Source organism: Thermoproteota archaeon (assembly GCA_003352285.1).
Classification (GTDB): domain Archaea; phylum Thermoproteota; class Nitrososphaeria; order Nitrososphaerales; family Nitrosopumilaceae; genus PXYB01.
The window spans coordinates 401,690-514,410 of sequence record QQVN01000003.1 but is presented as its reverse complement, the minus strand read 5'-3'; the positions used below and the strand labels follow the sequence as shown (position 1 = coordinate 514,410).

Here is a 112,721-nt window from a genome sequence, read left to right as displayed (position 1 = left end):
TTCACAACAATCAATTACAAAAAATGAAATCAAAAAGATTAGAGAACAGTATTCAATTTCGGTATCGACTGATCCATTAAATGATAACAAACTAAGCGTTTTGGTAAAAAATGAGGGAACCTATCCAGTTGAGATATCTAGATTATGGATTATCAACAAGACTGATGCTGCAAATGACTATCCAGTAAAGGCATACAACCTGACTGGAATTGATACTGTAATTCCGCCTGGATATGGGGCAGATATCGTATCAAATCAGCAGTTACACATGATTCCTGATACCTATGATGTCAAGGTTGTATCCACTCTGGGAACAATACACACTGAGGAGCTATTTGCTGGAGGTGCAAACAAACTACGAGCCGAAGTATTCACCATTCCACCTGATGTCAAAGTTGGGCAGAATACCACTCTTGCAATGCATGTGACCAACATTGGCAAAAGCAGAATTTATGATGTTGCACCACAGCAGCTAATCATCACACCATCTACTGGAGTTGCAACACCTTTGCCGCCAAATCCTATTCCAGTTACATTAGATCCTGCTGAATCTACTATCTTTACCTGGAAGTTTAAGGTAAATGGTACTGCTGGAACCTTTGTTACATTTTCTGGTAATGCAACAGGAACTGAAGCAATAACAGGATATTTTGTTAAAAGCAATGATGATTCTGATTCTGTAAAACTACAAGCACCTGATTCATCAGAGCTAATTGTTCTAACGCAGGACTTGTTGTCTCGTCCTGAAATATTCATGGTGATACCATCTCCGTTTGGTGATGCACCAGAACATGCACTATGGGGTGCAAACATTGTAAACCCAACTGGACAGGAGATGTATGTCAGTAAGGTTGCAATTTCGGTGTTTAGTCCTAGGGCAAACAGCCAAGATGTGATGCTTGATGCATCGACTGGTTCTGATAAATGTAATCCAATAACTGTAGCTCCTACTACTAGTAATTGGTCGTGTCCATCACATAACCAGTTAATGTGGCAAAACTTGAGTACTCCACAAAGAATTGCACCATACTCTGTGTTTCCTTTCCTAGCAAAGGTGCATCCTGGAGGTGTTGCAAGCTCTGCATTGCTAGAATCTGTCATTGTACATGTTGATGTGTTTACTACTGTGGGCGAATTTGGAAAAGCAGGATACAGTACATCTTTTGATAATAGAAATTCAGATACTTCGATGGTTAATGTTTACTTGTCTACTGTTCCAGATTCTACAGTAAATAGTAACATCTATGTGAATAAGACTGGAATTCTATCAGGATCTTCTCAGACGTTTAATGTTGTTCTAGCTGACTTTGAAAAGGGAACAACAAATGAGATTGATGCTAGCTCTCGATTAATCATTAACGTACCTAGGGGATGGACTGTAAATCCTGCTAGTATCAATGGATTTGGTGACTTTACTACTAGTTACCAGGTGTTTTCAGATACTTCATCTCAGATAATTGGTGATTTGAATAGTGCTATCGATGGTAGTGGACCTGCAGGTTTGGAGGGTAAAACAATTCAATTTTCTGCAACTGCACCTACTGTGACAAATACCCAGATGTATATCATGTATGTACTAGCTGATGGAAAGGTTACTAATGGTAATCCTTCAGAAGATTTTGCTATAGGTCCTACATCTGAGGTTGTGTTACAGGTAGTACCCTAGAAAATATCTAATACCATTTAGTTTATTTCAAAATTAGAGTTTCTAAAAACCATAACATAGTGCACAAGGTGATGGAATAATCAAACTCGGTGCCAAATATGTGGTAAAACCCATTGAAAAATTTATGGTCGACCTTTTCTGGGGTGTTCTCTCATAGTATTTCATCCTAGAATTAAGATCAATGGGCATAGATGTACCTCAGAGCAAATTCAAGATAAGATATCTGAAAGACTCAATGGAATAGATGAGCATACACCTCCAATGACAATTTCTCAAATTACACAAGATTTGGGAATTTCTCGAAGAAGCTACAACTATGGTTTAGTTGCTGAAATTGGTGGTTGACATACAATTGATGAATTCAAAAAGAGCGATTGGCAATTTCCTCTAGAAATAATACTAGATTACGCTAAAATCTAGAATTTTGTAATTTTTTATTGACATATTTTATAATTCACACTCCTAATTTTTTCAAGTAATTCTCTACAGAAGGATGAAGTCGAAAGAAGACTCCATCTTCAATCACTACTGTTTTTTTCTTAAGCTTTTTTAATCGAATAGTCACATATCGTGAATGAAGTTTAGTGAATGAAATAATTTGTTCTTTAGTTATTTTACCTTTGTAAATTGCATTCACTATGATGCTGTCTCTTTTTCGAAGATCGTACTTACCAAACTCTGTTATCAAAAAACGAGAAATTTTTGATTCTGATTCAGTAAAAACGTAATTCCTATTTTTTAGTAAGTAGATTGACATGGGTAAATATTTTGCATAGAAGTATATGATTACTAAAACTTCTACAAATCCAATTACTCCAATCATTAAAAGATAAATGGTATTTTTTACATCTGATGGATAATCGATGGCAGAACGATCATCTGCCGTTATTTTAATATTAGAAATTTTAGGAAATTCATTTCCTAAAAGAGTAAATTCACAATTTATTTTTGGTGACATACGTTGAAAAGCTATTATTATTTTCAGCTCTTTATTATCAATTATGTCTCCTTCTAAACAATTATCCTTAATTTCTGTAATTTTTGTATTGACTTCCATACTAATCATAGTATTTTTTGATTGTATTACCCCCGTATTTTTTATGATTACAGTAGTCTGATTGATTAAATTGTTAGGTGGATCTTCAAAAATAATATCGAAATCAGTGAAAATTTCATCTGCAAATATTCCAGAAAATAAAAAACCAGTAAATATGGGAATTATAATTGAGATTCCAATCTTTGTTGCTTCCATCTAGTTGCTCAACCAGCTGGTGCTTGATCTAACCCAAAGTCTTTAGCTAAACCATGTAATTTATCTAATGCATTTGCAAATGGCATGAAATCTTCTATCGCATGAGCAGCTGTATTCTTAAAAGAAGTTGCAAAGTTCTTTTTACTAACTGAAGCTAATAAAAATCGTATTTCATTTTCTAATTTAGGTTCTTTTTGTCCAAAATATTGTATTATTTTTTGTTCCATTTGTTTATCTTTTGCTGTTATGACCGGTCCAATAATTTTCTGTAAAAGATAGATTGAACCAATATCTGAAAGCCCATAACTATCGTTTATTGATTGTCTGCTGGCATTTTCCAATAAACCGTGATTATAAAGAATCTCTGCGTCTTTTTTAAATTTATTAATCTCTCCGCCAAAATCATCTAAATTAATTTTCATTTTTAAGCCACTACACATATCAGAAATTACCCCCTGCATATTTTTTGGAATCATATTATGAACAACTAAGTAAAAAAATAACCATTTTTGGAATTCTGATAATTCAGTGTATTTTATTATTGCCATAATGTCTTGAGTTTAATCTAATTAATAATGCTGTTGAGCTGTTATAGAACTGTAAAAATTATCCAAAAACTATGTTTTCATAATTTATTAATTCTAAAATTTAATTAGATACATCATCCCTAACATTCCATGAAAGTATTACTTTCCTTTTTGAGCATCTCCTTACTGATTTTAGGCACAATTTTACCCGTTTATGGCCACCAAGATGGATGCCACAGATGGCACAGTTGCCCTTCTGATTCTGGTTCTTACACATGCGGGGACAAAGGATATTGTTCTGAGTGTCCTAACAACAACTTTTGTTATAATGGCCAGCCAAAATCTAGTTCCAGTTCTTCCTCAAGTTCATCAGGTTATTCTAGCTCAAGTTCAGGACAACAATATACTCAGGAATCCATTTCAAAGTATACTACAAAGATAGATCAATTAACAAAAGAAAACTCTAAACTCAAACAAGAGAACTTTGATTTAAAATCTCAAATTAAACAATTGAACAAAAAAATTGATTCATTAAACTCAATAATTCGTGAACAACTGAATGTTATCTTGCAATGGATTCAATCAAAATGATAAAATCAATTCTTTTTGTTTTGATATTAATCCCATTATTGACTCCAGCTTTTGGTCAATCACTTAGCGAATTAGATCGTCAACTAGATGAGCTAAATGCAAAAAAGGCACAAGAAATTCAATCTGGTGGTTCATCTTCTACATTTAGTACTGTGGATTGTCCTATAGGGAAAATTCAGAAAGCAGTTAGTGGCGGTAGAATTATCTGTGTCGATGATCCAAACTCTGTATCATCAATTACTCTTGATGAAAATTCTGGTTACTATATCATTGGAGCAATTATCTTAATCATCATAATTGCTGTGGCCGTAAAAGGGGGTGGCGGCGGCTCCATTGGAGTACGAAAAAGTTTTTCGTCTTCAGTGAAACATCAAGTCTTAAAAAAGCAAGATCATAGGTGTAATAGTTGTAGACGTGTTCTCAATGTAGTTGATTATGATCACATTGATGGTGATAGAACAAATAATGATATTAGTAATTGTCAAGCATTATGCCCAAATTGTCACGCAATAAAAAGTCGTAAAGCCCAAATGGGAGAAAGCGAATAGAAAATTTAACTTTCTAAACTCTTAAAAAATCATGAATACAAGAATTCTTGGCATTATCATTGTAGTTGCAGGTATTGCAATTTTACTTGGATTTCTTGCCTCAAACTTTGCCCAAACCACACAAGATACCTTTACTGACTCCCGTACGGGATTCTCAGGTGTTGCCCCACCTGACGAGCAGAATCAAAAGATAGAATGCCTCTCACTAGGTGGCACATGGAGTGGAGCATCATGCACATATCCTCCACCTGAAAAAATAACGGTGCTTGATTATGAGTGCAAAGGAACAGCAAAGTGCTTTGCAGGAACTGTAGATAGAATAGTTGATGGGGATACCATAACTGTTGATGGCAAGTCTATCCGATTTGCCCTAGTAAATACTCCTGAGCGTGGGGAATCAGGATATGAGGAGGCAAAAAGCTATATCGCTACTATCTGCCCTGTTGGTTCTACTGTTATAGTTGATGAGGATGATGGGCAGACAGAAGGAAGTTACGGCAGAATGATTGCGGAAATTCATTGTAATGGATATAATCTCAATGAAGAGATAATGGAATCAGGATTGGCAGTAATGTATGCTGGATTTTGTGATAGCAGTGAGTTTGCAGGTGAGTCGTGGGCAATAAAATATGGTTGTTAAAATCTAAACTTCATACTATATGATAATACGTCAAAATGATATTTTGAAATAGTTTTATCCCATTCAGTGGATATTCTATTATGACATTAATTCTTTACCTGAAATGTCAAGATGCCCAATTAATTATTGCCGATCGAAAGCAAACTAATTCTTCCTCAACAAGTGAAATTTCAAAAAAATACTATCTACCTAAAAACAAAGAATTTCTTTTAGCTCTGTCTGGTGATGTGGATAGAATTTTCACAATAATAAATGAGTTAAAATCCGATCAAACAATTAATTCTGATAATGCTAGAATAAAAATTTCTCAAATAATGCAAAACTCTCCAACTTTTGGTGGAGAAATTAAAGTTTCATCAGGACTTTTAATGATAAAAGAAAATACAAAGTATCAATTTCATCAAGTACATCTATCTAATTCAATGCAGACGATAATTGATGATGCCCCAAAATTCAAATCTTATGGAGACGGAATTGAGATAGCGAACCACTTAATACGCAAATTCAAACCTTATGAACTTGAATGGAAGATTGCACTAGAATACGGTTTATCAATTTTAAATGAGGTTTCAAAATCAATTGAAAGTGTTGGCAATATAGAGGATTATGGTGTTGATGTTATTCTAATATCAAACAATGAACAAATCCAACATTGTACAATAGAACATTCCTCAGAAATTCAAGATATTGAACTAAATTTCGATCCTGTACCTAAGAATTTCGAATGTATTGAAGCTGTAAGCAATCCTTTGGATAACATATCTGAAAATATTCAGATATCTGAACCTGAATTTCAGGCATTGTCACAACCTTCATCAGATGTGACAGAAGAAGGTGTATTTACTACTAAATTTGATAATTATTCTTTTGATTTACCATACTCCATTACAAAAGGAAAAATTCGTAATATTGTTCCAGATTCTGATTCAAAGTCATTGATAATTTCTGTTCATACTGTAGGTGATGGACAACTATCGATAGACATTCCAAGAAAACTACTGGACTCTAAAAACGGCACAGAGGATGATGATTTCTTCGTATTGATTGATGGTCAAGAAGAAGATTTTGATGAGAAGATTTTTCCAGATAAAAGAATTTTATCGATAAAATTCTTAGAAGGTTCTGAAGAAATTGAAATTATTGGAACTAATTTTCCCTTGTTTGTTCGGACCAATAAAAAATCATTTGAGTATGGAGACAAAATTCTAATTTCAATTCATACTAGAGAATTATCTCAGAATTCTATCCATCTAAAAATTATTGATGAAAATAACAATACGATTTATTCAAATGTAATTCCACTTTCTGAAAAATCTAATGGAGTATATCAAGAAATAGTTAGAATTGAGGGAAATTATTGGAAAGAGAATACAAATTACATCATTAAAGCAACTCTGAATGATCAAGAATACCTAGTTCAATTTCACACTACAAAATTTGTTATGGCGCTTATACTAGATCAAAAAGTATACTCTTGGGGAGATAAAGTTCGTATAGCCTTAATTGCACCTGAACTAAACCGTAATCCTGAAAAAATCAATTCCATAGGAAATAGCGATAATTATAAAATATCTGTTCAAACAAAGTTGGGGAAACTCAACTATTCGCTTCAAGAGAACAAAAAAAATTCGGGAATTTTCTTTGGCGAAGTAACTCTTACGGGATTTAAAATTTCAAAAAAGCATAAAATTTCTGGCAGAGAAATTACCTCTGGGCATGGTCCAGCAGATGGGTTATTGGCTTGTAAAAATGATGATGCAATAACAATAGTTTTTTCAACGCAATCTAAAACCATCACTGCATCAGCATTAATTCGATGGAATATAGGAGAAATCCAGTGGTTAGAGTCAGCCTACTTGCCTGAACATTATGGAATTGTAAGAGTAGTTGATCCAGATATGAATATTAATCCAGAACAAATTGATTCTTTTAAAATTAAAGTTTGGAGCGATACTGATCCTATCGGAATAATTGTTCCGGTTAATGAAACTGATAATTCAACGGGGATTTTTCTTGCTAAAATAAAATTTTCTGAAAAAGAAAATTCTATCGGAACGACCCTTAAGGTAAGTATGGGTGACACGGTAACTGCTGAATATGTAGATAAGACATTACCTGATCCATATTCTATAGACGATGATCTTTCAATGACTGCGACTGCTTTTATTGGTGAGCGTATTCCATCTATACAAAAAATAGTTTGTGATTTTCCAAGACTTTTTGATTCTTATGGAAACCAACTTGCTTCATCTGGAATAAACCAAAAGATCATTATTTCTTCAACATTTTTCAGTACTCAGGCTACTGATCAAAAATTTGTTCACGTTATACAAATAACTGACTCTAACAAAAATATAATTGAACAATTTTTCAAATCGGGTGTAATATCGCCTAAAGAGCATAAAAGTTTGACTACGGAATGGAAGCCAGAAAAATCCGGCTTGTTCACATTAACGGTTTATGTTTGGGAATCACTTGAAAATCCAGTTGCGTTATGCACACCAATAGAATCCGAATATGAAATATCTGGCGATACAATCACTGAATCAAAAAACATATTAAATTCAAACATATTTTCTCAAAAATTTGATGTTAGTATACCCCTAGGTACGAATGTTCCTGGTTGTGAGGATGAACACAAATGTTACATTCCGTCAGAGTTGCATATTAAACCAAATCAAATTGTTGTTTGGAAAAATAATGATTTTTCGCCTCATACAATTACCAGTGGAAATCCAACAACGGGAAAAAATTACAAGTTTGATAGTGGCGAAATTACTCCTGGAACTTCATTCGGATATCATTTTAATGAAAAGGGAAGATACCCATATTTTTGTACTCTTCATCCTTGGCAAATTGGAATAATAATTGTTGATTAATTTACTTTAACAGTGTGATGTTCACTATCAGCATTATTACTAAACCAATTATAAAAAAAATGGTTCCAGCAATTATTGATTTTCTCTTAAAATTCAGAGAATCATCTCTGATTTTTTTAATATCTTCTAATCTATTTAATGACATTTTTCCAGATGCTGGCATTAAAGATAAAACAAATGTCAAAATGCTAATAATAAATAAAATCGGAGGTATTCCAACAATTATTAAATCTTGAACTGGCTCATCTAATATTGTTTCAGCTCCTAAAAATTTTAAGATTGCAAAATATGCTGCAAACAATCCTGTAATCAAAGTTATCATTGTCTTTGCAAATTCTTTTGCAGTTTCTACTGATTTTACCAATATTTCTTCTCCAAATTTTAAAAGCGCTTTATCTTCTGGATTAAGAGCTGATGTCGAATTTACTTTAATTGATATGTTTCCATCTTGTTCTTTTTTTTCTTTATCTGTACTCATTTCTTTTCTTCCACTTTGATAATGTGATAACCAAACGTGTTAAGCGTTATAGACGTCTTGAATGTTTGATCTTTGTTAGGACATGTTAAAAATATTGTAAACTGTTTATCAAAATCTTTTTCGTTTACTGGACCTGAAAGACTATACATAACATGTCCTCCTTCTATACTTAATTCATGTGAATGTTTTTTCTGACATAATGGACATTTATCAATATCGATAATTCTTACATCTGTTTCCATATTATTTTAGTATGTTCATACTAGTTTAAATTCTGATTGATATGTTGAGATCAATTTATCTAATTCATATAATTTTCTAATATATGCCAAGATTTGGAATTTTATTAACTATGGTATCATTTGGAATAATACTTTTAATCCCAATTCAAGCCTATGCAGAACCAAATTATGCTCTAAAGGGGCAGCGAATTTGGCAAAATCCAACAATTTGTGCAATCGAGCCTGATTTTGTATCTGAAACTGATAAAAAATCCCTCTTAACTCAGGCAAGAAATGTTGTAACTGAATGGGAGACAAAACTCCAAGAATCAAACAAAAAGACTGCCAAATACTGGGACATGACCTACAGAGAACTATCATACCAAGAAGGAGAATCAGATTCTAACAAACAAAATCCAATCTGTGACATTTACGTACTGTTCCAACCATATCCAACAGAAGGAGACCTACCAGATGGCACTGCAGGATATGCATTGTATGAGGATGAATCAAGACAGTCAATGGTTGTTATTTTTGTAAATAGAGTCGGAATATGTACCAGTACAGATGACTTTTACATATACTACAACAGATGCTATCTTGATCAACTACGCAGTCCAACTGTAATTGGAAATATTATTCGACATGAATTAGGTCATGCATTTGGATTAGGTCACTACACTGACACAACTGCAGATATGTCAAACTGGATTCTCAGTGGTGCGTTAGTACCATCAATAATGATTCCAAACTTTGATGAAGCAACCACCCTACTACAGATTAGGCCTGCAGATATTCGCATGATGCATGATCTATACGGTCCATATGGATTCCTACATGAATCAGAGGGAATTCTGAAAGTAAATCCATTTGATTCCTTTGATGTATCAAACAAAGATTCTGATATTATTACATTTAATGGAATGGTAACAAAAGAACAGTTTGCAAGAGGACAAAATGTTTTACTAGATATTACAAGTCCTGATGGCGCCAAAAAAGAATACAAGGCATATATTACTGATGGAAGAATGTTTTCTTTGCAAATTAGAATTGATGATAATATCAAACCAGGTGCATATACAATTCAAGGAAGATACATGGGATACAGCTCTGATGTAATTCCATTTGTTATCACCAAAGAAATACAAAAAGAGATTCTAACTGAAGATTATTCTATTCCAGACTGGATTAGAAATAATGCAAAGTGGTGGGCAGAAAATAAAATAAGCAATGATGATTTTGTTTCAGGAATTCAGTATTTGATAAAACATGACATCATTTCCATACCTAAAACTACTCAAGGAATATCACAAAATGACCAAATTCCTTCCTGGATTAAGACAAATGCCGGTTGGTGGGCAGATGGCATCATAACAGATTCAGATTTTGTAAATGGAGTTCAACATTTGATTCAAACTGGAATTCTAAGGGTTTCATAATTTAATTATCATATTTCACAATAACCAATTCGTTATTACTCAAAAATCCTACTGGAAACATGATTTATCGATGTTTAAAATGCGGTGAAGTCTTTGAAACTCCCAGAAGACTGGAAGTTCACCTACAAATCGTGCACAAATGGGGGGTAAAGGAGTCAGAACCAAGAGGTCTGGATGCGTGGTCATGACGAATAAAATTTTCAATCATCAAAATGAGTCATCTTCTTTTGCTTTATCCTAAACAGTTTGCTTTTGTTTCTCTCCACAATGACATAATACTGGATTAAATCATACAACATATCTTCTACGGTAAGTTTTCCAGACTCGTTACTTGCTCTAAGAAAGTCAAGATAATCCATGGTCTTTATTTTAAGAATGATTTTCCTCAAGGTGCTATTTGATATGGCAAATAATCCTAAATCTTGATCAATTGATGAATCATTGAGTTTTGGTTAATGGTAAATCAGACTGGATTGTATGATGACCTGCTAGTTTTAATCAAAAATCTCCCAATCCAGTAATGCTTTGTACTGTACAAGGATGTGATACTGAATCAAATCGGCAGGCAATGGTGTACTTCTTTGAAGATGCGTCTGCCAAAAAACCAGTGTGCAAGGCACTGTGGAGATTCTGTACAAATCATGCCATGATGATCTCAGATGATAATCTAGTAGTTCGAATACAAATTTTGAATTAAGAGTGAAAACAAGAAAAATAAATGCTTGAAAAAAGAATAGGCTGTACTGGATGGGGTTACAAGGAATGGACTGGTACGTTTTATCCAAAGACAATAAAACAAAAGGACTGGCTGAAACACTATTCATCAATCTTTGATGTGACCGAGGTAAACTCTAGCTTTTATCATACAATACCAAAAAGTATGGCAGCAAAATGGAACGAAGATACTCCTGATAATTTTGAGTTCTCACTAAAATTTCCTGGAAGGATTACCCATGATAACAAGCTAGACTATGATCCATCAAAGGATACACTAACTGCATTCTTTTCTGGATTAGAACCACTGAAAAAAAAGATACGAGTTCTGGTATTACAACTTCCACCTTCATTGACATTTGAATGTGCAAAAGAAAGACTAGAAACTTTGGGAAAACACCTACCACATTACTGCAGATATGCAATAGAAGGACGACATGATAGCTGGTTTTCAAAAGTAGCACTAGAATTTTTGTCAGAGAATGATTATTCCCTAGTGTGGAATGAAGTTCCAATGATAGAAAATCCTGCACCAATAACTACTGACTTTGTCTATGCAAGATTAATTGGTGACAGAAACCTTCCAGAGGATGTCTATGATCACAAGGTAAGAGACAAGACAGATATCATTCAAAAATGGGCAGACAGATTATCAAATTTAGAGCAAAATGAAAAAGTGAAATACTTTTGGGCATTTTCAAATAACCACCTAGAAGGCTTTGCACCAGAATCTGCAAATACGCTTAGGATGATGCTTGGTTTGGAAAAACTAGAGTTTCGCGATAAGAAACAAAAATCTGTCTTTGATTAGTGACTTTTCTGGAAAACTTGTAAATTAATTAGAAAATCTTTAAAAGAAAATTTCTGAATAATTTTACAAAATTTTAAGTTTTTTTCTATCTTCAGTAATTATTTTATCTATTTTTTCTTGTGCTTTTTTTGAAACTGAAATGGCATCTAACATAGAAGTGTATCTTTCAGGGAGTTTTTTTCGCTCCATAGCATAGTTTAGTGTTTCTAAGTCGTTATTTTGAATTCTTAATGTAGATTCTGTTAATCTTTGATGAGTTTGAAGAATTTTGTAATCAATGTCAAATATCATTTTTTCTAAACAAATTTTTTTATTAAATTCAGTGACTTTGTCTAATTGTTCCCTTAATCTGATCCTTTGCTCCTCAAATCTTGCAATCTTAAGAATGATACTAGCTTCTGGATCAAAGAGATTGTAATGTGTTACTAACTTTGAATACCAAAAAGAAATATCTCCATTTATGGTGTTTCGATTCACTTTCATCATTTCTGCTATTTTTCTTGCAGAATAACCGTAGTCAAAATGTAATCGATGAACTTCCATTCGTCTTTTTTGTTTTTGATTTTTAGGATACGGTCCAGATCTTTTAATTTTTGAAATTGCAAACTTCAAATTGTTTTTATTTTCTTCAATGAACTCATCTGGAATATCTAATTCTGACATTTCACTAGATTACGTTACGTTTCTCAAAAATTTGTGATCTATTATTGGTTTCAAGTTAGCTGCAGGTCAGCTAAAAATTGACAAGATATACAAAAAATGGCATAGTTTGGCATAGTTTCATGCCTGGAATCAGGGTAATTTGGCAGCTTTTTCATTCAAGACATCGGTTCGAAGTTGACCACAGGCAGCTGCAATCTCTACTCCTTTCTCAACTCGCACAGTACAGTTAATGTTATGTCGATACAGAACCCGCTCAAACTCTAGAATTCTTTTCTTTGCAGGGCGAGAGAAATTTCCCGCAGTAGGATTTAACGGAATAAGATTGATGTGAGAGCCGTTTCCATCAAGTAATTCTGCTAATTCATTTGCAATCTCTGGTGTGTCATTTACTCCTTCGATTAATGCATACTCAAAGGTCACACGTCTACCTGTTCTCTTGAAATATTCCCTACCTGATTCTATTATTTCACTAACAGAATTAGGAGAAGCAGTTGGAACCAATTTTCTTCGTAGAGTATCATTTGGTGCATGTAATGAAACAGCAAGACCAATTTGAAGATCTTCCCCAGCTAGTCTTGAGATACCCGATACCAAACCAATTGTAGATACTGTAATGTGTCGCTGACCCAAACCAAATGCTCGTGGATTTGTCAACAATCTAATTGCGCGAATCATCTCATCATAGTTTGCAAGTGGTTCCCCCATTCCCATAAATACAAGATTAGTCACATGCTCACCTCTCTCTTTTAGTAAATTAGCAAAGTGAATAACTTGTGTAACAATCTCTTCTGCTTTCATGTTTCGCTCAAAGCCCATCTGTCCTGTTGCACAAAATGTACAACCCATTGCACACCCAACTTGAGTAGATACACAAACTGTATGTCGTGTCTTTGTGTTTAGCTTCAATGGCCTATAACGCATCAGAACCGTCTCTACTGATTTCTTATCATCCAGCTCCAACAACAACTTTACAGTATCTTCATTATCACTTTGAATCATGTGAGTCTGTTTTGCAGAGCCTATACTATACCCCTCTGAGATTAACTTCTCACGCATTGCAGCTGGGAGCTGCAACATATCATTGATATCCACAGGAAATTCCTTGTAGATATAATGTAAAATTTGGTCTGCTCGAAATCGCTCATATCCTAGCTTCTTTACCATTTCCTCCATCTCTTCAGGATACAACCTATACAGATCAGTCATCTTGTAAAATTGGCAAATCCACCTTAAAATTCCTAACTGGATTATATCAGATACAAAAAAAGAAAAGAGGTTATGCGGTCTCGATTAATGCATAGTTTACATTAAATGAAGTATTTCCATCGAGTCCTGCTTGACAATTCAATCGAAATCCAAGTAAGGCACCATTATCAAATGGCTCACCTAGCCCATCAAATGTACAGATTGCCTGAGGGGGTTCCACCATTGGGTTGACATGAGCACCAATTGGAATTATAGTGAATATTACAATTGTAGTATCCGTTAATTCCTGCCCAGTTCCACTCAAATCAGGCACAACGATAACGTTTTGACCATCTATTGTAATACATGGCCCTGCAGTGACATCACCACAGATGTTACCTGTTCCAGTTTGCTGGACTCCACCGTTAAGACTAAACTGTTGGTTAGCAAAGTGAAATATCACTCCAGACCCTCCTGATGCACCATCCCCATTATCATCATGATAAACAGTACAGACTAGTTCTTCTCCTTGATCAAATGTCATACTAACAGAATTTGTAGCCGCAAAATCAGCTGCACTAGGACAACCATCACCTGAAATCATTACTCGCGTAAACCCATCAGGTACCACCATTGATATTGTAATTGGAGTATCAGGTGTTACTTCATGAGTGCTAGAGAATACAGGGTTTGTCACGCCGGTAATTCCATAACCAAATGATGATTCATCAGGTAATGCAACTCCATTATCAGTTGTAATGGAATTAAAGAATGTCACTTTGGCAGGTATCACAACAGGTGTATCGCCTTGACACAATGGATCATTTTGCAAAAATATTGATTGTCTTCCTTTGTGATCAAATCCAGATTCAACTGTTATGGTTACTGGACCATCAGTGTGCATGTCGCCAATGAATAATGGTTGGGAGCATGATGTATGAAATGAAACTGTTGCAATGGTGTCATCTCCTTGTATGATATGATAAACGGTGTTAGAGTTTATCTTCTTTTTTCCAAAAGAGTTTGCATCAAGTACAATAGAATCTCCATCTACAATGTTTGGAAATGATACAAGCTTTTTGCCTTCTTTTCCAACATCATCTAATTTCTTGTAGATTTCAACAGTTACTGGCTCATCAGCAGTTCCTTCAGCTCCATTTTCAATTCCAGGGCCATTGTAAATTACAGAGAATACCTTTGGCTTTTTGCATTCACATGTCTCCTCGTGATGATCATCATCATGGTCATCATCCTCATCGTCATCATTATAGTATGTAGAATATGCATTTGGCGCTATGGAAATAATTCCACCTGCTAGTATGAATGTCAATATTATCGTCGATAGAAGTTTCTTGTTTGCAGTCATTATCGAAAATTAATTTCAGAAATTTAAACATCCGATGCTGTTCATTTGAGTGAACAGTTGAACACGATTCTAAATATCATCTTCTTCATAGATTTCATCTTCGTCTTCGAGAACCTGCTTTGGTTTTTTAAGAAACATCACTATAATTCCAACTATGACCAATATGCCAGCTATACCAACATAGATTACCCATTCAGGCAAGCCAAGTACCGTCATCTCTTCTTCTACAATGACTTCGGGTACATCTACTTCAAACTCAAAGGTCTCAGATTCATCAAGGTATCCTTCTGCTGTTGCAATTATTTCTAATGATGTGAAAGAATCAAGATCATTTGCAGTAAAGCGAATCTTTGCAATTCCACCGTTATCTGTTGTAATACTGGCAGGGGTTGCAACGCCATTTATCGTAGAAATCTGTATGATTGCCCCACCTACTGGCTCAAAGTTCTCATCATCAACGTAAACATCTAGGGTTACAGGCTGATTAACTGGCAGAGGCTCTATTATTCCTCCAGTTGATATCTCTAGTTTTGTTAGAAATGATCTTGTCTCAAAGGAGGATTCTGAAGATATAGCACCCTTTGCATTAGCTGAAATCTTACTTTCCCCAACTATTCCATTTGTCATTATTGGAAATATTGCCTGGGATTCACCTTTGAGCAACTGAACATTTCTTGGAATGTTTAGCAGATCAGAATCTTCTGCGATTAGTTGAATCTTGATGTCTTCTAGTGCATGAATTGGATTGTCATTAAAATCAGTTATCTGGATAACGCCAGGAAATTCTGATTTTGCATTTGAATCCAGTATGGTATATGGTAAGCTAATCTTGATTTTAGCTGAAGGTTCTGTACTGTATGTTGATGATGTCTCTAAATCAGAATCAGCTGATATCCCAATTGGAATTGCATTAATTGTAAATGATGATTCTCCTTTGATAAATGAAGTACTGTGTAATGTGGCATGACTAAACGTCTTGTTTCGTTTTATCTCCACCATCTCATTTACTGGAGATAAAAGAAATCTTGCTTCATCTTCAACTATAGTAGGACGACCTTTAGAGTCCAAGGATAACACAAAGATATCAAAATTTCCTGTCTTATCAAAGAGAATCATGTTAGGACCTGTTGGAGAAAATATCTTTGTCTTGTCATGTCGTAATGTATTGATTATTTGCGCATCAACAGTACCAGAACCTACCCCCTTTAGTGTAGACGCTAATGTTACTAATCCATTTTCCTTGCCTGATTTTATTGTGGCAATGCCATATGATTTTCCAGATTCAATCTTTCCTGAATCTATGATGTGCAGTAATAGATCATCGCTAGAAATTAGGTTAATCTTTTGGAGACTGCCTTTTGATTGAAAATGCTCATTAGATATTACTGGTATGGTAACTGGTTCTTCATCTTCTTCAGTTGTTTCCTCTGATGCATCCTCTGTTTCCTCTTCCTCCTCTTCCACTACAATTTGGTACACGGCAATCGTTGTAGAATCGCTAGGAATCTTTTCTAATGTGTATACTATCATGGTCTTGTTTTCTGCAATTAGCTTATTCTCAAAGTTCATTGCATTTGCCGTTGTGAACATGTCAGAAGCAATACCTAATCCCTTTGTGCTAGCACCTATTGTGATTTCTTCTGGAGAGCTATTCAGATTCATTTTAATTTGAAAATGATGGCTAAATTGACCTTTTTTGATTACTCCAGTTGAGAGGGATTCCTTTATTTTATCATCTATGATTCTTCCAACATAATCATAATCAGAAAAAAACTCTAGAGGTATATCTTCAGTTGCCAAAGTTGGATTTCCATCAGCATCCACAAGACTGACAATGACCTCTACTGTCCTATCTACTTCCTTTGGTACAAATTTTGGAAAGATGTCAATATCTAGCGATGCAGGCAATGAGGATGAAATTCTAATATTCTTTGCACTGTGAATGTTAAGATCATCCTGTGTAGCACGAATGAAAGCATTACCAACATTTCCTTTTGTTAGTATGGTGCTCCAGGAATAGTAATTTCCCTTGTTAATTGTAAGGGTGGAATCTTGTAGTGAAATCAAGGAATCTTCATACTCAAAATCTATTGTGATGTCATATGGTGCTTGGATTATCTTTTTTTCATCATCAATCAAATATACAGAAAATGGCATTTCTGAAGATACATGCATCTCATTTGATGGTAGATTGATTACGATATCAAGAGTATCTGGAAGTATCGGCACCTTTTCTCCAACAAAGAACCTCTTTGATATGGTTTGATCATTAAACGTTGCAGAGATTATAGAAGAGCCTTCGATTCCAAATGTTTCAATGAAAAATGATGCATATCCTTGCTCTGCTCGTATAGTTACAAACTCTGGAACTTTGGCAATCTCAGAGTTGTCTGATTCCAAAAATATTCTAACATCATTTGATGGTTTTATCATGGTGCCCTTTGCATCAATTAGATTGACATATCCTGCCAAATGCTGGTTCTCTTCTGATATCACACGAGAAGGTGCTAATCGTAGCTCAAGTGATGCATGATCTAAATTTGTTACAAGAATTTGCGCTTCAGAAAATCCAAATGATGATGTGATTAGTATAACAGAAAAGAACAGAACTAGAATTTTTTGATTCATGATTTTCCCCTCATAAAAAGAAAAAAAGGTGGATTAACCACTTTGTTGACCAACTTGGACAGTGCCGACGAACTGATTTCCGTTAGTTGTTTGGATGTTAAACTGTGCAGAGCGTCCAGATCTTAGGTCTTGTGGAAGGTCCATCAATATGGTTGCTGTTTGTCCTGGGGCAATCTCAGCAGCACCTTCTTGCAATACTGCATCAGGTGTGTTTAACAAGACAGTATAGTTACCCTGTGGGATGTTTGCAGAGTTCCATGCGCCCATACCGCCGGCTGCTTGGATGTAATCATATTCGTATCCAGCAAATCTCAGAGTACCAATAACTACTGGTTGTACACTGTCATTTGTGACATATACTGCAACTCTCTCATCTGCTTGAACGTTTGGATTGCCATCACCTGCAGAACCTGCTAGCATTGGATTACCGTTATGTGCTTGTAATTCAGATACTGCTCTTGCGTCGTAACCAAGAATCTTTACTGCTTCAATAGTTGGGGTACCACTGATTTGTGATGAACTAAAGAATCCTTGTGAGAATACAAAGATGATAGTTCCTCCAACCACTGCTATTGCAACCATTAGAAGTGTTGCAATTACTGGTGCAACTGCTCTTCGGTTGGTCAAATGTTCTTTTGGTGTTAGGTTTGTCATTATTACAAATCTATATCATCATACTTTTGTTAAGGCAAATGCTGTGCAAAATGCACAACAGTTGAACACACTAAACAATCCTAAACAATATTCTAATACTAAATGTCATCTAAAGATTCCAATGAGAAATTATGCGCTAACCTTAATTGGTATTATTTGTGTGGGACTCGTTAATTCTGCATATGCCGAAACCGAAATTTTCCAGTATTCTATAGATGAGCATACTTTTGATTTAGAGTATGATTTTTCTGGCAATGTTTTAGCAATGCAAATTGATCAAGAATTACGTTCTTTTCTAATAGGAATTCAAGATACTAATGAGGGTCAATTCGTTATTAGTATTCCAAATGAGATGATTTCAGCTCAAAATGGAGATTTTGTGATTCTGGTAGATGGAATTGATGTAGAATATGGTCTAGAATCATCTGAAGATATCAATACGTTTACCATCCCTGTGTTTAATGGTGCCCAAGAGATTGAGATTATAGGCACTAACGTAATTCCAGAATTTCCTTTAGGGGTTTTGGTGATTTTAGTGGTAACTATGACATCAATTCTTGTTTTAACAAAGAAAAACCAGTTGTTTAGGTTGTAACCTTATCAAGCTGATTTGATTTATTCGCATTTTTTATCTCACGAGCAATTCTTCTACCCATACTCATTGGCTCATTAAATAACAGTCCATAGTACGGTGAGCCTTCCATGTAGATGTTGGTTCCAGCTACTATTCTAGCTGAAAACTCAAATGATGTAAATTTTGCATTCTCATCGTATACACCTTCAATACAGAAAGGACCATTCATTCCAGGTTTTACTAGTCTGCGTGATGCTTCAACAAATCGCTCACCCATATCATATGCTTCTTGAAGTAATGATTCACGTAATACTATTGGAGTGTTTCCTATGACATTAAATGATGGAACCTTTTCGTGTTTGATTTGAACAGAAGATGGAATTCTTGCCAGACTTTCAATGTCGGATTCATGTCTTTGATCAGAGCCAAAGAATTCAATGTCCTCATTTAATGGAGAGTAAAAGAATTGCAAATATGCCAATACTCCTGGTGAATATTCCTGAATGTAGAGCTGCTCATCTTTTGATAGAATACCTTGTTTGATTAAAGAATCTCTTTTTGCATCATAATCTGCTTTGTTTGTTGCCAAAAAGTATCCTTTGCCACCTGCAGCACCCTGTCTCTTTACAATGACAAGACCGTTAATTTCTTCTGGTGTTGGAACGGTTCTTGGCAGATTGAGTTTTGATTCCTTCATGAGTTGTTCTTTTTTGTTTCTGTCGGATTCCCATCGGAGAATCCACTTGTTGCCAAATATTGGAATCTTTATTGATTCTATTTCTTCTGAGCTCATCTGAGCAATCAGAGTACCATGAGGAATCAATACAGAATCATTCTTTTCTAAAATGTCAAGACATCTCTTTTCTAAAATTTCTGGAAAGGAATCAACCAAAATAAGCTCATCAATGAAATTGAATCTGCGATACAGCTTCTCTCTTTTCTTCTCACAAACCAAAAGCGTTTTGAATCCCTCGTCTTTTGCACCCTTTAAGACCTGAAGAGAGCAGTGAGATCCGAGCGTAGCTATCGATGTCAAGGTGATACTAGATAGAAAAAACCTTGACTTTATGAATTATGTGCGCTTGAGACATAATTAAAGACCGTATCGACGAGCTCCATTGATATCTCCGGTTTGATTTCCTCAGGAATTGCTTTTAGGATAAAATCAATCATGCTAGTATTTTGAGGAATTTTGCCCCTTTCCTGATACAGAGAATAGACAGATACTGCATTTGATATCAAAGCAACAGCCTTTTCTTTTTGTGTTAAATCCATGAAAATTTAGGCATAAATCTGGTAAATTAATGTACAAATTTTGTAATTTTGTTTGTGATGGCTGGACATACTTAGCCTTTTGATTCATTTTCTATAATTTTTGATGTGTCTGGACAGTATAGGTGCAAGCAGTGTGATCTGGTATTTGACTCTAAAAAGTCTCAAAATGCCCATATGATATTTGCACACAAAACAGCTCCGCCAAATATCAAAAAGATATTGATTTTGGGAGGAGGATTTGGAGGAATCGGAGTTCTAAAGGAACTTGAGAAAAAAATCTCAAAGGATAAAGCAAGTATCACTCTAGTTAATGAAGAAAATTATTTTCTCTTTACTCCAATGTTGCCCGAGATGGCAGCAGGAATGATTCATCCAAGCAATATTGCAATTCCGATTAGAAAGTTTTGCAAGACTGCAAAGTTCTATCAAGCAGTCGTCTCTGACATTAATCTAAATGACAAACTTGTCACCATAACAAGAACCTTTGATGGTAAAGTTCATGCATTAGAATATGATTATTTGGTTTTGGCATTAGGTAGTAAGAATAACTTTTTTGGAAGCAAAAACATGCAAGAAAATTCATTTACGATAAAATCAATTGAAGATGGAATTGCTCTAAAAAATCACACAATATCCATGATGGAAAATGCAGCACAAACAGGAGATGAAGATTTACAGAAAAGGTTACTTACATTTGCAGTAGTTGGTGGTGGATTTGCAGGAGTTGAAACAATAGGTGAGCTAAATCATTTCATCAGAGAATCGGTAAAGCATGCATATCCTACAATTGAACCAAAAAACATTACACCAATTTTGATTTCTGCAAGAGGAGGAATACTCCCAGAAGTTGGCCAAGAATTAGGTAAAGTTGCTATGAGTTATCTCAAAAAAGTGGGTGTCAATATTATCACTAACACAAAAGCAATCGATGCATCTGAAACTGAAATTGTATTAAACAATGGTGGAACAATTCCATGCTCTACAATAATCTGGGCCGGCGGTGTTGCAATAGATCCTGTAATATCATCAATAAATTGTGAACATGAAAACGGAGGTAGGATTAAAGTAAACAAATTTTTGCAAAATCCCTGTAACCCAAATGTATTTGCACTAGGTGATTGTGCCGCAATTAAGGATGAAAAAAGTGGCAAGTATTACCCCCCTACTGCACAGCATGCTATTCGTGAGAGTAAGATAGTTGCACAAAACATACTAGAAGCCCTCAAAGAAGGCACAAAATTCAAGGAGTTTTCCTACAAAAGTAAGGGAATGATGGCTACAATTGGCAATAGAGTAGGCGTAGTTTCAATATTTGGAAGAAATCTGAGTGGAATGCCTGCCTGGGCAATATGGAGGATGTATTATTTGGCAAATCTACCTACAATGGAGAAGAAGATTAAAGTTGCATTTGACTGGACCATCGATTTATTGTTTGAAAGGGATCTAACACTTGTTGGAAAGATCAAGAAAAAAGAGCTGCAACAATTCCACCTTGGTGCAGAGATGCCATCATTAAAAGAACAACTCTTTGCAGACCTGTAATTGTAATTGCATATCAGACAAAAATTTCTAAAATTTTATTGTTCCACTGATGAATGATACGTAATCATTTTAATAAAAATTTGAATAATTAAACCACGAAAAAAATACTTGAGCTAAACAAAGGTCTGGAAAAAATAAATCAAAAAAACATACAAAATAATATAGAAAGTTCAGATCAGTTTTTTTCAGATTCAGAAAACAAAATGTATTCTTCAATTAACAAAATTGAGGAGCTTGGAATCAAATTATCATCATTATTAGAACTGGACGAAATAGATGCACATGTTTATCTTAATTTGTTAAGATTAGGTCCTGTTACGGCTAGTGCTTTAGCAAAGGAACTACACATGGATAGAACAAAGGCCTACAGAACAATTGACAAGCTTTTACACCTACAGATTGTTTCAACTACTCTATCAAAACCAAAGTTATGTGTTGCAAATAAACCAGAAGAGGTACTAAATAACATCTTACAACAAAAAGAGAATCAGGTAAATAGAATAAAAAACTCCCAACAGCAAATTATTGAAACAATACAGACTACGATACCAACTAATTTTAAGACAACCATACCAACATTTCATGTAACACAAGGAACTGGCAATATCTATTCAGAAATTGAAAAGTTAATTGAAGAATCAGAAGATATTGTATACCTCGTCACCACCCTAAAAGACATCTCAAAGATGTACCATACAGATATCCCTGAAAAGATTAAGACGTGCGAGAAAAACGGGGGCGAGGTGAGGTTGATCACTGAAATGTTAGATTTCTCAGAGGTGCAATTCATTAGAAGATTTGGAGCAACATCAACTAGAATGGGAATTTTACGCACAAGGGGCAGGATGATTGTAGAAAAGAACAGAAACATGATACTCTCAGATGCCCCATCAGACCATGCCAATTCAGAATCAGATTTTGCTATATGCACAAATTCAGTAGAGATGTCAGGCAACATTTTCACACTCTGCAGCCTATTATGGGAAAATTCCAAACCATTGAATTTGCCCCAAGTTCAGGTAAATTAGATCAGTTTCTCAACTATTTCTTAAAAGAAAACTAAATACACCAAAAAAACAGGCATTTAGTAAATCATGATCGATACTGAATTAGGAAATTTACGAAGAACGCATTATGCGGCAGACTTAGATCCATCAATTAGCACACAAGTTACCTTGATGGGATGGGTTCTAACAATTAGAGGTCATGGAAACATTTCATTTTTGACATTACGAGACAAAACTGGAGATATCCAAGTTGTCGCAAAAAAAGGTGATTGTCCTGATGATGTTCGTGAAAAGATTTCTTCACTAAAGGCTCATTCTTCAATTGCAATCACGGGAAAGATAAAGCCGTCAGATAAAGCTCCAAAGGGTTTAGAGATTACACCAACTGAGCTTCGAGTGTTTTCAGAAGTCGAGTTGATTCCACCATTTGAGCCATTAGCAAAGACAGTAAAAAATATCGATACAAGATTGGAAGTGCGACCAATTGATCTTAGAAGAAAAGTTTTACTTGATATCTTTCATGCAAGAAGTGCCGTCTTAAAATCAATTAGAGATTATTTTTATTCACAAAATTTTTCTGAAATCAACACACCAAAGATGATTGCAACTGCAACAGAAGGGGGCGCTGCACTCTTTGCAATCTTTTACTACAACAAAGAAGCGTTTCTTGCACAGAGCCCACAATTGTACAAAGAACAATTAACAATGAGTCTTGAGAAAGTTTTTGAGATTGCTCCAATATTTAGAGCAGAGCCATCAAGAACTAATCGACATCTTGCCGAAGCAATATCCATTGATTTAGAGGAAGCATTTGTTGATTACAATGATGTAATGAATAGAATAGAAGACATCATCAAGGCATCAGTAAAGGCTGTAAAAGAATTTGCAAGCACAAATGAAGACGTAGAGTTTACAATACCTGAAATTCCTGATTCTATTCCACGATACTCCTATGATGAATTAGTCGAAAAGATGCAAAAGGCAGGCGCAAAGACAGAGTGGGGCGATGATTTGTATCCTTCAAATCTAAAGAAGATAGGGTTATCCGGTTTCTACTTCATAAAAGATTGGCCTATGGCTCCAAAGCCATTCTATGTAAAGGCAAGCAAAGACAATCCAAAGATTTCAGAATCATTTGATTTGATGTTTGGAGATTTGGAATTATCATCAGGCAGCACAAGAATTGAAAAGCGACACGAATTAGTTGAGCGAATGAAGAACAAAGGAATGAAAGCAGAAGCATTTGAGTACCATCTTAAAGCATTTGATTATGGCGTACCACCACATGCTGGTTGTGGTATTGGACTAGAGAGACTAATGATGGCATTAACCGGTACTGAGAACATTCGTGATGTAACATTCTATCCAAGAGATGTGGATAGACTAACCCCATAGGTGATTTGATTGGTAACTGCCGAAGAGATTGAAAAAGTTGCAAAACTAATGAGAATAGAGATGGATGATCATGCCGAATACATTGAGCGAGTCAAAAAGATGCTGGGTTATTTTGATTTATTAGATAAAGCAAATGTTGAATCCGAAGAGATTGATTTTACAATAATGCCAATTGAGAATTTACGCAAAGATGAGTTTATTCCATATGATGAAAAACTGATTGAAAAATTAAAAAATTACAAAGGAACGTATGTTAGAGCTCCAAAGATGGTTTAATTGAAAATAAAACAATCTCTGCTAGAATATATCGATAATGTAAAAAATGGCTCCTTTACATGTGAGGAATTTGTTTTAGAAACATTAGAGCAAATAGAAAAACACGAAGAGATACTCCACTCTTACATTTCAATTAACAATAAAGCAATAGAGGATGCAAAAAATATCGACAAGAAGATAAAGTCCGGAGAGGCAGGTTCATTTTACGGTGCTCCAATTTCAATCAAAGATAACATCTGCATAAAAAACTCAAAGACAACATGTGCTTCAAGAATCTTGGAAGATTTTGTTGCACCCTATGATGCCACCGTAATTACGCGACTCAAAAATCAGGATGCATTATTCATAGGCAAAAACAATCTAGACGAGTTTGCAATGGGTTTGACTACAGAATTTAGCTCATTTGGTCCAAGTAGAAACCCATGGAATTCAGAATATGTTCCAGGAGGTTCATCTGGAGGAAGTGCTGTTGCAGTCAGTGCCTTGGAATGTCTAGCATCTTTAGGCTCAGATACCGGTGGTTCTGTTAGAAACCCAGCTAGTTTTTGTTCAGTAGTAGGTTACAAGCCTAGTTATGGACTAATCAGCAGATATGGTCTAATCTCATATGCAAATAGCATTGAGCAGATAGGTCCCTTGACTCGTACAGTAAAGGATACTGCATTTTTGCTAAACACAATTGCAGGTCTGGATGAAAACGACAACACTACAATTGACAATCACAATGATGATTATCTGGCTGAGATTGATCATGGAATCGAAGGAAAAAAGATAGGAATTATCAAGCAAATGATGGGAGAAGGAACATCAAAGGAAGTAGTTGATGCAACAAATGAGGCAATATCAAAACTCGAAAAACAGGGAGCGCAAATTCAAGACATCAATCTTGAGACAGTAGATTATTCTGTAGCTGCTTATTACACCATTACTGCGACTGAGGCAGGAAGTAATCTTGCAAGATATGATAATCTAAGATACGGATATGATTTTCCATTAGAAGGATATGAGTTTAATTCATACATATCAAAGGCTAGAAAAAAATTTGGCCCAGAAGTAACAAGACGAATGATACTAGGCGGTTTTGTTCCATCAGCTGGTTACGCGGGAAGATATTTCCTTAAAGCAATGAAAGTAAAAAATAAACTAACAAGAGAAGTCAATGAAGCATTCAAGAAGGTTGATCTTTTAATCTCACCAACTGTTCCTGTACAGCCATTTAAGATTGGAGAAAAGATTGAAGACCCTATCGCATTATTCCTAGTTGATTTTAACACAGTTACTGCAAATTTAACAGGAAAGCCTGCAATCTCTGTTCCATTCAAGGTGACAAATGGTCTGCCTATTGGAATCCAATTGATGGCAGAACATAATGAGGACAAGTTCCTTTTGCAGGCAGCATATTCATTAGAAAAAGATACAAAACTTCCGGAGGTTCCACTATGACAAAGATTGGCCTAGAGATTCACTGTCAATTAACAAAATTAAACAGCAAACTTTTCTGCTCATGTAAAGCAGATTATAGAGAGTTTGAACCAAACACAAACATCTGTCCTATATGTATGGGATTGCCAGGCTCCTTACCGAGATTAAATCAAAAGGCAGTGGAAAAGGCAACTACTATTGCTTTAGCATTGAGCTGCCAAGTTCCAGAAAAGATTGCATTCTTTAGAAAAAATTACTTTTATCCAGATTTGCCAAAGAACTTCCAAATCACTCAGCTAAACGTGTATGGACCAACAAGCATTGGTGAGAAGGGTATGGTAAATGTTGAAGACAAGGAAATCAGAATACGCAGAATCCAGTTAGAAGAAGACCCTGGAAGACTAATCTATGAAGGAACCTCAGAGAAAACCCAGATCACACTTGTAGATTATAATCGTGCAGGAACACCCCTAGTTGAAATCGTTACAGAACCTGATTTTGATAATCCAAAACAGGTTAGAATTTTTCTGAACATACTGTCAGATCTTTTAGAGAATCTAGGTGTCAGTGAGCCAACATTAGAAGGTGCAATGCGTGCAGATGGAAACGTCTCAATAGAGAATGGTCCAAAGGTAGAAATCAAAAACATTGGTTCATTTCATGATTTAGAAAAAGCACTACACTTTGAAATTACAAGGCAGGAGAGTCTTTCATCAAGAGACATTCCAATTGCTCAAGAAACAAGACACTGGGATGACAGACGTAAAGTTACAGTATCTGCAAGAACAAAAGAAGAGGAGATGGATTATCGTTATTTCCCAGAAGGAGATATTCCTTGGATAAAGATTGCAGATGCCAGAATTCAAAAATTAAAAGAAGATATGCCTGAGAGTATCAGCTCAAAAAAACAGAGGTATGTAACACAATTTGATATTCCTCCACAAGTTGCAGATGTTTTGTCATCTGACAAATTTTATTCAGATCTATTTGAAAAATCTCACGATGAAAAAAATGCAAAAGACATTGCAAATCTGATAACTACTGATTTGATGGGTCTTGTAGATACACGTGAGAAGAGAGAACAATCAAAACTAAAACCAAACCACTTACAAGATTTGGTAAGTGCAATTCAAGCCAGCAGAATTACACGAACATCAGCAAAGACAGCATTACAAGAGATGGTAAAATCAGGTAAAAGCCTTGAAGAAATAATCAAAGATTTAGATCTTGGTAAATCGGATGAAGGTGAATTAGAAAAGATTGTAGATGAAGTGATATCACAGGAGACAAAAGCAGTTGAAGAAGCAAAAGCAAATCCTCAGACGATAAATTATCTGGTTGGAAAAGTAATGCAAAAGACAAAAGGAAAAGCAGACCCAATCATTACGTTGGAATTATTTAAAAAGAAATTATCATAGATTGAGAGAAGCCGTTATATCATTTCAAAATATCATTATTTTATGTCAGAGTATGTCTTTGTTCCTAACAAAGAACAGATTGAAACATCAAATATTTACAGATTCATGCAAAAGCACAATCTTAAAACTTTAGAAGAGTTGCATCAAAAATCCATTTCAGATCCTGCATGGTATTGGAATGCAGTAAGTGAAGATATCGGCATAGTTTGGGATAAAAAATTTGAAAAAGTAATGGATTCTTCTAAAGGAGTACCTTGGACAAACTGGTTTGTAAACGGTAAAACAAACATAATTCTCTCAACTCTTGATAAATTTGCAAAAAAAACGCCTCAAAAAGTAGTCTATCATTTTATATCTGAAAATGGAGACTATCATTCTCTTACATACAAAGTACTGGAAGACGAAGTAAATCAGCTAGCAAATGGTCTAAAATCTTTAAAAATTTCCAAAGGAGATGTTGTAGCCATCTACATGCCAATGATCAAAGAAGCAATTGTTTCAATATTGGCGTGTGCAAAGATCGGAGCAGTTCAAACCGTAATTTTTTCTGGATACAGTGCAGATGCATTAAAGATTAGACTACAAGATTGCAATGCAAAGATACTGCTAATATCAGATGGTTTCGAACGAAAAGGGAAAAAAATTTCTCAAAAGGAAGCAATCAACACAGGAATCAAGGAAACACAGATACAAAATGTCATCATTGTCCCTTACAAAAAAGTTGATGATTACTCATACTCTGATATTCTGGTCAACTACAATGAATTAATCAAAAGCCAATCAAAAGATTGCAAAACTGAAATTTTAGATTCAAATGATAAGCTATTCATCCTATATACATCAGGAACAACTGGAAAACCAAAAGGGGTTGTCCATACACATGGAGGTTTTTCAGTCTTTGCGGGACATCAATCAGCATATCTAATAGACAATCATCATGACGATGTCTTGTTTTGGCCTGCAGATATTGGTTGGATTACCGGAATTGTTTGGAATGTGTACGGCCTACTAGAGATGGGTGCAACCGGTATAATTTATGATGGTGCATTAGATTATCCCAATACCAATAGAATATGGGACATCATGTCAAAGTATGGCGCAACAATCTTTGGAATCTCTCCAACAGCCGTTCGTATGTTTAAAAAAACTGGAATCATTCCAACTGAGTTACATGATTTTAAAAAAATCAGATTGATTCCAACTACTGGAGAGCCAATCGATGAAGAATCATGGTGGTGGTTATTTGAAAAGGTTGGAAAGAAAAGAATACCAATAATGAACTTGTCAGGAGGAACAGAAATTGGTGGGGCAATGTTATCCGTATTGCCGGGCATGAGACTAAAACCTACAACTGTAGGAATGCCGTGTCCCGGAATTGATGTGGATGTGTTTGATGATAAAGGCAATCAAGTCAGGGATCAAAAAGGCTACCTTGTTGTAAAAAACGCATGGCCGGGAATGACCAAAGGATTGCTCAATGACGATGAACGATATCTCAAGACATACTGGTCTAGATTCGAAGAGATATGGTTTCATGGAGATTACGTCTTGGCAAATTCAGATGGTTTGTGGTATATGCATGGAAGAATTGATGATGTGATAAACATATCAGGACATAGAATGAGTACTGCTGAAATTGAGCAGACAATAATGACTCATCAAAAGATTTCAGAGGTTGCCTCAATTTCAATCCCTGATGAAATAACAGGTGAGGCCATAGTTGTTTTTGTGGTGCCTGAAATGAAGTTCAAAGAAGAAAAGCTAACTGATGAAATTTCATCCTTTGTTTCTGAAAAGATAGGCAAACTAGCAAAACCAAAATTTGTAATCCAGTTATCAGATCTTCCAAAAACCCGTACTGGTAAAATTATGCGAAGATTGTTAAAAGATAAACTACTTGGAAACCAAATTGGAGACAACTCATCTCTAGAAAATCCTCACGTTTTAGATGAAATCACTCCAATTTTCTCAAAGCATTGATTTTGTCTGATATGAAAAAGCACAAGCCTTTAATTTCTAAAATTTAGAGATCTTATATGAAATTCATTGTTGACCAGCAGGTTGAGGATATCGAATTACCTGAAAATCTAAGATTAAACACATTTTTACAAGAATTTCATCAAGATTGCCCTCATCCAGAATGTAATTTTGGATTTTATGGATTTGCGTTTGGTCAATCACCTTTTCATGTACCACAAATAATGCAGACAGCATTACAAAAAAATTCAGATAAAGGAAAATATGCTCCAGTTCCCGGAATTGAGGAACTACGTGAGGCAATTGCAACATACAACAAACATTACTTTGGAATGGATATTGACCCAAAGAGAGTGTATGTTGGACCTGGAACAAAAGAATTGATCTTTAATCTCTTTGAAATTCTTCACGGTACTGTAATTCTCCCAACACCAGCATGGATAGGGTACTTACCACAGATTAGATTCCTAAAGAAAAATTACCACATGCTTCCAACAAAATCCAGTAGAAAGATCAATGCAGATGATCTAAAAAAATTAGCATTACGATTACACGATAGGCAAAAGATACTGATACTAAATAATCCAAATAACCCAACAGGTCTTCTATATTCTAGATTAGAGCTAGAAGAGATTGCAGATGTCTGCAGAGAGCAAAACATCACTGTAATCTCTGATGAAATTTATGCCCAGACTACATATGACATGAAAGAGTTTGTCAGCATGGGAAAAATCTATCCTGAAGGAACATTTGTTACAAATGGTCTATCAAAATCACATGCTGCGGGAGGATACCGCTTAGGATATGTAATATTTCCACAATATGTCACTGAATTAAAACAACAATTCAAGAAAATTCTTGCAACAGAGTATACTGCAGTATCCACACCAATTCAGCATGCAGCAGTAGCAGGTTTTGAGATAAGCAAAGAGATGGATGAATACTTTGAGATAACAAGACGTATTCATGAAATTATGGGCGAATACACATACAATACAGTTACAGCAATTGACGGAGTCAAAGCAACCAAACCCCAAGCAACATTCTATCTTTTGGCAAACTTTAATCACTATTCATCAGAGTTGGCAGGCTCTAAAATTCAAGTATCACAAAGATTTGCAGAATCATTAATCCAGCATCCCTATCATACTGCAATAGTTGGTGGAGACAGCCTAGTTTTAGAAAGAACTGACTTTAGTGCAAGAATGGCATTTGTGGATTATGACGGCACAAAGGCTTATGCAAATTATCAAAACAATAAACCAAAAACAGCCTCAGACAGGTTAGAGTTTGTAAAGACCAATGCACCAAGAATTGTAGCAGGAATCAAAATGATTGAACTGTATTTTGAGCATATCAAAAAGAATGCATCATCAAAAATTGAATGTAAGTTTGATTCACTAAAAGTACCAGGGTGAATTAGTGAAATACGTATCAAATTTCTAACATATCCTTGATAAAATAATTACAACCAAAAAATGATCTTTTGCCAACCAACTTCTTAAACAGGTTATTATCAAAAGTTTCATAGTGGATAACAAGGAAATAGACGTTAAGCAGGCAATCCTATTAATTCAAAATATCATAGCTAACAATCAAGGAGATATTGGAAGATTAAATTTCATCATAGAATCTCTAAAAAATAAGAAAAAACTGTACAAATCTGATCAAAACTATATTGAAAAGAAGATCAACGGAGTCTTAAGTTATAAAAAACAAGAACAAAAAAATAAAAATTTTGATTTACAAAAACAAATTAAATCTCTCATCCAAGGGAAACAAGGTGACCCAGGAAGACTAAATTACATCCTAGAAAGTGTAAAAAAAGGAAAAAAACTATTCAAAACAGATCAAACATATTTAGAAAATAAACTCAAATTAATTAAAAATCATCAAGAAAGTGTAATCAAACCAAAGCATTCTGAAACAAATACATCATACCAATTAATTCACAATGAATTCTCACAAAGATCACTAAAAAGAGAAACTGAGATAGAAAATTTAAAACAAGAATTAGAAATATCAAAAAACTCTAATGATGAATTAATAAAAAAACTAGATGATGCTTTAAGCACCATATCCACACTACAAAAAACAATTGAAGAGAAAAATCTAGAAATAACTAAAAAGAATCAAAAAATAGGGACACTTACACAGGAATTATCAAAGATCAAATTAGTAAATAATAATCCAGAATTGCAAGATTTAAAAAATCAGATAAATGCAGAAAACGAAAAAATATCATATCAAGACATCTTACATGATAAAATAAAGCAACAAAAAGAGAGACTCAATCAGCTAATCCAATATAGAAAGGAATACGAACAAAAAATCCTCAAAGCAAAAGAAGATATCTATATACAACTAGTATCCGAAAATAAGAAAATTATAGCCCATGACAGGTTAGTAGAAGAATTAGTTCATTCACAGAAACAGCTAGAACAGAGCAAGGTTGAACAAGAGATAATCCTTGAGCAGATAAAAAAGGAACAAACCAGATTGTTAAGGGATATGTCTGATCAGCAAAAAAGTTTGGATGAATCAAAGGCAGAGTTTGATAAAACGGTAAATGGCTCAAAAAAAGACAATATTTCCTCAGATCAATAACAACGATGTGTCCTAATTGGACGATCAGTATCAACCGGATTCAAAGCTAGTCTTTTAATAAAGAAAAAAATTATTTGATTTATGATAAGGGCAGTAATCGTAGATGACGATAAAGAAACTGTGATGCTCTTTAGTGAACTATTACAGAGTAATGATATCGAAGTGGTAGGTACTGGGTACAATGGACAAGATGCAACATTTCTTTATCAAAAACTAAAACCAGATGTAGTATTTCTGGATGTAAATATGCCTGTTTATGATGGAATTTATGGATTAAAGAGAATCAGAGAGATGAACAATGAGGCAGTAGTGATTATTACAACAAACAAGATGACAATTAGCAGTCAGCTGGCGTTAAACAAGTTAAAACCATCTGCAATAATTCGAGAGCCAATAGACATTGATGAGATTCTCAGAACAGTAAATCAGCTATGTGCCCCTTCATTAGATTCTGAACAGAATATGAAACAAACAATCGTGACTTTGGCATTAAAGAACACCCTGTTAGAATTAGGAGTTCAAGAATATGACAAGGTAGTATCTTTACTTCAAAAGGATCACAATGCAACACTTGAAGATTGTTACCAAAATCCTGAATATCTTAAGCAAACATTACAGGATTTATTTGGAAATTCATATCACGATATTTTGATATCACTAAACAACAACATGAAAGAAATTTCAAATCAACAGGATATCAAGGATTTTCTTCAGGTTTTAGAGAACTAGTTATTTCTTTAATCTTTTAATCTCATTAGTCACTAGAGGCAAAAATGCGCCAATATCAGATACTATTCCCAATGCCTGCCATGTACCTCTATCCATTAATTTAGTCACGGTTGGCTGACTGATATCTACAACAATTACCTTTACATCTGCAGGAAGCATATTTCCAGTTGCAATAGAGTGCAACATTGTTGAAATCATCATCACCATGTTTGCATCCTTTAGAACTTCTTTGTATCTTCGTTGTGCCAAAGCAATGTCCGTAATTACATCAGGTAATGGACCATCATCTCTAATTGAGCCAGCAAGAACAAAGGGAATTTTCTTTTTCACACATTCATACATGATTCCTCGTCGAAGTTTTTTTGTCTTAACCATATTGGAAATAGAACCTGCTTTGAATACAGCATTGATAGTATCCATATGATTTCTGTGACCTCTAACTGCAAGTGTTCCATCAGAGACATTCATTCCTAATGATGTTCCTAGTGTTGCATATTCTATATCATGAACGGCAAGGGCGTTTCCTGCCAATACTCCATCGATGTATCCTTTACGAATTAACTCTGCCAAAGAATCTGCTGCGCCAGTGTGGACAATTGCAGGCCCACCTACGACGATTATCTTGCCACCATTTTTTTTAATCTTGATAATGTCTTCAGCTACTCTTCGTGCAATGTGTTGAGTCGGTCTTTCACTTGAGCTGCTACTTCCCATGAATTCAAAGACATTGATTCCTTCTCTAGGCCTTTCTGGGGGAGTTACCTTGATTCCAGATTCTCCAACTACTACCTTGTCTCCTTTTTTGACATCTCTAATTGGAACACAAAAAGCCCTGTTGCCTTTAACGACAATACACTTGTCCATCATCATATTTTCTACAACTATCCATTGATTCTTGTAAAAGAGGCTAGTTCGATTGTTAGTTGTACTGTAGAAATTCTCGGGCATAACCATGTTTTTAGGTGCTGACTTTACTTTGATCTCTTTTTGAGTCTTTGATGTAGCGCCCTCTCGATAAACTAAGTCTAAAATTTTATCCAAATGTTTTTGATTTTTTCCTTTTACCGATAATAGTGCATAACTTTCATCCTTCTTTTTCTTGCCAATGTCTATGGTTAATACCTCAAACTCTCCATTGACATCCATGATTTTATCAAAAATCTTTGTAAGAATTGAAGAATCTATTAGATGTCCGCGAACTTCAATTTCTTGCCTGTATTTTGTCATTTATTATAAAAAGTCTAGGCGATAACTAAAGGTTTACTGTGAAAAATTTGATTTATTAGTAAATGGGCAGAATATATCAAAATTTGTTGTTCACTATGGACAGCAGATTCCTTAACTTAATTTTATGATAAAGAGTTCTAAATGCTAATTACAAATTCCGATAAAATAGAAAATTTCAATGAAAATGAGATCATTCGAATTTCAAAAGAGTACCCAAAACCAAAGATACTAGATAATGTAACAGTTCAAGCAAAGACAAAGGGGTTAGACATGAATTTTGCCTCTAGAAGAAAATGGGGAGAGGTAAAAGGTGAGGTAACTCATCAATATCTAAAGTTTGTAAACGCCCATCTGCTTGAAAGACTGGAACATATTAACAAAATGAAGGAGATAAAAAACAATTTGGATTCTGAGATAGAACTACTCCAAACAAATGAGATTACAAATTTAATGATTTTTCCAGACATATCAATAAATGAATTAAATCAGAATGAGATTTCTGAGCTATCAGAATATATGAAATTACAAAAAGAGATTGCAGAATCAAAGATCGACTACTACAAAAACAAGATAAAATCTGCAAATGAGGAATTACAAGAAAAAGAGTGGCAACTCCAAGAGATAGACAAAAAACAGTCAAAGACAGAACCAGAGTCTGAAAGAATCGTTAAAGAAGAACTAAATTCATTATTAAAAAAATACGGCATAAAGGAATTAACATATGCTATCGATGTAATCACATCCACAAAACGAAAAAGAAAAACAGACTAGACAGGAAGAGTTACTTTTCCTTTATACTCTGGAACAGAATCTTTTTCAAATATTTTGATTAATTCGTCTCTCTGTTCCTTTGAAACACCTTGCACCAGAGCTTTGGTTATTCCATTTTTATCAACAATGCTTACAATGTAACCACTTGTATCAGTAAGGACAAAACCTGATGACTCATCAACTATTGCATAAAGATTCTCTTCACCAACTGGTTCCCAAACATTTGTTTTATTATCAATCAAGGCCAATGCTGGCATTGCCTTCCCATTAGTCAACGAATTAAGATATTCCCTTGATTGTGCGACTCTTTTTTGCCCCAGTCTTAAAGCAGAAAAGTATTGCATGATTTATCAAATGTGAGTAATTATAAAAATCATGACTCAAAAGATTGTTATAATTAATTAGAATCTGAAAAACATGCCACTAACTAATAATGTGATTATAAGACTAAATGAGATTACAACATTTGTAGAAAACAAGGAATCCTTGCAACAATCAGAAGTTGAAGAGATTAAAAAAATATTCAAGGATATTTTGCAATCAGGAGAAAGGTATGATTCAGAAGAGATAGAATCATGGTTTGAAAATGAGGGCTCTTGGAAAAATAAAGATGTCAGGGTACGATTAGCAAATTTGTCACATTATGTTCAAAGCAAATATGAGCAACTAGATAGATTCAGGGTGATTTCTGACAATCCAGATTCTTGCGGTTGTGGAAATTAGATCTCTAGTTGTTCTAGTAATCTAGTAACGATTTTAGCATTTTCAGTTCTCTCCTTGAGTATTTCATCCAATCTTTTATTCTGGGACATCTTTTTCTTTGAAGCAATGATTTGAAAATATTCTTCATCTAGATCATTGTTTGCTTGCAATCTCTTGATTATTTCAAACAAAATACCAATTACTTGTTTTTGAGCTTCAATTAACTCGTCTTTATCATCAGTCATTTTGAATGATTATTGTTCATTTAACATGTTATTCAAAATTTCTTTTAGTTTAGGATTTGATATGTATGGTAATGAAGAATCCAAAAACTCTTGAATTAATTTCTCATTTGTTTCATTAGAATATTTGATTGCTTGTATAGCCATTTCGAATTTGTCAATTTCATGAACCACAAGTGACTCACTAGAAGATTTGTTAAGATATTCTTTCCAAATTTCAAAATATTCTTTATTGATTGAATCGGGCAAATCTTGCAATATGTCTTTGATTGTGTCCTCTTCTAATTTTTCCTTGTTGAGTTTGGAAGCCTGTTCAGGAGTCAAGTCTCCCGTTATGGATTCGGCCAAATCATGCAATAAGGCCATTTTAATCATTTTAGCTGTGTCCAGTTTTAGCAAATCCCCAAGAAACATTGCAATAACGGCCATAGAGTATGAATGATCTGCAACTGATTCTGGACTAGTGAGATTGAGTTTGTCAATCCAGCCTTGTCTAGGAACTGTTTTTAGATTTAATACGTGATGAAAAAAGTTTGAAAGCAAGTTAGTATTTTCTGGTATCGCCTTCAAGTAAACCAGACCCGTGATGAATTCTGTCAATGTGTTTTGAAAGGTCTTCTTTATTTTCAAAAACAGAGTCACAGTAAGGGCAAGCCTTTGAGGTCATACTGCAGAATCTGGTTTACTTTTTATTAAACGATTCGAACGAAATAATATCCTCATTTTAAAATAGTTCTTATGAAAATTTATACAAAAACAGGGGACGATGGTACTACAGGACTGCAAAGCGGGCCAAGAGTTTCAAAAACAGATTCACGAATAAAGGCATACGGGATTGTTGATGAAATTAACTCCATACTTGGAATTGCATTAACATTCGAATTAAAAGAAGATATCAAAAAAATCCTTACAAGAATTCAAAATGAGTTGTTTGTTTTAGGTTCTGATTTATCAAATCCCGATTTAGAACACAAAGAAAACCGAATCGAGGTAAAAATGATAGAGAATCTAGAACAAGATATTGACAAACTAGAAGAAAATTTACCACCACTAACAAATTTCATACTTCCTGGAGGAAATCAAGCTGCTTCACAAATACATTTTGCCCGTACAGTCACAAGACGTGCAGAAATTCAAACAGTAGAGTTGTCAGAAAATCAAAAAATCAATAAACTCTGTATAACGTATCTGAATCGTCTGTCAGATCTACTATTTGTTATAGGCAGAACAATTAACAAACAAAATAATGTTTCAGATGTTATTTGGTCATCTGGAAAAGATACGCTTTAATGCCACAGCTTAAAAAGGACGAATGTGCCAGGGTAGCTCAGCCCGGGAGAGCACTCGGCTGAAGACCGAGCTGTCGCGCGTTCAAATCCCGCCCCTGGCACCAAATCTCGGATCCTACACAATATTTAATAACATCACATCCTCTTGTTTTTCCGACATTCATGGTTGAAAAAAAATCTAAAAAGACATCTGCAAAAAAAACAAAGACTGAATCAAAATCAGCAAAAAAATCAAAACCTGCTAAAACTCAATCCAAATCAAAATCTAAAAAATCAAAGAATAAAGAAGAACCAATTGAGGACTCAGGACTAGTAATTGTAGAAGATGATTTACAAGTTGATAAGGAAAAAGAAAATGAAGAGAGAAGAGCATACTTAGAAGAAGCTCGTTCCCAAGAATCATTTGACGATTAAGCAATCTTTATCCAGTATGAGCATGTTTAGATAATATGCGTGCATTGTGTCTTATTACAGTTAAACCTGGCAAAGTAGATACAGTTGTACAAGTATTAAAAAAGAAAAGAAAGATTGTAAAACAGATTATGGTCGTTACTGGAAGGGCTGACATTTGCACATTACTTCAGGGAAGTATGGACGAGATAAATAACATGGTCATTGATTTTAAAAAAGTTAAAGAGATTGTTACAACAGAAACTCTAATTGAAGTCGAGGTGAATTTAGGTTGGTAAGAGCTGTTATTTTAGTAAAATCACCAAAAAAGCTTATTGCAGCCAGATTAAGAAAGGTAAAGTCAATCTATGACTCATTTCCTGTTAGTGGTCAATTTGATGCAGTAGCCTTTGTTGAAGTTAGTGATCTTGTAAAAATTAAACAAATTACTACAGAAATCCAAAAAATTTCTGGAGTCGAGCGAACCGAGACCATGATTGAAGTGCAATAACAAAAAGCATTTAACACTCAGGAGTACAGATAATACGTGAACGTAAAGAAGGTTGGCAATGTCATTTTAGCAGTTAAAGACATCGACAAATCCATTGATTTCTATCATAATAAGATAGGATTACCCATTAAAAGGCAAAGAAGATCTTGGGTAGACTTGGGAAGCACTGGAGCAATTTTGAGCCTTCATCCAGCATCACTAACAGCCGAACATATAGGAAGTTCTATTGAAAACGGGATTACGATAGGTTTTCTTGTTGGGGACGTTAAATCAGCAGTTGAAGAATTACGTAGTAAGGGAGTTAAAATACACAGAGAGATTGTTGAAAGAGAAGCTGGAAAAAATGCCATAGTTTTAGATCCAGATGACTATCTGGTATCTTTATTTGAACCAAACTTTGGAGACAAAGATCAGCAAACTGGTGGCTATCACGGATTTACACCAGCTTAGATAATTTTTTTAATTTTTAAAATTAGTTTGTCAGGAGTCTTTTCTTTGTTGTCAATAGAGACATAAAATGTAATTTTGTTTTTTTGTAAAAGAATAATTGAGACCTTTTCATGTTTTAAAACAACATATTCAAGCTTGCCTACTGCGGAAGCTGCATTCTGTCTCAATGTGATTAGTGTAGACATGATAAAAAATTCATTCTTTACTTGTTCAGATTTTAAAAGTGGTTTAATTCCAGGTTTTACCATACCAGTTAATGTTCTACCATATTCATTGATGACTCCTGCATATCGAATATTATCTGATACTTTGATAATGCTCAGACATTGTTTCCTAAGTTTGAGAATTGTATCATTCCACTTGTCTTGAGGAGTTTTTACCACAATTCTTGTTTGAGTAGAAATTATTAAGCATATTGCCAAAAAGATATCAAATATTGAAAAAACAGTTTGATGTGTCTAGTGATTCAATGAAAATAAAGATGCATGTGCTAATGAATTCAGAAGTCAAGAATTACTTGGAAAGTCAAGAAAGGCTGTTTATATCATCATTATTGAAAAATTTAGAAAATGATCATCAAATTAAAGAAAAAGAGATAAAACATTTTCAAGAGATCTACAACAAATATAGAAAATATTTTTCCTAATGATTCGGTTTAGGCTGATTTACTTTTTCTAATTGTTTTTTTAGTTCCTGATTTTCTTTTTGTAATTTGGAGTTTTCGGTTTGTAATGTCTCAATAGAGTTTTCTCTAGAGTATAAAGGGTGTCCAGGTGGAACAATTCCAGGATTGTTCATCTTCAATAAACCAAGTGCCATATTATGATACATTTGTCGAAAATCTTCTAATTTAGGATTTAGAGATGTTCCGTGATTTGTAAATTGTTTTTTGAACTCTGGTCGAATTGGAGATAATGGATGTGTCAATCCAGGAGGAATTCTTGGAAAGTGAAGTGCAGGTAAAGTATTTGGTCCCATTCCATACAGATTCATCATATGTTGAGTAATGTAATAATCCATGTTCAACAAGAATCAGAGGGCTATTTTTGCTTTATTATTGATTTTTACATATACCAGGAGGTGAAGAAGCTGTCATTTTTGCTCAAATCGAGCTGATCGCTGATCCTTATACCCCATGATATTTTGATCGCTGATACAATATGTCAGAAAATATCACAAAGACATGTATGAGATGCAAAAGAAAAATTGTCGAAAAAGATTTGCATAAAATTGTTATTTATGTGGTTAATGAAAAATTTACAGAACACCACTATGAACACATAGAATGTCCAGATAGATTTACAGTTTAGTTGTGATGTTGATATACTTTGTAAATATTTCCAGTGGTTCTACTTCTGTATCTCCACTCGTGGTTTTTCCATATCACTTCACTGAAAAACTTTTGAGAAGCTGGATGGATTCTTGAGTACACATCATCACCAATTAAGATTTGATTTGGTTTAGCAAGTGATTGTATTTTTGCAGCAATATTCATCGGAGGACCCATCAAGTCTACACGTGATTTCTTTTCGTCGGCACCATATCGAATTACTATGTTTTTTCCAAAGTCAATTCCAATCTTTACTTTAAGATCGGGATAATCATATTGATTCAAAATTGGATTGATTCCTTTTTCTATAACAGTGATAATGGATTTAGCGCAGTTTATTGCATTATCAGATGCTCGAAGAGAGTTATCTTCTGCAACAAAATAACCAATAACTGCATCACCGACAAATTTTAACACATATCCATCATATTGCCTAATGACAAAGGCCATCTCTTGAGCAAAAGAGCTAATTATTATTGCAAGTTTGTCTTCTGGCATTTCCAGAGTCATAGTAGTAGAACCCACTAAATCCACATACAAAACAACCATGTCTATTCTAGAAAACACATGTTTTCTCAAAAATGCATCAGATTCATCAGGACTACCTGAATACTCATATCCTTTCTTTAATGCTGCCCAAACTCTCTTTTGAGTTTCTTTGATCAAAGTTTCAGAATCTACTACTAGCTCATTTTTTTTGCTAAGAAGCATATCGACCACATTTGGAGAACCTTGTTCTGATTCATCGGAATTTTGTTCATCATATTCTTTTTTTGACATAAACTATCACCTATTCTAATGGAAAATCCACTCCACAGATAGGGCATCTGCCTCGTTTTCCCTTATATTTATCATTGAAATATTGAACAATTTCAGCATTGCAATTCCAACATACAATTTTTTCAATCTCCAATAATGAATAACAGTGATTTTTCTATTTAAAACAATGTTCTTGAAAGATTTAATGTAGTATACACTAAAGGATCATAATGAGGCTAGGGAATAGAACAAATGATGAATTTATTCAATCATTAAACCAAACTAATGAACAAATTCAGAATTCATTTTTAGAGCATATTAAAGAATTAACCAATACAGTAAAAATCAAAGTTATGCTTGGCGATAGCACCATCACCGAACAATCAACATTTGATCCTAAAAAGATAAGTGACTATTACAAAAAAATTACTGAAAGTCTTGAAAATTGGCAAATTCAAGATATATCAATATCAAATAATGAAGATGTTAGGAGAATATTTACAAAATTTGAAACAAAGATTGGAAATTATATAATTTCAGGACATTTATCCATACAATTTCATGTTTTATTATACTATAGACCGGATAATCGAGTAATAAAGATCCAAAAGGAGCTTGCAGATTTGATAGACAATACAAAAGATAAAGAAATTCAACTCTCAGAGATGGGCGATGAGTTTGTTTTATCAAAACTAAAAGAAATGGGATATACTAATTTAACACATCAGAACTTATTTGAAATTTTTTATGACAATGATGAATTAAGAGAGAAAATCTACAATGAAGTTGAAGGAAAAACAGATGTAAATTTCAAAGAATTATCCAATAAAAAGACTCAATTATTTAATGAATTGGATAGTTTCTTATTAGAAACATATCAAACATCTCCAGTTTTAATCGATGATACAAAATTAATTGCCGGAGAAGAAGGTTCTCTCTGTACCTTTGATTTGGAATTTGTAAAAAATAATGTTAAAGAAGGATTATTTGATCCAAAAAAAATTTCAGAGAAAACTAAACAAGGTATTATTCAAACACTTGAACAGTTTTTGCTAATTATATCCAAAAATTAATTTATGTCAGATTATTTAGAAAATAATTATCGGAGGATCAGCAAACTGAGGCGAGGTTTCCTCAAAGGGGAGAGCTGATCCTCACGACTTGATCTGATCGGTTTGCTCAAAGTATAAAAGATTTTCTTAGAATATCAATAAAATTTGAAACAATATGCACGCGATATGAGAACAAGTCAAATATAGATGATTTAAGCGAATAGTTTTCATGAATCCCACATATGAAGAAATTCAAAAAGCAAACTCCATGCGGGGTTCAGATATTAGAAAAACACCACTGACATTTTCACCAACATTTAGTTCTATGACAGGTGCAGAAATTTATCTAAAATCAGAGTTTCAACAAAAAACAGGTTCGTTTAAAATTAGAGGTGCTTATTATAAAATCAAATCACTAAGTGATGATGAAAAGAAAAACGGAGTGATTGCTGCATCTGCAGGAAATCATGCACAAGGAGTTGCATTTGCAGCATATAGAGAGAAAATTTCATGCACTATTGTTATGCCAAAAAATGCATCACCAGCTAAAGTAGCTGCAACTATTGGATATGGTGCAAAAGTTGTTTTAGAAGGGGCAAATTATGATGAGGCTTGGAAGAAAGCTCAAGAAATTTCAAAGCAAACAGGCGCAAAAATCATCCATGCTTTTGATGATCCTCAAATTATTGCTGCTCAAGGAGTAATAGGATTAGAGATATTAGAAGACCTACCAGATGTAGACGAAGTTTATGTTCCAATAGGAGGAGGAGGTCTAGCCGCTGGAACTCTAATTGCAATAAAATCAAAGAATCCAAAAGTAAGGGTAATTGGAGTTCAATCAGAATCATTTCCAGCTATGAAGGAATCAGTGAATAATGGAAAGATTGTAACCAAAGGTGGAGATAGAACAATTGCAGACGGTATTTCAGTAAAAAATCCAGGAGAGTTAACATATTCAATTATCAAAGAATTGATTGACGACATAGTTCTCGTTAATGATGCTGAGATCATCAAGGCCATGTTTTTGTTAATGGAGAGAGCAAAAATTGTTGTAGAGCCAGCAGGAGCTGTAGGACTAGCATATCTTTTACACAAAAAACCATCCCCTGGAAAAAAAATAGTTACAATTTTAGCTGGCGGTAATGTTGATATGTATCTATTAGGACAAATTGTCGATAAGGGTCTAGCTGCAGTGGGCAGATTATTAAAAATGTCAATACTGTTACCTGATAGACCAGGAGCATTAAAAGAAGTAGTTGATGAGATTACATCTGCAAATGCAAACATTGTAGAAGTGGTTCACGACAGATTAAGTTCTGCTATTAATGCAGGGTCTGCAGGTGTAATACTTAGTTTAGAAACCCAAGGAAAAGACAGTGCAGATAAACTAATTGATCATCTAAAAAGAAAAAACATTCAGTTTAAGTTAATGACTTGATTGTTTGAACTTTTTTTTAACAAATTTACTCAATCCGTGTTTTTTTAATTCATCTGATTCCTTTAGAACAGATTTGTATTGATCAATTTTATGATTTTTCAATTTTTTAGCTAAATCAGGATATTGATTTGCAAGGATTTTCATAGCATAAATTGCTGCATTTGCAGATTTATTCACACCCACACTAACCACAGGTGAGCCTGTGGGCATTTCTGATATTGACAATAAAGAATCAAGGCCGCCAAATGCTGAAAACTTGGATTTTTCAGATTTTTGGTCGTGTTTATCATTGTAAACTAAGATTGGAACTCCAATGACAGGAATAATAGTATGGGAAGCAATCATTCCTGGAAGATGCGCGGCTCCTCCAGCCCCTGCAATTATTACTTTAAAACCGCTTTTTTCAGCATGTTCTGCATATTCAACTAATCTAGTAGGAGTTCGGTGGGCAGAGACAATCTGGTCTTCGTGTTTTACTCCAAATTTTTCTAAAATTTCAGCGGCATTGTGCATGATTCTACTATCTGAACTAGAACCCATAATGATGCCTACAAGGGGTTTTTTGCTATAACTCACAAATCAGAAAGGCGATTTTGATGTTATTATCTATACTGCCCGAAAACAATCTAGGCATATAGATCAAAATTTTTTACCTCTGATAATGCATAAGCATGAAAAAATACGATAATTTATGCCTAAATTTTTGTAAAAAATTGATTCTGTGCCTATTTTGATCGGATATCCGATCAGTCTAATCAAAAGATCTTAACCTTGGCACAATATTAGGATCCCAATATCGATCAGAAATGAACTTGGCTGAAAAACAGATCACCATATTTGATAGTACAGAATCCCTACATCAAGATTATAAAATCAAAGTAGACGAATTACAGGAAAATCTAACAAAATTCAATTTAACTCCCAATCAATCAAAAGTTTACATATTTTTAGGAAAATACGGTTCAAAAACTGCACCTGAAGTTTGCAAAGCATTAAAAATTGCAAGAACTGAAACATATCATCTTTTATCAACTCTTCAGAGCAGAGGGATAGTTTCTGCAACATTTGAGCACCCAATAAAATTTTCAGCATTGCCCGTAGACAAAGCTATGAAGACATTGGTAAACTCAGAAAAAGAGCGGATAAAGAGCTTAGAACAACAGGAAAAAGACATCATGAATATTTGGGAAAAGATTCCAAATTTCCTTTCTAATGAATCAGACAATCATGAAGACAAGTTTCAGATGCTTCAAGGAACAAATCCTATTAAAAGTAAATTAATTGAAATGCTCGACACCACAGAGCATGAGATTCTTTTAATAGGTTCAGAAAAAGATCATCTAAGATTATATCATTCTAATGATTTTGATAAAATCAATAAGAAAAATATTAAGATAAAAATTTTAACAACATGTACAGATAAGACCTCATATGTTTTTGACGAGATAAAAAATAAAGAATTAAAACAAATTACTAAAGATATGGATAAAAAAACATGTTTTGTAATAAAAGATAAAAAAGAAATCATATTCTATACCAAAAATAATCATAAGAGACCTGATGATTCATCAGCCATGTGGACTGATTCTACTGCAATGATTTCTTCAATGGAATTATTGTTTGAACTCATGTGGAAATCTTCCAAAGTAATTTAACAGTAATACAGCATTAACTATTTTTAGTCGATTAATTAGGAAAACAGTATGGCAGTAATTCTTGGGATCATAGGCGGCGGACAGCTTGGAATGATGCTCACAGAAGCTGCAAACAAAATTCCTGAAAAAATCTCCAAAGTTATTGTACTTGATCCTACTGAGAATTGTCCAGCATCAATTGTGGGGGCTGAACAGATAGTCGCAGATTTCAAAGATGAGAGGGCCATTCAAGAATTAGCAGAAAAAGCAGATGTTTTGACATATGAGATAGAATCTGGAAATAGCAAGGTTCTAAAAACTTTGGAATCTAAAGTAATAATCAACCCATCACCAGATACTCTGAAAATTATTCAGGACAAATATACTCAAAAATTATTTTTACGTCAAAACGAACTTCCAGTCGGGGATTTTATCAAGATAGAATCCAAAGAGGAATTGGAATATAATTTACAAAAATTTGGTTTTCCAGCATTGTTAAAAATTCGAAGGGATGCATATGATGGCAGAGGGAATTATAAGATAAACAATCAAAGTGAAATTCAAAATGCAATTAATTACTTTGAAGGAAAACCCACATACCTAGAAAAATTTGTTGATTACAAAATGGAAGTATCTGTAATTGCGGCAAGAAACACACATGGAGAGATCAAAACATTTCCAGTAGTTGAAAATATTCATGAAGATAATATTTTAAAGATGACGATAGCACCAGCTAGAGTACCAGATAAAATATCAGAAAAAGCAAAAGAAATTGCAATCAAAACAATGGATGTGTTAAAGGGTGCAGGCGTTTTTGGAATAGAGATGTTTGTTACAAAAAATGATTCAATCTTAATTAATGAAATTGCGCCACGGGTACATAATTCGGGTCATCACACATTACAGTCTAGCAAAACATCTCAATTTGAACAACACCTGAAAGCAATTTTGGGATTGGATTTAGGAGATACAGATTTAATTTATCAAACAATAATGTGCAATATTCTAGGACCAAAAAATTTTCAAGGAAAATACAAACCATTGAAAATTTCACAAAAAAATATTTTTTTGAAAATGTATCATAAATTAGAATCAAAACCTCAACGTAAGATGGGTCATTTTAATATGGTAGATTTTCAAAATAGTGAAACAATTACTAATATGATAGAGAAGGTTGAAGAGATTAATGAAGAACTGACTCTACAACCTATAGATGAATAAAATGTCAGTTCAAAAAATTACATACTAGGGGAAATAACCATCCAAATAATCATTAGTTTGGGAAAAATGGTCATAACGACAAACAACAACCAACAAAAACAACAAAAAATTCAGACAATTTTTGAATGGAGGCAAACAAAATGAGTACAGAATCAAATCTGGCTACAGAATTGTCATATTTTGGATTGGATGAAACCGATTCAAAGATGTACCTGGGCCTACTAAGAATAGGTTCATTAACTGTAGGCAAGATTTCGACAAAATTAGAAATTGATAGAGGTAAGGCATATCGCTCTCTTAACAAATTAAGAGACATGGGTTTGATTACAACTACATTTTCTAATCCAACAATTTGCGAAGCAGTAGCACCATCTGATGCACTCACATCGGTAATTCAACGAAAAGAAGACGAAGTAACAACTATGCAAAAGCTCTCACGAAAAATTATCGCAGAGTTAAAAGAACTCAAACGCCCAGAAGAGATTTCAGAAGTTTCTTCAATCTCTATCGTACAAGGACGTTCCAACATATATTCCAGAATTGGAAAAATGATCCAAGAGTCATCAAAAACCATCTACATAATGACTACCGCAGAAGATGTACTTAGAATGTATCATACTGCAATTCCTGAGAAGATAAAACTCTGTAAGAAGAATGGAGGGACAGTCAAGGTTCTCACATATGCAGAAAGTGACAACATCATACCACTGATAGACAGACTAGGCGCTCAAGAGACAAGGATAGGAAAACTACCATCCAAAAGCAGAGTAATTGTTGAAGAGAAAGGACAACTCATCATGTCAGGATCAATAAAGGAAACAATGGATCTTAATGAAGACACAGACTCAATTCTGTATACAAATTCTGCAGAGATGATAAACAACATGCACAGTCTTTGCCAGCACCTTTGGAAGAAAGCAAAGCCACTAAAAGTTCTGAATGCTTAATGGTAGATCTTTTGAAAACTACCACAAATTTTTATTATTTTAGTACCAAATTCAGTTTATTTCTTCGCACAAGCTTGTTATTAAATAAAAAAATTGTCCAAATTACATAGGATGGGGAAAAAATGTTCGAGCCATTAATAGAAATTACAAACATTCGAATCATCTTGGCTTTAACTATGTTAGGAATTGCATCATACACAGATGTTACTAAAAGAGAAATTAATGATTTGATATGGATTGTGTTTAGCATTTCTGGAATTGCACTATTATTTTTAGAACCAGATTTTATGGATAGTATCTATTTAATGGCAATTTCATTAATAATTGCTCCATTTGTTTTACTTATCTGGAGATTAGGATTGTTTGGTGGAGCGGATGCATTTGCAATAATATCTTTGGCAATACTTGCACCACAGATTTCACTTTCGGAAAATATGATCAGTCCGTTTACTGTTTTAACAAATGCCGTAATTTTTTCAATTATTCCAATGTTTGTTAATTTTTCAAGAAATCTAATTTTAATTGCTCAAAAAAAGAATATTTTTGAGGGGTTTTCGGAAACAAAAAGTAGAAGAATTCTTGCGATGTTTATTGGATACAAAGCATCAAATCCAAAGTATTGCTTTTCTATTGAAAAAAAGGCAGGAAAAATGAAAAAATTGAATTTATCTCTTCAACACGCAGAATATGCAAAATTCTGCAGCAAACCTGACACATGGGTCACTCCCGGTATTCCCTACATGTTGTTTATTTTAGGAGGATTTCTGGTTCAATTATTCTATGGAGATATTATTTTCAGTTTATTTGGATTATTTACATAAATTATCGTAAAAAATTTGTGTGTTTGAATACAACAAACATAGGATAATAGGAAAAGTTTCAGAAATTAAATCGAGTATATTGCAGGTACCAAAAGAAGAAATCCCTAATGAAAATTTAGCAGAATTAACCGCAAAGGCGTATTATGAATTAGGTATTGCAAAATCTGAAATGGAGGAAAAAGAATCCCTCATTAAGGAATTAGCTCAACAATCAAGTGAACTTTTCAATAAAGAAAAGAAAATGAGTACAGACGTTAAAGAGAAAATATTATTTTTACAAGAATTAGCTTCATCGTTAAGTAAGAAAAATGAAGAACTGGAAAGAAAAAATAAAGAATTAGAAAAACAAAAAGAACAAAATGCAAAATTAACAATAGACCTTAGAAAAAATTTGGAGAAGGTATTAGTTAAAGAAAAAGAGATAGAAATTCACAGGGATCAATTAGCAAGACAAGTGGATGAAAAATCAGGAGAGTTAGAAAAATCAGAAAGGCTAGCCGTAATAGGAGAACTAGCGTCAAGAATGGCCCATGATTTGCGAAATCCACTATCCACAATAAAAAACGTAGTTGAAATCATTGAATCAAAACCAAGAATGAAAATTGAAGAAAAATTGCAGTATTATGGAAAATTAAGAAGAGCGATTGAAAGAATGTCTCATCAAGTAGATGATGTATTGGATTTTGTTAGAACCACAGAATTAACTTTAGAACCAACATCCATTCTCAATATTATTAGAATGTCAAAAGATAACATCATAATTCCGAATGATGTAACAATAAATATTGAACAGAATGATGCCAGAATTTATTGTGATAAAAGAAAACTGGAAGCAGTTTTTACTAATTTGATTATGAATGCTATTCAAGCAACAGACACAGTAGGTACAGTTAATGTAAGAATAATGGACAACGGAGCTGATGTAATGGTGGCAGTAGAAGATTCAGGTAAAGGAATTCCAAATGACATTTTACCAAAGATTTTTGACCCATTATTTACAACAAAACAAACTGGTACCGGGCTCGGATTATCAATTTGTAAAAATATCATAGAACAGCATAATGGCAGTATTAGTGTAAAAAATCATCCCACAACCTTTGTTGTGAGACTACCTAAGAATTCATAGTGTTAAAAATAATTAAAAATCATTATAGATTTATTAATTACAAATAAGGCCAGCGTGATATGGCACTAAAAGTTTCGATGATTTTAGCAGGAATTTCAATAGGCTTGCTTGTAATTTATGCCGCAGATGTTGCTGCGGGTATGATGTCAGAAGATCGTGTAGGATTTTTACCATTTGATCATATGGCTCGCGGAGTCGGTCTTGGAATGCCATCAATAATTTTGCCAATTGTTGCATTTTTCATTTCTAGAAAAGAACCTTCCAAGGGATTGGGCGGATTAATCATTATTGCAGGAATTCTGATAATAATTGGAGGAATAGTTGTGTTAGCTATGCCTTCACCAGTAGAAGCTGGTGCTGAAGAAAGAAGTGTGATATCTCAAGTTGGTCCTCTATTTGGAGCAGGCGCATTCATTACTGCATTAGGTGCCATAAAGTTAAAGAAATCATAAAAAAAGATGATTTATGCCGATTTGTGCCAAATGCGGTACCGAAGTATCTAAGGTACGTGATTGTGAACATACCAATGACCAAGAGTATTGTACTGAATGCTATACAGAACTTCATTATTATCTGACGGAACAGGAAAATAATTGAATGAGATAGAATCATTAATTCAATGGATTACAGAGTTAATTTCAGAGCACCTTTTTTTAGGAGTATTTTTAGCAGCATTAATTGAAACTGTTTTTCCACCAATACCCACATTAGCAATTTTTCCAGTTGCAGGATACATAGCATCACAAAGTGGTGCGGAATTATTGCAAGTCATAATACTAGGAATTGTTGGAGGTATTGGTGCGACAATTGGTTCTACTGTGATTTATTTTGTAGCATATTTTTTGGGAAGAAAAGCACTTTTGAAATACCTCAGATATGCTAGAATTTCTGAAGAAAAATTAGTCAAAATTGAAAGTTGGTTTGAACGACATGGGGACAAAACAGTATTTTTTGGAAGGATGGTTCCAGTCATGAGGGAGATGATTTCAGTTCCTGCAGGATTATTAAAAATGAATATTGGAAAATTTCTATTATTCACATTTTTAGGATCCTGTGTGTATAGCACAGGAGTAATTCTAGCAGGATATTATTTTGGCATTTCAGTATTTGGAAATTAAATTATTAACTTACGATTGTAGTTTTTGTCTTCTTCCAAATTTGCTCACATAGACTAAACATATTTTCTATCATTTCTAAAGAATCTGAATAAAGAATTGATTCAGATTGTTCAGTTAGAGAGTTTGTTTCTTTTATTGCTCCAGACATGAGCAAATGTGCTTTTTTTTCTACAATAATACGACTCTTAGATGGAAGAGTCCCAATCCGTATATTGGATATGCCGTACTGACTCGAAAGATTTTGTAATATGCCCGAGTTAGCATCTACTGCAATATTGATACTCACATTTTTTTTAATTGCAAGATTGATTTTTTCAGGAATTGCGGTTTGAAACATTCTTGATAGGTCATCAGCAGTAGTTACTAGATAGACAGTATTTTGAGCATCTTGAATTAATTTTCCAATTCTTGCATAAATGCTATTTCTACCTTCAATAATTGAGAATGCAGATGCTGCTTGAGACATAGTCGGTCTAGTTATTTGTTCTAATTCTTTTTCAATAGTTTTTGCAGCATGTTTCAATTCTGTAATTTTTGTCTTTTTTTTCTCTATAATCATCATAAATGCTTCTTCGGGTTTGACTGCTTCACAAGATGTGATTTTAGAATTATGCAAGATTACCATTCCCAAATCTTGTAATCGCTCCATTGCACGATATATTTTTCCGCGATCAACTTCAAGTTTTGTTGCAAGTTCACTCATAGTAGATGGACCAAATTCTAATAATGTAAGATAAATTTCAGCATCAGTCTTTTCCAATCCAAAATAAGATAGTTCATCTTTGATCTCTTGATAAAGATCAGAATCAAATGCCCCCATCAGTATGAGAATATGAGTATTCTAGTAATTAAGTAATTCATAGCACCTAGGATTGCGATAAGTTTGAATGTAATTTAGAATTAGAAAAGATATGAAAGCAGTGATACTTGCAGGGGGAAGAGGAAAAAGACTCAAACCCATAACAGATTATGTTCCTAAACCACTAATTCCACTCAACAATGTTCCAATAATTGAATGGCAAATAAGATATTTGAAAAAATACGGCATCAATGAATTCATTATTTGTACAGGATATAGAACTGAACAAATTAAAAATTTTCTAGACACAAAAAATAATCTGCAAGTCAAAATACGATTTTCAGAAGAAAAAACACCACTTGGTACTGGAGGTGCAATAAAAAAATTAAGAAAATGGATTAAAAATGAATCATTCATTGTAATAAATGGAGATGTAATAACAAACATCAATATTAACAAACTAAAATCTAAAACTAATACAATTGCATCAATTCAATTAAAGACGAAATTTGGTATTCTGGATGTAAAAGATAATAAAATTATTAATTTTTCAGAAAAAAAACAAGTAGAAAATTTGTGGATGAACGCAGGAATATATCATTTTTCTGATAAAATTTTCAAAGATCTCCCATCTAAAGGAGATATTGAAAAAACAACATTTCCAAAATATGCAAAAGAGCAAAAATTAAACATAACAAAATTTGAAAATGTAGAATGGTATTCCATTGACTCATTCAAAGATATGGAAGATTGTTCTGGAAGGATTAAAAAAATAATAAAAAATTAAGCTCCGGTTCGGTGTAGAGTTACCATCATGTATGCCATTTCGTTAACAAACGATTCATCGTCTTGTACAGCTGCTGCGTACTTAGTGGCATAATGCCAAAAGGTTTTTTTTTCAGATTTATTTTCTTTAAATTCTTGAATTGACATTGCCTATATTCGTGATTTCAATTTCATAATCTTCTGCCTCAATGATTATTTACCTAATGCTAAAAGAGATAAACTAGAATAGGATTCAATTATTTGTTAAACATGGGTATTTCTTACAGTTTAGGCTCAGTATTATCAATAAATGAAGTAATGGAATGTGCTACTATCATAGGAAAGCACAGTCCAGATACGGTATGGATTCCCGAAACTTGGGGAATGGAAAATTTTTCTATGCTCACCATGGCTTCACAGAAAATAAACAATGCACGAATAGGGTCATCCATCATCAACATCTATTCTAGAAGTCCGGCACTAATAGCAATGGGAGCAGTAACAGTGGATACAATTTCTAAAGGTCGATTAATACTTGGGTTAGGAACCAGCAGCGTTCCAATAGTAGAGGATTTTCATGGAGGCAGTTTTAAAAATCCTCTATCTAGAATGAGTGAATATATTGACATCATAAATTTGGTAGTGTCAAAAAAGAAAATAGATTTTACAGGTAAATTCTTTAATTTGAAAGGATTTACTCTTTTAGTAAAACCAATTCGAGAAAAAATCCCCATCTATATTGCAGCAGTTAATCGAAAAATGACTCAACTTGCATGGGATAAAGCAGATGGAGTTATTTTTTACCTAAGACCCCTAAATGAATTAAAAGAGACAATCAAAAAATTTCAATCGAAACGAAAAATTGATGTCGGTTGTCAAATAATTACCGCCATAGATAACGACGCAGAAAAAGCTATTGAGAGGGCAAAAATAACATTAGCATTTTACGTCTCAGTTGGGAAAATTTATCGTGAATTTCTAGAAAAAAATGGATTCGCTAATGAAGTAAACAATATTTATGATGAATTCAAAATATCGGGATTAAAATCTAATCATGAATTAGTCACTGATGGGATGTTGAAAGCACTAACTATTTGTGGAACTCCTAATGACGGAATAAAAAAAATTGAGGAATTCACAAATTCAGGAGTAACTCATCCAATTTTACAATTTAATCCAGTTGGAGAAGTTCATGATTCCGTTAAAACACTAACAAAAACATTTTCTGGTATAGGATATGAATAACGTTAGTATCGTAGGGCATGGAAGTACAAAATTTACTACAGAAGATGTTTCTATTGAAGAACAGATGGTAGGTGCCGTCAAAAACCTCTTTGACAACACTAAAAATCTAACACAAAAAGAAATTGACGGGGTTTTAATTTCCACAAACAGTAATTCAAAATACTTGTCAGCAATAATTTCAGAAACACTAGGGATCGAGCCAAATGTTTCTCACACAGTGGAAAGTCTATGTAACTCTGGAACAAATGCTATTGTTTCAGCTGCCGCCCATGTTAACTCAAAAATTGCAAAAACCATCTTAGTTATCGGAGGAGACAGACATGATAGTCCAGGTCAAATTTTGGAATGGGATCAAGCAAGAGGAGAATTCAAACATCCAATTTTTTGGGCATCCATTTTTACTAGTGCATACAAACGGGTAAACAAAGTTAATGATGAGCAACTAGCGCTTGTATCTGTAAAAAATTACAAAAATGCTAGAGATAACCCCAATGCATATTCAGACAAAGTCATCAGTGTTGAGGATGTGTTATCTTCAAAGAGATTAACAGATGATCTTAGAATTTTAAATTGTTCAAGACCTTGTGCTGGTGCATCAGCAATTCTTTTGGCAGACAATGAGATAGCGAAAAAATTCACAGATAACCCAATTAAAATTCAAGGAATAGGCCAAAAAACAATTTCTGCTAGTTTTACCAACAATCCAAATTTAACAAATATGTATTCAACCTCTTTAGCTTCAAAAATGGCATTTGATGCCGTAGGATGGTCTCCTTCAGATATTGAAGTCATGGAATTACATGATGCGTTTTCAGTATGTGAGCCGATGGCTCTTGAAAGTATTGGAATTACTAATCTTGGAAATGGAATGTCGTTTCTTGAAAATATGATCAAAACAAATGAAAAAATCATCAATCCAAGAGGAGGATTAATCGGAGCAGGTCATCCATTAGGTGCAACAGGAATTGCACAAACAATTGAGATAGTCCAACAATTACAAGGCACCGCAGGTAAAAGACAAGTAGATTCTCCAAAAAAAGGATTGATTCACAATATGTCTGCTGCTGCAACATCTTCAACGATATTACTATTGGAGTCGTAAATTATGGAGAATTATACCGACGAAGAATTTATGGTAAGTGAATGTATCAAATGCAAAAAAATCAATTGGCCTTCGTTAAAATTTTGTAAAAATTGTCTAAGTTCAAACACACTAAGGAAAGGGAATAACATTGGGAGAATTATCGAATACTCAAAAAATGACCAAGGGTATTTTGGAATTGTGGAATTTGAAGGACAAATACGATTGATCTGTTATTTCAATCAAATTAACAATCCTAAGATAAATCAAGAAGTAATATTACAAAAAATTAAAAAAAATAAGTCAAACTATTCATTTGAAGTATCACAACATTACTGAAATTTTGTAAAATAATATGGTGTGTCAGTTTGTTGATCAAATGTCCAGCTAGTAGGTACTTCAAGTATTTCTTGCACAGTTAGTCCAAAATCATTAATAATTTGTGACCAGCCACCATTTGATGAATCTCCAGAAAATTGTTTTTTAGAATGTGTTCCTGCTAAAACAAATCCAGATTCTTCTGCAAGAGGAGTTTTTTGAATTTTTGTGAGAACGTTTGCGACAAGCATTTCTCCTTGCTGAGGTAGTCCTCCAATAAAAAACTCAGGTTTAGATAAATTAATTGAGTCATAATCAAATTCCATAGCATCACTACACATTGGATGAAATCTTTGCGAAACATTTGACTGAATTTTATTTTGTAGTTGAATTAGACTTTCATCAATTTCGATTGAATAAGACGTCAAGTTGAGAATACTTCCGCAATACGCTATTCTTCCATCTCCAGAGCCAATATCAATTAATTTTTCATACCCAAGGGTTTTTGATGATAAGGCAAGTAAATATCCAGAAAGGATCCAAGTAGGATAAAATGGCTGGTAGCTAGAATCATGTTTCAAACTGTTAATCCAATAATCGTTAATGTCGCCCTCGTAAATTCGACAGGGAGTATCATTTAGTTCCATATCAAAAGAATTGTGATAAATTGGATTTGATTCAGCAAATTCAATTAATTTTTGTAAATGCTCTTTATCAATAGGAAATGAATCAGAGGAGACTAAAGGCAAGAATTCCTGAATGTGGCTGTTGCCTGCATAATTTTTGTAAAATTCCTGTTTGAGAGTAATGAAATTTTTTGCTATTTCTTGGATCAGTTTTATCACTTTCTGAGGCTTTTTGGTTTATTGATTTTATATTGTTAATAAAACTCTATTAATTTAGAAAACATACCATAGAATATGAATTACGAAAAATTTTGCTCAGATATTTTAAAAATCGATAATAAAATTAGATTCGCTGCAGTTTTTGATCAATGGGCTCAAAAAGTTGGTGGCGGTATGCGTGAAGGAGTAAAAAGTCTACTAAGTGAAAGGTCTGAAAAAGAACTTGTCAATCTATTAATTCTCAATTGGAATTCAAGAAAGAATATCTCAAAATGGGTAGGAAAAACAAAATACACATTAGATGAATATGACACAATTAAGAGATTTTCTTTTTATTTAGGAAATGATCATTTGTTATTGGTCAGTACAGAGATAGATCTCAATACAGATGTTGTTGTAGAAAATGTCATAAAACTTTACTATAAAAATAAATCTTAATGAATTTCAAAAAATACTATTCCTAAGATAAAATTTAATTGAATTCTACTTTCGCAAATTCGTTAGATTTCATTGAGTTATTATGTAATTACCAAGAGTTCTATATTCAGATCCTAGTGGAATTCAAAAGATGAAAACAAAAACCATACCCATAACATCAAATCAAGCTGTTTCAATAGAACAAATATCAAAGAATAATAAAAAAATAGCAAGGACTAGAAGGCAAAGAGGATATCATTGGGAAGATACTATCGTGAAGAGATTCAACAAATTGGAAAATTGGGAAGCATTCAGATTAGGTTCCCCAAGTGTAGCACTACCAGATATTTTGACTGTAAATAATCAAGAAAGAATACTATTCACTATCGAGGCAAAATCAGGAACCAACAATACATTACAAGTTCCTTATGATCAGATATCCAGGTGTTTGAAATGGACAGAAACTTTCAAGGTGTACAAAACGAGAAATGTGATATTGGCATTCAAATTTTTATCAAAAAAGAGGATCGGTGTAGGACAGTATGAAAGTAGAGAATTACGTGAATTTTTCAAAGTTTGGCATAAAGGAGATGAGATTATGGATTGTGTGTGCACTTATGAGGGGGAAGTATATGGCTTGAAGGAAAAAACACGTTTCAAAATTAATCTCAAAGATTATGAAATGCCATTTGAGATAAAAACCCCTAGAGCCAATACTGGGTACTAGTCAAATCATTTTTTAATAGTAAAAGTGAAACAATAGTATGAATAACAATTCCGGTGATTCGGATTCAAACACTCTTGAAAAATTAAAGCGATTAGCGGATTTAATGAAAAAGCAAGAAAATGAATCAGATAATATTTCTACACAAAAATCAGAATCACCAACCGCAGATAACGATAATTCTGAGAGGGAAATGTATGCTAAACCATTGAGAAATGATGTAGTCGAATCTCTTTTACAATCTACAGACGATGAAGAGACAAGTAAATCCCGCCAGAAATATTCTTTTGACGAATTTGTAGATGAACGGATGCTAATCAGTCGAGATTTAATGGGGAAAAAAGAAATGAAGGTCAAGGTTCTCGAAGTTTCAGATGAACATCCACCACTTCAATGGAAGTTTGGAGATAGAGTAAAAGTAAACAAAATTTTGATCACAATAAAACATTTGGAAACTCAACAAATTGAAGAAGGAGAGTGCGACATTGAAGCAATTGAGAAAGAGTTAACTGAAAAAAGACATTATACATCAACTAACAGATGGATTCCTACCAATGAGATAAAAAATGGATATGTAGTAGCCTCACGGCATACATCGTTAATTAGTGATGCTGCCGCATTGGATTACATAGTATTTTAGTCGGGCTTTTAAAAAATTTCAATACTAATTAACTATAATCCAAGTGAAAAAGGTTTTAAGGACTAGATTTCGAAAGCTGTTATTGATTACAAAACAAGTCATAGTTAACGGGACATCATTCAGAGTTACCCTTACAGATCAGGTGATTAATCAAGTAAATAATTTGAAAGATTTGTACGCAGCTGCGTATGAAGATCCTGAAAGCTTTGAACAAGTAAGTGCAGAAATATCAAATACAATTAACGAGATTGCAGGTGCAGTAGAACCAGAAGCATCAGATAGTGATCTAGATGGTCTGATCCAAGAAATCATCAAAGTGGTAGATAACAAAGCAGCTGAAGTTGAACAAGAGCTGCAAGGACAGGCAAAAGCTGCAAAAGCACCAAAAAAGAAAGTGAAATCTAAAAAGTAATCATATTTTGAGTAGTTATTTAGTTAAAGAATACTCAAATTAGTTATATTCTTGAAATTACAATTAACAATATGGCAAAAAGTTGTGAATGTGGTATTTGTGGTCATTTTTCTGAAGATGAGTGTAGGAAAAAAGAGTGTAAATGTTGTATAAATTTTCATGTGAGATCAGGTCCAAAAATTAAGAAAGAATAAGATGGTAAAGATTATCAACATAGAAGAATTTGAAAATATAATAAAATCAAATTATGGTTACATGATAATTAAAAACAAAGAATCAGTAATTATTCACGAAACCAAATGTATTGAAATTAACAAAGAAAAATTTTCTAACTCGGAAAATGAAGATACGGAATTTCACTGGTTCTCAACAATTTCTTTGGCAGAAAAAAAATTCACAGATATAAAAAATTGTAAAATTTGTAATCCTGATTAATTATTATGGCAACTACATTTTTTGGAAAAATGTTTGTTGCATCCAAACAATTTATGATCCTTACATCCACATAAAATACATTTTTTTTTAGAATCAGTCACACCATACACCTAAAGCTTGGTAATAATAGACTCAATTTTATCAATAAAATGTTTATCATGTAAAGATTCCAAAACTTTTATTCTGATGTTTTTTAATCTATCTACATCGTCAGAATAGAGAGGACTCATGGTGTCGATTTCTCGTTGAAAGTCATAGTTTTGAATATAATATTCGGAACTGGATTGTAAATCTAAAAAATGATCGGATTTATTTTCAAAGGATTCTAGTTTATTCAGTAATGCAAGGAGCAATCCATGAATTTTTAGCCATTCTTTTTTTACATTGTCTAAGGTTCCGGGTTTATCCTTAATAGCAGAAATGGTACTATAGGCAACAAGGATCTGCTCTAAAATTCCTTTTACATATTCGTCTTTAGTAACCACAAAAGTATTGAAAATTATCCAGACTATAAGTTTAGAATTACAAATCAAATAATGTTAACTTTAAATCAGTACCGCATAACCTATTGGCAATGCAAGATAGTGCATACTTGAAGTGTATTGATCCCAAATGCGGTTTAGAGTATCCAATTAACAGTGTGGTAGTAGAATGTGAGAAAGGTCATCTATTAGATGTAAAATACAAAAATAAACAACCCGCTAGTCTCAAAGAAACTTTTCTTAAGAGAAGGAATCCTGAAGGAAGTATATTTAATGAAAGTGGAGTTTGGAGATTTCGTGAATTATTAAATTTTTGTCAAATAGATACTGAAGATCTTGAAGAATGTTCCAAGTATCTTGTTTCACTTGATGGCTCAGAAGGTAGGCAATCAAAACCCTATCACATGTCAAAAGCAGCAGAGTTTGTAGGATTACATTCTGGAAATTTATGGCTTCAACCAGAAGGATACAATCCAAGCGGCTCATTCAAAGATAACGGCATGGCGTCTGCAGTAACTCACGCAAAGTTGGTTAATGCAAAAAAAATAGTTTGCGCATCAACAGGCAATACATCAGCATCTGCCGGAATGTTTGCAGCCAATGAAGGCATTGACTGTGATGTATACATACCCAAAGGTCAAATTGCCCCTGGTAAACTTAGTCAGGCATATCAATTTGGCGCTCAAATTATTGAAGTAGAAGGAAATTTTGACGATGCATTAAGTCAATCATTAGAAGATGCAAAAAACTCCAACGGATACACAGTTAACTCAATTAATCCATTTAGAATTGAAGGACAAAAAACTATTCCGTTTAGAGCTTTAGAGTATTTAGAGTGGGATGCTCCGGATTGGATAGTTTATCCAGGAGGTGCACTTGGAAATACATCAAGTTGTGGTAAAGCAATAATGGAATTATATGAGTGGGGATGGATAAAGAAAATTCCGCGAATAGCTGTAATTAACGCAGAAGGTGCAAGTACATTATCAGATTTGTATAATGGAAAGTTCAATGGAGAGGAATTACGATGGAATAACGGAAACCCAAATGTGGAATTAATTGAAGAGTATTATGATGATTTAGATAAAAAAGGAATCAGACCTAAAACAAAAGCGACTGCAATACAGATTGGAAGACCAGCAAACATACTAAAGGGATTACGCGCTCTAGATTTCACAGATGGAGTTGCAACAACCGTTTCAGATTCTGAGATGCTAGATGGAATGTCAGTTGTAGGATTAAATGGATTTGACTGTGAAATGGCATCAGGAGCATCTCCTGCAGGGGTAAAAAAATTAATCAAAGAAGAAATTATCAAAAAAGATGATGTCGTGGTAGGAATTCTAACAGGTAGACAGAAGGATGCTATGCTGCCTGTAGATTATCACAATAATCCCCAAAATAGATTTGCAAATCCCCCCAAGAAATAAAGCAATACTTTATGCATGATCACATGCCAAGCCTTAAAAATCAGTAAGATTAGAAATAATTATTCGTAAGATGGTGAAATCAAAAACAAATGATTAACTTTGAAGTTATTCATAATTTTGGAGGAATAATATGGTAGATGTCTGGGCTGAAATAGCCGCACTTGCTGCATTAATTGGGCTATCAGGGTTTTTTAGTGGTTTAGAAGTTGCACTAGTAGGCACTAGTCAGGCAACTGTAGAACGATTAGTTAAAGAACATAAAAGAGGTTCAAAAGCACTTCAGAAATTAAAATCTAATCCAGGTTGGATGATGTCAGCTGTAAACCTTGGAAATAATCTAGTCAACGTTGGTTCTTCTGCACTAGCAACGGTTGTTGCAATTGAGATATTTGGAGATGAAGGTCTTGGCATAGCTGTTGGAATTATGACATTTTTAATTATAATTTTCGGAGAAGTTACACCAAAAACATATTGTAATGCAAATGCATCAAAAGTTGCTCTTCGCGCAAGTCCGATTTTGATTGCATTTAGCTATGTAACATATCCTGTTGTTTGGATATTAGAAAGAATTACACGAATTATGATCAAGATTACCGGAAGTGACTATCATCCTCCAGCACTTACTGAAGCAGAGATAATGGGAATAATTGATCAAGGTCATAGAGACAAGGCCTTAGAAGGAGAAGAATCCAGAATGGTTAGAAGCGCATTAGAGTTTGATGATACAGCGTTACGTTCAGTAATGACACCTAGAACAAAGATGATGATGCTTCCTGCAGATATGTTGCTTTTTGAGGCATTACCAAAAATCAATCAAAGCCCCCACTCTAGATTTCCGATTTATGGTGAATCCGTAGACGATATTGTAGGGTTTGTTCATGTAAGAGACATTCTAAAAGAATTTGAACATGACAATAAGATGATCAAATTAAAAGAGATTTCCAGAGATCCAGTTTTTGCATCTCAAGAAAAAATGGTTAGTGCATTGCTCAAAGAAATGAAAGGAAGAAAAACACACATGGCAATTGTAATCGATGAACACGGAGGTGTTGAAGGATTAGTAACACTAGAGGACCTAATTGAAGAGATTGTAGGAGATATAGAGGATGAGACAGATCATCTACCAGGAAAAGATTTTCACATGGAAGGAGAAGATACTCTAATTATCACAAGCAATTTAGAGATTGATAAAATCAATGAGGTATTCAAAATAAAGATTCCAAAAGGGGAAGATTATGGAACGATTAATGGGTTGTTGCATGAGAAATTACATGATATTCCAAAAGAAGGAGACAAAGTAGAAATTGCAGGAGTAAAAATTGTGGTAGAAAAAGTAGACAAAAATGTTCCTGAAAGAATCAGAATGGAAAAAATTCATAAAAAAAATACAACTGAAGACGAAAGTAAAAATTAATTTTTTGAAAAATGTTCTTCTAATTTTTGTTTCTTTTCGTCCATGTGAAATAATTTTTCAGTATGACTAAATGCATCTTCATATGGTTTTTCAAATAACATTGCTTGCATTAACATGTGGTTTTCTGGAATGACGATTCCCGTTTGATCATCAGAATACATCATTTGTACTGTATCACCAATCGAGGCCATCATGTTTGCATGAATGTGAATCATGTTAGTATCTTGAAAATTAAAGTTCATTGTACTTGCATAATCTCTAACATCCTTAGTTCCCTTTGCAGTCCATAAAATTGCAACGCCATATTCATGTTTAAAAATTTCAAGGATTTCAGAGGGTTTTGGAGCTTTGTCCCTGAATCTCACATCAAGTATGTGTAAATGCATTTGTCTAGTAGGAACTTTTATTGCACGTAAGAATAATGGAGTATCTTTACCCATGTATGATTTTACATCATCACCATGATGTGGATTTTCAGTCATTTCGATAGTATCAATCACTTGTTTTTCTGTCTGTTCAATGTCTGCCCATCGCCTAATCAAAGTAACATCAAATCTTTCAAGTTTGTCTGCAAATTTTTCTCTTAATGGTTGTAAGATTCTACCCATTCCAGTTACATTGCAGCTACCTTGCATCACATGTTTTTTCCCAAATGCTTTTGCATAGTTAGCTCGAGAGTTAAATAATAAATCAGATACAGCTTCGTCACCATATACACTCTCACCTCCTTGGTAAATTGCCAAAAGATTTCTTGGTTCGTATAGATTTTTTTTATTTTTAAAACCATGACCACCTGGAGATGCATCAATGACTAAATCACAGTCATCTAATGCAGATTCTATTGTTCCAGATATTGGCAAGTCTTGAAATTCAGTTATTTTTTTTTCAGGGACAAAAACTTTCAGCCCTCTAGAAATGGCAAGTTCCACATCCTTATCAGGAGAATATTTGCCTACCCCAATCACTTCAACTTCAGGGTCATCTTTGATAAAAGAGGTGACTCTACTTCCTATTGAGCCATATCCATTAACAAAGATTTTTTTCACGTATTTTGAAAAAGATTAGCCATTTATTTACATTACAAAAGCCTAAATGTATCCAAAAACAGAAAAATTTGTGTTACATGGTCCTTCGCTAGGGATTGGTGCTGGGATTGCAGCTGTTTCAATTTTTGCTGCATTTTTTGCATTTAATATGATTGGCACACAGGAAGTAGAGCTAACCCCTGCGAATATTCCTGAGTCTAATGAAGAGATTACAATGGAGGTTTTTACTGCAAATGGGTCCCCCATACTAGGTGATCCTAATGCCCCTGTTTTAATGGTAGAGTTTGGTGACTATCAATGCTTTTTTTGTAATAAATTCTTTCATGATACAGAAGATGATATACTGAAGAATTATGTTGAAACTGGAAAGGTCAAGATAATCTTTAAGGATTTTACAATTATAGGACCAGATTCTGTTAATGCAGCTCATGGTGCGCACTGTGCGAACGAACAGGAAAAATTTTGGCAATATCATGACATTCTTTACAATAATTGGGATGGTGAGAATAACGGATGGGCAGGTTCGGAAAATCTTCTCAATTTTGCCACACAGATTGAATTAGATATTGATCAATGGAGTGAATGTATGCTTGATGCGAAATATCAACAAAAAATCATCTCTAGCAATAGTGACGCAAAATCACTAGGACTGACAGGCACACCAGCATTTTTTGTTATAGGTCCTGATGCAAAGGTAACAAAAATCGGAGGCGCTCAACCATATGACGTTTTTCAAAGAATTTTTGATACAGAGTTAGCAAAATAGAGAAAATTGCGATCAAAATACTAAATTCAATATAAAAATTTGGCAAAACTTACCTATTTTGTAATCTTCATTTAGCTCAATATCCTTATATTCGAAGTACCAAGAGGCTAGCTTATGGCAGCAGGAATTGATGACATTGCCATCTACATACCTAGGCTGTACGTGGATGCAGCAGATTTTGCACGGGGTAGAGGATTGGACCCAGCCAAATTACAAAAAGGATTAGGAGTTTCACAGATGGCGATTGTAGATACTAATCAAGACCCAGCTTGCTTAGCTGCAAATGCATGTCTTAGAATTATGCAGAGAAACAAACTATCACCAGAAGACATTGGTAGATTATACGTATCAACAGAATCATCGTTTGATGAATCCAAAGCAATGAATTCCTACGTCATAGGAATGCTAGAACAGGTTTATGGTCAAGGAGCCTTTGAGCATTGTGGAGGAGTTGAAACAAAATTTGCTTGTGTTAGCGGATCTTATGCGTTATATGATAATACAAATTGGATAAGAGCGGGCGAAGCAGAAGGAAAACATGCGTTAGTGGTAGTGTCTGACATTGCAAAATACGATTTAGGTTCATCTGGAGAGATGACACAAGGTGCAGGCTCTGTAGCAATGTTGTTAAATGATACTCCTAGACTTCTTGCATTTGATCCTAAAGTTACGTCAACTTCAATCAAGGATGAGTATGATTTCTACAGACCTTTTGGAAAAGAAACACCGATTGTACACGGACAGTATTCCAATCTGCTTTACTTAATTCAAGTTAGAAAAGCATTAGAAGCTTACAAGAAAAAGGCCATTAGCACAGGCATAATAAAATTAAGAGATGATGAAACAATTTTAGATCATATTGACTTCCTTAACATGCATTTACCTTATGCAAACATGGGAAAGAAAGCGTTAGCATATCTTGTTAGACATGAATGGAGAACTTTACCTAGGTGGAAAAAGATAATTGAAAAAATCGGCATGTCCGAACCAATTCCAAAAGATCCAAGAGGAACAATTGAATCGGTTTTGGGAGACCAAGAATTTATGGAAAAAGATCATGAATTTACCAAGATGTTTACTAAAACGGAAGAATACCAAGAAGTCTATGAATCAAAATTAGCCAGTTCATTAATTGCATCAACTATGATTGGAAATCTCTATACTGCATCTCTATATCTTGGTTTTAGAAGTAGTTTAGAATTTGAATATCAGAAAGGAACTCCTCTATCGGGTAAAAGAGTAGGATTTGGTTCATACGGTTCAGGAAGTAGTGCAATGGTATTTTCTGGAGTCATTCAAGAAGAGTTTGAAGAGATTGTTAAAGATATGAATTTGGAATCTGAAATAGGACCAAGAAAGAAACTTACAATTGAAGAATACGAAGCTCTTCATGAAAATAAACTTGGAGTTGCAGATTCAATGTTACAACCTAAGAAAGAATTTGTACTAACAGAGGTCAATTCATCAGTTGGCTCTGGAGAACGTAGATACATATTCAATGAATAATCATTCATCAGGATGAAAGATAATTCCACCATCATAAAAGAAAATTTTTATGAATGGGTAAAAAACTTTGGAGAAGAAAAGATAGTTAATGAATTACAGAAAAATAGTCAAAATGTGATTTCACAAGTTGTAGATGAATTGAATTCAAAATTCATCGAATTAAAAATAAATGATGATGAAAAAATGAGTGTCTTAATCACTGTTATGATGCACTATTTTCTTACTACACTACTTCTCCCCAGTCAGAGAAAGATAATTCACGAAGGAATTGAAATAGACATTATTATTCCAAATTTAAAGAAATTAAAGAATGAAACCAACCATACTCTAATAATCGACATACCGACTAATCAGACCCCATCTAATCTTGAAAAAAGATTACATGATCTACAAAGAATACAACCTATCAATGAAAATATCTGGTTTTTACTATACAAAAAGAAGAATCTTAATTGTAAGGTATTCAGTATTGAGGATAATACGTTATTTAATATCATTAAAGAAATTAAAAAATTTACAGAAACTCACAGTTCAAATCAACTGAAAATTTTAAAGAATTAAAATTTAGAAAGATCAAAATTATCAGATACATATTTTGAAACAGATTCAATATCTAATGTGTCAAACTTTGGAATTATACCCAAAACAGAAACATCAGTTAAACTTTCAAGATCTCTTTTTAGTTCAGAAGTAGGATATCCATCATAATCAAAATTATTGATTATGATTCCTTTGATGTCAAGACCATAATTTTTGCATTTGTCTATTGTCATTATAGAATGATTAATTGTTCCGATTTTTGTCCTAGTAACAATAATCGTGCTTAAATTAAAATCACGAATTAAATCTGCAACATAATAATTTTGAAGAATCGGGGTCATAATTCCTCCCATTCCTTCAACGAGAAGATAATCATGCATTTTCATTAATTCCTTAAATTTACTATGTATCAATTCCAAATTTACATTTACATTCAGATTCAAAGATGCAGTGTATGGAGAAGCAGGAATAGGAAAAAACTGCGGATTAATTAATTCCTCAGGATCTCTAACTTTGGCAGCTTTTGCAAGTAATTCAGCATCTTCTGATTGAAATTTTGAGTTATGTATTTTTCCAGCTGCAAAAGGCTTCATTACACCAATATCAAAACCACGATTTGAAAATGCCCTAGCAAAACCAGCAGTAATTACAGTTTTGCCAACATCAGTGTCAGTACCAGTAAAAAAATATGATTTCATACAGCAATACACTAAATGTAATTGATTAATGTTTATTCAAATTCTTTAATTTTTTCAAGCGCATTTTTTACTTTATTTAATTCCTCTGAGGAATCTACATCCACAATCAAGTTTGAATAATAATCATTTTTATTTTTAGTTGATTTTTGAAGATCTGAAAAATAACTGCCGAGGGATTTTTCAAGTAAAGGAATATCATGTTTTAAATCGTGTAACTTCTCGTTATTGGTCAAGCTTTGATTAATTTTTTTTATAAGTACATCAATGTGAGGATATGTTTTCATCGCTTCTTGTTCAACAACTTGCCTAAACATTGGAGCATCTTGAAGTTCAGGGGTTGAGGCTATGTTTCTTAGTCTTTTTTTATAATGTTTTAGTGATCGAATAAGGATTTCATAGCCACCTTCATTTTTTATGAAAATTGAGCCTAACCAAATATTGCTCATAAATATTGAGAATAAATTTAATTTTAATATGTTATGTAAAAAAATACGAGACGATTACTCGTCTACTTTTTTCTTTAATTTTTCTTTTTCAGAACGCAATTTTGCAAGTTCTAAATCTAAATTAGAATGCTTGAATTTTTTCATATTTTATACATATAATTAGCAATTTAGCTATAAAAGCTAGACGGAAACATAGCATTTCACACACGAATAGATGAGGTCAAATTTAGAATTATTAACCCGAAAAATATTCTAGGTTAACAAATGATAGAAAACAGTTCAGTTTGGCACCCTAACACACAGATGTCAGAATGGAAGAATTTTCCAAAAATAGTACGCGGAAAAGGAGTTTACCTAATAGATAATGAAGGTAAAAAAATGATAGACGGAGTTTCGTCAATGTGGTGTAATGTATGGGGACATTCAAAGAAAGAATTGATCAACGCGATGACCACACAAACAAACAGAATTCAGCACTCTCCTATGTTTAATTTAACAAATGAGCCATCAGAAAAGCTAGCAAAGAAACTCGTAAAAATATCTCCAGGAATGAATCGAGTTTTCTACTCAGACAATGGATCATCTGCTATGGAAATAGCAATAAAAATATCAATTCAATATTGGATAAATAAAAAAATAAAGAATAAAAATAAAATTGCTACCTTAGTAAACGGATACCACGGGGATACAATAGGTTCTATGTCAGTGGGATACGTTCCAGAATTTTTTTCAAAATTCAAGTCACAGTTGTTTTCTTCATTAAGATTTGATGTTCCGAATACATACAGAATACCAAAAAAATATTCAGAAAAAGAATACGAAGAAGAGTGTTTAGAGAAAATTGAGAGAAAGTTATCAGTAGATGAAAAAATTGCGGCATTCATAATGGAAAGTGGCGCACAAGTAGCTGGAGGAGTCATCATATACCCAACTGGATTTCAGGAAAAAATTTCTAAAATATGTAAAAAAAATGGAGTTTTGTTTGTACTAGATGAGATTGCAACCGGTTTTGGTAGGCTAGGATCGATGGTTGAATATACAAACCAAAAAAGCATTCCAGACATTGTTTCATTTGGAAAAATGATGACAGGGGGATATTTGACAATGGCAGCCACATTAACTTCAAACAAGATCTATGATGCATTTCTTGGAGAATTCAATGAAAGAAAGCATCTTTTTCATGGACATACATACACTGGAAATCCAATAGCTGCTTCAGTAGCAAATAAAAATTTAGAACTATATGAAAAGTATAAACTTATATCAAAAATTAAAAAAACATCAAAGATCTTTCAAAAATACTATGATGAGTTGTTAAATTTAGATTTTGTTGGAGATGTCAGACATAAAGGAATGCTAATGGGAATTGAGCTTGTCAGTAACAAGAAAAAGAAAACGCCCGTAACCAGTAAAACCTCCATCAATAAGTTATTTTTTGATGAAGGTAGAAGAAACGGGATATATCTTAGGACTCTTGGAAACATAGTCATGATTGTACCTCCACTTGCAATCTCAGAAAATAATTTAACAACATTACTAGATAGAACTGTATCTACAATAAAGAAGGTAAAATTCAAAAAATCAATGTAAACCCAGCAAGTCTTAACAGGTTAACATTTTGGAAATCTTAATTAATCTAATTTTTTAAAAAACATCATGCTTCAGGAACAAGAATTCATCAATTACTGTAAAGAAAATGTATTCTCAGGCATTGGAATTAGTACAGATGAAGCTAGAACGTTGATTAACATATCAGATGATAGCCTTAAATTTTTGGCAAAATCTGCAAATGAGATTACAAGAGAGTTTAACGGTAGTAAAGTAGATGTTGAACAACTAAACAATATTAAAAAAAACGCATGCAGTGAAGATTGCAATTTTTGTTCACAATCTGCATTTTATAATACAGGAATCGAAACATATCAACTACCACCTGCACAAGAAATAGTCTCGAAAGCAAAGAAAGCAAAAGATGAAGGAGCAGAATCATATTGTTTAGTTGCCGCTTGGAGGGAACCCTCAAAAAATGATTTTGAAAAAGTTTGTGACATAATTGAACAGATTAACAATACTGTTGGAATTTCAATTGAATGTAGTCTGGGATTTTTAACTCAAAAACAAGCTAGTAGATTAAAAGGACTCAATGTAAAAAGATACAACCACAACTTAGAGACTGCAAGATCTAAATTTTCTGAAATATGTACTACTCATACATACGATGACAGATTGGAAACCCTGGAGATTGCTCGTAATGCAGGGCTAGAATTATGTACTGGAGGCATAATTGGAATGGGTGAAACTCGTGAACAGAGATTAGAGTTAGCAATTGAACTGTCACGATTAAAACCAGAAGAAGTAACCATCAACATACTTGTCCCATTTCCGGGCACACCACTGGAATTACAAACTCCTTTACCAATTTCCGAGATTGTAAGAATTTTTAGTCTAGTGCGCTTTATGTTGCCAACTTCCATTATCAAAATATCAGGAGGAAGAGAAACCAAACTGTCAGATTCAGGAAAAGAACTACTTCAAAGCGGTGCAAATGGAATTATCACATCAGGGTACTTGACTATGAACGGAAATCCTTCTGAGAAAGATTTTGAAATGATAAAAGAAATTGGGCTTGAAGCATAAATTTGAGTATTTAGAATCTAGTCTTGAACAGATCAGACGAGACAATCTCACAAGACGCCTCAGATATGGAAAAATCAAAGGTTCCGAAATTGTATTCAAAAATAAGACATTCCTAAATCTTTGTTCAAATGATTACTTGGGAATACCTCCATCTAAAATACAGAATTCGCAGCTGCAATCAAGTTCAAGATTAGTTTCTGGAAACACAATGGATTATGAAAAATTAGAAAAGAGATTAGCTAGTCACAAATCACAAAAAAGATCATTAATCTTTCCAACAGGATATATGACAAATCTAGGTGTCATATCAAGTCTTATCGAAAAGAATGATTTGATATTATCTGATGAGTTAAATCACGCTAGTATTATTGAGGCATCCAAACTAACAGAAGCCAAAATTTCAATTTATAATCATAACCACATGGAAGACCTAAGAACTAAATTAAAAGCCAATTCCAAACGTCGATTTATCATCACAGAAGGAATTTTTAGCATGGATGGAGATTTGGCCAACTTAAAAGAAATTACCGAACTTGCAGAGAAACATGATGCCATACTCATTCTTGATGATGCTCATGGAGATTTTGTAATGGGAAGAGATGGGAAAGGTACAGCAAATCATTTTCAAGTCAGTAAAAAAATCGATGTATACATAAGTAGTTTAAGTAAAGCATTAGGGTCATTTGGCGGTTATGTTGCATCAAATAACCAGGTGGTAGATTTTTGTATTAACAAATCAAAATCCTTCATATATACATCCGCATTGCCTTCATCGTTAATCAAATACTCCTTAGATAGAATTAACCTAGATCAAAAAAAATATCGAAAGAGACTTGAATCAAATCGAAATAGATTTGTAAAAGGGTTGAAGAGTTCAGGATTCAATATAGAATCTAAAACTCATATCATTCCGATAATAATTGGAAATGAAAAAACAGCAATGGAATTTGGTGATTTTATTTTTAAAAATGGTTTATTTGCTCAGCCAATCAGGTATCCCACAGTAAAAAAAAACAGAGCAAGATTAAGAATTTCCATCACATCATGGCTTTCAAATAAGCAGATTGACTATGCTATAGAGATTCTAGAAAAGGCGGCAAAAAAATACAAAGTAATTTGATTATCGATATGCATCGAATCCACCGAACATTGGAGATCCTACTAAAACAGCTATTGTAACTACTATTCCCAATGCAACTCCTACAATAATAAATCGTTTATTCATAATGGAATGATTTTCCAATAGGATAAAAACGCTTAGAAATTAGAATAGATTTGGAACAATCCTTTAAAACAAAAAACATCAAATTCTATTATGACTGAGGTAACATTAGCTGTAGCAGCACTTGCAGGATTAGGATCATTTGTTGCTCCATGTATTCTTCCTATGATTCCAGCATTTTTGGCATACATTTCCGGAACAACAGTATCAGAATTAGCACAAAAAAATGGAAATTCAACAATTACAATTAATCGTACTAATGTGATTTTAAACACGATATTTTTTGTTGTAGGATTCTCAGTTGTTTTTTCTACAATAGGAGTAATCATCAACAGTACGCTTTCTAATGCATTTGATTTTATTGATAGTTTTAATCAAATTGGCGGAATTATAATTGTGGGGTTTGGATTATTCTTAATTTTATCATCAAAAATTAAAATTCTAAATGTTGAAAAAAAATTCTTTCCAAAAAGAACCAAAGCAAGTTATCCATTATCATTTGTTTTTGGGCTAGCATTTGCAGCGGGATGGACTCCATGTGTTGGGCCAATCTTAGGCACTATTCTAACACTTGCAGCAACTACACCAGCATTTGCATTTAACTTATTATTAGTATATTCACTTTCATTAGGAATTCCCTTTATCCTATTGGGAATATTCTTTTCTAGAGCAACCCGAGTTATACGTTCAATGAGCAAACATCTAAAATATTACTCACTAATCCTAGGTAGTTTTATCATTATTCTTGGAGTCCTAGTTTTTACTAATCAACTTGCGCTAATAGCAAACTTTCCGCTTCTAAATGAATTGGTGTTATTAGGGTGACAAAATTGGACAGTTCAATTAAAACAGCTTTAATTTTTGCAGGAGTAATAATCGTTGCAATTGTAGGAATTAGTGCATGGCTATCAACTCTAGAGACAGAGTTTGAGCCAAATTCAACTCATGACGATAATCAATTGCAGACTACAACAATTGATAAATCAAAATTTAAGAAAGCACCAAAAATTGTTGGGATTGCAGAATACATCAATACAACTCCGGAGCAATTAGAAAAGGATATCGAAAATAAAGTGGTACTATATGATATTTGGACCTATTCGTGTATTAATTGTATTAGGACCTTACCATACATTACAGCATGGAATGAGAAATATTCCGATGACGGACTGTTAATTATTGGTATTCACTCACCTGAATTTGAATTTGAAAAAGATCTAAACAATGTAAAAATGGCAGTAGAAAAACACGGTATAGATTATCCAGTAGTGCTAGATAATGATTGGGAGACTTGGAAAGCATTTGAAAACAGATATTGGCCCAGAAAATTCATTGCAGATATTGAAGGATACATAAGATATGATCACATTGGGGAAGGAGCTTATGAGGAAACAGAGAAAGTTATTCAACAACTTTTGAAAGAAAGGGCAATGAATCTTGGATTACAAGTAGCTTCAGCTCAACAACTTGTAGATTTAGAAGAATTTGAGCACTCTACCTTTAGAACGCCCGAGTTATACTTTGGATACAAATTTGCCCAAGGAAGAAATCAACTAGGTAATTCAGAGGGATTTCATCCTAATCAAGATATTTCATACACAATGCCAGAAATGTTAGAACAACATCATTTCTATCTAGAAGGTACATGGACTAATTTGGAAGGAAGTATGAAGCTAGTATCAGATTCAGGAATCATAAAACTTCCATATCATGCAAAGGAGGTTAATATCGTCACTGCAAACCCAGCTACACTTAGAATACAACTAGATGGGACATTACTTCCTTCAGAGTATATGGGATTAGACATTACATCTGAGGGAATTCTTTATACTTCAGAAGATGGACTATACAACATAATAAAAAGCGACATTGCATCAGCGCATCTACTTGAAATTTACATCGATAAACCAGGATTTGAGATTTACACATTTACGTTCGGGTAGTGTAACTATCATATTGTGTAACCGGAGTGACAATACCTAAGGTGACAGATCTCTTTAAAAGAAATTTTTCAAGCACTAGCGGGGAAATAAGACTTGATAAAATGGAATACAGATTCAAACAAAACGAACTTGTCACAGAAGGTTCTAGACAAAGTAAAACCAGATACCCCACTAAAAAGCAAAATTGATGATGCGCAAAGAAAATTAGAGATTCAAATTTTAAAGTTAGATTCTATTCATGGAAAACTTAAGAAAAAGCATGATTTTGTTTTCAATAAAATTGTTGAGGCTCAAAAAACAAACAATGTAGCTTATGCAAGAGCATATGCATCAGAACTTCATGAAATTAGAAAAATGAACAACATGATTGGAGGAGCAAAATTAGCTATGGAACAAATTCAGATTAGATTAAACACAGTTTCAGAACTAGGAGATGTAGTTGTTACACTAAGTCCATGTATGTCTGTGATCAAAGGTCTAAGCACATCACTAGGAGGATTAATGCCAGAAGCAAACGCATCAATGCAAGATCTTTCACAAATGCTAGGAGATGTACTATCAGGATCAGCAGTTGGAAGTGATGAGTTATTATCACCAACACACTCATCTAATGCTGAAACCCTTGCAATATTAGAAGAAGCACACTCAGTAATTGAAGGAGAAGCAAAATCAAAATTCCCAGAGATTCCAGCAGAATTAAGAAAAGAAATCGCTGCTAGAGAGGCCTTAATCTAAAAACATTAAAGAAAAAATTATTTCTTTTTGCTTTTTTGAATTAAAATTTTTTTTATTCTAGATATTGTCGGATAACTATAACCACGTCTTCGATAATTTGCAATCATCATCTTCCAATTTTTTAATCTCCATTGTGCTTGTTCAGTAGTAACTGAATGAACTTCTTTTTGTATGATACTTTTTCTTCCAACTTTTAAGATCCCGGCATCCTTAGCAGACCATCTATTTTTTGCAAATTTTAATCCAGAAAGAATCTCATCGATCGGAACATCACGAAAATACTCACGAATTTTTTTTACTTGTAAATCAGTTAGATCCTCATTTACAGTTAGTTCAAGGGATTTTTTCTCCATGGTGGGAGTAATGCACTAGAACATAAGAAATTCATGCTAAATTGGTTTTTACAACATGTGATGATTTTTCTACCAAATCTAATTCAAAAATAAATCAACAATTGAATATGTCTAAGTTGGAATTTTTGCATATTGTATTATACATCCCGTACCCAAAAATTATAGCAGCAAATATCGCCAGAGGCAATACAACCAATAATTTTGACTTTAATCCCATAGTCAAAAGTACATTTTACATTATAAAATTCAATTTAATTGAGAAAAGATCCACCAAATCCCCCATAAACGAGAATGTTGGGCATTGGGGTCACGGGAGATTTGATAGACTAGATTTAACTGCAAATTTTGTTATTACGCTAATGATGTGTGATTTTTCAAACTATTTAGTCATCTTTTAGTTCTCAAAAGGCAGGTGTGTGCGTGATGAACATACTAAGAATTAGATAATATTTTGAGTACCAATAATTAGCGAGAGAAGCTGTCGTCGTATAACAATCGTTTTCGACCTTAAGTTTCAAACGCTATTTACTTTTCAACAATACTAAACTTTATGTGATTTGTAATTTCAGAATAAATTATCATGACTAATTCCGAGCATGAAAGGCTTGTAAAAGGATTGATTGACTATTATGACTCACATGGTTACAAAATTATCTCTGCAGATTATGGAAATTTTCAAAAATGTGAAAAAATTGGTTCTCATGAACCAGATGTAATAGCATATCATATGGACAATGACACATACAACATTGGAGAAGCAAAAATTTGTGAAGAGCTAGATTCAGAGAAAACTAGAGAACAATTTGAAGACTTTGCAAATGCAGTAATAAATAAAATCGGAGTTGAACGAGAATTCATTCCATTTTGCATTGCAGTTCCAAAAGATTGTATAAAAAAATTGGAATTAAAGATTGAGGAATGTGGATTATCCCTTAATGGAAACATTCAACCTTTAGGCTTTTAATCCACTTCAATTGAAAAAATACCTTTACATTTAGGATCTTGTAATAATTTTATCATTTCTCTTGGAATAGAATCAGATGCTTTATCGCAGTCTACAGCAAGAGTTCTAGGACATACAAATTCACTTTTTCTAATTACAATGTCGTGGGTATGCGTAAGAGATAATTCAGAATGTCCTCTCCCATTGATGACAAAGGCATAATCACCTACAGATATAGTAAATTTTATTATCGTTTTAGAATCTCGTAGTTTTTTTCTTAATTCTTCTGGAATTTCACTACATGCACTTGTAGCATTTACACCTATAATACAATCACCACTAGGAGTAAGTGTAGAATCTTTTGTTATCTCAATAGTTCTTTGATGGAGAGATCTAATATTTTGATGACCTGAGAATTCTATATCATATTTCACGGTCACAGTATGAGGCTAGACTTAATAATAACGTACAAATCAAAAAAATCGAAATGCTACCAGCACAGCAAGGTTACGACAGGGCAATCACAGTATTTTCACCTGACGGTAGATTATATCAAGTAGAATATGCTATTGAAACAGTTCGTCGCGGAACCATAGCTGTGGGTGTAAAAAGCAAAGAAGGGATTGTCATTGCAGTAGAAGAAAAACCACGAAAACTGCAAATATCAGAAAATGCACAAAAAATCTTTCAGATAGATGAACATGTAGGAGTAGCCGCAGCAGGATACATTCCAGATGCCAGAAGTCAAGTAGACAATGCCAGATTCTTCTCACAAAGTAACAAGTTAATTTATGATGAACCAGTTGATGTAGAGACAATCGCAAAACATCTTGCAGATCAATGTCAACAATTTACCCAATATGCAGGAGTAAGACCATTCGGAGTAGCATTAATTCTTGGTGGCGTAGACAGTGAAGGACAAAGTCAATTGTATCTTACTGACCCAAGTGGAACATACATTTCATATGATGCAGTGGCAATTGGTTCAAACTCAGATCAAGTAACAGACTTTTTGGAAAAAACTTTCAAACCAGAGATATCATTAGATGAAGCTTCCGCATTAGCAACAGCTGGAATTTACTTGGCAAGTGATGACAAAGAAGGTACAGATCACATACGTATGGCACACATTAAAACAGCAACGAAGCAATTTGAAATTGTATCAGCTCAACAAATAGCTACTTATGCAAAAACAGCTAAAGAAAAGTATCCTGCAAACTCATAAATTTCATAAAATCAAAATGTTGTGAGTTAACAAGTGAATCTTTCAATTGCAATACCTGATTCATGTGTCTCTGATGAAACTACACTTTTAGACAAATCAAGAAAGATCTCATTAATTGCAAGGGCTTGCGCAATTTTTGGTGTCAATTACATTTACATCTACCAGGATAACGGCTCAAAACAAGACAAAACAACTCTCGTTACCATTTTAAAATATCTTGAAACGCCACCATTTCTCAGAAAAAGATTATTTCCAAAAGTAAACGAGTTAAAATATGCAGGAGTTCTTCATCCATTAAAGATACCTAGCCATGTAACTCCTGCCAATCCGAAAATAATTAAATCAGGAGATATTCGGGAGGGGGTAATAGTTCCCTTTAAAGGAAAAAGATTTGTAGATATAGGAATTAACGAATTGATTCCATACTTTGGAAAAAACGATATCGGAAAGCGTGCGACTGTTCAATTCAAAACAGGTTATCCAAACTTTTCAATTAAAGAGATTACAAAAGAAGAAGTAAAACAATATTGGGGATATATGATAAAAGAAAGAAGTAATCTTCATGAGTTGATCAGAACTTGGAATGGAAAGACAATTCTTACTTCAAGAAAAGGTAAAACTATCACACCACAACAGGTTCAGGAGTACAAAAAAGAAAAAGACCCAATTTTGATAGTTTTCGGAGCAATTGACCGTGGAGTTTACGAATTACTAGGAAATAAGATCAATTCGTTGCAAAATTCCAAAGTCTATAATTTTTTCCCAAGTCAAGCAACAGAGACCGTACGTATCGAAGAAGCCCTTCTTGGTACGTTATCAATAATTAACCTGTAAATACATTTAAAATTAAAATCCCATAAAGGAGCTCATGCCTGAAAAAAAGAATTTTTTTCTTTTAGCAATTATAGTAGGTATAGCTGGTGTCATCATTGGAGGATACTCAATAATTTCTATGACAAGCAATTTGTTATCACCATAATCAATCATCATGATCAGCTTGTGATTAATATTGAACATCCCAAAATTCATGGGATCTTGACTTGTAGGTATATAATGGGGTTAACGACATTTTCGCTTTATCCATGGGACATAGAAAGAACAGTCAACCACGTAGAGGAAGTCTGGCATATTTACCTAGAGGTCGTGCCAAAAGCTTTGAAGCCAGAATTAGGACTTGGCCAGATGTAAATTCAGAAGAGCCAAAATTGCTTGCCCATGTAGGATTCAAGGCAGGATGCATTCAAGTCGTAAGTATTGACGATAGAGAAAAAACTCCAAACCATGGAAAACAGCTTGTTAGTTTAGGCACTGTTTTAGTTACACCACCAATTACAGTTCTTGGTATTAGAGGATACTCAAATAGTACAACAGGATTACATGCAGAATTTGATGTTTATTCAGAAGACATTCCAAAGGACATTGCAAAACATATCTCATTAAAAAACAAAGAGGGAGCTTTAGAAAAAGCAGAAAAAATGCTTGGTAGAATTAAAGAAATTTTTGCACTTGTTGCAGTATCTCCTAACGTTATAGGTATTGAACAAAAAAAGCCATACATCTTTGAAGCAGCAATCAAAGGTGGAGACATTCAAAAGCAGTTTAACTATGTAAAAGAATTACTTGGAAAAGAAGTAAAGATTGATCAAGTTTTTGAGTTAGGTGGAAGTGTTGATGTTGCAGCCATTACAAAAGGTAAAGGGTGGCAAGGCGTTATCCAAAGATATGGTGCAAAAAAGAAGCAACATAAATCAAGAAAAACTGTTAGAGAATTGGGTTCATTGGGACCAATATCACCACAAAACGTCATGTATACAGTTCCTCGTGCAGGTCAAATGGGATTACATCAAAGAGTAGAATATGATAAACGAATTCTAATCATGAACAACACTGATGATAAAAAACTTGAGATAAATCCCGAAGGAGGATACAAACATTTTGGATTAGTAAAAGGAGATTACATTGTTCTAAAAGGCTCAGTGCCAGGAACATACAAGAGAATGGTCAAACTAAGATCACAAGTACGTAATGTTCCACCAAAGATTACAAAACCAAACATTTTGGAGATTGTCGTATAATGAAAGTCAAAGCATTATCAATTACTGGTTCAGCAGATGGAGACGTAGAACTTCCACAAGTTTTTGAAACACCAATCAGAAAAGATTTGATTCACAAAGCATATGTGAATTTAGATACTCATCACTACCAACCAAAAGGAACTCATCCTACAGCAGGCATGGATGTAGTAGCTCGTTCAAATGATCCACCAACAGGACATGGTAGTGCAAGAATTGCAAGAATGAGAGGAGGAGGCGGTGGAAGACAAGGAGAAGCAGGCGGAGTCGCATCAGTAAGAGGAGGAAGGCAAGCACATCCACCAAATGTTGAAAGAGTCATTTACAAAAAAGTAAACAGAAAAGAAAACAAGTTAGCTTTATGCTCTGCAATTGCAGCTACCGCATCAAAAGAATTGATTCAAAAAAGAGGACATAAGATAGAAGGCATAGAATCATTTCCAATGGTAGTATCAAATGAGATTGAAAATATTTCTAAAACCAAAGATTTACTCAAAGTATTAGACAGTTTAAAACTGACACAAGATGTAGAAAGATTATCAAAAAGAAAATCACGTACTGGCAAATCTGCATTAAGAGGTCGTGGTAAAAAGATTGGAAAAAGCATACTGTTTGTAACAAAATCTGCAGATAAAATTGCACAAGCTTGTGGAAGTATTCCCGGAGTAGAAGTAAGAACAGCAAATCAACTCAGCGTATTAGATTTAGCTCCAGGCTCTGATCCAATTAGATTAACAGTCTATTCAAAAAACGCTATTGAAGAAATTTCAAAGATAAAATCTACACATATGGAGATCATGGTGAAAGTTAAATGAATTTAGAGCAAGCAACAAAGATTGTATTGAGACCATACATTACTGAAAAAACATTTGCAATGGTAGAAAATGAAAGTAAAATTTGTTTTATTGTTGAAAAATCAGCATCAAAACCAGAGATAATTGAAGCTGTTTCTACATTATACAATGAAAAAGCAGTCAAAGTAAACACAGCAAGAACAAACATAGGCAAAAAGGCATTTGTTCAGTTTTCAGATACCGAAAAAGCACGTGACTTGGCTACAAAGATAGGAATGCTATAATATGGTCGCAAAATTTCAAGTTTCACTAAAGGTGTGTATGCATGGTTAAGAAATTCGAGTATAGAGGAATGCCCTTAACGGAATTAGAAGGGCTCTCATTGGAAAATCTATTCAAATTGTTTAATTCACGTCAGAGAAGATCCCTTACAAGAGGCATTACCGACGGTAAGAGAAAATTGATTGAAGAAATCAAAGCTGCCAAAGCAGGAAAATCAAAAAATGCCATTAAAACCCACGTTAGAGATTTGATTGTTTTACCATACATGGTTGGAGTTACTGTAAATGTTTTTTCAGGTAAAGAGTTTAGACCAGTCACCATCATTCCAGAGATGATAGGACATTATCTTGGAGAGTATGTCATTACAAATAAGCGAGTTACTCATGGTGCACCAGGTGTAGGAGCATCACGTTCAAGTTTGTATGTGCCACTAAAGTGATTATTATGGGAAGATTCGATTACGCATTTCAAAATTATGACACAACGAAACATGTTCGTGCTTCACTACGTGAAAAACAAATTTCACATAAACATGCACGTGAAGTATCAAAACAAATCAAAGGAATGACAATCGAAAAAGCAAGAGATTATCTGACAAGTGTAATAAACAAAGAGCGAGCAGTTCCATTTAGAAGATACAAAACAAACGTAGGTCACCGTTCAGATCCGGGAGTCATGGCAGGAAGATACCCACAGAAAACAGCTCTTGAATTTATCAAGATGTTAGACAACTTAGAATCAAACGCAGAATACAAAGGAATGGATTTGGATAGACTAAAGATTGTTAATGCGACTTCCCATAAAGGAATACTAATCAAAAGATTTACCCCACGTGCAATGGGAAGAGCAACTCCAAAGAATAACGTATTAACACATGTAGAGCTGGTGGCTCAGGAAGTATAGAAATGTCTGCAGTAAAAAATGTGATTAAAGACAACTACAACATGATGCTTCTAAAAGATTACCTAAGAGAGCAGATTAAGGAGGCTGGATTTTCACATGCAGAAATTTCAAAGACACCAACAGGTACACGAGTTTCTTTACATGTTACAAGACCAGGAATAGTAATTGGTAGAAAAGGAGTCGGCATTAGAGAACTTACAGAAAAATTAGCTTCAGATTTTGAATTAAAGAATCCACAAATCTCTGTAGTAGAAATTGACAAACCAGAGTTATCACCAAGTGTGATGTGCAACAGAATGGCAGCTCACCTAGAACGCGGAACTGCATTTAGAAGAGCCACAATGTGGACATTACAGCAGATAATGAATAATGGGGCAATGGGAGTTCAAATTACAATTTCAGGTAAACTAAGAGGAGACCGTTCAGCATTTGAAAAACACACTGCTGGAATATTACCACGTGCAGGTCATCATGCAGATGTCATAGTTGCAGAAGATATTGCACATGTAAAAACAGCCATGGGATTGATAGGAATCAGAATAAGAATTGCTAGAAAAGAGAAATTTGTGCCAGAATTTGAATTAAAGACATCCAAAGCAAAGAAGCACCAAGTTAAAGATGAGTTAACTGGAAAGATGAGAGACGAGACAGCTGCCGAAAAGAAGGCCAGAACAGAATCAGAACAGATTGCAATGGAAGAAGAGAAGATCAAAGAGATGGAATTGTTAGATGATGAGGAGGAGAATCTCAAGTAATGGCCAGAATTAAAATGAAGACAGTTAGAGAACTAAATGAAAAAGATCTTAAAGATAGACTTCAACAATCACGCTCTGAGTTGTTAAAACTATACACCGATGCATCCAAAGGAACATTACGTAAAGAGAGTGGAAAATTAAAACCACTTAGAAGAGACATTGCAAGAATTCTTACACGACTAAATGAGATGAAGAAACAATGAGTAGACAGGAATTATTAGCAGTATCAGAAATGATTGGACTACACGCTAAAATTGTAGAATCAACCAATGAAGAAATCATAACCAAGAATGGAATCATTATCGATGAGACAAAATCAATGTTCACATTAAAGACAGAAACAGGAGAAAAGAAATTTCCTAAAGAAAATTCCAAATGGGAATTTGATTTTAAAAATGAAAAAATCATACTTGATGGAAATCAAATTGCAAAAAAACCACAGGATCGATGGAGGATAAAGATTTGACTAGAAATATAGGATTACCAGTTAAGACACCTGAAAAAGAACCAGAAGCATGGGATAAGAAAAACCCATTTAATGGAACATTGGCAATTCGTGGAAAATTATTTGAAGGAACCGTTGTAAAAGCAAATGCAAAAAACACAGTCGTAATTGAAAAAGAATCACCAATTTACTTCAGTAAATTCAAAAGATATGCACGAGGTAAAAGCAGCATACATGCACATGTGCCCTCAAACTTGGATGTAAAACAAGGAGATAGAGTACTAGCAGCAGAATGCAGACCACTGTCAAAGTCAGTAGCATTTGTTGTTGTGGAGGTTAAAGAGTAATGTCGCAGGGTAGAAGTAGAGGTAAAGCAAAAGGAGTAGCCGAATTTAGACCATATGTTACACGAGCATTGCCAGTTGGTGCTCAAATTATCTGTGCAGACAATAGCGGAGCTAAAATTTTAGAGATAGTCATGGTACAAAAAACTAAAACTCGTGTTTCAAGATTACCTGCTGCAGCAGTTGGAGATTTTGTTAATGTAGTAGTAAAGAAAGGACCTGCAGAACTCAGAAAACAAATCTATGGAGCAGTAATTATCAGACAAAAGTATCCAATTAGAAGACTAAACGGAGTAAGAGTAGCCTTTGAAGATAATGCAGCAGCATTAATGACACCGGAAGGAGAAATGAAAGGAACTGACATTAAAGGACCAGTAGCAGCCGAAGCATCTGAAAAATGGCCAAGACTAGCTAATTTGGCATCAATGGTGGTATAAAATGAAACCAACTAAAATGAGAAATAATCAGATTTATCGTGCATCATTAACTACGAGAAGTAATCAATTAGGATCAACATTATCAAAAGAATTAAGAAAAAAATATGGAAAACGTAGTGTCAGAATAATTGAAGGAGATGCAGTCAAAGTAATTCGTGGAGAATACAAAGATGTAGATGGTAAAGTTGCAAGTGTTTCAGTTGAACAAAACAGTGTTGCAATTGAAGGAATTAAAAAAGAGAAAGGACAAGGAGACAAATTTGATGTTTTAATCCACACATCAAATCTTATGATCACATCATTAAACACATCAGATAGTTGGAGAATGTCTAAACTAGAAGGTAAAAAACCACAAAATGTGAAAAAAGAAATGCCAAAGGAAGTTAAGGAAGAAGCAAAAAAACCAGAACCAAAGAAAGAAGCACCAAAAGAAAAGAAAACAGACATTGAAAAGAAACCAACAAAGAAAGAATCAAAACCAGCTAAAAAAAAGGAGAAAAGTGAATAATCATGGTAAGCATAGCAGGCAGTAAAAAACTAAAACGACAAATGGCTCCTCTTTTCTGGGGAATTACAAGAAAAGACAAGAGATTTGTAGTAACTGTAAAACCTGGTCCACACTCTAAAGAAGAATCTATTCCATCAGCTGTATTTTTGAGAGACACATTAAAGATGACTTCTAGTTTAAGAGAATCAAAATCTGCAATTTACGGAGGAAAAGTTACAGTAGACGGAGTTAAAAGAAAATCACTTCATCATGGAATTGGCTTAATGGACGTAGTAGAATTAGAAAATGTTTCAGATATTTATCGCCTAGTACCAATAGATGGTACAGTACTCAAGCCTATCAAGATAAACGAATCAGAAAAGACAAAAAAACTATGCAGAGTAGTTAGTAAAACCACCATTAAAGGTGGAAAGACCCAATTAGGATTCCATGACGGACGTTCTATGATTTCAGATGAAAAAGTAAATGTTGGAGATACTTGTTTGATGCAAATTCCAGAACAAAAAATACTTGAGGTAATTAAATTAGAAAAAGGATGTCAGGCAATTGTTACAAGAGGTGCAAACACAGGTCAGACTGGAACTATAGAAGAGATTAAAGAGGGAACTTTTATTCTTCCAAAAATGGCATCAATGAAACTTGGCAAAAGACAAATCGAAATTCCAACAGATATTATCATGGCAGTAGGGAAAGACAAACCAGTCTTACAAATTCGGTGATAAAATATGTCTCAAACTGAAAACATAATGAAGAAAATTTCACTTGATAAAGTGGTATTAAACATGGGCGTAGGTAAGTCAGGAGATGCAATTGACGTTGCAAAGAAAGCACTTGATCAAATCTCCGGTAAGAAATCATGTGCAAGAGATGCAAAAGAAACACAAAGAGATTTTGGAGTTAGAAAAGGGGAACCAATAGGTGTTGCAGTTACAGTTAGAGGTAAAGATGCAGAAGAATTACTAAAAAGACTATTACAAGCAAAAGGAAATCAAATCAAAGGAAGATCCTTTGATGACTTTGGGAATTTTTCTTTTGGAATTCTAGAACACATAGATATTCCTGGAATCAAATATGATCCAAATATTGGAATTTTAGGATTAGATGTTGCAGTAAATCTCACAAGACCAGGTTATAATATTAGAAAAAGAAGTAAGCATAAAGCAAGTGTTGGAAAGACACATAGAATATCCGAGGATGAGGCAAAAGAGTTTATGGAAAATCAATTTGGAGCTGTTATAGTATAATGAAAGATAGATCATATGAACACACGGGAAGAAAAAAACATGAATTTGGAAGAGGTTCCAAGTGGTGTAAAAGATGTGGAGATTATACAGCTGTGATTCAAAAATATGATCTTATGATATGCAGACGATGTTTTAGAGAAGTTGCAAATTCTCTGGGATTTAAGAAACTTAGGTGATATTATGCCAGCAACTAATATTCTCGCAAACTTGTTTGTCACAATATACAATACTGAAGCTAGAAGGAAGAATGAATGTCTAGTGTATCCAACATCAAAATTAGGAATTAATGTACTAAAAGTGCTACAAAAAGACGGATACATTGGAGAGTTTGAGCATATTGATGATAAAAGAGGAGGCAAGTTCAAAATTTCACTATTAGCGAAGATTACAAAATGTGGTGCAATTTCACCAAGATTCAAAGTCAAAAAAGACGAATATGCAGCATGGGAACAACAATATCTCCCATCATATGATAGAGGAATGCTATTGGTAACTACAAATCAAGGAGTTATGTCACATCATGAAGCTGCAAGTAAAGATTTAGGAGGATTTTTGATAGGATATGTCTACTAAACAATTAGAAAAATTTGCAACAAGTGTTAAAGTTCCTGAAGGAGTAAAAGTATCTCTAGATAAACATATGTTACTTGTACAAGGACCTTTGGGTAAAACATACAAAAACTTCAAAAAAATTCCTGTCGATATCAAAGTAGAGGGAAATAACGTTTCCTTAAAAGCACTCGATACAAGAAAAAAAGACTATGCAATTCTAAACACATCTCGTTCAATTATCAAAAGACTTTGCGAAGGAGTGGTTTCTGGATATACAATCAAGATGAAAGTTGTGTTTGCACACTTTCCAATCACAGTTAAAACAAAAGATGATAAAGTTTTGATTGAAAACTTTCAAGGTGAAAGATCTGCAAGAGTTTGTCAAATCATAGGCAAAACAAAAGTAAATCCAAAAGGTGAAGACGTAATCATCACCGGACATGTACTAACAGAAGTAACCCAAACAGCTGCAAATATTGAACAAGCAACAAAAGTAAAAGGAAAAGATCACAGAGTATTTCTTGATGGTATCTATATCTTTGAGAAAACTTCTGGCATCGAAAAGTAAAATTTTTCATGACTCTAGATTCTGAGTTTGAAAAACAGACCAATTTTCTAATAGAGCAAACATTAGAACTTTACAAAAACGCAGGAGCTTCACCAAGAATTAGTCAAATATGGGATGTTGAAAGGACAGGAGATTTTTTGTGTGGTTTTTTTGTAGGGGAGATGGTCGGTTCTGCATTAAGTGCATTTCAGATTTTTCATAAACGTGAACCATCAAAAGAAGAGCACATGGAGATTGTAGATCTTGTTGAAAAACATGCCAAAGAAATCAAGGAATTCTTTGCAAAATTCAACTAATTTCGTCTCTTAGTGTCTAAAAATGAAGTTCGTAAGGATTAAATCGCTTTTATCAAGGAACAAATCTATTGCCGCCCTAGCTCAGCGTGGTAGAGCATCCGACTGTTAATCGGATGGTCGACAGTTCAAGTCTGTCGGGCGGCGCCTAATATTTCTAAACTCGAATTTAGAAACAATGCTAATTCATAGTATGAGATAATTTTTCAGATGAGTAATAGTGATCGAACAACACCAATTTGTTTACTCAATTAGACTGTATGGATCTAATAATTGATCGCACATAAGGAATAATGCAGGAGATTTACATTGGCCAGAACTAGAAGGGCCAACAGATATTGTGTTGATTGTGGAGCAAGACTAGTCTATTACCCACGATTATCCAATCCAAAGGCACCAAATGAACACAGGGTTTTGGTTTATGCGTGTCCAGACTGTACCCAAGATTTCGAAAAGCCAAAGATGTTTTCAATCAGACGAAATCAAGTAGATGACCCATTAGAGACAGTGGAGATTGAGATTACACAAGAACAAAAAAAGGTTGCAATAAAGCCAAAAAGTTCATAGACGTCCAAAATTTTGTAATGATAATGTATCCGGAAAAGCCAAGAAGTAATTGGTGGTACATGTTACCAATTTTTCTAGGCCTAATTGGTGGAGTAATTGCTTACTTTGTAATTAGAAAAGATGATCCAAGAAAAGCAAAAAATTGTTTATTCATAGGAATAGGATTTGCAATCATAGGAATCATTCTCAACATCTTGTTTGCATTTGAACTCAGTCAGCTTGAAGAAGGTTTTGACTTTGGCATTAATGTGTAATCATGCTAAATTAAGAATATTTCTAAACTCGAATTTAGAAATATTGAAAATTATCATTTAGAATACATCTTCAATAATATGTAGGATTAACAAAAGAGAGGCATGCAGATAAGAAATAATGTTGAAAGATGGTTGATTCATGAGAGCTATTCCTTCAATGAGACAAAGAGTGAGGACGATATTTTCAAAATGACAATAAAACATGTCGGGGGTTTTGGCAATCCAGTTGAAATTTTTGAGCCAAAGTCACAACCAAATGTACTGGTCATTGGCTCAAAAGTTGCACTAAAAAACAATCAGAATGCCAGATTTCTAAAACTAAACGATGATGAAAAGAAAAATTTTGAAAAAAAAGTAGAGGATTACTGCTATTCCTTGCAGGCAGTACACAGATTCATTGATGAAGACGGAAAGAAGAAGATAGGAGTTTACGTTGTTTTAGACAAAGAAGAGCAGCTCAACCAGAACTCATTCTTTGATGCATTGCAAAGAGTAGTTGAAATGAGTGAAAAAATGACACAATTTTTAATGAAGACTTTTTAGAAAATGGATAACTTATCAGTTCTTCGTGGACCTTATATTCAAAAATCAATACAGGAATTCATGAAAGCAAAAAGAATCAATTCAAAAGAAAAAACTATGGTGATTTCTGTTGGGCAGATCACAAAGGCAAGTATGGGGCTAGTAAGTAGAGTCCTAAAAACTGCAGATAATGTAAAACGCTCAAAAATTACCATAAAATTAGAAAAAGAGTAGATTTCTAGAATATCGTATTCTAAAAATCAACCAAAATTTTGTAATTTTCAAATTTTTTCATTTTACGCCTAGATGTTAAACCCCCTGGATATTTCCATCGATTTGTGACTGGGGTCATTTTTTCAAAATATGCCATTTTTGTGGGGGGTTTAACCATCCTTCCCAAATACAGCAAGCAACCCTAAAACCACCTAGATTACCCAGTAAAAGATGTCCAACTATTTTATCCTAGGAATAAAAGTTAAACCCCCCTATTTTGATGCAAAATTACCATCTATATACAAGAAATTCAACGATTCTTTTATGGCAAGAGTTGGCTTGGTAATATTTTTTGTTGCAATTTTGGCATCAGTAGGCATAGCAATCTATGTTTTTACCATGTTTAACACCAACTTTGTCTACGCAAATGAGGGGGAAAAGGTCCAGATTGGGCCAATTGTTTATGTTGTCCAGTATGAAGGGCAGTTTGAAGGAGATAAAGAAACCAAACCTGAGCATAGTTTCTTTAAAATTCGAATAAATGCACAAAATCTTGGGAACGAACCAAGTAAGATTACAGGAGGACAGTTCTACATCATTGATGAAAATAACCAAAAAACACAACCAGTTTATGGTAAATTTTCAAAAGAAGATTTGCTAACGTATGAATTGCAACCTCAAGAAACACAGACCTGGACTACGCAATTTGATGTTCCTTTTGACGATACAAAACAATACAAAATAGGAATTAGAGCAACAAAAGACCAAAACTCGATGGATATTGGAATTATTTGTATGCTAAATTGTTAAAAATTTACAATAATTTCTGATCGGCAATAAAAAAAATGTCAAAAAAATACATTAGTTGAGCAAATTAAAGTGACTTGTACTACATAAGGCGTAAGAAATTCCGAAATTATTAATGGCAACATCAAAAGCCAAAAGAAGTGCAGCTGCAAAGAAAGCAGCTCGCACCAGAAAGCGCAATGCAAAACTAAAAGCAGAAGCTGCAAAGAAAGCAGCAGCTAAGAGAAGACGCAGTGCAGCTGCAAAGAAAGCAGCAGCTAAGAGAAAGCGCACTGCACGAAGGGCCGCTCCAAAGAGACGAACAGCTAGAAGAGCAGCTCCAAAGAGACGCACCGCAGCAAGAAAGGGCGGAGCTAAACGTCGTACAGCAAAGAGACGACGATAAAAGCTTACACCCTTTATTCCCTTTTTTAGAAAAATAATTTGTAAATCACAACGACAGTTATTATTCCCCCAAGTACCAAGTAAAAAAACCAAGGAATCTTTTTTGGCTTTCCTGAGGAAAATACACTATCAGAATCATTTAAGGGTCGCATGATTCTATTTGGTATCGTTAAGATTTACAGTTGTTGATATAGAATATTTCTAAATTCGAGTTTAGAAACATAATTAATTTTACTCTTGATTCATTTTTAATTCTGGCAAAACAAAAACACGTTCAGGTTTAATTTTAAGAATAATTCTCTTCTCACCTGGGCGTTTGAAAGGATAATGTTCCATGTTTAGATATTTTTTTGTAAGTTTATCTGCATGATTGTAATCATAATCAGGAATTATTTTTACAACAGTACCACGAATTGTAGTCATATCAAGAGGATTAGAATTTGACACAACAGAAATTGCAACTCGAGGATCACGAAGAACATTTTTGTGCTTTATTCTTCCCTCTGCAGTATTAACTAGAATGTGTTCATTCTCATAATTTGCCCATACAGGAGAAAGTTGAGGAGCACCATCTTTCATCAATGTTGCAATGTAGACTAAGTTTTTGTCATTGAGTAATGAAATTGCTTTTGAATTCATTTTAGTTTGCACGCCAAATCGTATCTAACAATTCAATTTTTTCAATAATTTCTAATGCCTTTTGATTATCACGTTCTTGTAATGCCACAGAGAAATCATAGCCCAATTTGATAGCTTCTGGGGAAAGATCCTTGATCGATTCTAGTTCTTTTCCTTCAAGTTTTATTCGTTCACCTATTGCACACATCTTCCAGTTATCAGACATTTCTTGATGCGTCTGTTCTAGTTGTTCTTGTATGCGCATTCTCCACTCTGAGAGCTCCATCTTTTGGAGAATATTCTCTGTTTTTTGCGTATAGAATACCCTGACCATAGTAGGATATTCTTCCAGCTTTTTTTAGGTCTTTCCAACCTGCTAGTTTTTCTTTGTCTTCTTGGTTTGACCAAAGGTATTTTCCATAACCTTAGTCATAGCACGGTTCATTATCTCCAGTAGCACATACTGAGAGTATGCAGGATCTAATTTTTGCTTCTTAGTTTTCGGAGCGGCCTTTGGGGCTAGGGTTTTGAATATGTCTTCTAATTTTTTGGAGGTGTTCTTGATCACAGAAGAATATTTGGCGTCAAAATCTTCGGGGGCATTATACCCAAGCAGTTTCGTTGATGTTCCATAGTATTTGGTTATTGCTCCTCTACTTTCTTGAATTTTAACAATCTCAATCAATCCAGCTTCTTTTAGAATGTCCAAATGATGCCGAATAGTAGTCAAGGCCTTTTTGTACCCAGATTTTTTTAGCTCGTTTGTAATCTGTTCTGCCGAATATGATTTTCGGTACAAAATTTCCAGGACTTTTGCTCGTGCAGGGTCTTCTATTGCACGTGCCTGATCAACACTTGTTGTGACAATTCTATTGATTTCGATTTGTTTCTCTAGCAGAGTTGACATCCTACTGACTTGTTTACAAGTTAGCTAAAAGTTAATCATATCACATTTTTTTGTCTAATAGCATCAATTTTTTTTCGTTATTAAAAGTGTAATAGCATAATGAATAATTTCGTAATCAAAACAAAGTTTATCCTAGCACTACTAATAATTTGATAGTAGAACAATAATTATCGTAACAAAACAAAAAAAGTTAAAAAAATTAAAAAATTTGATGCAATGCCAGCAATATCTGGGCCAATATGCCAAATAGGGCAAGAGAGGCAAATCCAGAAAATATGAAATTCGAGTTATAGAGCGTGGCCAGTAAGGCGCTGATATGCAGTCACATATCTTTGTGTCATTCTTTGAATGATATCAGAAGGAATTGATGGTGGAGTAGGTTCAATTCCTTGTTCCCGTTGAGTGTCAAATTGTTTTTGATATCCATTTGCAGTCAACCAATCACGTAGTAATTGTTTGTCATATGCCTCTTGGATTTTCCCAACCTTATAATCATCCTTTAACCATAATCGGTATTCATCAGGACCAATAGAATCACCTAAAGTTATTTCCCCATCTAATTTTCCAAATTCCAGTTTAAGATCAGCTAAAATGAAACCGGCATCATCAGCAATTTTAGACATCTTTTTGTAAATTTCAATTGAATTTGAAGAAAGCCAATCATATTCGTCATTACTTACAAGATTCATCTCAATGGCAGATTGTTTTGTTATTGGAATGTCATGCTCAGACTTTGTAGTAGGATCAAAAATTGGTTCGGTAAGTTTTGCTGCAAGTTCTGTTTGAGTGTTTTTAGGTAAAGTTACGGTGCCGGATTTCCAGCGATTCACTAAACTTCCATAAAAATAACCACGCACAACACATTCAATTGGCAACATTTTCATTTTTTTTACAATTATTTCAGTATCAGAGCTGCGTTTAACAAAATGATTCTTTACAGATAGTTTTTCAAACCAAAATTCTGCAAACTTGCAAAGTACTTCTCCTTTCTTTGGAATCTCTTCTTTGAATTTTACATCATATGCAGAAACCCTATTACTAAATTTGAATAAAATTTCAGTCTCAGTAAACTCGTAGATGTCTTTTACTTTTCCCGAAGTAAGAAATTTCAAGCAATTAAAATTGAAAATAAGGAGATTTAACTGCTCCCAAACTAGGAACCCATCATTCCTACCATCTTTGGTGGTGTTCTATACGCCTTATTTACAAAAATATCATTGTCAGCAGTTACGATAACATACTTCATTTCATTATCAGGAGGAGGAGAAACAATGACCTTCTTTCCTGCATTCAGAGATCCTAACTCCAACACATCACCACCGCCAAAATTTACTTTGATATTTGTGAGTGTCTTGTGTCCAGTGTTTTGTATTGTAACTCGACCCATAACAAACAGATTTTGTTCATCAAGCAATGGATCTACATAGATGTCATAATCTTGAGTGGCAATAGCGATTTTTGAAATATCCATGGTAATTACAATGGCAATTATACCAATTGAACCAATGCCGACAGCTAGCAATAGCTTGTATCGATCCACATTTACAAAATGCCTATCTAATAATTAAAAATTCATCAAGAAATTACTTGAACGCCGTTCCAAAATGCAATTCTGCCTTTAATTTTTTTAGCAGCATCATTAGGTTCTGCATAGTACCATGCACAGTCTTTGTTGGTTTTTCCATTAATTGTTACAGAATAGTAGTTTGCCATTCCTTTCCACCCACATCTTGTAGTCATGTCACTTTGAATGAAATACTCCTTCTTGATAGATTCTGCAGGAAAGTAGTGATTTCCTTCAACTACTACAGTATCATCGCTTTCTGCTATGACAGTATCATTCCAGATTGCTTTCATAATATAGATAAAAAATATTCATATTTAAAAAAATTTTTTATCAATAATTGATTTGTTTAATCCTAACTTGACTACCTTTTGATTCAAGATAATGTCCTACAAAATTTTTAACTTGTTCACCAATTCTAAACCCTAAAGCACCTTCCATCATCCCAGATGTTTCTATGACAGATAATAATTCAGGAGATAATTGCAAATTAAAAAATGTCCAACCTGCCATGTTTGAAGGAGGAAAGATTTCAAAACCATTTTTTACATTACAAGTTGTTTCTAGTTCTTGCATTGCTTTTCTAACAAGTTCTAATTCTTTATCATAATTTCTTGTACTGAGTTGGAATAATGGATTCAAACTAGAATATTATTTTCCGCCTTGCTCAGGAATGACAGAAAGGGTTGTAGTAGACAGTACATTTGGGATTCTACGAATTTGTTTTGTTATAACATCTTCAATCTCTTTTGAAGAGTTGGCCTGAATCTTTACAAAGATATCGTAAACTCCAAATGTTCCTTGTGCTTCTTTTACAGCATCAATGCGTAAAATTGCATTCATAACTTCCATCTCATGAGCCATTGAACTTTTTACTAGAACATATGCGGTCTCCATTTTATTCACCTTTCATCTCAATTCTAGTTTTAAATTCTGGTTGTATACCTAGTGAGTCATAATTACCAGTTGAACAAGTAAAACACATTGAATCCTTTTCAATACCTACTGCTTCTGCAAGGTTTTCTGCATCATTGTACCCAAGAAAGTCTGCACCAATATCAGAACGAACTTTTTCAATGATTTTTTCTTCAGAGACATTTTCTCCCTCAACAAATGTTGCAAGCTCATCTCTAGATGGAAAGTCAATTCCTGCATAACATGGGAAACGAATTGGAGGATACGTAATCACCATGCTTATTTTCTTAGCTCCTGCACGTCTTAATGCTTTGATAATGGCTTTTGAGCTAGTACCACGAACTAAACTATCATCAACTACAACAACATGTTTGCCCTCAATTATTTCACGAATTGGAATAATCCAGCGATTAATTTCTATTCTGTCGCTTTGGTGAGGTTCGATGAAACTTCGTAGTGGACCTTTTTTGCTGTAACGATCTTTTAAGAGTCCTTCATCAAAAGGCACTCCCAATTCTTGTGCAAAGCCCAATGCAGCAGGCCTTGCAGAATCTGGAACTGGAATGACCAAGTCTGCATCTTTTATAGGGAATTTTTTTGCAAGGAATTTACCAATATTTTTTCTTGCAACGTAGATGTTTGCGCCTTCCATGTTGCTTGATGGATGTGCGAAATATGTAAATTCAAAAGAACAGTGAGCCCTTTTATTATCATTAGAAAACATTTCATTTTCAATACCATCTTTGCTAAGCTTGATTAATTCACCAGGCTTAACATCACGCTCAAGTCTTGCACCAATTGCAGATAGTGCTGAAGATTCAGATGCTACAATGTATGTATTGCTGTCTTCTTTATGGCCTAATACCATTGGTCGAAATCCCTTTGGATCTCTTGCTGCATAAACTGAATGATCATCGGATAGAAAAGTAAAACAATACGAGCCAATCATTTCATTTTTTAATATCGATAAGGCAGGACCAATCTTTCCTTTTTCTGAGATTAATGAGACTAGGCGTTGTGCAGCAACAAGCGTATCACTTGCATTTTGAGGAGTAAAAGAACAGCCACCAACCATGTTTGATAATTCTTGAACATTTGCGATGGTTCCATTATGTGCAACACAGAGATCCTTTACCTTTAGAGGCTGGGCATTATCCAAGTTACTTCTTCCAATTGTAGAGTAACGTACATGGCCAATCACACAAGGTGATGAATATTCTTCTGCAATTTTTTTAAAGTCAGAGGAGGAGTTTGATACCAATCCTAATTTTTTGAGTGGCGTTTTATTTGGAATTGCAATGCCCCAGGCTTCTTGTCCTCTATGCTGTAATGCCCGTAGTGCATCAATTGCCATTGGGATTACATTTACACCTTCTAAACTGAATATTCCAATTACTCCGCAGTTTTCTTTTACTTTAGGCATGTAAAATTATCTCCCTCAATGAATTCATCCAAGTTTTTTGTGCCTTATCAACTCTTAGGTTGATAGCGCTCTTATTTTTTTCAAAGACTATCTGATCGCCCTTGAATTTACCAATAATTCCAAATGGAATCTTTGATTTTTTGAGAAGATTTTCAATCTCTTTTAGATTTTTTTGGTCTAAAACAAGTAGATACCTAGAGTGCGACTCTGAGAAAAGAATTCTATCATCAGCCATTTTTTCAGAGGGTATTTCGTTAATTGATACATTACACCCGATGTCATTCCAGATACATAGTTCAGAGATCGCAATTGCCAAACCACCCTTAGAACAATCATGAGCATGCTTGACTAGATTTTTCTTAATTGCATCTAGTACAAACTGCATATTTTGTTTTGAGGATTGGAAGTCAACTGCTGGACATTTTCCGCCAATAAAGTTGTGAACGTACTCATAATACTCAGAACCGCCCAACTCATTTTTTGTATTACCGATAATTATCAAAACATCATTTTCAGAGATCTTTTCTTGTTGAGGATTTTTTTTCTCAATTAACCCAAGAACACCAATTAATGGAGTGGGTTTGATTGGTCCTTTTGGAGTCTCATTGTAAAAGCTAACCTTTCCGCCAACACAAGGTATTTTGAATTCTTTTGCAAAGTCTGTTAATCCTTTAAGAGATTCTAAAAATGTCCAAAATATTTCTGGGTCTTCAGGATTTCCAAATTGCAAGTGATCAACCATCCCTATTGGAGTTGCCCCAGTACAGACAACGTTTCTGCATGCTTCCTCAAAGCATCCAATTGCACCCTCTCTTGGGTCAAGGTAACAATGTTTTGGATTACCATCGATTTTTGCGGAAAGGAATTTTCCATTATCCAGTCTGAGAACAGATGCGTCACGACCAGGTTTAGTAACAGTTCGTATTCCTACTTCATGATCATACTGACCATAGACCCAATGTCTTGATGCAATGTTTGGGCATCCAATTAATTTTAGCAATACTGAAGAAAGGTTAGAAGGAGTTTTGATCTTCTCATCGCTTTTTATTTTTTCAAGATAACGTGGTTTTTTTGAAGATCTGTCTAATAATGGTGCATTTGCCACAATTGCAGTAGGTAAATTTGCAAATGTCTTTTTTCCTTTTTTTACGTGCATCATTTTATTTGATTTGACAACACCAATCATTGAGCACTTTATGGAAAACTTTTTGCAAATGTCTTGTAGTTTTTTTAATTTTGATTTTGATGTTATTATTAGCATTCTTTCCTGAGATTCTGAAGTCATAATTTCATTTGGATGCATTCCAGGTTCCCGTGTGTGTATGGTATTTACATCCAATTCAATTCCAATTGAAAGTGTATCAGCTGTTTCAGAAATTGCACAGGATAATCCACCACCGCCAAGATCTTTCATGGCATGAATTAGTTTTGCATCACGTGCTTCTAAGATTGCTTCAATGATTAATTTTTCAATAAAAGGATCAGGAATTTGAACTGCAGAACGATCTTCAGTTTCTAATGAATCAGATGCAAACTGAGAGCCGCCTATTCCATCACGACCAGTGGAACCACCAAGCAGTACAACTACATCACCAACGTTTGCATGATTTTTGATTAATCGTTCTTTTTTTCCAAATCCAATTGCTGCAACATCGACAAGTGCATAGTTTTCATAACAGTCATCAAATTCAACTTCTCCACCAATAGTTGGAATTCCCAAACAATTTCCATAATCTGCAATTCCAGACACTGCGTTTTTGAAAAGCCATCTAGCTTGCTGATCTTTTTGGATGTTTCCAAATCGTAATCCATCAAAAATTGCTATCGGTCTTGTTCCTGCAGAGAGAATATCACGTATTACGCCACCAACGCCGGTTGCTGCACCGCCATATGGCTCAACTGCAGAAGGATGATTATGACTCTCAATGTGAACTGTCACCACATATCCATCACCCACATCTAAAACCCCAGAATCATATCCTTTTTCAGAGATTACAAGAGGCCCTGTCATGGGAAGCATTTTGAGATGTTTCTTTGAGGATTTGTAGGAACAATGCTCAGACCATTCAGCTGCAACTATTTGAATTTCAGTTGGAGTGGGATTTCTTTTGATTTTGTATTTCAAATGAGCTAATTCTTGCTCTTCTAGGCTCAATTTTTAACACCAATTTTCTGAATTAGGGATTCAAAGATCAATGAGGAAGGCTTGTGATCAATTGGATTAATTTCAGGTTCTGTTGCCCGCTCAGGATGAGGCATCATTCCAACAACATTTCCATCTTCATTGCAAACTCCGGCAATCTTATCAAGGGAGCCATTAACGGTCTCCTCATATCTAAATACAATTTGATTTTTTTTCTTTAATTGTTTTAATGTTGATTCATCAACATAGTATCGTCCCTCTCCATTTGCAATTGGGATTGGAATCTTTTGATGAAGTTTTAGCTTGTTTGTAAATGGCGTAGTGTTATTCTCAACAATAAGATTTGTCCATTGACACATAAAATTTAGCGAATTGTTTTTCAAGAGAACACCAGGTAGCAATCCAGATTCAACTAGAACTTGAAATCCATTACAAACACCCAAAACAGGAGTTCCTTTTTCAGCCATCTTTTTTACATCTTTGATGACTGGACTATGAGCTGCAATTACTCCCGCACGTAATCTATCACCATATGAGAATCCACCAGGTAGAACTATGGCATCAAGATCTTTGGGCAATCCTTTTTCATGCCAAAAGTACTGTGCCTTTAGATTGAAGACATCAGTTAAGACATGAAACATGTCTCGATCACAATTACTTCCAGGGAAGACTATGACTCCGACCTTCACATATTGGAGTAGATTCTTTGGTTATTTAATCTCAATCCAGAAAAATTTGATTTAGGATGATTGTTATGATCGCATCCTGAAAATGATAGTACCTATGATTCTATATTCAAAGAGATTTTGCTGACCATTGGATTGTAAATTCTAAGGTCATCACAAATTTTTTGAACCTGAGACTTTGCAGTATTTTTGTCCTTTGCCTTTATGGTAAACTTTAGCATCTGTGCAGAACGCACCTTTGTTACATTTGAAAAACTTCCTTTTAATATCAGGTCATTTAGGATGGTATCCCCTTCAGGATCACTGATTCCAGGTTTGTTTTCAATTATTACATGAACAATATATTCTGCCATAAAATTTCATGATTATCAAAAGATAATATGTTTATCTTAAATTAATAAAATTGAGAATGTAGCCTTGGTTATTTTTTGGTTTTTTGTGGCCACATAAAATCCCAAGTTTCAGCGAATTTTTTCATCATTTCGCCATATGCTTTCATCTGATCCATTCCAGATTCGCTATAGTTTTTTTGCCAGTTTTCTGCAAATTGTTTCCAGGCTTCAACATTAGCTTCTGTCATAGATTTTTGAAAACTTTCTCCAAATTGTTTGAATGCGTCAACTCCAGCTTGATTTAGTGCTTTTTGCCAATTTTCTCCAAATTGTTTAACAGTATCTGGGGAAGATTCAGAGAATGCCTTTTCCATAACCTGGTTAAAGTTTTTTTGCATCTCAGAATTGGCTTTTTGAAATGAATCAAACATTTGTTTCCAGTTATCTAATGATTGAGTGTATTGTTTCCAAAGTTTTTCCCAATCAGTTGGTTGGTTTCCAGTTTGTGCCATATCTTACAAAATACTAGCTCAGAGATAAACTGTTCCCCGATTATTGTACTAAATATGAAAACTTAGGGTTTGAAACGCTTCAAGCCTTCTTCTATCACTTGATTTACAACATTTGAAAAACTGATTGATTTTGTAGATGTTCGAATCATCTTTGATTGCAAATTACGCAATTTTTCCATGTTTGATTCATCTATAACTATTGTAGCTCGAATTCCCATAATTTATGATCTTCTTAATCAAATAAAAGGGATTAACACCCCAATTTTGTGATTAGCACTAGGGTTGGAATTTATATTCGGTCAGATTTAAAAAAATTAAATGGGCAGAGCAAGATATTGGAAATTAACTCCAGATGAAGTAGAGAAATTTAGCTATAACCAAGATAAGTTGCTAAATTGGGATATGAAATGTGTTCGTGAACCAGAAGAGAATGCAAATTTTATTGGAGTGTTCATGTATAGAAACGGAACCCCATATGACTACACACCAATCAAGGGGATTTCATATTATTACAACAACATCGACAGAAAGGAGCTTCCATCAATTACCAGTTTTCTAAAAGGAAAATTTGGAGGAAAAGAGGTTGAAAAGGGAGAAAGAATAATCCTAAAAGAATCAAAGGAAATCTATGCTCCAAAGGATATTGCCTCTTTAGCAAAAGAGATGGAGAGTAAATTTAAGACCAAAGCCACTATTACGTTGGAGTTTCAAGACATTACTCCCGAAGAACAAAAAGAGGGCGGACTGCCTGATGCAAAATTACTCCCAATTCCTGGCAAGTAGATAAATTATAGTCTGTGTAATGAAAGATCTCAGATGTCAGAATTTCAAGAACTAAGTAAACATCTAGAAGAATTAAGAAAACGCATTTTACGAATTGTTATTGTTATTGTTGCAATTAGTGCTTTTATGATAACATTTCATGCAGAACCATTTAGTTTTGAAGGAATTGAGTTTTTTTATCCTACACCTGAGCCGTTAAACAACATTGCAGCACAGCTAACAAACTATATGAAAATTAATTTGGTTCCCGAAGGCGTTCAATTAATTCAAACAGCACCAGGTCAAGCCTTTTTTGCTCAAGTATACATTGCAGCTCTAGTTGGAATTGTTGTTAGCATGCCAGTTATAATCAAAGAAGCAGTTGGTTTTCTAAAACCTGCACTAAAGGAAAATGAAATTCACATTAGCCGTTCAATTTTTGTTCCAGCTCTAGCATTATTCATCGCAGGGTGTTTGTTCTCATATCTTTTTGTAATTCCTTACATCCTTGATTTTTTGTACAAGTACGGTGATTCTGCAGGATTAGTAACGTTTCTCAACGTAATGGATTTTGTTACATTTGTTTTACAGTTTCTATTAGCATTTGGTATATCCTTTCAACTTCCACTAATCATGTATGCGGTATCAGCATCAGGAATAACTGATGCAAAATTTTGGCGAAATAACATACGATATGCCATAGTTGCAATAGTTATTTTTGGTGCAGCCATAACTCCAGATGGTAGCGGAGTTACAATGTGGTTTATTGCAGGACCTATGATAGGACTCTATCTTGCAGGCATGGTACTAATTGAAAGACGAGAAAAGAAAAGACTCAGATCACAAAATAACCACATCTGAAATGAATTCACTCATGTAGAATAATGAACATTTAAATCTCAACTACAGTTATTTGGAATAGAGCATGCTAGGACTCAGTTTAGCCAATTTTATTGCAGGTCAAGAATGGATATTCATTATTATCATTGCTGTAGTCTTCATATTTGGTGCAAAGAAGATTCCTGAACTCGCAAAGACCTTTGGTAAAGCAAAAGGCGAATATGAAAAAGGCAAAATCGAAGGCGAGAAGGAATTAAAAGATTTCAAAGATAAACAAGATTCTAAAAATTAATTCTCAGCAATTTTTGCAAATTCATCCATTATTGTAACAAAACCATTTTTGATTTTTCCTTTAGCAAATAATCCAGCAATTTTCAGTGCACCACTCAGTTTTATGTTTGCAGTTACTGTAATTTTTGTTCCTTCAGGGACAGAATCGAACCTTTCAACTATGTGACTTCCTTTGGCATCACCCCCAATTACAAAGACCTCATGTAACTCTGGATATTTTATCACGTGCTTTGTCATCATTACGAGTTCTCTACCTGCAATGGATAGATGTTCCTCAACTACGGCCACATTATCTCTTACAGACCGGACACGAATTGAAGGAAAATACTGGGGCAAAGTCTTTTGAAATTCTTCATAATTTGAGACAATATCAAATACTTTGTTTCTTTCAGCTTTGATAATTTTTTCAAAAGTGATTTTTGGCAAGATACTTTCCTAAAATAATTTAATTAAATTAACTTCCCCAACGTTTGTACAAATCATGTTCAATATCAAATTGATCAAGACATTTTCCAACACCATGATTTACAATGTCATCTATTGATTTTGGTTTTGTATAAAATTCTGTTACTGGAGGTAGAATAACAACTCCCAATCTAGATAATTTAAGCATGTTCTCTAAATGAATAGCAGACAGTGGAGTTTCTCGTACCATTAATACTAATTTTCTAGATTCTTTAATTGTGACACCAGCAGCTCGTGCAACCAATGTTTCATCATAACCGTTTGCAATGCTTGATAATGTCTTCATACTACAGGGGGCAACAATCATTCCATTAACTTTGTGTGTTCCACTAGATACGCTTGCTGCCATGTTTTTTTCATCAGATACTGTTGTTGCAAGTGACTTTACATAATCTGGAGTATGTTCAGTTTCCATTGGTATGCATTTTGCAGCCCATTCACTCATGACAAGGTGAGTTTCAACTGATAATTTTTTCAGCACTTCAAGCATTCTGATACCATAGATGACTCCGGTGCTTCCAGTCATGCCAATTATTAGTTTCATGAAAATATCAGCGATGTTAGAGTATTTTATCTATTGGGGATGAATTCAGACTTGGCACTATTCAGGACGAATTTTATCATCACTTTCAGAAAAATTGTTCTTTTCTTGTTCTCTTCTTCGTTTAATCCAAAGACTGATACCACCAGCAAACATTGCAGAAAATAAAATTATCCCTGCTAAGAATAATTCAAAGCTGTAAAGCATAAAGGTACTAAAACCATCCAATGAATAAATCTTGAATGCTCTAAACTATGTTTGATCTTTACATACATACTCGATCACAATAAAGAAAACAAGAATCCATAGTATGGAGTTAGACTATGCAGTATTGGAAGTCGATTGGATTACTGCAAAGATGTATGGAGTTGAGCTTTCAAAACAGGAAAACGATCTTCCTTTATCAAAAAATGGTATCGAGTCATATGAAGAGTTGGATGAATTGGAATCCATTCTAGATGAGATTGATCATTCATTATTTGGTCCTAGAAAAGAAAAATTTTGGGAAGAGTTTCCCTAACATTTTGAAAATAGCTATATTACCTCCTTTAAAATAATTATTTTGTGATAAAAAAGTCAGACATTAAAAAAATTATTGATAATTATGGAGATGTAAGAATTGGAGTACTTGGAAGCCATTCAGCACTAGAAGTAATGGATGGAGCAAAAGATGAAGAGTTCAACACAGTGGTATTATGCCAAAAAGGAAGAGAAGTACCATATCAAAGATTTGGAAGAATCGCAGATGAAATTGTAGTATTAAACAAGTTCAAGGACATGGCATCTGCCAAGACCCAAAAAATGTTAAGAGATACCAACACAATAATTGTCCCACATAGATCCCTTACAGCATATCTTGGATACAAGACAATTGAGAATTCATTCAAAGTACCAATCTTTGGAAATAGATCATTATTTCAGGCAGAAGAACGCTCACACAAACGTAATCAATACTATTTGCTTCAAAAAGCCAGAATAAAATTTCCTAAATTATTCAAAAACCCAAAGGACATTAACAAGCCAAGTATTGTCAAAGTTCAAGAAAAATCAAGAAAACTTGAAAGAGCATTCTTTACTGTCTCATCATATTCAGATTACAAGAAAAAATCAGAAGAGAGAATCAAACAAGGAATTATTTCACGTAAGGATTTGGAAAACTCTAGTATTGAGGAATTAGCAATTGGAACATATCTTAATTTTAATTATTTTCATACACCAATCTCGGAGCATGTAGACTTTATTGGAATAGAGAGAAGATTGCAGACTAACATTCATGATTATAACGCATTGCCAGCAAAACAACAACTAGACATGAACATTGACATTCAAAACATCGAAGTTGGACATACTCCTGCAAGCATTAGAGAATCATTACTTGAAAAGGTAATCTCAATGGGTGACAAATTTGTCAAGGCGGTTGCAAAAGAGTATCCACCAGGAATAATTGGCCCATTCTCACTTCAAAGCGTAATTACAAAGGATTTGGAGATCATAGTCTATGATGTTTCATTGAGAGTTCCAGGAAATCCCATAGTAGCAACAACTAGTCCCTATACAAAATATCAGTATGGGACGACATTTGGTATTGGAAGACGTATTGCCATGGAGATTAAGAGGGCTCAAGAAGAAGATAGACTAGAAGAAATAGTAACCTAAGCTTCTAATTTTTCTTTTAAGAGATTTTTTCTAACTAAGATTGGTATGTTGTAAAATACTGCCAAAGCCATAGCATCAGAGGCACGATAATTTCTCAACACTACATCTTTCTTTCCAGTAAAATACAGATTCGCACGTAAGACTTCCCCACTATCATAGATCTTTACCTTTACAAGTACCAATTCATTTTCTTCACATATCTCTTCAAGCATTTTGTAAATGGTCGGAACAGAATCACGAGACTCTTCAGTAAAGCTTGCAATGTGTCTTGCAACCTCGCCAGAAAAAGCCCGCATATGGAATTCTTTTCCATCATCAGATTTTAGAACAAGCATTCCTTCAACTGCATAAGGATCTACAAATCCAACATAATCGATCTTTACTGATTCATAATCAGGTTCTTGTTGTTGATTTATTTCCATGCCTACAAATTTTATTATTATTTAATGCATATAAAGATGGGTCATCGAACTTGCTTCAACTTGAACAAATTTCTTTTATAAACAATAAAACTTGACAGTTCTTACTTAAAATATTAGGGATAAAGGAGCTGTAATAATGTCAACCGCACCAGAACGTTCAGTATCTTACGTTCTAACAAAACCAGTCTCAGATTATATGTCTCTAGATGTGTTGATGCTAGATCAAAATACTCCTACACGAGAAGCAGCAAGGATGCTTCAACATAAAGAAACAGATGACATCATAGTTACAAATGAAGCAAATGAACCAATTGGAATTGTAACTGATGAAGACATCATCAGTAAAGTATCTGATGCAAAGATCAATGCAGAGACTACAAGGTTAAAGGACATTATGACGACTCCGCTAATTACCATTCAGGAATCTGCAACACTGCAAGAAGCATTACACATAATGAGGGATCATAAGATCAGAAAGCTCCCCGCCCTGGATAAAAATAATTTCGTAGTAGGCATGATCTTTCAAGTCACAATTGCAAATGTCATACGAGATGCAACTGCAACTCAGCCAAGACTTCTTAGCCCACCTGTCAAGGCAATACTAGGAAACCTAGGTTTTGTATTACAATTTTCTGGAGTGCTATTACTGGTACCTGCAATTTTAGCTACTATTCTAAACGATACAGTTACTGCAACAGGAATTTTCATTACGACAGTTTTGCTATTAGTGACAGGTTTTTTCCTAAACTCGTATGGGGAAAAGGCATCGCTGAACCTTCAGCAGGCATCAATTCTTGTGTTCTCAAGCCTGTTTATCCTAACATTGTTTGGAACAATTCCATACTTTTACGTCCTACAGTATGAAAATCTGACTCCAGTAGAGACTTTTGCAAATGGATTTTTCTCAAGTGCTGCTGGATTCAGTACTGGCGGGATTTCATTATTTGATAAGCCAGAAGAGCTTCCTCAAAGTTTTACCTTTTACAGAAGCTTTACACAGCTTGTAGGAGGAATGAGTTTCATTTACCTAGTAATTACTGCATTCTACCCAGAAAGTAAATTGCAAGCAATGAGGGGATTCATTTCTGGAAGAACACTGCATATGAGAGAATTATTTGGTACAATTACAGTCATCTTTACTTTGTATATTGTAATTGTGGCACTGTTGCTATACTTTTTTGGCGAGAGAAATCTTATTGATAATTTTTCACTAGCTATGAGCACTCTTGCTACAGGAGGATTCCTACCAAGCTCTACAATCTTGGTAGACTTGCTTTGGCAAGAATATATCGTATTATTTGCAGCAATGATACTTGGGGCCTTACCATTTACTTTCCACTATGCATTTGTCAGGAAACGATTTTTGGCACCAAAACTTGGAAAAGAAGTCATAACATACTTTGCCGTCTTAGGTGGCGCAATAGTCTTATTTGTATCCACTAGCGGATTGGATCCTCTGGATTCAATATTCTATACTATTTCAGCAAGCACAACTGCAGGATTGCAGATTACAAGTTTAGAGGCACTTAACAGCGTTTCTCATACCATTCTAATCATACTAATGTTCATTGGGGGTTGTGGATTTTCAACTGCAGGTGGAATCAAAATTTTCAGATTTATCCACATGAAACAATATCTTTCCAAAAGAAAATCAAGAACACAAGAATTAACTCAAAGCGAAAAAAATGAAACAAAAACAATTATCATTATGCTGATAATGTTTCCACTGCTTGCAGGAATTGCAGGAGCATATCTTTCAGGTGAGACAGGGGCAAGCTTGGAGAATTCATTTTTTGAAGCAACAGGAATTATCACCACAGGCGGATTATCGGCCGATGTAATTACAATTGACTTGGAACCATCAACAAAAATGGCAATGGCATTTCTAATGATATTTGGAAGACTGGAAATAATTGCAATTATCTACATATTCAGGCCGCAAATGGCAAAGTAAAGATACAATTTAATCTAATCATAAAAATTCTAAATCATGTCAGAGCAGGCAACGACAAAAAATAGCAGACCGTTTTTGATTGTTGGAATAATTGCAGTCATAGCCTCGTTTGTGGTTTATGGTAGATTTCAAGACCCAGAAATGGTGACTCCTGACGCCATTGACTCTTACATTAGATTATCATATGGATTTTATGTCATATTTTCCCTGGCATTAGGTTCGATAGCCTATGGATTGTATAATTATCAAAAGAAAAAGGCACTCGTTGGAAGATCAGGTATATTTCATACGCTAGCTGCCATTTCATTTACAAAAAAATCTCAAAAAATATTCATTATAACATTCATCTCATATGGAATTTTCTTCTCATTAACATCAGGGACTTTGGTGTATGATGAACAAATTAGTTTCTCATATCATTATGGGGTAAATGTGCCATCGGCTAACATTATTCCATGTTGTGATGCGCCAGGATACATGCCAAAGATTGTGGTGTACATAACAGATCATGTAGGATTGCAGATAATACCAATCAACCTACTTTTGCAAATAATTGTCTCATATTTAGTAGCACTAAACATGGCAATTGCAGTCAATGCAATCAGGCTATCAAAGAAAAAGAGAGGAATGAGCACAGTAGGTGCTGCAACTGGATTATTCATTGCGTGTCCTACATGCGTTGGTTCTTTGCTGTCGATTTTTGTTGGAACTGCAAGCGGAATTGCACTCACCATTGCTTTAACACAGCTTCAGACAGTCTTCATTGCAATATCAATTCCTGTATTATTGATAACTCCATTCATACTAGCTAGAAGAATGATGAATTCGGATGGAAGTTGTGTGGTAGATTTTAAGTAAATGGTTTTACTTCAGGAATTTTGTGATTTCCAATATCAAAACCGTCACGTCTTAGATACTTTAAAGTGAGTTTGTAAACAAGCTCATCATGATCTACGTTTTCAAGAATTTCAGTCCATAGTATTTTGCCGTTTGCAGAGATTACTTGTTGAAACTCTGTATTTTTTTTCTCAGCAATCTCCTTGCATTGGTCAAATGTTTTTCCGTTCTTATATGCCCGGGTACGTCTATCACAGCTTGACATAATTCATCAATGTAACAATAAGATAAAAATCCTCATAATTTGGTTAATTTTTCCACTACAATTCGGAAGATCTCTTCATTATCAAGCAGAATATAGGGAAGATCATTTTCTTCACATGCCTGCCCGCTTTCTGTATCACGTGTAATTAGCAACATGTTGTTTTCTTTTGCATAGTTAATCACAGAATAATCGGTTCTTAATTTCATGCCTTCTGCACGAAGTTTTTTGACACTATATGCATCATAACCAAGTTGTTTTAGTTTCTCATCCCAACCATCATCCATCTCATCAATCAAAATTTTAACAGGTTTTGAGCCCATAAAATCACAATTTATTCAGACTATATGATTGTGATGCATCTCAAATAAAATTAATCACTAGTGGTAAAATGGCAGCAATTCCCACAATTGTTCCCAAGAATATTACGATGATTGACTCGTCCACAAAGATTGATGGTATCTTGAGTATTGATAGTCTAGTATGTGCACAACAAACAGTCTAAATTCAATCTATAATGCAGATGTCATCTTTTTTATTTTTGTAACAATTCTGATTTTATCTGAAATAGACATCTCAGGCTCCATGGTAAAATATACAGAATATTTTTTTGTATAAACTACCATTTGAGTTACCTTTTCTCTTTCCACATGTACATAACGGACCTTTCCTAAACTTTTATCAAATTTTTCCCTCATCTTTTTTCGTGCTGCAACTTGAGCACAGAAATTCTCTTCTTCTTTTTGAGATTTTAAGGAAAGTTTTCCACTTTTCATTATTGCCTCAAGAATTTTACCTTTGGAATCAATTACTGCTGCAAATCTCATTTTAGAGTCGAGGTCGATTATGTCCTCAACCATGTCCATCATATTTGTTTGAGTGTAATATGTCACAAATCACAAAAATCAGGCAGGTCAATATAACTCATTAAAAATATTTCTAGGTTAACAAAACATCTAAACGCAACAATTCAGTAATTAAAAATAATTCATGGATTCTTTGATTAAAAATGTCATCTCAAGATTAACACAAGAAGCTCAAAAAGAAAGGATGCGAGAAGTGGATGTTCCACCAGAAGACAGGATGCTTGCAATCACTCAAGATACAGGAGAATTTTTCAATATCATCTTAAAAGCAATAAAAGCAAAAAACATACTTGAGATCGGATTATCCACAGGATACTCTACTCTCTGGTTTTGTGATGCAATAAAAGAAAACTCTGGAAAGATAATCACTATAGAAAAGAATCAAAACAAGATTCTACGAGCAAAAAAGAATTTTCAAGAAGCAGGTGTTGAAGATTTTATTGATATCAGACACGGAATTGCACTGAACATTCTAAATGGGTTTTTATCAGAGAATAAGCAATTTGACTTTGTTTTTTTAGATGCAGACAAGGAAAACACCATGAAATACTTTGAGATTGCATTAAAGATGACTAGAATAGGTGGAATTATCGCAATAGACAACATGATGTATCCTGAAAAATATAGGTCAGAGATGAGTGTAATCTCCCAGAGAATACAACAGATTCCAAATGTGCAATCAAGCACAGTCAAAATAGGAAACGGTGAAGAGATAATCCTTAAGCTAGCAGATTAGGCGGTCTTTTGTTTTCTTTGGCGCCTAGTTTTAGGGGTTGATTTTACAGTCGTCTTCTTTTTCTTGTTGATATCTTTGTCTAACTTTTTGCTTTGACGTCTAATTGTTGCTAACTCAGATTTTGTCTTTCTGATCTCTTTTTCAATCTTGTTTCGCTCAAGACGAGTCTTTTCTATCTCGGCTTGCTTTGCTGCAAGTTCTCTTGCAGTAATTGCTTGATGAGTTAGTTTTTCTTGTTCAGACTCTATCTCTTTGATAATATTTTTTTGATCAAGTAGTACCTGTGATAATTTTTCATTTTCTTTTATTTTGTCTTTTTCTAGTTTTTCTAATCTTGCCTTAATCTGCTCTTCTAATTTTGATTTTTGTTTACGTATACGAATAAGCTCTTTTTCTTCTTTCTTTATTTGATTCTGAATCTTTGTTTTTTCTGATTGTATGTCCTTTAAGGTAATCTTTTCTTTTGCAAGTTTTTCAGAGGTAGGATGCTGTGCTAAAAGACTTCTTTTTTCTTCTTCAATTTGTTTTTCAATGCTTTGTCTCTGAGTTTTTACCTGCTCTAGTACTTCGCTTTGGTCATTTACTGCTTTGATTATTTCATTTTGCTCAGATAGTTTTTCTTTTTCTTTTTGTAGTTCAATTTCAATCATTTTTCTCTTTTCTTCTGTCTGCTTTGATATTTGGTGGAATTTCTTGCGAATATTTTCCAACTCTGATTGTTGTTGCCTTACTTGTGATTCTAATGCGGCTTCTTCCTTTTTGAGTTCTTCCTCAAGAAGATTTCTCTCTTCTTTGGCTATTTTTAGATCATTTTGCTTTGATTTGATTTGTTCTGCCAGCCTAGTTTGGTTTTCAACCATTTCTCGTTCAAGTTTAATTTTTTTCTCTAATCTTTCACGCTCAATTTGAACTTGTTTTTCATATTCCTCACGATTCAAGATAATTTGTGTTAGTTTGGATTGTTGAGATTCGATTAATTCCTTGATTCGCTTTTGTTCAGCTAGTTTATCTTCTTCAGTTTTGATCTTTTCATAAATTCCTCCATCATCTGGCTTTTCTAGTACTTCTTGATTTGGAGTCCATCCTTTTGGCATGGAGCCTCGTAATTTTGTAGGTTTACTTTCCTGAATTTGTGGTGCAGGCTTTTGCATCTCTGATTTTTTTTCTTGAATTATAGTCTCTAACTGTAAAATTTTGGCATTGGCATCAGCAAGCTTTTGTTTTAGTTCTAGTGTCACATCACTTTCTTGTCGGGTACTGCTCTCATAGGTTTCTTCAGAAGATGCGCTTGTTTCATTTTTTAGTGATTCTAGTTTGTTTTTCAAGTATGCCTTATCAGAGTTGAATAGTTCTTTGCCAGATTCTAGTGTGGCATAAATGTGATGTAATCTCCCAGGGTCTCCATATCCTAATGAAATCAAATTTGAGATATCATCAAGTAATGATGTGTCTTTTTTTACATGAATTTCTTCTTGTAAATCAAATTTTGATAGTTTATGATCAAGATACTTTTGGTCGGATTTGAAGAGTGGTTGATTTTTTTCAAGAGATTCTTTGATAAAGTTTAACCTGCCGGTATCCCCATCACCAGACTCGATGAGCTTTTCAATAAAATACAGTTTTTCATACTGGCTCAAAGTTTCTATTTTTATCCCTCCCGATTTAATTCAGATAATTACAACTAAATAATAAATAGTAAGGATCGGGTTTTTGAGAATTAAGATTCTGTATTAGGAGAATTTTTTAAAAATTTCTCATACATGAATACATCCTTATCAAATAGTCGCTTTACAGATGCGTATGATTCATCATCTAATTGATTCTCCATCTTCTCTGCCACATACAGAAAGTAATCTATGATATGAGAATCTAATTTTGGTAATCTATCTCCCATGATTCCTATCCGGTACAATATGAATAATACAGATGTGTGTGATAAATGAACACACGAATTGTTTGCTTTGGTGAGGGCATCTGGTCTTGTTTTGACATGCTTTTGACAAGTGGTTATATACGGGCCCAAAAAAGTACTCACATGTCAAGTATGAAATGCATTTCTTGTGGAGTTGGATTTTTCTCACCCACTGGTTCTAACAAGTGTGCCAAATGTGCAGGAAATGAAAAACAAGAATCCCATGGACATGATTCATGTGGCTGTGGACATAGCCACTAAATTATCATTTTTTTAGAAAATTTTATCTGCATAAAAATTGGTTGCCAGGTCCCTTGTATAGTATAAAATAATCATCACTCTGAGTACGGTCTTTTTTTGCAGCTAGTGCATCCTGATACACATCAAAATGCTGGACCAGGTACAATTGGTTTCCTGGAACCTCAAAGTAATCAATGCCAACTAGATTGAATCCTTTTTCTGGAGTTAGCTTTTCTTTTTCTGCATCAGAGATTTCAACCAAGGTAATGACTAAGCTACACGACCCGATTTATTTTTCTTTTTTGCACGTGCCTTTACCTGTCTTTTTCTTGATTGCTTTTCAAGGCGCTTTCTTGTTCTCTCAGATGCCTTTGTTTTACCTAGAATAATTCTAGTCTTGGAACCATCCTTTGCTATTGTTTCCTTTCCTCTGAATCGATTCTCTTCTTCCTGACATTTTTTTAGGTGTTTTTTCAAACAAAATAATTTTCGTTTGTTATCACCATGAATCTCAACTATTTCGCGTGATTTTTTTAGATCATTTATGACATTACGTAGTAGTCCTTTCTCAATTTCTGAGATTCTTTGTAGTTTTCTAAACCAGATGAATCTTGGAATCTTTGCCCACTCTTCAAGTATAGATAGGACTTTTTCAGTTGCCTCTTCTCGTTCAGAATGCTTGTCATACTCCATGATAATGCAAGCAATGTGTCCTCTATTATGAGGTTTTAGTCGACTGCTTCTGCAAACCAGCCATTTGCAATATAATCAGAATCATCTGCTTCTCCAATGCCAGTTGCATAACGCCAGATTTTTTCTGACTCGGTATGCATTGATGACTTTATCTGAATTAGAGATTCCAATTCGGATTGGAGATTTCCATCAGGTTGTCCACACTCTTGACAAAATTTGCACTTTGAATCAATGGTTAATGGAGTGGATTCGATTAACGGATACGCCCTGCATGCCAAAGGTCTGTTCTCATAAATTTTGCAAGTAAATCCCCCATGAGGAGAGCGCAAATCAGACTCTGTATCAAGAAATGGACATGTGTTTCCGTTGGTATCCTTTCCCATTAGCTGAAAAGCCAAGATTTCAGTTGGTTCTTTTGATTTAGAATCTGAGATGCCAATTCTTGGCAAAACTGTAATTTTGATTCCAAGCTCTTTTACTAGAGATTCAATTTTGTTTTTTTCTTTTGGTAGAATCAGTACACCGATTTTACCAAATTTTTTTGAAGGATAGTACTCTCGCTCAATGCAACACTGGGAGCATTCTGAAATGCATGAAAAATCATTAGATGATTTCATTATTGGTAATAAACAGGTGTTGGTTAAAAGTCGACTTCGATGTGCTTGTTTGCCTTGAGCCAGTCAACCTGTGGTAATGTATAACGCCACAAGATATCTCCTCGGTCTTTGTCTCCAAACTCCCATGGAGCAATAATTACAATATCATTATCTCGAATCCAAACCCTTCGTTTTAGCTTTCCTCTGATTCTTCCTCTTCTGGTAACACCATCAGAACACTTTACAAGTAAGTTTTCTCCGCCCATCATCTTGATTACTCTGCCAAATAGTTCACCATCGGCAGGCAATTGCATCTCTTTTAGTTCAGATTCGTTTAGGACCTTACGCTTACCCATGGGATAGAGGCGTAAATGACATCTTAACTATCTTTCTAATTTTATTTTAAAATCAGGAACAAAGTTTGAGGTATTTAGGGTAAAACATGCCATTAAATTCATAATTGTTCAAGGGATGAGCAAAACATGAGTGATGATTCCATAATTCATTGGTCAAAGGATCAAAAACTACGATGGTCTGACTTTGTGGCAGAACCAAATCCAGCCCATGAACACGATGCGTTATCATCGATAAGATTTTTTGTAAATCCCATCATTACTGCAGATAATCCAGACAGACCACGATTCTTTTCAGTATCAAAGATTACAGTGATTCCAGAATTTCAAAAGAAACTATCTTGGGTTAGGGAGTTTGTTATGGGAGATTCTGGCATGAGTGAAAAATTGCTAAACCATGAACAGGGGCATTTTGATCTTGCACAGGAATATTCAGATGAGATTGGACGCCTTGCAACCAAAGCATTTGAGGGTAAGAAATTTCCTATACGAGGAAAAAACGAGCATGAAATACTAGAATATGCAAGAGAGGATGCCTTGTCTTTAGCAAATGAGCAAGTCGAGAGAATCAAAGGAGAGTATTTTGCCACATTACGGAATAAGTATGACTCTGAGACGGAATTTGGGAGCAATGCAGTAAAGCAAAAAGAGTATGATGTCAGATTTGCAAGACTCGGGGAATCATAAATTTTTTGAACAGTGTTAAATGCAAATAACAAGTATACTAGAGTATGCAGGAGCTAGTGTTCTTCATGGATGTATCTCCAAATTGGTGGCTCAAGGCACGCGATGATGAAACCTTTTTGAAAAAATATGTTCTTGAAAAGTTTCAACGAGATTACTATCCTAGAGTAATCATGCAAAACAGAGAAAAGATTGATCTTGATGAATCAGACCACCCAATCAAAGGAATAATTCTACAGGATCTTAAGCTTGGAAATTTTCAATACGAGTTTTTGCCCGAAGATGAGAACCTCAAAGAGAGCTACCTGATTAAGAATGGGAAGATTCATTTTAATCCAATTAGAAAAAAGATAAACTCTCGATTACTGCTAAAGATACAGATTTGATTTAAAGAATATCTAGTCGCTCTAAATCATTTACTAGGGAATCATAACTGTGGAATTGAACTGTTCTTAATCCATAGTCATTTGCAGAGTGAACATTTTGTATTGTATCATCTATGAAGAATAATTCCTCTTTTTTGTATGGCAGATTACTCACAACGTGTTCGTATATTTTTGGATCTGGCTTTACCAGGCCAATCTCGTATGACAAAAACTTGTAATCAAAGTGATCAAAGGACTCCAAGCTTTCTATCACAGAATAAGTGACAGGTTCAGTATTTGATAGAATTCCAATTGAGAGTCCGTTATCTTTTAGCTTTGAGGAAAGGGAATATACTGATTGATTAATTGATACTAGTTTTCTAAATACCGGTTCTAAGATAGAATCCTGTCGTATCAGATTTGAGGCATCAATCTTTTTGCTAATGCTTTCCCAAAACTCTTTCTCAGTCATCTTTCCAGAGGATAAAACCCCTAAATGATTATCAAATTCTTGCTCAAATTTTTCCTTTGAGAGATTGAATTGTTTGCTTATTTCATCAGTTAGCCAGGAATTATTCCAGTTTAGAACAACTCCTCCGAGATCAAAGAGCACACACTTGATTTGTGACATTCTCAAATGTGTATTTGATTACATTATAATAATTTGCAAAAAACTTTCTAGAGGGACTGCCTGATGACAATCCCTTCTAGGTTTGTTGGCGTGCAAACCAATTACGAATTATTTAGTTCTACGTTAAAAAAAGGTTTTCAGTAGAATCTTGAGGAGTTTTTGCACCGTCAAAGTTTAGTGGTCGAAGTTTTTAGCTTCATGCCGAGACCACTAAGCTAGAAGTTATCAGGGAATAGTAGGTCAAAATGAAATAAAAGGCCTATTCTTTAAACATCAAACAAATTTTTAAAAAATTCATTCATTTTGAATATTTTCTAAGGGAGTTTGTAGTTTTATGCATCAGTTTTTGCGGTAACGCAGTATTGCCAAGACCGAATCATTGATTTTTAGCCTATCTAGTACTTTTGGAGACGATACAAACTCTATTTTAGCCGATGTCATCTTTGCAAGCTCTAGCATCTTCATTATTTTGTTAAATTGTGAATCTGTGTGATAGTCGGCAGAAACAATTAGCGTCTCCACTCTGCCGTTTTGTAGTGCCTTGTAAATAACATCATTTTTCTTTGCAGTTAATCCTTCTTTGACTAATTCATCATACTTTGAGATAATTCTTGACACATGTTTTCTTCTGTGTCGGTATAGTTTGGAGATTATTTTTTTGTGAACCTCTTTTTGTGGCGTAGAAAATGACAGATCATCTACCATCATACATTTTTCTTGTAGTCTAGAATCAATCATTCCAAGAAAATTTTCTTTTGCCGAGCCTGTGCCACCTATCAGTATTAGCTCAGAGTCTGAATCCATCTTTCTTAGCTTGTCAGCAACATTTTTGAAAAATACGTGAATCTTTGTTTTTCTTGCCCTTTGGAATCTCCCCTGGCTCTGGCCTCCCTTTCTGTGCCTTCCTCGCAAATCAATTCCAAGACTTGCTTCTTGGATTATCTTATCTCCATGAATCTTTTGTATTTTAGCTGTTTTTTGATCAAGAGTTACAAGAATTACGTTATAGTTTGCCTTTAGAATATCACGAAATGGCTTGATGTATGGTTTTTTGCTTGCCATGTAGATGTACGGGAGACTCTTTGAAGTACCAATCTCCTTTGTGAGTATCTTACCATTTTTTATCCACCCAAATATGCACATAGTCTTTGTGAATTTTCCTGCAGAAGTTGGTTTTCTTTTGAGCTGAATGATTCTCTTTTCAATCTCTAACTCTATTTTTTCAAGAGATTTGTTTCTGTGTGTCTTTTGTAAAAGCGAGATTGTTTCTTTTCCCTTTCCGTACGGATAGTAAACTGAGATACATTGAGAATCAACCTGCTTTATGTCATGAATAAACTGGTTTAGAGATAGCCACTCAGAGGGTTCAATCATGGAAGTTTCAGATGCTTTTTTCACGGGAATGAAACAAGTTTCAGTTTATTTTAATCATTGTAAGGAGTGATGTTACTTTTTACAAGTTTACAATCCAATCATGATACTAACTAGTGCAAACTAGGTCATTTTCAAAATTGGGTTGATTTTGAGCTGACTAATAGTCAATACCGAATGCAACAGATCTTCCAAATCTGAGAAGTCCCAATTACTAACATGTCTTTAACAGAGGCAAAAAAAGGTGGACCGTATACAAAAAACGACAGAGAAGGTAGAAGAAATGAAGTTGCAAGACTACACTTTGAGTTTGGTTATTCTGCAAGAAAGATTGCAGAGACAATGAAGATTAATCCAAATACAATTAATGCAGATATTCAATATCTGTACAACAGTATTAAAGAAGAAACTAGACAGAAACGGGATGATCTGATTCTACAGCAACTTGGAAGATTAGATGCCCAAAGAACAAGAATCTTAGAAGGAATCACTGAGGGAGGAGAAAATAAAGTAAAATTAGAAAAATTACTTTTGGATATTGACAGTAAGATAAATGATATTTTGATGAGAATCTCCAAAGAACCAAATGCGCTAAAAGAAAAAAAAGATGAATCTCAGATA

General features: G+C 34.2%; 146 protein-coding genes, 2 tRNA genes and 1 pseudogene (2 of these 149 running past the window's edge). 95 read left to right on the top strand and 54 right to left on the bottom strand.

Going from position 1 to position 112,721, the window contains the following annotated elements; genetic code table 11:
- A pseudogene (locus DWQ18_04695) lies at positions 1–58 on the top strand (hypothetical protein) (it extends 131 nt beyond the left edge of the window).
- 2,062 nt (positions 59–2,120) lie between these two features.
- Here the strand turns inward: DWQ18_04695 and DWQ18_04690 are convergent.
- Both DWQ18_04690 and DWQ18_04685 read right to left on the bottom strand, forming a co-directional pair.
- Positions 2,121–2,918 carry a hypothetical protein gene (locus DWQ18_04690; protein RDJ34197.1) on the bottom strand — a complete coding sequence of 266 codons (798 nt, stop codon included), beginning with the start codon at positions 2,916–2,918 and terminating at the stop codon, positions 2,121–2,123.
- A gap of 8 nt (positions 2,919–2,926) precedes the next feature.
- Complete coding sequence (locus DWQ18_04685) at positions 2,927–3,466, bottom strand: hypothetical protein (GenBank protein RDJ34196.1); 540 nt, start codon at positions 3,464–3,466, stop codon at positions 2,927–2,929.
- A gap of 129 nt (positions 3,467–3,595) precedes the next feature.
- Here DWQ18_04685 and DWQ18_04680 point away from each other — a divergent pair, with 129 nt between their 5' ends.
- The 4 genes from DWQ18_04680 to DWQ18_04665 all read left to right on the top strand — a co-directional run bounded on the left by DWQ18_04680 (position 3,596) and on the right by DWQ18_04665 (position 8,103).
- Positions 3,596–4,036 (top strand): hypothetical protein, encoded by a 441-nt coding sequence (locus DWQ18_04680; protein ID RDJ34195.1) that lies wholly within the window; start codon positions 3,596–3,598, stop codon positions 4,034–4,036.
- Complete coding sequence (locus tag DWQ18_04675; protein RDJ34194.1) at positions 4,018–4,584, top strand: HNH endonuclease; 567 nt, start codon at positions 4,018–4,020, stop codon at positions 4,582–4,584. The genes DWQ18_04680 and DWQ18_04675 overlap by 19 nt, the downstream gene beginning before the upstream one ends.
- Before the next feature lie 31 nt (positions 4,585–4,615).
- Positions 4,616–5,224, top strand: a complete 609-nt coding sequence (locus DWQ18_04670) for a thermonuclease family protein (GenBank protein ID RDJ34193.1) — start codon at positions 4,616–4,618, stop codon at positions 5,222–5,224.
- An 80-nt stretch (positions 5,225–5,304) separates the two neighbouring features.
- Positions 5,305–8,103 carry a hypothetical protein gene (locus DWQ18_04665; GenBank protein ID RDJ34192.1) on the top strand — a complete coding sequence of 933 codons (2,799 nt, stop codon included), beginning with the start codon at positions 5,305–5,307 and terminating at the stop codon, positions 8,101–8,103.
- 1 nt (position 8,104) lies between these two features.
- Here DWQ18_04665 and DWQ18_04660 read toward each other — a convergent pair whose 3' ends face one another.
- Together DWQ18_04660 and DWQ18_04655 are read right to left on the bottom strand one after the other, a co-directional pair.
- Complete coding sequence (locus DWQ18_04660) at positions 8,105–8,581, bottom strand: hypothetical protein (protein RDJ34191.1); 477 nt, start codon at positions 8,579–8,581, stop codon at positions 8,105–8,107.
- Positions 8,578–8,823: a hypothetical protein gene (locus tag DWQ18_04655; GenBank protein ID RDJ34190.1), complete on the bottom strand. Its 246-nt coding sequence runs from the start codon at positions 8,821–8,823 to the stop codon at positions 8,578–8,580. The genes DWQ18_04660 and DWQ18_04655 overlap by 4 nt, the downstream gene beginning before the upstream one ends.
- Positions 8,824–8,906: 83 nt before the next feature.
- Here DWQ18_04655 and DWQ18_04650 point away from each other — a divergent pair, with 83 nt between their 5' ends.
- Complete coding sequence (locus DWQ18_04650) at positions 8,907–10,241, top strand: hypothetical protein (GenBank protein ID RDJ34189.1); 1,335 nt, start codon at positions 8,907–8,909, stop codon at positions 10,239–10,241.
- Positions 10,242–10,441: 200 nt separating this feature from the next.
- Here the strand turns inward: DWQ18_04650 and DWQ18_04645 are convergent, their stop codons facing one another.
- Positions 10,442–10,630, bottom strand: coding sequence for a hypothetical protein (locus DWQ18_04645; GenBank protein RDJ34188.1), 189 nt, complete (start codon positions 10,628–10,630; stop codon positions 10,442–10,444).
- A 329-nt stretch (positions 10,631–10,959) separates the two neighbouring features.
- On the opposite strand from DWQ18_04645, the gene DWQ18_04640 reads away from it, so the two are divergent.
- On the top strand, positions 10,960–11,766 hold the full coding sequence (locus tag DWQ18_04640; GenBank protein RDJ34187.1) for a DUF72 domain-containing protein: 807 nt from the start codon (positions 10,960–10,962) through the stop codon (positions 11,764–11,766).
- 63 nt (positions 11,767–11,829) lie between these two features.
- Here the strand turns inward: DWQ18_04640 and DWQ18_04635 are convergent, their stop codons facing one another.
- The 5 genes from DWQ18_04635 to DWQ18_04615 form a co-directional block, all read right to left on the bottom strand.
- The gene (locus DWQ18_04635) at positions 11,830–12,429 is read right to left on the bottom strand and encodes a hypothetical protein (protein ID RDJ34186.1); all 600 of its coding nucleotides are present in this window, start codon (positions 12,427–12,429) and stop codon (positions 11,830–11,832) included.
- Between the two features lie 129 nt (positions 12,430–12,558).
- Positions 12,559–13,635, bottom strand: coding sequence for a 23S rRNA (adenine(2503)-C(2))-methyltransferase RlmN (rlmN, locus tag DWQ18_04630; GenBank protein RDJ34185.1), 1,077 nt, complete (start codon positions 13,633–13,635; stop codon positions 12,559–12,561).
- 70 nt (positions 13,636–13,705) lie between these two features.
- Entirely contained in the window at positions 13,706–14,980 is a 1,275-nt protein-coding gene (locus DWQ18_04625; GenBank protein RDJ34184.1) for a hypothetical protein, read from the bottom strand.
- A 69-nt stretch (positions 14,981–15,049) separates the two neighbouring features.
- Positions 15,050–17,608 (bottom strand): hypothetical protein, encoded by a 2,559-nt coding sequence (locus tag DWQ18_04620; GenBank protein RDJ34183.1) that lies wholly within the window; start codon positions 17,606–17,608, stop codon positions 15,050–15,052.
- 33 nt (positions 17,609–17,641) lie between these two features.
- The gene (locus DWQ18_04615) at positions 17,642–18,262 is read right to left on the bottom strand and encodes a hypothetical protein (protein ID RDJ34182.1); all 621 of its coding nucleotides are present in this window, start codon (positions 18,260–18,262) and stop codon (positions 17,642–17,644) included.
- Here DWQ18_04615 and DWQ18_04610 point away from each other — a divergent pair.
- The gene (locus DWQ18_04610) at positions 18,156–18,857 is read left to right on the top strand and encodes a PEFG-CTERM sorting domain-containing protein (GenBank protein RDJ34361.1); all 702 of its coding nucleotides are present in this window, start codon (positions 18,156–18,158) and stop codon (positions 18,855–18,857) included. The two genes, DWQ18_04615 and DWQ18_04610, sit on opposite strands and share 107 nt — an antisense overlap.
- Here DWQ18_04610 and DWQ18_04605 read toward each other — a convergent pair.
- Together DWQ18_04605 and DWQ18_04600 are read right to left on the bottom strand one after the other, a co-directional pair.
- Complete coding sequence (locus tag DWQ18_04605; GenBank protein RDJ34181.1) at positions 18,847–19,872, bottom strand: DUF1297 domain-containing protein; 1,026 nt, start codon at positions 19,870–19,872, stop codon at positions 18,847–18,849. The genes DWQ18_04610 and DWQ18_04605 overlap by 11 nt on opposite strands.
- Positions 19,873–19,901: 29 nt before the next feature.
- Positions 19,902–20,111: a hypothetical protein gene (locus DWQ18_04600; protein ID RDJ34180.1), complete on the bottom strand. Its 210-nt coding sequence runs from the start codon at positions 20,109–20,111 to the stop codon at positions 19,902–19,904.
- 174 nt (positions 20,112–20,285) lie between these two features.
- On the opposite strand from DWQ18_04600, the gene DWQ18_04595 reads away from it, so the two are divergent.
- From DWQ18_04595 to DWQ18_04550, 10 genes are all read left to right on the top strand, one after another.
- Complete coding sequence (locus tag DWQ18_04595) at positions 20,286–21,653, top strand: NAD(P)/FAD-dependent oxidoreductase (GenBank protein RDJ34179.1); 1,368 nt, start codon at positions 20,286–20,288, stop codon at positions 21,651–21,653.
- 203 nt (positions 21,654–21,856) lie between these two features.
- Complete coding sequence (locus tag DWQ18_04590) at positions 21,857–22,681, top strand: TrmB family transcriptional regulator (protein RDJ34178.1); 825 nt, start codon at positions 21,857–21,859, stop codon at positions 22,679–22,681.
- Positions 22,682–22,747: 66 nt separating this feature from the next.
- Positions 22,748–24,055: an aspartate--tRNA(Asn) ligase gene (locus DWQ18_04585; protein RDJ34177.1), complete on the top strand. Its 1,308-nt coding sequence runs from the start codon at positions 22,748–22,750 to the stop codon at positions 24,053–24,055.
- 9 nt (positions 24,056–24,064) lie between these two features.
- On the top strand, positions 24,065–24,331 hold the full coding sequence (locus DWQ18_04580) for an aspartyl/glutamyl-tRNA amidotransferase subunit C (protein ID RDJ34176.1): 267 nt from the start codon (positions 24,065–24,067) through the stop codon (positions 24,329–24,331).
- Positions 24,332–25,774, top strand: coding sequence for an Asp-tRNA(Asn)/Glu-tRNA(Gln) amidotransferase subunit GatA (locus tag DWQ18_04575; protein RDJ34175.1), 1,443 nt, complete (start codon positions 24,332–24,334; stop codon positions 25,772–25,774).
- Positions 25,771–27,171, top strand: coding sequence for an Asp-tRNA(Asn)/Glu-tRNA(Gln) amidotransferase subunit GatB (locus DWQ18_04570; GenBank protein ID RDJ34174.1), 1,401 nt, complete (start codon positions 25,771–25,773; stop codon positions 27,169–27,171). The genes DWQ18_04575 and DWQ18_04570 overlap by 4 nt, the downstream gene beginning before the upstream one ends.
- 42 nt (positions 27,172–27,213) lie before the next feature.
- The gene (locus DWQ18_04565) at positions 27,214–29,151 is read left to right on the top strand and encodes an AMP-dependent synthetase (GenBank protein RDJ34173.1); all 1,938 of its coding nucleotides are present in this window, start codon (positions 27,214–27,216) and stop codon (positions 29,149–29,151) included.
- A 56-nt stretch (positions 29,152–29,207) separates the two neighbouring features.
- Positions 29,208–30,566, top strand: coding sequence for a pyridoxal phosphate-dependent aminotransferase (locus DWQ18_04560; GenBank protein RDJ34172.1), 1,359 nt, complete (start codon positions 29,208–29,210; stop codon positions 30,564–30,566).
- A gap of 112 nt (positions 30,567–30,678) precedes the next feature.
- Positions 30,679–31,755, top strand: a complete 1,077-nt coding sequence (locus DWQ18_04555) for a hypothetical protein (protein ID RDJ34171.1) — start codon at positions 30,679–30,681, stop codon at positions 31,753–31,755.
- 81 nt (positions 31,756–31,836) lie between these two features.
- Entirely contained in the window at positions 31,837–32,484 is a 648-nt protein-coding gene (locus DWQ18_04550) for a response regulator (GenBank protein RDJ34170.1), read from the top strand.
- On the opposite strand, the gene DWQ18_04545 is transcribed toward DWQ18_04550, so the two are convergent.
- Positions 32,485–33,711 carry a TIGR00300 family protein gene (locus DWQ18_04545; GenBank protein RDJ34169.1) on the bottom strand — a complete coding sequence of 409 codons (1,227 nt, stop codon included), beginning with the start codon at positions 33,709–33,711 and terminating at the stop codon, positions 32,485–32,487.
- Positions 33,712–33,852: 141 nt separating this feature from the next.
- Here DWQ18_04545 and DWQ18_04540 point away from each other — a divergent pair, with 141 nt between their 5' ends.
- Complete coding sequence (locus DWQ18_04540) at positions 33,853–34,482, top strand: hypothetical protein (GenBank protein RDJ34168.1); 630 nt, start codon at positions 33,853–33,855, stop codon at positions 34,480–34,482.
- Here the strand turns inward: DWQ18_04540 and DWQ18_04535 are convergent.
- Positions 34,479–34,826 (bottom strand): hypothetical protein, encoded by a 348-nt coding sequence (locus DWQ18_04535; GenBank protein RDJ34167.1) that lies wholly within the window; start codon positions 34,824–34,826, stop codon positions 34,479–34,481. The two genes, DWQ18_04540 and DWQ18_04535, sit on opposite strands and share 4 nt — an antisense overlap.
- A gap of 73 nt (positions 34,827–34,899) precedes the next feature.
- Here DWQ18_04535 and DWQ18_04530 point away from each other — a divergent pair, with 73 nt between their 5' ends.
- Positions 34,900–35,205 carry a hypothetical protein gene (locus DWQ18_04530; protein ID RDJ34166.1) on the top strand — a complete coding sequence of 102 codons (306 nt, stop codon included), beginning with the start codon at positions 34,900–34,902 and terminating at the stop codon, positions 35,203–35,205.
- Here DWQ18_04530 and DWQ18_04525 read toward each other — a convergent pair.
- Together DWQ18_04525 and DWQ18_04520 are read right to left on the bottom strand one after the other, a co-directional pair.
- On the bottom strand, positions 35,202–35,429 hold the full coding sequence (locus DWQ18_04525) for a hydrolase (GenBank protein ID RDJ34165.1): 228 nt from the start codon (positions 35,427–35,429) through the stop codon (positions 35,202–35,204). The two genes, DWQ18_04530 and DWQ18_04525, sit on opposite strands and share 4 nt — an antisense overlap.
- Positions 35,430–35,438: 9 nt before the next feature.
- Complete coding sequence (locus DWQ18_04520; protein ID RDJ34164.1) at positions 35,439–35,969, bottom strand: HD domain-containing protein; 531 nt, start codon at positions 35,967–35,969, stop codon at positions 35,439–35,441.
- A 195-nt stretch (positions 35,970–36,164) separates the two neighbouring features.
- Here DWQ18_04520 and DWQ18_04515 point away from each other — a divergent pair, with 195 nt between their 5' ends.
- The 6 genes from DWQ18_04515 to DWQ18_04490 all read left to right on the top strand — a co-directional run bounded on the left by DWQ18_04515 (position 36,165) and on the right by DWQ18_04490 (position 38,066).
- On the top strand, positions 36,165–36,716 hold the full coding sequence (locus DWQ18_04515) for a cob(I)yrinic acid a,c-diamide adenosyltransferase (protein RDJ34163.1): 552 nt from the start codon (positions 36,165–36,167) through the stop codon (positions 36,714–36,716).
- A gap of 26 nt (positions 36,717–36,742) precedes the next feature.
- Positions 36,743–36,819, top strand: a tRNA-Phe gene (locus DWQ18_04510).
- 58 nt (positions 36,820–36,877) lie between these two features.
- Positions 36,878–37,129 carry a hypothetical protein gene (locus DWQ18_04505; protein RDJ34162.1) on the top strand — a complete coding sequence of 84 codons (252 nt, stop codon included), beginning with the start codon at positions 36,878–36,880 and terminating at the stop codon, positions 37,127–37,129.
- 35 nt (positions 37,130–37,164) lie between these two features.
- Positions 37,165–37,404, top strand: coding sequence for a hypothetical protein (locus DWQ18_04500; GenBank protein ID RDJ34161.1), 240 nt, complete (start codon positions 37,165–37,167; stop codon positions 37,402–37,404).
- Entirely contained in the window at positions 37,398–37,616 is a 219-nt protein-coding gene (locus DWQ18_04495; GenBank protein RDJ34160.1) for an Lrp/AsnC family transcriptional regulator, read from the top strand. The genes DWQ18_04500 and DWQ18_04495 overlap by 7 nt, the downstream gene beginning before the upstream one ends.
- Positions 37,617–37,652: 36 nt before the next feature.
- Positions 37,653–38,066: a methylmalonyl-CoA epimerase gene (locus DWQ18_04490; GenBank protein RDJ34159.1), complete on the top strand. Its 414-nt coding sequence runs from the start codon at positions 37,653–37,655 to the stop codon at positions 38,064–38,066.
- Here DWQ18_04490 and DWQ18_04485 read toward each other — a convergent pair.
- Entirely contained in the window at positions 38,063–38,449 is a 387-nt protein-coding gene (locus tag DWQ18_04485; protein RDJ34360.1) for a hypothetical protein, read from the bottom strand. The two genes, DWQ18_04490 and DWQ18_04485, sit on opposite strands and share 4 nt — an antisense overlap.
- Positions 38,450–38,481: 32 nt before the next feature.
- On the opposite strand from DWQ18_04485, the gene DWQ18_04480 reads away from it, so the two are divergent.
- Positions 38,482–38,712: a hypothetical protein gene (locus DWQ18_04480; protein RDJ34158.1), complete on the top strand. Its 231-nt coding sequence runs from the start codon at positions 38,482–38,484 to the stop codon at positions 38,710–38,712.
- Here the strand turns inward: DWQ18_04480 and DWQ18_04475 are convergent.
- Together DWQ18_04475 and DWQ18_04470 are read right to left on the bottom strand one after the other, a co-directional pair.
- A complete protein-coding gene (locus DWQ18_04475) occupies positions 38,709–39,086 on the bottom strand; it encodes a hypothetical protein (protein RDJ34157.1) in 378 nt (125 codons plus the stop codon). The two genes, DWQ18_04480 and DWQ18_04475, sit on opposite strands and share 4 nt — an antisense overlap.
- Positions 39,087–39,372: 286 nt before the next feature.
- On the bottom strand, positions 39,373–40,176 hold the full coding sequence (locus tag DWQ18_04470; GenBank protein ID RDJ34156.1) for an adenylate/guanylate cyclase domain-containing protein: 804 nt from the start codon (positions 40,174–40,176) through the stop codon (positions 39,373–39,375).
- Positions 40,177–40,385: 209 nt separating this feature from the next.
- On the opposite strand from DWQ18_04470, the gene DWQ18_04465 reads away from it, so the two are divergent.
- Positions 40,386–41,228 (top strand): hypothetical protein, encoded by an 843-nt coding sequence (locus DWQ18_04465; protein ID RDJ34155.1) that lies wholly within the window; start codon positions 40,386–40,388, stop codon positions 41,226–41,228.
- Positions 41,229–41,436: 208 nt separating this feature from the next.
- Positions 41,437–42,645, top strand: coding sequence for a threonine ammonia-lyase (locus tag DWQ18_04460; protein ID RDJ34154.1), 1,209 nt, complete (start codon positions 41,437–41,439; stop codon positions 42,643–42,645).
- Here the strand turns inward: DWQ18_04460 and purE are convergent.
- Entirely contained in the window at positions 42,634–43,221 is a 588-nt protein-coding gene (gene purE / locus DWQ18_04455) for a 5-(carboxyamino)imidazole ribonucleotide mutase (GenBank protein ID RDJ34153.1), read from the bottom strand. The genes DWQ18_04460 and purE overlap by 12 nt on opposite strands.
- Positions 43,222–43,451: 230 nt before the next feature.
- Here purE and DWQ18_04450 point away from each other — a divergent pair, with 230 nt between their 5' ends.
- The 7 genes from DWQ18_04450 to DWQ18_04420 all read left to right on the top strand — a co-directional run bounded on the left by DWQ18_04450 (position 43,452) and on the right by DWQ18_04420 (position 49,512).
- The gene (locus tag DWQ18_04450) at positions 43,452–44,300 is read left to right on the top strand and encodes a TrmB family transcriptional regulator (protein RDJ34152.1); all 849 of its coding nucleotides are present in this window, start codon (positions 43,452–43,454) and stop codon (positions 44,298–44,300) included.
- Between the two features lie 48 nt (positions 44,301–44,348).
- Positions 44,349–45,500 carry a 5-(carboxyamino)imidazole ribonucleotide synthase gene (purK, locus tag DWQ18_04445; GenBank protein ID RDJ34151.1) on the top strand — a complete coding sequence of 384 codons (1,152 nt, stop codon included), beginning with the start codon at positions 44,349–44,351 and terminating at the stop codon, positions 45,498–45,500.
- A gap of 140 nt (positions 45,501–45,640) precedes the next feature.
- A complete protein-coding gene (locus DWQ18_04440; protein ID RDJ34359.1) occupies positions 45,641–46,447 on the top strand; it encodes a TrmB family transcriptional regulator in 807 nt (268 codons plus the stop codon).
- A gap of 176 nt (positions 46,448–46,623) precedes the next feature.
- On the top strand, positions 46,624–47,268 hold the full coding sequence (locus DWQ18_04435; GenBank protein ID RDJ34358.1) for a peptidase: 645 nt from the start codon (positions 46,624–46,626) through the stop codon (positions 47,266–47,268).
- A 79-nt stretch (positions 47,269–47,347) separates the two neighbouring features.
- Positions 47,348–48,394 carry a GHKL domain-containing protein gene (locus DWQ18_04430; GenBank protein ID RDJ34150.1) on the top strand — a complete coding sequence of 349 codons (1,047 nt, stop codon included), beginning with the start codon at positions 47,348–47,350 and terminating at the stop codon, positions 48,392–48,394.
- A 59-nt stretch (positions 48,395–48,453) separates the two neighbouring features.
- On the top strand, positions 48,454–48,846 hold the full coding sequence (locus DWQ18_04425) for a hypothetical protein (protein ID RDJ34149.1): 393 nt from the start codon (positions 48,454–48,456) through the stop codon (positions 48,844–48,846).
- Between the two features lie 141 nt (positions 48,847–48,987).
- Positions 48,988–49,512 carry a DedA family protein gene (locus tag DWQ18_04420; protein RDJ34148.1) on the top strand — a complete coding sequence of 175 codons (525 nt, stop codon included), beginning with the start codon at positions 48,988–48,990 and terminating at the stop codon, positions 49,510–49,512.
- Positions 49,513–49,516: 4 nt separating this feature from the next.
- On the opposite strand, the gene DWQ18_04415 is transcribed toward DWQ18_04420, so the two are convergent.
- Positions 49,517–50,332 (bottom strand): TrmB family transcriptional regulator, encoded by an 816-nt coding sequence (locus DWQ18_04415; GenBank protein ID RDJ34147.1) that lies wholly within the window; start codon positions 50,330–50,332, stop codon positions 49,517–49,519.
- A gap of 91 nt (positions 50,333–50,423) precedes the next feature.
- Here DWQ18_04415 and DWQ18_04410 point away from each other — a divergent pair, with 91 nt between their 5' ends.
- The 4 genes from DWQ18_04410 to DWQ18_04395 all read left to right on the top strand — a co-directional run bounded on the left by DWQ18_04410 (position 50,424) and on the right by DWQ18_04395 (position 53,741).
- Positions 50,424–51,098 carry a nucleotidyltransferase family protein gene (locus DWQ18_04410; protein RDJ34146.1) on the top strand — a complete coding sequence of 225 codons (675 nt, stop codon included), beginning with the start codon at positions 50,424–50,426 and terminating at the stop codon, positions 51,096–51,098.
- Positions 51,099–51,346: 248 nt separating this feature from the next.
- Positions 51,347–52,321, top strand: a complete 975-nt coding sequence (locus DWQ18_04405; protein RDJ34145.1) for an LLM class flavin-dependent oxidoreductase — start codon at positions 51,347–51,349, stop codon at positions 52,319–52,321.
- Positions 52,314–53,423, top strand: coding sequence for a thiolase family protein (locus DWQ18_04400; GenBank protein RDJ34144.1), 1,110 nt, complete (start codon positions 52,314–52,316; stop codon positions 53,421–53,423). The genes DWQ18_04405 and DWQ18_04400 overlap by 8 nt, the downstream gene beginning before the upstream one ends.
- 3 nt (positions 53,424–53,426) lie before the next feature.
- A complete protein-coding gene (locus DWQ18_04395; protein ID RDJ34143.1) occupies positions 53,427–53,741 on the top strand; it encodes a hypothetical protein in 315 nt (104 codons plus the stop codon).
- Here the strand turns inward: DWQ18_04395 and DWQ18_04390 are convergent.
- The gene (locus DWQ18_04390; GenBank protein RDJ34357.1) at positions 53,735–54,556 is read right to left on the bottom strand and encodes a hypothetical protein; all 822 of its coding nucleotides are present in this window, start codon (positions 54,554–54,556) and stop codon (positions 53,735–53,737) included. The genes DWQ18_04395 and DWQ18_04390 overlap by 7 nt on opposite strands.
- An 84-nt stretch (positions 54,557–54,640) precedes the next feature.
- On the opposite strand from DWQ18_04390, the gene DWQ18_04385 reads away from it, so the two are divergent.
- The 5 genes from DWQ18_04385 (at position 54,641) to DWQ18_04365 (ending at position 57,193) form a co-directional block, all read left to right on the top strand.
- A complete protein-coding gene (locus DWQ18_04385; protein RDJ34142.1) occupies positions 54,641–55,003 on the top strand; it encodes a hypothetical protein in 363 nt (120 codons plus the stop codon).
- A gap of 130 nt (positions 55,004–55,133) precedes the next feature.
- Positions 55,134–55,709: a resolvase gene (locus tag DWQ18_04380; GenBank protein ID RDJ34141.1), complete on the top strand. Its 576-nt coding sequence runs from the start codon at positions 55,134–55,136 to the stop codon at positions 55,707–55,709.
- A 190-nt stretch (positions 55,710–55,899) separates the two neighbouring features.
- Positions 55,900–56,346 carry a hypothetical protein gene (locus DWQ18_04375; protein ID RDJ34356.1) on the top strand — a complete coding sequence of 149 codons (447 nt, stop codon included), beginning with the start codon at positions 55,900–55,902 and terminating at the stop codon, positions 56,344–56,346.
- Between the two features lie 82 nt (positions 56,347–56,428).
- Positions 56,429–56,758: a hypothetical protein gene (locus tag DWQ18_04370; GenBank protein ID RDJ34140.1), complete on the top strand. Its 330-nt coding sequence runs from the start codon at positions 56,429–56,431 to the stop codon at positions 56,756–56,758.
- A 195-nt stretch (positions 56,759–56,953) separates the two neighbouring features.
- Positions 56,954–57,193 carry a hypothetical protein gene (locus tag DWQ18_04365; GenBank protein ID RDJ34139.1) on the top strand — a complete coding sequence of 80 codons (240 nt, stop codon included), beginning with the start codon at positions 56,954–56,956 and terminating at the stop codon, positions 57,191–57,193.
- A 110-nt stretch (positions 57,194–57,303) separates the two neighbouring features.
- Here the strand turns inward: DWQ18_04365 and DWQ18_04360 are convergent, their stop codons facing one another.
- The gene (locus tag DWQ18_04360) at positions 57,304–57,678 is read right to left on the bottom strand and encodes a hypothetical protein (protein RDJ34138.1); all 375 of its coding nucleotides are present in this window, start codon (positions 57,676–57,678) and stop codon (positions 57,304–57,306) included.
- 89 nt (positions 57,679–57,767) lie between these two features.
- Here DWQ18_04360 and thrC point away from each other — a divergent pair, with 89 nt between their 5' ends.
- Both thrC and DWQ18_04350 read left to right on the top strand, forming a co-directional pair.
- Positions 57,768–59,105, top strand: coding sequence for a threonine synthase (thrC, locus tag DWQ18_04355; protein RDJ34355.1), 1,338 nt, complete (start codon positions 57,768–57,770; stop codon positions 59,103–59,105).
- A gap of 130 nt (positions 59,106–59,235) precedes the next feature.
- Positions 59,236–60,519, top strand: a complete 1,284-nt coding sequence (locus DWQ18_04350) for an HlyC/CorC family transporter (protein ID RDJ34137.1) — start codon at positions 59,236–59,238, stop codon at positions 60,517–60,519.
- On the opposite strand, the gene DWQ18_04345 is transcribed toward DWQ18_04350, so the two are convergent.
- Entirely contained in the window at positions 60,516–61,565 is a 1,050-nt protein-coding gene (locus DWQ18_04345) for a type II glyceraldehyde-3-phosphate dehydrogenase (GenBank protein ID RDJ34136.1), read from the bottom strand. The genes DWQ18_04350 and DWQ18_04345 overlap by 4 nt on opposite strands.
- A 70-nt stretch (positions 61,566–61,635) precedes the next feature.
- On the opposite strand from DWQ18_04345, the gene DWQ18_04340 reads away from it, so the two are divergent.
- The 3 genes from DWQ18_04340 to DWQ18_04330 all read left to right on the top strand — a co-directional run bounded on the left by DWQ18_04340 (position 61,636) and on the right by DWQ18_04330 (position 64,398).
- Entirely contained in the window at positions 61,636–62,331 is a 696-nt protein-coding gene (locus DWQ18_04340) for a protein-disulfide isomerase (GenBank protein ID RDJ34354.1), read from the top strand.
- Between the two features lie 114 nt (positions 62,332–62,445).
- Complete coding sequence (locus tag DWQ18_04335; GenBank protein ID RDJ34135.1) at positions 62,446–63,837, top strand: 3-hydroxy-3-methylglutaryl-CoA synthase; 1,392 nt, start codon at positions 62,446–62,448, stop codon at positions 63,835–63,837.
- Between the two features lie 12 nt (positions 63,838–63,849).
- Positions 63,850–64,398, top strand: coding sequence for a hypothetical protein (locus DWQ18_04330; protein RDJ34134.1), 549 nt, complete (start codon positions 63,850–63,852; stop codon positions 64,396–64,398).
- Here the strand turns inward: DWQ18_04330 and bioD are convergent.
- Complete coding sequence (gene bioD, locus DWQ18_04325; GenBank protein RDJ34133.1) at positions 64,395–65,075, bottom strand: dethiobiotin synthase; 681 nt, start codon at positions 65,073–65,075, stop codon at positions 64,395–64,397. The two genes, DWQ18_04330 and bioD, sit on opposite strands and share 4 nt — an antisense overlap.
- A 32-nt stretch (positions 65,076–65,107) precedes the next feature.
- Positions 65,108–65,521: a hypothetical protein gene (locus DWQ18_04320; GenBank protein RDJ34132.1), complete on the bottom strand. Its 414-nt coding sequence runs from the start codon at positions 65,519–65,521 to the stop codon at positions 65,108–65,110.
- 264 nt (positions 65,522–65,785) lie between these two features.
- Between DWQ18_04320 and bioA the strand changes: the two genes are divergently transcribed.
- The 6 genes from bioA (at position 65,786) to DWQ18_04290 (ending at position 72,058) form a co-directional block, all read left to right on the top strand.
- Complete coding sequence (bioA, locus tag DWQ18_04315) at positions 65,786–67,111, top strand: adenosylmethionine--8-amino-7-oxononanoate transaminase (protein ID RDJ34131.1); 1,326 nt, start codon at positions 65,786–65,788, stop codon at positions 67,109–67,111.
- A gap of 66 nt (positions 67,112–67,177) precedes the next feature.
- On the top strand, positions 67,178–68,158 hold the full coding sequence (bioB, locus tag DWQ18_04310; protein ID RDJ34130.1) for a biotin synthase BioB: 981 nt from the start codon (positions 67,178–67,180) through the stop codon (positions 68,156–68,158).
- On the top strand, positions 68,148–69,278 hold the full coding sequence (locus DWQ18_04305) for a pyridoxal phosphate-dependent aminotransferase family protein (protein RDJ34129.1): 1,131 nt from the start codon (positions 68,148–68,150) through the stop codon (positions 69,276–69,278). Before bioB ends, DWQ18_04305 begins: the two co-directional genes overlap by 11 nt.
- Before the next feature lie 195 nt (positions 69,279–69,473).
- Positions 69,474–70,205, top strand: coding sequence for a cytochrome C biogenesis protein (locus tag DWQ18_04300; protein ID RDJ34128.1), 732 nt, complete (start codon positions 69,474–69,476; stop codon positions 70,203–70,205).
- 5 nt (positions 70,206–70,210) lie between these two features.
- Complete coding sequence (locus DWQ18_04295) at positions 70,211–71,323, top strand: thiol-disulfide isomerase (protein ID RDJ34353.1); 1,113 nt, start codon at positions 70,211–70,213, stop codon at positions 71,321–71,323.
- 93 nt (positions 71,324–71,416) lie between these two features.
- Positions 71,417–72,058, top strand: coding sequence for a hypothetical protein (locus tag DWQ18_04290; GenBank protein RDJ34127.1), 642 nt, complete (start codon positions 71,417–71,419; stop codon positions 72,056–72,058).
- Between the two features lie 17 nt (positions 72,059–72,075).
- Here DWQ18_04290 and DWQ18_04285 read toward each other — a convergent pair whose 3' ends face one another.
- Complete coding sequence (locus DWQ18_04285) at positions 72,076–72,411, bottom strand: hypothetical protein (GenBank protein RDJ34126.1); 336 nt, start codon at positions 72,409–72,411, stop codon at positions 72,076–72,078.
- 41 nt (positions 72,412–72,452) lie between these two features.
- On the opposite strand from DWQ18_04285, the gene DWQ18_04280 reads away from it, so the two are divergent.
- Positions 72,453–72,809 carry a hypothetical protein gene (locus DWQ18_04280; protein ID RDJ34125.1) on the top strand — a complete coding sequence of 119 codons (357 nt, stop codon included), beginning with the start codon at positions 72,453–72,455 and terminating at the stop codon, positions 72,807–72,809.
- Between the two features lie 182 nt (positions 72,810–72,991).
- A complete protein-coding gene (locus tag DWQ18_04275) occupies positions 72,992–73,375 on the top strand; it encodes a hypothetical protein (protein RDJ34124.1) in 384 nt (127 codons plus the stop codon).
- Here the strand turns inward: DWQ18_04275 and DWQ18_04270 are convergent.
- The gene (locus DWQ18_04270; protein ID RDJ34123.1) at positions 73,372–73,788 is read right to left on the bottom strand and encodes a DUF371 domain-containing protein; all 417 of its coding nucleotides are present in this window, start codon (positions 73,786–73,788) and stop codon (positions 73,372–73,374) included. The genes DWQ18_04275 and DWQ18_04270 overlap by 4 nt on opposite strands.
- A 53-nt stretch (positions 73,789–73,841) precedes the next feature.
- On the opposite strand from DWQ18_04270, the gene DWQ18_04265 reads away from it, so the two are divergent.
- The 26 genes from DWQ18_04265 to DWQ18_04140 all read left to right on the top strand — a co-directional run bounded on the left by DWQ18_04265 (position 73,842) and on the right by DWQ18_04140 (position 86,524).
- Positions 73,842–74,579, top strand: a complete 738-nt coding sequence (locus DWQ18_04265) for a proteasome subunit alpha (protein RDJ34122.1) — start codon at positions 73,842–73,844, stop codon at positions 74,577–74,579.
- Between the two features lie 33 nt (positions 74,580–74,612).
- Positions 74,613–75,413 (top strand): hypothetical protein, encoded by an 801-nt coding sequence (locus DWQ18_04260; protein ID RDJ34121.1) that lies wholly within the window; start codon positions 74,613–74,615, stop codon positions 75,411–75,413.
- 248 nt (positions 75,414–75,661) lie between these two features.
- Positions 75,662–76,654, top strand: coding sequence for a 50S ribosomal protein L3 (locus DWQ18_04255; protein RDJ34120.1), 993 nt, complete (start codon positions 75,662–75,664; stop codon positions 76,652–76,654).
- Positions 76,654–77,466 (top strand): 50S ribosomal protein L4, encoded by an 813-nt coding sequence (locus tag DWQ18_04250; protein ID RDJ34119.1) that lies wholly within the window; start codon positions 76,654–76,656, stop codon positions 77,464–77,466. Before DWQ18_04255 ends, DWQ18_04250 begins: the two co-directional genes overlap by 1 nt.
- On the top strand, positions 77,463–77,729 hold the full coding sequence (rplW, locus tag DWQ18_04245) for a 50S ribosomal protein L23 (GenBank protein ID RDJ34118.1): 267 nt from the start codon (positions 77,463–77,465) through the stop codon (positions 77,727–77,729). The genes DWQ18_04250 and rplW overlap by 4 nt, the downstream gene beginning before the upstream one ends.
- A gap of 41 nt (positions 77,730–77,770) precedes the next feature.
- Complete coding sequence (locus tag DWQ18_04240; GenBank protein RDJ34117.1) at positions 77,771–78,166, top strand: 30S ribosomal protein S19; 396 nt, start codon at positions 77,771–77,773, stop codon at positions 78,164–78,166.
- Between the two features lie 5 nt (positions 78,167–78,171).
- Positions 78,172–78,630 (top strand): 50S ribosomal protein L22, encoded by a 459-nt coding sequence (locus tag DWQ18_04235; GenBank protein RDJ34116.1) that lies wholly within the window; start codon positions 78,172–78,174, stop codon positions 78,628–78,630.
- 2 nt (positions 78,631–78,632) lie between these two features.
- Entirely contained in the window at positions 78,633–79,385 is a 753-nt protein-coding gene (locus DWQ18_04230) for a 30S ribosomal protein S3 (protein RDJ34115.1), read from the top strand.
- Entirely contained in the window at positions 79,385–79,588 is a 204-nt protein-coding gene (gene rpmC, locus DWQ18_04225; protein ID RDJ34114.1) for a 50S ribosomal protein L29, read from the top strand. The genes DWQ18_04230 and rpmC overlap by 1 nt, the downstream gene beginning before the upstream one ends.
- Positions 79,585–79,851: a ribonuclease P protein subunit gene (locus tag DWQ18_04220; GenBank protein RDJ34113.1), complete on the top strand. Its 267-nt coding sequence runs from the start codon at positions 79,585–79,587 to the stop codon at positions 79,849–79,851. Before rpmC ends, DWQ18_04220 begins: the two co-directional genes overlap by 4 nt.
- Entirely contained in the window at positions 79,848–80,177 is a 330-nt protein-coding gene (locus tag DWQ18_04215; GenBank protein ID RDJ34352.1) for a 30S ribosomal protein S17, read from the top strand. Before DWQ18_04220 ends, DWQ18_04215 begins: the two co-directional genes overlap by 4 nt.
- A complete protein-coding gene (locus tag DWQ18_04210) occupies positions 80,177–80,611 on the top strand; it encodes a 50S ribosomal protein L14 (protein RDJ34112.1) in 435 nt (144 codons plus the stop codon). The genes DWQ18_04215 and DWQ18_04210 overlap by 1 nt, the downstream gene beginning before the upstream one ends.
- 1 nt (position 80,612) lies before the next feature.
- Positions 80,613–81,119, top strand: coding sequence for a 50S ribosomal protein L24 (locus tag DWQ18_04205; protein RDJ34111.1), 507 nt, complete (start codon positions 80,613–80,615; stop codon positions 81,117–81,119).
- A gap of 2 nt (positions 81,120–81,121) precedes the next feature.
- Complete coding sequence (locus DWQ18_04200) at positions 81,122–81,838, top strand: 30S ribosomal protein S4e (GenBank protein ID RDJ34110.1); 717 nt, start codon at positions 81,122–81,124, stop codon at positions 81,836–81,838.
- 6 nt (positions 81,839–81,844) lie between these two features.
- Positions 81,845–82,363: a 50S ribosomal protein L5 gene (locus DWQ18_04195; GenBank protein ID RDJ34109.1), complete on the top strand. Its 519-nt coding sequence runs from the start codon at positions 81,845–81,847 to the stop codon at positions 82,361–82,363.
- Complete coding sequence (locus DWQ18_04190; protein ID RDJ34108.1) at positions 82,360–82,539, top strand: 30S ribosomal protein S14; 180 nt, start codon at positions 82,360–82,362, stop codon at positions 82,537–82,539. The genes DWQ18_04195 and DWQ18_04190 overlap by 4 nt, the downstream gene beginning before the upstream one ends.
- A 4-nt stretch (positions 82,540–82,543) precedes the next feature.
- Positions 82,544–82,936 (top strand): 30S ribosomal protein S8, encoded by a 393-nt coding sequence (locus tag DWQ18_04185; GenBank protein ID RDJ34107.1) that lies wholly within the window; start codon positions 82,544–82,546, stop codon positions 82,934–82,936.
- Positions 82,926–83,483, top strand: a complete 558-nt coding sequence (locus DWQ18_04180; protein RDJ34106.1) for a 50S ribosomal protein L6 — start codon at positions 82,926–82,928, stop codon at positions 83,481–83,483. Before DWQ18_04185 ends, DWQ18_04180 begins: the two co-directional genes overlap by 11 nt.
- A gap of 8 nt (positions 83,484–83,491) precedes the next feature.
- Entirely contained in the window at positions 83,492–83,779 is a 288-nt protein-coding gene (locus tag DWQ18_04175; protein RDJ34105.1) for a hypothetical protein, read from the top strand.
- 70 nt (positions 83,780–83,849) lie between these two features.
- Positions 83,850–83,923, top strand: a tRNA-Asn gene (locus DWQ18_04170).
- Between the two features lie 162 nt (positions 83,924–84,085).
- Positions 84,086–84,343, top strand: a complete 258-nt coding sequence (locus DWQ18_04165) for a hypothetical protein (GenBank protein RDJ34104.1) — start codon at positions 84,086–84,088, stop codon at positions 84,341–84,343.
- A 23-nt stretch (positions 84,344–84,366) separates the two neighbouring features.
- A complete protein-coding gene (locus DWQ18_04160; protein RDJ34103.1) occupies positions 84,367–84,597 on the top strand; it encodes a hypothetical protein in 231 nt (76 codons plus the stop codon).
- 102 nt (positions 84,598–84,699) lie between these two features.
- On the top strand, positions 84,700–85,140 hold the full coding sequence (locus DWQ18_04155) for a DUF2299 domain-containing protein (GenBank protein RDJ34102.1): 441 nt from the start codon (positions 84,700–84,702) through the stop codon (positions 85,138–85,140).
- Positions 85,141–85,143: 3 nt separating this feature from the next.
- Positions 85,144–85,353, top strand: coding sequence for a hypothetical protein (locus tag DWQ18_04150; protein ID RDJ34101.1), 210 nt, complete (start codon positions 85,144–85,146; stop codon positions 85,351–85,353).
- Positions 85,354–85,563: 210 nt separating this feature from the next.
- Positions 85,564–86,142 (top strand): DUF4352 domain-containing protein, encoded by a 579-nt coding sequence (locus DWQ18_04145; GenBank protein ID RDJ34100.1) that lies wholly within the window; start codon positions 85,564–85,566, stop codon positions 86,140–86,142.
- A gap of 112 nt (positions 86,143–86,254) precedes the next feature.
- A complete protein-coding gene (locus tag DWQ18_04140; GenBank protein RDJ34099.1) occupies positions 86,255–86,524 on the top strand; it encodes a histone in 270 nt (89 codons plus the stop codon).
- A gap of 230 nt (positions 86,525–86,754) precedes the next feature.
- Here the strand turns inward: DWQ18_04140 and DWQ18_04135 are convergent, their stop codons facing one another.
- From DWQ18_04135 to DWQ18_04075, 13 genes are all read right to left on the bottom strand, one after another.
- Positions 86,755–87,162, bottom strand: a complete 408-nt coding sequence (locus DWQ18_04135; protein ID RDJ34098.1) for a PPOX class F420-dependent oxidoreductase — start codon at positions 87,160–87,162, stop codon at positions 86,755–86,757.
- A 1-nt stretch (position 87,163) separates the two neighbouring features.
- Positions 87,164–87,475, bottom strand: coding sequence for a hypothetical protein (locus DWQ18_04130; GenBank protein ID RDJ34097.1), 312 nt, complete (start codon positions 87,473–87,475; stop codon positions 87,164–87,166).
- A 42-nt stretch (positions 87,476–87,517) separates the two neighbouring features.
- Positions 87,518–88,048 (bottom strand): ArsR family transcriptional regulator, encoded by a 531-nt coding sequence (locus DWQ18_04125; GenBank protein ID RDJ34096.1) that lies wholly within the window; start codon positions 88,046–88,048, stop codon positions 87,518–87,520.
- Between the two features lie 287 nt (positions 88,049–88,335).
- Positions 88,336–89,160, bottom strand: coding sequence for a phosphoribosylaminoimidazolesuccinocarboxamide synthase (gene purC / locus DWQ18_04120; GenBank protein ID RDJ34095.1), 825 nt, complete (start codon positions 89,158–89,160; stop codon positions 88,336–88,338).
- Positions 89,161–89,201: 41 nt separating this feature from the next.
- Positions 89,202–89,588 carry a hypothetical protein gene (locus DWQ18_04115; GenBank protein RDJ34094.1) on the bottom strand — a complete coding sequence of 129 codons (387 nt, stop codon included), beginning with the start codon at positions 89,586–89,588 and terminating at the stop codon, positions 89,202–89,204.
- A gap of 35 nt (positions 89,589–89,623) precedes the next feature.
- A complete protein-coding gene (locus DWQ18_04110; GenBank protein RDJ34093.1) occupies positions 89,624–89,905 on the bottom strand; it encodes a DUF427 domain-containing protein in 282 nt (93 codons plus the stop codon).
- 40 nt (positions 89,906–89,945) lie between these two features.
- Positions 89,946–90,254 (bottom strand): hypothetical protein, encoded by a 309-nt coding sequence (locus DWQ18_04105; GenBank protein ID RDJ34092.1) that lies wholly within the window; start codon positions 90,252–90,254, stop codon positions 89,946–89,948.
- Between the two features lie 9 nt (positions 90,255–90,263).
- A complete protein-coding gene (locus DWQ18_04100) occupies positions 90,264–90,509 on the bottom strand; it encodes an Lrp/AsnC family transcriptional regulator (GenBank protein ID RDJ34091.1) in 246 nt (81 codons plus the stop codon).
- Position 90,510: 1 nt separating this feature from the next.
- On the bottom strand, positions 90,511–91,950 hold the full coding sequence (gene purF, locus DWQ18_04095) for an amidophosphoribosyltransferase (protein ID RDJ34090.1): 1,440 nt from the start codon (positions 91,948–91,950) through the stop codon (positions 90,511–90,513).
- A complete protein-coding gene (purL, locus tag DWQ18_04090) occupies positions 91,943–94,105 on the bottom strand; it encodes a phosphoribosylformylglycinamidine synthase subunit PurL (GenBank protein RDJ34089.1) in 2,163 nt (720 codons plus the stop codon). Before purL ends, purF begins: the two co-directional genes overlap by 8 nt.
- Positions 94,102–94,782, bottom strand: coding sequence for a phosphoribosylformylglycinamidine synthase subunit PurQ (locus DWQ18_04085; GenBank protein ID RDJ34088.1), 681 nt, complete (start codon positions 94,780–94,782; stop codon positions 94,102–94,104). The genes purL and DWQ18_04085 overlap by 4 nt, the downstream gene beginning before the upstream one ends.
- A 92-nt stretch (positions 94,783–94,874) precedes the next feature.
- On the bottom strand, positions 94,875–95,132 hold the full coding sequence (gene purS, locus DWQ18_04080) for a phosphoribosylformylglycinamidine synthase, purS protein (protein ID RDJ34087.1): 258 nt from the start codon (positions 95,130–95,132) through the stop codon (positions 94,875–94,877).
- A 68-nt stretch (positions 95,133–95,200) separates the two neighbouring features.
- Positions 95,201–95,623, bottom strand: a complete 423-nt coding sequence (locus tag DWQ18_04075) for a hypothetical protein (GenBank protein RDJ34086.1) — start codon at positions 95,621–95,623, stop codon at positions 95,201–95,203.
- 318 nt (positions 95,624–95,941) lie between these two features.
- On the opposite strand from DWQ18_04075, the gene DWQ18_04070 reads away from it, so the two are divergent.
- The 3 genes from DWQ18_04070 (at position 95,942) to DWQ18_04060 (ending at position 97,517) form a co-directional block, all read left to right on the top strand.
- Positions 95,942–96,406: a hypothetical protein gene (locus DWQ18_04070; protein RDJ34085.1), complete on the top strand. Its 465-nt coding sequence runs from the start codon at positions 95,942–95,944 to the stop codon at positions 96,404–96,406.
- A gap of 33 nt (positions 96,407–96,439) precedes the next feature.
- Positions 96,440–97,246, top strand: coding sequence for a twin-arginine translocase subunit TatC (tatC, locus tag DWQ18_04065; GenBank protein ID RDJ34084.1), 807 nt, complete (start codon positions 96,440–96,442; stop codon positions 97,244–97,246).
- Between the two features lie 64 nt (positions 97,247–97,310).
- The gene (locus tag DWQ18_04060) at positions 97,311–97,517 is read left to right on the top strand and encodes a translocase (GenBank protein ID RDJ34083.1); all 207 of its coding nucleotides are present in this window, start codon (positions 97,311–97,313) and stop codon (positions 97,515–97,517) included.
- On the opposite strand, the gene DWQ18_04055 is transcribed toward DWQ18_04060, so the two are convergent.
- Together DWQ18_04055 and DWQ18_04050 are read right to left on the bottom strand one after the other, a co-directional pair.
- On the bottom strand, positions 97,514–97,942 hold the full coding sequence (locus DWQ18_04055; GenBank protein ID RDJ34082.1) for an SRPBCC family protein: 429 nt from the start codon (positions 97,940–97,942) through the stop codon (positions 97,514–97,516). The genes DWQ18_04060 and DWQ18_04055 overlap by 4 nt on opposite strands.
- A 28-nt stretch (positions 97,943–97,970) precedes the next feature.
- Positions 97,971–98,525 (bottom strand): UbiX family flavin prenyltransferase, encoded by a 555-nt coding sequence (locus DWQ18_04050; protein RDJ34081.1) that lies wholly within the window; start codon positions 98,523–98,525, stop codon positions 97,971–97,973.
- A 307-nt stretch (positions 98,526–98,832) separates the two neighbouring features.
- On the opposite strand from DWQ18_04050, the gene DWQ18_04045 reads away from it, so the two are divergent.
- Together DWQ18_04045 and DWQ18_04040 are read left to right on the top strand one after the other, a co-directional pair.
- Entirely contained in the window at positions 98,833–99,042 is a 210-nt protein-coding gene (locus tag DWQ18_04045; GenBank protein RDJ34080.1) for a hypothetical protein, read from the top strand.
- Positions 99,043–99,086: 44 nt separating this feature from the next.
- On the top strand, positions 99,087–100,178 hold the full coding sequence (locus DWQ18_04040; GenBank protein ID RDJ34079.1) for a DUF1297 domain-containing protein: 1,092 nt from the start codon (positions 99,087–99,089) through the stop codon (positions 100,176–100,178).
- On the opposite strand, the gene DWQ18_04035 is transcribed toward DWQ18_04040, so the two are convergent.
- Positions 100,175–100,600, bottom strand: coding sequence for a hypothetical protein (locus DWQ18_04035; GenBank protein RDJ34078.1), 426 nt, complete (start codon positions 100,598–100,600; stop codon positions 100,175–100,177). The two genes, DWQ18_04040 and DWQ18_04035, sit on opposite strands and share 4 nt — an antisense overlap.
- A 136-nt stretch (positions 100,601–100,736) precedes the next feature.
- On the opposite strand from DWQ18_04035, the gene DWQ18_04030 reads away from it, so the two are divergent.
- Together DWQ18_04030 and DWQ18_04025 are read left to right on the top strand one after the other, a co-directional pair.
- Complete coding sequence (locus DWQ18_04030) at positions 100,737–102,554, top strand: CBS domain-containing protein (protein RDJ34077.1); 1,818 nt, start codon at positions 100,737–100,739, stop codon at positions 102,552–102,554.
- Between the two features lie 36 nt (positions 102,555–102,590).
- The gene (locus DWQ18_04025; GenBank protein ID RDJ34076.1) at positions 102,591–103,412 is read left to right on the top strand and encodes a hypothetical protein; all 822 of its coding nucleotides are present in this window, start codon (positions 102,591–102,593) and stop codon (positions 103,410–103,412) included.
- On the opposite strand, the gene DWQ18_04020 is transcribed toward DWQ18_04025, so the two are convergent.
- The 3 genes from DWQ18_04020 to DWQ18_04010 all read right to left on the bottom strand — a co-directional run bounded on the left by DWQ18_04020 (position 103,405) and on the right by DWQ18_04010 (position 104,522).
- On the bottom strand, positions 103,405–103,656 hold the full coding sequence (locus DWQ18_04020; protein ID RDJ34075.1) for a hypothetical protein: 252 nt from the start codon (positions 103,654–103,656) through the stop codon (positions 103,405–103,407). The two genes, DWQ18_04025 and DWQ18_04020, sit on opposite strands and share 8 nt — an antisense overlap.
- Before the next feature lie 32 nt (positions 103,657–103,688).
- On the bottom strand, positions 103,689–103,976 hold the full coding sequence (locus DWQ18_04015) for a hypothetical protein (GenBank protein ID RDJ34074.1): 288 nt from the start codon (positions 103,974–103,976) through the stop codon (positions 103,689–103,691).
- 189 nt (positions 103,977–104,165) lie between these two features.
- The gene (locus DWQ18_04010; protein RDJ34073.1) at positions 104,166–104,522 is read right to left on the bottom strand and encodes a hypothetical protein; all 357 of its coding nucleotides are present in this window, start codon (positions 104,520–104,522) and stop codon (positions 104,166–104,168) included.
- Between the two features lie 121 nt (positions 104,523–104,643).
- Between DWQ18_04010 and DWQ18_04005 the strand changes: the two genes are divergently transcribed.
- Complete coding sequence (locus tag DWQ18_04005; GenBank protein ID RDJ34072.1) at positions 104,644–105,255, top strand: O-methyltransferase; 612 nt, start codon at positions 104,644–104,646, stop codon at positions 105,253–105,255.
- On the opposite strand, the gene DWQ18_04000 is transcribed toward DWQ18_04005, so the two are convergent.
- The 5 genes from DWQ18_04000 to DWQ18_03980 form a co-directional block, all read right to left on the bottom strand.
- Positions 105,252–106,892, bottom strand: coding sequence for a hypothetical protein (locus tag DWQ18_04000; protein ID RDJ34071.1), 1,641 nt, complete (start codon positions 106,890–106,892; stop codon positions 105,252–105,254). The genes DWQ18_04005 and DWQ18_04000 overlap by 4 nt on opposite strands.
- Positions 106,893–107,450: 558 nt before the next feature.
- Positions 107,451–107,669 carry a hypothetical protein gene (locus DWQ18_03995; GenBank protein ID RDJ34070.1) on the bottom strand — a complete coding sequence of 73 codons (219 nt, stop codon included), beginning with the start codon at positions 107,667–107,669 and terminating at the stop codon, positions 107,451–107,453.
- A gap of 8 nt (positions 107,670–107,677) precedes the next feature.
- A complete protein-coding gene (locus tag DWQ18_03990; GenBank protein ID RDJ34069.1) occupies positions 107,678–108,103 on the bottom strand; it encodes a hypothetical protein in 426 nt (141 codons plus the stop codon).
- 32 nt (positions 108,104–108,135) lie between these two features.
- A complete protein-coding gene (locus DWQ18_03985; GenBank protein ID RDJ34068.1) occupies positions 108,136–108,717 on the bottom strand; it encodes a YkgJ family cysteine cluster protein in 582 nt (193 codons plus the stop codon).
- 23 nt (positions 108,718–108,740) lie between these two features.
- Complete coding sequence (locus DWQ18_03980; GenBank protein ID RDJ34067.1) at positions 108,741–109,052, bottom strand: translation initiation factor 1A; 312 nt, start codon at positions 109,050–109,052, stop codon at positions 108,741–108,743.
- 126 nt (positions 109,053–109,178) lie between these two features.
- Between DWQ18_03980 and DWQ18_03975 the strand changes: the two genes are divergently transcribed.
- Positions 109,179–109,736 carry a hypothetical protein gene (locus tag DWQ18_03975; protein ID RDJ34066.1) on the top strand — a complete coding sequence of 186 codons (558 nt, stop codon included), beginning with the start codon at positions 109,179–109,181 and terminating at the stop codon, positions 109,734–109,736.
- A 44-nt stretch (positions 109,737–109,780) separates the two neighbouring features.
- A complete protein-coding gene (locus DWQ18_03970; protein RDJ34065.1) occupies positions 109,781–110,119 on the top strand; it encodes a hypothetical protein in 339 nt (112 codons plus the stop codon).
- A 1-nt stretch (position 110,120) separates the two neighbouring features.
- Here DWQ18_03970 and DWQ18_03965 read toward each other — a convergent pair whose 3' ends face one another.
- Entirely contained in the window at positions 110,121–110,729 is a 609-nt protein-coding gene (locus tag DWQ18_03965; GenBank protein RDJ34064.1) for an HAD family phosphatase, read from the bottom strand.
- Positions 110,730–111,068: 339 nt separating this feature from the next.
- Positions 111,069–112,103 (bottom strand): peptide chain release factor 1, encoded by a 1,035-nt coding sequence (locus DWQ18_03960; protein RDJ34351.1) that lies wholly within the window; start codon positions 112,101–112,103, stop codon positions 111,069–111,071.
- Positions 112,104–112,319: 216 nt separating this feature from the next.
- Here DWQ18_03960 and DWQ18_03955 point away from each other — a divergent pair, with 216 nt between their 5' ends.
- On the top strand, positions 112,320–112,721 hold the 5' portion of the coding sequence (locus tag DWQ18_03955) for a hypothetical protein (GenBank protein RDJ34063.1). 579 nt of this gene lie beyond the right edge of the window; 402 of the gene's 981 nt are visible here — the first part of the coding sequence; the start codon lies at positions 112,320–112,322; the stop codon falls past the right edge of the window.

Bases quoted from the DNA above. Each gene is read 5' to 3' on its own strand.
- DWQ18_04690 (RDJ34197.1), bottom strand. From the start codon at position 2,918: ATGGAAGCAACAAAGATTGGAATCTCAATTATAATTCCCATATTTACT.
- DWQ18_04685 (RDJ34196.1), bottom strand. From the start codon at position 3,466: ATGGCAATAATAAAATACACTGAATTATCAGAATTCCAAAAATGGTTA.
- DWQ18_04680 (RDJ34195.1), top strand. From the start codon at position 3,596: ATGAAAGTATTACTTTCCTTTTTGAGCATCTCCTTACTGATTTTAGGC.
- DWQ18_04675 (RDJ34194.1), top strand. From the start codon at position 4,018: ATGGATTCAATCAAAATGATAAAATCAATTCTTTTTGTTTTGATATTA.
- DWQ18_04670 (RDJ34193.1), top strand. From the start codon at position 4,616: ATGAATACAAGAATTCTTGGCATTATCATTGTAGTTGCAGGTATTGCA.
- DWQ18_04665 (RDJ34192.1), top strand. From the start codon at position 5,305: ATGACATTAATTCTTTACCTGAAATGTCAAGATGCCCAATTAATTATT.
- DWQ18_04660 (RDJ34191.1), bottom strand. From the start codon at position 8,581: ATGAGTACAGATAAAGAAAAAAAAGAACAAGATGGAAACATATCAATT.
- DWQ18_04655 (RDJ34190.1), bottom strand. From the start codon at position 8,823: ATGGAAACAGATGTAAGAATTATCGATATTGATAAATGTCCATTATGT.
- DWQ18_04650 (RDJ34189.1), top strand. From the start codon at position 8,907: ATGCCAAGATTTGGAATTTTATTAACTATGGTATCATTTGGAATAATA.
- DWQ18_04640 (RDJ34187.1), top strand. From the start codon at position 10,960: ATGCTTGAAAAAAGAATAGGCTGTACTGGATGGGGTTACAAGGAATGG.
- DWQ18_04635 (RDJ34186.1), bottom strand. From the start codon at position 12,429: ATGTCAGAATTAGATATTCCAGATGAGTTCATTGAAGAAAATAAAAAC.
- rlmN (RDJ34185.1), bottom strand. From the start codon at position 13,635: ATGACTGATCTGTATAGGTTGTATCCTGAAGAGATGGAGGAAATGGTA.
- DWQ18_04625 (RDJ34184.1), bottom strand. From the start codon at position 14,980: ATGACTGCAAACAAGAAACTTCTATCGACGATAATATTGACATTCATA.
- DWQ18_04620 (RDJ34183.1), bottom strand. From the start codon at position 17,608: ATGAATCAAAAAATTCTAGTTCTGTTCTTTTCTGTTATACTAATCACA.
- DWQ18_04610 (RDJ34361.1), top strand. From the start codon at position 18,156: ATGATAGTTCCTCCAACCACTGCTATTGCAACCATTAGAAGTGTTGCA.
- DWQ18_04615 (RDJ34182.1), bottom strand. From the start codon at position 18,262: ATGACAAACCTAACACCAAAAGAACATTTGACCAACCGAAGAGCAGTT.
- DWQ18_04600 (RDJ34180.1), bottom strand. From the start codon at position 20,111: ATGGATTTAACACAAAAAGAAAAGGCTGTTGCTTTGATATCAAATGCA.
- DWQ18_04595 (RDJ34179.1), top strand. From the start codon at position 20,286: ATGATATTTGCACACAAAACAGCTCCGCCAAATATCAAAAAGATATTG.
- DWQ18_04590 (RDJ34178.1), top strand. From the start codon at position 21,857: ATGTATTCTTCAATTAACAAAATTGAGGAGCTTGGAATCAAATTATCA.
- DWQ18_04585 (RDJ34177.1), top strand. From the start codon at position 22,748: ATGATCGATACTGAATTAGGAAATTTACGAAGAACGCATTATGCGGCA.
- DWQ18_04570 (RDJ34174.1), top strand. From the start codon at position 25,771: ATGACAAAGATTGGCCTAGAGATTCACTGTCAATTAACAAAATTAAAC.
- DWQ18_04565 (RDJ34173.1), top strand. From the start codon at position 27,214: ATGTCAGAGTATGTCTTTGTTCCTAACAAAGAACAGATTGAAACATCA.
- DWQ18_04560 (RDJ34172.1), top strand. From the start codon at position 29,208: ATGAAATTCATTGTTGACCAGCAGGTTGAGGATATCGAATTACCTGAA.
- DWQ18_04550 (RDJ34170.1), top strand. From the start codon at position 31,837: ATGATAAGGGCAGTAATCGTAGATGACGATAAAGAAACTGTGATGCTC.
- DWQ18_04545 (RDJ34169.1), bottom strand. From the start codon at position 33,711: ATGACAAAATACAGGCAAGAAATTGAAGTTCGCGGACATCTAATAGAT.
- DWQ18_04540 (RDJ34168.1), top strand. From the start codon at position 33,853: ATGCTAATTACAAATTCCGATAAAATAGAAAATTTCAATGAAAATGAG.
- DWQ18_04535 (RDJ34167.1), bottom strand. From the start codon at position 34,826: ATGCAATACTTTTCTGCTTTAAGACTGGGGCAAAAAAGAGTCGCACAA.
- DWQ18_04530 (RDJ34166.1), top strand. From the start codon at position 34,900: ATGCCACTAACTAATAATGTGATTATAAGACTAAATGAGATTACAACA.
- DWQ18_04525 (RDJ34165.1), bottom strand. From the start codon at position 35,429: ATGACTGATGATAAAGACGAGTTAATTGAAGCTCAAAAACAAGTAATT.
- DWQ18_04515 (RDJ34163.1), top strand. From the start codon at position 36,165: ATGAAAATTTATACAAAAACAGGGGACGATGGTACTACAGGACTGCAA.
- DWQ18_04505 (RDJ34162.1), top strand. From the start codon at position 36,878: ATGGTTGAAAAAAAATCTAAAAAGACATCTGCAAAAAAAACAAAGACT.
- DWQ18_04500 (RDJ34161.1), top strand. From the start codon at position 37,165: ATGCGTGCATTGTGTCTTATTACAGTTAAACCTGGCAAAGTAGATACA.
- DWQ18_04475 (RDJ34157.1), bottom strand. From the start codon at position 39,086: ATGGATTATTACATTACTCAACATATGATGAATCTGTATGGAATGGGA.
- DWQ18_04470 (RDJ34156.1), bottom strand. From the start codon at position 40,176: ATGTCAAAAAAAGAATATGATGAACAAAATTCCGATGAATCAGAACAA.
- DWQ18_04465 (RDJ34155.1), top strand. From the start codon at position 40,386: ATGAGGCTAGGGAATAGAACAAATGATGAATTTATTCAATCATTAAAC.
- DWQ18_04460 (RDJ34154.1), top strand. From the start codon at position 41,437: ATGAATCCCACATATGAAGAAATTCAAAAAGCAAACTCCATGCGGGGT.
- DWQ18_04450 (RDJ34152.1), top strand. From the start codon at position 43,452: ATGAACTTGGCTGAAAAACAGATCACCATATTTGATAGTACAGAATCC.
- purK (RDJ34151.1), top strand. From the start codon at position 44,349: ATGGCAGTAATTCTTGGGATCATAGGCGGCGGACAGCTTGGAATGATG.
- DWQ18_04440 (RDJ34359.1), top strand. From the start codon at position 45,641: ATGAGTACAGAATCAAATCTGGCTACAGAATTGTCATATTTTGGATTG.
- DWQ18_04435 (RDJ34358.1), top strand. From the start codon at position 46,624: ATGTTAGGAATTGCATCATACACAGATGTTACTAAAAGAGAAATTAAT.
- DWQ18_04425 (RDJ34149.1), top strand. From the start codon at position 48,454: ATGGCACTAAAAGTTTCGATGATTTTAGCAGGAATTTCAATAGGCTTG.
- DWQ18_04415 (RDJ34147.1), bottom strand. From the start codon at position 50,332: ATGGGGGCATTTGATTCTGATCTTTATCAAGAGATCAAAGATGAACTA.
- DWQ18_04410 (RDJ34146.1), top strand. From the start codon at position 50,424: ATGAAAGCAGTGATACTTGCAGGGGGAAGAGGAAAAAGACTCAAACCC.
- DWQ18_04405 (RDJ34145.1), top strand. From the start codon at position 51,347: ATGGGTATTTCTTACAGTTTAGGCTCAGTATTATCAATAAATGAAGTA.
- DWQ18_04400 (RDJ34144.1), top strand. From the start codon at position 52,314: ATGAATAACGTTAGTATCGTAGGGCATGGAAGTACAAAATTTACTACA.
- DWQ18_04395 (RDJ34143.1), top strand. From the start codon at position 53,427: ATGGAGAATTATACCGACGAAGAATTTATGGTAAGTGAATGTATCAAA.
- DWQ18_04385 (RDJ34142.1), top strand. From the start codon at position 54,641: ATGAATTACGAAAAATTTTGCTCAGATATTTTAAAAATCGATAATAAA.
- DWQ18_04380 (RDJ34141.1), top strand. From the start codon at position 55,134: ATGAAAACAAAAACCATACCCATAACATCAAATCAAGCTGTTTCAATA.
- DWQ18_04375 (RDJ34356.1), top strand. From the start codon at position 55,900: ATGTATGCTAAACCATTGAGAAATGATGTAGTCGAATCTCTTTTACAA.
- DWQ18_04365 (RDJ34139.1), top strand. From the start codon at position 56,954: ATGGTAAAGATTATCAACATAGAAGAATTTGAAAATATAATAAAATCA.
- thrC (RDJ34355.1), top strand. From the start codon at position 57,768: ATGCAAGATAGTGCATACTTGAAGTGTATTGATCCCAAATGCGGTTTA.
- DWQ18_04350 (RDJ34137.1), top strand. From the start codon at position 59,236: ATGGTAGATGTCTGGGCTGAAATAGCCGCACTTGCTGCATTAATTGGG.
- DWQ18_04335 (RDJ34135.1), top strand. From the start codon at position 62,446: ATGGCAGCAGGAATTGATGACATTGCCATCTACATACCTAGGCTGTAC.
- DWQ18_04330 (RDJ34134.1), top strand. From the start codon at position 63,850: ATGAAAGATAATTCCACCATCATAAAAGAAAATTTTTATGAATGGGTA.
- bioD (RDJ34133.1), bottom strand. From the start codon at position 65,075: ATGAAATCATATTTTTTTACTGGTACTGACACTGATGTTGGCAAAACT.
- DWQ18_04320 (RDJ34132.1), bottom strand. From the start codon at position 65,521: ATGAGCAATATTTGGTTAGGCTCAATTTTCATAAAAAATGAAGGTGGC.
- bioA (RDJ34131.1), top strand. From the start codon at position 65,786: ATGATAGAAAACAGTTCAGTTTGGCACCCTAACACACAGATGTCAGAA.
- bioB (RDJ34130.1), top strand. From the start codon at position 67,178: ATGCTTCAGGAACAAGAATTCATCAATTACTGTAAAGAAAATGTATTC.
- DWQ18_04300 (RDJ34128.1), top strand. From the start codon at position 69,474: ATGACTGAGGTAACATTAGCTGTAGCAGCACTTGCAGGATTAGGATCA.
- DWQ18_04285 (RDJ34126.1), bottom strand. From the start codon at position 72,411: ATGGAGAAAAAATCCCTTGAACTAACTGTAAATGAGGATCTAACTGAT.
- DWQ18_04275 (RDJ34124.1), top strand. From the start codon at position 72,992: ATGACTAATTCCGAGCATGAAAGGCTTGTAAAAGGATTGATTGACTAT.
- DWQ18_04265 (RDJ34122.1), top strand. From the start codon at position 73,842: ATGCTACCAGCACAGCAAGGTTACGACAGGGCAATCACAGTATTTTCA.
- DWQ18_04255 (RDJ34120.1), top strand. From the start codon at position 75,662: ATGGGACATAGAAAGAACAGTCAACCACGTAGAGGAAGTCTGGCATAT.
- DWQ18_04250 (RDJ34119.1), top strand. From the start codon at position 76,654: ATGAAAGTCAAAGCATTATCAATTACTGGTTCAGCAGATGGAGACGTA.
- rplW (RDJ34118.1), top strand. From the start codon at position 77,463: ATGAATTTAGAGCAAGCAACAAAGATTGTATTGAGACCATACATTACT.
- DWQ18_04240 (RDJ34117.1), top strand. From the start codon at position 77,771: ATGGTTAAGAAATTCGAGTATAGAGGAATGCCCTTAACGGAATTAGAA.
- DWQ18_04235 (RDJ34116.1), top strand. From the start codon at position 78,172: ATGGGAAGATTCGATTACGCATTTCAAAATTATGACACAACGAAACAT.
- DWQ18_04230 (RDJ34115.1), top strand. From the start codon at position 78,633: ATGTCTGCAGTAAAAAATGTGATTAAAGACAACTACAACATGATGCTT.
- rpmC (RDJ34114.1), top strand. From the start codon at position 79,385: ATGGCCAGAATTAAAATGAAGACAGTTAGAGAACTAAATGAAAAAGAT.
- DWQ18_04220 (RDJ34113.1), top strand. From the start codon at position 79,585: ATGAGTAGACAGGAATTATTAGCAGTATCAGAAATGATTGGACTACAC.
- DWQ18_04210 (RDJ34112.1), top strand. From the start codon at position 80,177: ATGTCGCAGGGTAGAAGTAGAGGTAAAGCAAAAGGAGTAGCCGAATTT.
- DWQ18_04205 (RDJ34111.1), top strand. From the start codon at position 80,613: ATGAAACCAACTAAAATGAGAAATAATCAGATTTATCGTGCATCATTA.
- DWQ18_04200 (RDJ34110.1), top strand. From the start codon at position 81,122: ATGGTAAGCATAGCAGGCAGTAAAAAACTAAAACGACAAATGGCTCCT.
- DWQ18_04195 (RDJ34109.1), top strand. From the start codon at position 81,845: ATGTCTCAAACTGAAAACATAATGAAGAAAATTTCACTTGATAAAGTG.
- DWQ18_04185 (RDJ34107.1), top strand. From the start codon at position 82,544: ATGCCAGCAACTAATATTCTCGCAAACTTGTTTGTCACAATATACAAT.
- DWQ18_04180 (RDJ34106.1), top strand. From the start codon at position 82,926: ATGTCTACTAAACAATTAGAAAAATTTGCAACAAGTGTTAAAGTTCCT.
- DWQ18_04175 (RDJ34105.1), top strand. From the start codon at position 83,492: ATGACTCTAGATTCTGAGTTTGAAAAACAGACCAATTTTCTAATAGAG.
- DWQ18_04160 (RDJ34103.1), top strand. From the start codon at position 84,367: ATGTATCCGGAAAAGCCAAGAAGTAATTGGTGGTACATGTTACCAATT.
- DWQ18_04155 (RDJ34102.1), top strand. From the start codon at position 84,700: ATGCAGATAAGAAATAATGTTGAAAGATGGTTGATTCATGAGAGCTAT.
- DWQ18_04150 (RDJ34101.1), top strand. From the start codon at position 85,144: ATGGATAACTTATCAGTTCTTCGTGGACCTTATATTCAAAAATCAATA.
- DWQ18_04145 (RDJ34100.1), top strand. From the start codon at position 85,564: ATGTCCAACTATTTTATCCTAGGAATAAAAGTTAAACCCCCCTATTTT.
- DWQ18_04140 (RDJ34099.1), top strand. From the start codon at position 86,255: ATGGCAACATCAAAAGCCAAAAGAAGTGCAGCTGCAAAGAAAGCAGCT.
- DWQ18_04135 (RDJ34098.1), bottom strand. From the start codon at position 87,162: ATGAATTCAAAAGCAATTTCATTACTCAATGACAAAAACTTAGTCTAC.
- DWQ18_04130 (RDJ34097.1), bottom strand. From the start codon at position 87,475: ATGGTCAGGGTATTCTATACGCAAAAAACAGAGAATATTCTCCAAAAG.
- DWQ18_04125 (RDJ34096.1), bottom strand. From the start codon at position 88,048: ATGTCAACTCTGCTAGAGAAACAAATCGAAATCAATAGAATTGTCACA.
- DWQ18_04110 (RDJ34093.1), bottom strand. From the start codon at position 89,905: ATGAAAGCAATCTGGAATGATACTGTCATAGCAGAAAGCGATGATACT.
- DWQ18_04100 (RDJ34091.1), bottom strand. From the start codon at position 90,509: ATGGAGACCGCATATGTTCTAGTAAAAAGTTCAATGGCTCATGAGATG.
- purF (RDJ34090.1), bottom strand. From the start codon at position 91,950: ATGCCTAAAGTAAAAGAAAACTGCGGAGTAATTGGAATATTCAGTTTA.
- purS (RDJ34087.1), bottom strand. From the start codon at position 95,132: ATGGCAGAATATATTGTTCATGTAATAATTGAAAACAAACCTGGAATC.
- DWQ18_04075 (RDJ34086.1), bottom strand. From the start codon at position 95,623: ATGGCACAAACTGGAAACCAACCAACTGATTGGGAAAAACTTTGGAAA.
- DWQ18_04070 (RDJ34085.1), top strand. From the start codon at position 95,942: ATGGGCAGAGCAAGATATTGGAAATTAACTCCAGATGAAGTAGAGAAA.
- tatC (RDJ34084.1), top strand. From the start codon at position 96,440: ATGTCAGAATTTCAAGAACTAAGTAAACATCTAGAAGAATTAAGAAAA.
- DWQ18_04060 (RDJ34083.1), top strand. From the start codon at position 97,311: ATGCTAGGACTCAGTTTAGCCAATTTTATTGCAGGTCAAGAATGGATA.
- DWQ18_04050 (RDJ34081.1), bottom strand. From the start codon at position 98,525: ATGAAACTAATAATTGGCATGACTGGAAGCACCGGAGTCATCTATGGT.
- DWQ18_04045 (RDJ34080.1), top strand. From the start codon at position 98,833: ATGGAGTTAGACTATGCAGTATTGGAAGTCGATTGGATTACTGCAAAG.
- DWQ18_04035 (RDJ34078.1), bottom strand. From the start codon at position 100,600: ATGGAAATAAATCAACAACAAGAACCTGATTATGAATCAGTAAAGATC.
- DWQ18_04030 (RDJ34077.1), top strand. From the start codon at position 100,737: ATGTCAACCGCACCAGAACGTTCAGTATCTTACGTTCTAACAAAACCA.
- DWQ18_04025 (RDJ34076.1), top strand. From the start codon at position 102,591: ATGTCAGAGCAGGCAACGACAAAAAATAGCAGACCGTTTTTGATTGTT.
- DWQ18_04020 (RDJ34075.1), bottom strand. From the start codon at position 103,656: ATGTCAAGCTGTGATAGACGTACCCGGGCATATAAGAACGGAAAAACA.
- DWQ18_04015 (RDJ34074.1), bottom strand. From the start codon at position 103,976: ATGGGCTCAAAACCTGTTAAAATTTTGATTGATGAGATGGATGATGGT.
- DWQ18_04010 (RDJ34073.1), bottom strand. From the start codon at position 104,522: ATGATGGACATGGTTGAGGACATAATCGACCTCGACTCTAAAATGAGA.
- DWQ18_04005 (RDJ34072.1), top strand. From the start codon at position 104,644: ATGGATTCTTTGATTAAAAATGTCATCTCAAGATTAACACAAGAAGCT.
- DWQ18_03985 (RDJ34068.1), bottom strand. From the start codon at position 108,717: ATGAAATCATCTAATGATTTTTCATGCATTTCAGAATGCTCCCAGTGT.
- DWQ18_03980 (RDJ34067.1), bottom strand. From the start codon at position 109,052: ATGGGTAAGCGTAAGGTCCTAAACGAATCTGAACTAAAAGAGATGCAA.
- DWQ18_03975 (RDJ34066.1), top strand. From the start codon at position 109,179: ATGAGTGATGATTCCATAATTCATTGGTCAAAGGATCAAAAACTACGA.
- DWQ18_03970 (RDJ34065.1), top strand. From the start codon at position 109,781: ATGCAGGAGCTAGTGTTCTTCATGGATGTATCTCCAAATTGGTGGCTC.
- DWQ18_03965 (RDJ34064.1), bottom strand. From the start codon at position 110,729: ATGTCACAAATCAAGTGTGTGCTCTTTGATCTCGGAGGAGTTGTTCTA.
- DWQ18_03960 (RDJ34351.1), bottom strand. From the start codon at position 112,103: ATGATTGAACCCTCTGAGTGGCTATCTCTAAACCAGTTTATTCATGAC.